This is a genomic window from Litoreibacter sp. (assembly GCF_058136045.1).
Map to the genome: position 1 here is coordinate 537,030 of NZ_JBYVDD010000003.1, position 111,418 is coordinate 648,447.

108 protein-coding genes, 2 tRNA genes and 2 pseudogenes (2 of these 112 only partly in view) are annotated in these 111,418 nt (G+C 56.1%); 48 read left to right on the plus strand and 64 right to left on the minus strand.

Features of this window, described 5'->3' with window-relative positions; translation table 11 throughout:
* The 6 genes from miaA to AC3Y7R_RS03995 form a co-directional block, all read left to right on the plus strand.
* Positions 1 to 91, plus strand: the 3' portion of a protein-coding gene (gene miaA, locus AC3Y7R_RS03970; RefSeq protein WP_490040708.1) for a tRNA (adenosine(37)-N6)-dimethylallyltransferase MiaA. Its footprint begins 800 nt before the window's first position; the window shows 91 of its 891 coding nt (coding positions 801-891); the start codon falls outside the window, past its left edge; the stop codon is at positions 89 to 91.
* 94 nt (positions 92 to 185) lie between these two features.
* Positions 186 to 968 carry a helix-turn-helix domain-containing protein gene (locus AC3Y7R_RS03975; protein WP_490040709.1) on the plus strand — a complete coding sequence of 261 codons (783 nt, stop codon included), beginning with the start codon at positions 186 to 188 and terminating at the stop codon, positions 966 to 968.
* A 273-nt stretch (positions 969 to 1,241) separates the two neighbouring features.
* Positions 1,242 to 2,918 (plus strand): ABC transporter substrate-binding protein, encoded by a 1,677-nt coding sequence (locus AC3Y7R_RS03980; RefSeq protein WP_490040710.1) that lies wholly within the window; start codon positions 1,242 to 1,244, stop codon positions 2,916 to 2,918.
* A 144-nt stretch (positions 2,919 to 3,062) separates the two neighbouring features.
* Positions 3,063 to 4,112, plus strand: coding sequence for an ABC transporter permease (locus tag AC3Y7R_RS03985; protein WP_490040711.1), 1,050 nt, complete (start codon positions 3,063 to 3,065; stop codon positions 4,110 to 4,112).
* Positions 4,112 to 5,569, plus strand: a complete 1,458-nt coding sequence (locus AC3Y7R_RS03990; protein WP_490040712.1) for an ABC transporter permease — start codon at positions 4,112 to 4,114, stop codon at positions 5,567 to 5,569. Before AC3Y7R_RS03985 ends, AC3Y7R_RS03990 begins: the two co-directional genes overlap by 1 nt.
* A 3-nt stretch (positions 5,570 to 5,572) precedes the next feature.
* Positions 5,573 to 7,657, plus strand: coding sequence for a dipeptide ABC transporter ATP-binding protein (locus AC3Y7R_RS03995; RefSeq protein WP_490040713.1), 2,085 nt, complete (start codon positions 5,573 to 5,575; stop codon positions 7,655 to 7,657).
* 84 nt (positions 7,658 to 7,741) lie between these two features.
* Here the strand turns inward: AC3Y7R_RS03995 and AC3Y7R_RS04000 are convergent, their stop codons facing one another.
* From AC3Y7R_RS04000 to AC3Y7R_RS04010, 3 genes are read right to left on the minus strand one after another with little or no spacing between them, the layout of a single operon-like run.
* Positions 7,742 to 9,211 (minus strand): carboxypeptidase M32, encoded by a 1,470-nt coding sequence (locus AC3Y7R_RS04000; protein WP_490040714.1) that lies wholly within the window; start codon positions 9,209 to 9,211, stop codon positions 7,742 to 7,744.
* Between the two features lies 1 nt (position 9,212).
* Positions 9,213 to 10,349 carry a heme A synthase gene (gene ctaA / locus AC3Y7R_RS04005; protein ID WP_490040715.1) on the minus strand — a complete coding sequence of 379 codons (1,137 nt, stop codon included), beginning with the start codon at positions 10,347 to 10,349 and terminating at the stop codon, positions 9,213 to 9,215.
* A gap of 55 nt (positions 10,350 to 10,404) precedes the next feature.
* Positions 10,405 to 11,178, minus strand: coding sequence for an RNA methyltransferase (locus AC3Y7R_RS04010; RefSeq protein WP_490040716.1), 774 nt, complete (start codon positions 11,176 to 11,178; stop codon positions 10,405 to 10,407).
* A gap of 121 nt (positions 11,179 to 11,299) precedes the next feature.
* On the opposite strand from AC3Y7R_RS04010, the gene AC3Y7R_RS04015 reads away from it, so the two are divergent.
* Positions 11,300 to 11,941: a thiamine phosphate synthase gene (locus AC3Y7R_RS04015; RefSeq protein ID WP_490040717.1), complete on the plus strand. Its 642-nt coding sequence runs from the start codon at positions 11,300 to 11,302 to the stop codon at positions 11,939 to 11,941.
* Here AC3Y7R_RS04015 and olsA read toward each other — a convergent pair.
* From olsA to AC3Y7R_RS04030, 3 genes are all read right to left on the minus strand, one after another.
* Positions 11,901 to 12,752 (minus strand): lyso-ornithine lipid O-acyltransferase, encoded by an 852-nt coding sequence (olsA, locus tag AC3Y7R_RS04020; protein ID WP_490040718.1) that lies wholly within the window; start codon positions 12,750 to 12,752, stop codon positions 11,901 to 11,903. The genes AC3Y7R_RS04015 and olsA overlap by 41 nt on opposite strands.
* On the minus strand, positions 12,749 to 13,534 hold the full coding sequence (gene olsB, locus AC3Y7R_RS04025) for an L-ornithine N(alpha)-acyltransferase (RefSeq protein ID WP_490040719.1): 786 nt from the start codon (positions 13,532 to 13,534) through the stop codon (positions 12,749 to 12,751). The genes olsA and olsB overlap by 4 nt, the downstream gene beginning before the upstream one ends.
* A gap of 90 nt (positions 13,535 to 13,624) precedes the next feature.
* Positions 13,625 to 13,810, minus strand: coding sequence for a DUF3553 domain-containing protein (locus tag AC3Y7R_RS04030; protein ID WP_490040720.1), 186 nt, complete (start codon positions 13,808 to 13,810; stop codon positions 13,625 to 13,627).
* Between AC3Y7R_RS04030 and AC3Y7R_RS04035 the strand changes: the two genes are divergently transcribed.
* Complete coding sequence (locus AC3Y7R_RS04035) at positions 13,800 to 14,450, plus strand: histidine phosphotransferase family protein (RefSeq protein ID WP_490040721.1); 651 nt, start codon at positions 13,800 to 13,802, stop codon at positions 14,448 to 14,450. The genes AC3Y7R_RS04030 and AC3Y7R_RS04035 overlap by 11 nt on opposite strands.
* Here AC3Y7R_RS04035 and AC3Y7R_RS04040 read toward each other — a convergent pair.
* The 3 genes from AC3Y7R_RS04040 to AC3Y7R_RS04050 are packed head-to-tail and all read right to left on the minus strand — an operon-like array spanning position 14,447 to position 16,487.
* On the minus strand, positions 14,447 to 14,974 hold the full coding sequence (locus AC3Y7R_RS04040) for a gamma carbonic anhydrase family protein (RefSeq protein WP_490040722.1): 528 nt from the start codon (positions 14,972 to 14,974) through the stop codon (positions 14,447 to 14,449). The two genes, AC3Y7R_RS04035 and AC3Y7R_RS04040, sit on opposite strands and share 4 nt — an antisense overlap.
* Positions 14,971 to 15,612, minus strand: a complete 642-nt coding sequence (gene gmk, locus AC3Y7R_RS04045; protein ID WP_490040723.1) for a guanylate kinase — start codon at positions 15,610 to 15,612, stop codon at positions 14,971 to 14,973. Before gmk ends, AC3Y7R_RS04040 begins: the two co-directional genes overlap by 4 nt.
* Before the next feature lie 2 nt (positions 15,613 to 15,614).
* Positions 15,615 to 16,487 carry a YicC/YloC family endoribonuclease gene (locus tag AC3Y7R_RS04050; RefSeq protein ID WP_490040724.1) on the minus strand — a complete coding sequence of 291 codons (873 nt, stop codon included), beginning with the start codon at positions 16,485 to 16,487 and terminating at the stop codon, positions 15,615 to 15,617.
* A gap of 244 nt (positions 16,488 to 16,731) precedes the next feature.
* Between AC3Y7R_RS04050 and AC3Y7R_RS04055 the strand changes: the two genes are divergently transcribed.
* Positions 16,732 to 17,463, plus strand: coding sequence for a PAS domain-containing protein (locus AC3Y7R_RS04055; protein WP_490040725.1), 732 nt, complete (start codon positions 16,732 to 16,734; stop codon positions 17,461 to 17,463).
* Between the two features lie 57 nt (positions 17,464 to 17,520).
* Here AC3Y7R_RS04055 and AC3Y7R_RS04060 read toward each other — a convergent pair whose 3' ends face one another.
* Positions 17,521 to 18,891, minus strand: a complete 1,371-nt coding sequence (locus AC3Y7R_RS04060) for a class II 3-deoxy-7-phosphoheptulonate synthase (protein WP_490040726.1) — start codon at positions 18,889 to 18,891, stop codon at positions 17,521 to 17,523.
* A 246-nt stretch (positions 18,892 to 19,137) separates the two neighbouring features.
* Here AC3Y7R_RS04060 and AC3Y7R_RS04065 point away from each other — a divergent pair, with 246 nt between their 5' ends.
* Together AC3Y7R_RS04065 and AC3Y7R_RS04070 are read left to right on the plus strand one after the other, a co-directional pair.
* A complete protein-coding gene (locus tag AC3Y7R_RS04065; RefSeq protein ID WP_490040727.1) occupies positions 19,138 to 20,067 on the plus strand; it encodes a GlxA family transcriptional regulator in 930 nt (309 codons plus the stop codon).
* A 138-nt stretch (positions 20,068 to 20,205) separates the two neighbouring features.
* Positions 20,206 to 20,958: a hypothetical protein gene (locus AC3Y7R_RS04070; protein ID WP_490040728.1), complete on the plus strand. Its 753-nt coding sequence runs from the start codon at positions 20,206 to 20,208 to the stop codon at positions 20,956 to 20,958.
* Between the two features lie 19 nt (positions 20,959 to 20,977).
* Here the strand turns inward: AC3Y7R_RS04070 and AC3Y7R_RS04075 are convergent, their stop codons facing one another.
* The 4 genes from AC3Y7R_RS04075 to AC3Y7R_RS04090 form a co-directional block, all read right to left on the minus strand.
* Positions 20,978 to 22,186 (minus strand): beta-ketoacyl-[acyl-carrier-protein] synthase family protein, encoded by a 1,209-nt coding sequence (locus AC3Y7R_RS04075; protein ID WP_490040729.1) that lies wholly within the window; start codon positions 22,184 to 22,186, stop codon positions 20,978 to 20,980.
* A 6-nt stretch (positions 22,187 to 22,192) separates the two neighbouring features.
* Entirely contained in the window at positions 22,193 to 22,459 is a 267-nt protein-coding gene (locus tag AC3Y7R_RS04080) for an acyl carrier protein (RefSeq protein ID WP_490040730.1), read from the minus strand.
* A 65-nt stretch (positions 22,460 to 22,524) separates the two neighbouring features.
* Positions 22,525 to 23,589 (minus strand): UDP-3-O-(3-hydroxymyristoyl)glucosamine N-acyltransferase, encoded by a 1,065-nt coding sequence (gene lpxD, locus AC3Y7R_RS04085; RefSeq protein ID WP_490040731.1) that lies wholly within the window; start codon positions 23,587 to 23,589, stop codon positions 22,525 to 22,527.
* Between the two features lie 73 nt (positions 23,590 to 23,662).
* Complete coding sequence (locus AC3Y7R_RS04090; protein WP_490040732.1) at positions 23,663 to 25,273, minus strand: L,D-transpeptidase family protein; 1,611 nt, start codon at positions 25,271 to 25,273, stop codon at positions 23,663 to 23,665.
* A gap of 324 nt (positions 25,274 to 25,597) precedes the next feature.
* Between AC3Y7R_RS04090 and mepK the strand changes: the two genes are divergently transcribed.
* Positions 25,598 to 26,167, plus strand: coding sequence for a peptidoglycan L,D-endopeptidase MepK (gene mepK, locus AC3Y7R_RS04095; RefSeq protein WP_490040733.1), 570 nt, complete (start codon positions 25,598 to 25,600; stop codon positions 26,165 to 26,167).
* Positions 26,168 to 26,587: 420 nt separating this feature from the next.
* On the opposite strand, the gene AC3Y7R_RS04100 is transcribed toward mepK, so the two are convergent.
* The 11 genes from AC3Y7R_RS04100 to iscR all read right to left on the minus strand — a co-directional run bounded on the left by AC3Y7R_RS04100 (position 26,588) and on the right by iscR (position 35,305).
* Positions 26,588 to 26,664 (minus strand) — tRNA-Arg (locus AC3Y7R_RS04100).
* A 173-nt stretch (positions 26,665 to 26,837) separates the two neighbouring features.
* Positions 26,838 to 28,058: a cysteine desulfurase gene (locus tag AC3Y7R_RS04105; protein ID WP_490040734.1), complete on the minus strand. Its 1,221-nt coding sequence runs from the start codon at positions 28,056 to 28,058 to the stop codon at positions 26,838 to 26,840.
* Positions 28,051 to 28,647 (minus strand): YIP1 family protein, encoded by a 597-nt coding sequence (locus AC3Y7R_RS04110; RefSeq protein ID WP_490040735.1) that lies wholly within the window; start codon positions 28,645 to 28,647, stop codon positions 28,051 to 28,053. Before AC3Y7R_RS04110 ends, AC3Y7R_RS04105 begins: the two co-directional genes overlap by 8 nt.
* Positions 28,647 to 29,135, minus strand: a complete 489-nt coding sequence (locus AC3Y7R_RS04115; RefSeq protein WP_490040736.1) for a YIP1 family protein — start codon at positions 29,133 to 29,135, stop codon at positions 28,647 to 28,649. The genes AC3Y7R_RS04110 and AC3Y7R_RS04115 overlap by 1 nt, the downstream gene beginning before the upstream one ends.
* Positions 29,136 to 29,138: 3 nt before the next feature.
* Positions 29,139 to 30,413, minus strand: a complete 1,275-nt coding sequence (locus AC3Y7R_RS04120) for a SufB/SufD family protein (RefSeq protein ID WP_490040737.1) — start codon at positions 30,411 to 30,413, stop codon at positions 29,139 to 29,141.
* Position 30,414: 1 nt separating this feature from the next.
* Positions 30,415 to 31,170 carry a Fe-S cluster assembly ATPase SufC gene (gene sufC / locus AC3Y7R_RS04125; protein WP_490040738.1) on the minus strand — a complete coding sequence of 252 codons (756 nt, stop codon included), beginning with the start codon at positions 31,168 to 31,170 and terminating at the stop codon, positions 30,415 to 30,417.
* A gap of 81 nt (positions 31,171 to 31,251) precedes the next feature.
* Entirely contained in the window at positions 31,252 to 31,821 is a 570-nt protein-coding gene (locus AC3Y7R_RS04130) for a hypothetical protein (protein WP_490040739.1), read from the minus strand.
* An 87-nt stretch (positions 31,822 to 31,908) separates the two neighbouring features.
* Entirely contained in the window at positions 31,909 to 32,265 is a 357-nt protein-coding gene (locus tag AC3Y7R_RS04135; RefSeq protein WP_490040740.1) for a hypothetical protein, read from the minus strand.
* Positions 32,258 to 33,784 carry a Fe-S cluster assembly protein SufB gene (gene sufB, locus AC3Y7R_RS04140; RefSeq protein WP_490040741.1) on the minus strand — a complete coding sequence of 509 codons (1,527 nt, stop codon included), beginning with the start codon at positions 33,782 to 33,784 and terminating at the stop codon, positions 32,258 to 32,260. Before sufB ends, AC3Y7R_RS04135 begins: the two co-directional genes overlap by 8 nt.
* A 17-nt stretch (positions 33,785 to 33,801) precedes the next feature.
* The gene (locus AC3Y7R_RS04145; RefSeq protein ID WP_490040742.1) at positions 33,802 to 34,854 is read right to left on the minus strand and encodes a cysteine desulfurase family protein; all 1,053 of its coding nucleotides are present in this window, start codon (positions 34,852 to 34,854) and stop codon (positions 33,802 to 33,804) included.
* The gene (iscR, locus tag AC3Y7R_RS04150; protein ID WP_490040743.1) at positions 34,844 to 35,305 is read right to left on the minus strand and encodes a Fe-S cluster assembly transcriptional regulator IscR; all 462 of its coding nucleotides are present in this window, start codon (positions 35,303 to 35,305) and stop codon (positions 34,844 to 34,846) included. Before iscR ends, AC3Y7R_RS04145 begins: the two co-directional genes overlap by 11 nt.
* A gap of 173 nt (positions 35,306 to 35,478) precedes the next feature.
* Between iscR and AC3Y7R_RS04155 the strand changes: the two genes are divergently transcribed.
* The 7 genes from AC3Y7R_RS04155 (at position 35,479) to AC3Y7R_RS04185 (ending at position 40,642) form a co-directional block, all read left to right on the plus strand.
* Positions 35,479 to 36,135, plus strand: coding sequence for an alpha/beta hydrolase (locus AC3Y7R_RS04155; RefSeq protein ID WP_490040744.1), 657 nt, complete (start codon positions 35,479 to 35,481; stop codon positions 36,133 to 36,135).
* The gene (locus AC3Y7R_RS04160; RefSeq protein ID WP_490040745.1) at positions 36,135 to 36,383 is read left to right on the plus strand and encodes a hypothetical protein; all 249 of its coding nucleotides are present in this window, start codon (positions 36,135 to 36,137) and stop codon (positions 36,381 to 36,383) included. The genes AC3Y7R_RS04155 and AC3Y7R_RS04160 overlap by 1 nt, the downstream gene beginning before the upstream one ends.
* A gap of 118 nt (positions 36,384 to 36,501) precedes the next feature.
* On the plus strand, positions 36,502 to 37,638 hold the full coding sequence (locus AC3Y7R_RS04165; protein ID WP_490040746.1) for a hypothetical protein: 1,137 nt from the start codon (positions 36,502 to 36,504) through the stop codon (positions 37,636 to 37,638).
* Between the two features lie 32 nt (positions 37,639 to 37,670).
* Positions 37,671 to 38,261, plus strand: coding sequence for an HD domain-containing protein (locus AC3Y7R_RS04170; RefSeq protein ID WP_490040747.1), 591 nt, complete (start codon positions 37,671 to 37,673; stop codon positions 38,259 to 38,261).
* Positions 38,262 to 38,375: 114 nt separating this feature from the next.
* Positions 38,376 to 39,584: an NADP-dependent isocitrate dehydrogenase gene (locus AC3Y7R_RS04175; RefSeq protein ID WP_490040748.1), complete on the plus strand. Its 1,209-nt coding sequence runs from the start codon at positions 38,376 to 38,378 to the stop codon at positions 39,582 to 39,584.
* A gap of 132 nt (positions 39,585 to 39,716) precedes the next feature.
* Positions 39,717 to 40,052, plus strand: a complete 336-nt coding sequence (locus AC3Y7R_RS04180; protein WP_490040749.1) for a DMT family transporter — start codon at positions 39,717 to 39,719, stop codon at positions 40,050 to 40,052.
* Positions 40,049 to 40,642, plus strand: coding sequence for a nucleotidyltransferase family protein (locus AC3Y7R_RS04185; protein WP_490040750.1), 594 nt, complete (start codon positions 40,049 to 40,051; stop codon positions 40,640 to 40,642). Before AC3Y7R_RS04180 ends, AC3Y7R_RS04185 begins: the two co-directional genes overlap by 4 nt.
* On the opposite strand, the gene AC3Y7R_RS04190 is transcribed toward AC3Y7R_RS04185, so the two are convergent.
* The 11 genes from AC3Y7R_RS04190 to ypfJ all read right to left on the minus strand — a co-directional run bounded on the left by AC3Y7R_RS04190 (position 40,630) and on the right by ypfJ (position 57,935).
* Positions 40,630 to 41,049: a hypothetical protein gene (locus tag AC3Y7R_RS04190; RefSeq protein ID WP_490040751.1), complete on the minus strand. Its 420-nt coding sequence runs from the start codon at positions 41,047 to 41,049 to the stop codon at positions 40,630 to 40,632. The two genes, AC3Y7R_RS04185 and AC3Y7R_RS04190, sit on opposite strands and share 13 nt — an antisense overlap.
* A 167-nt stretch (positions 41,050 to 41,216) precedes the next feature.
* The gene (locus AC3Y7R_RS04195) at positions 41,217 to 47,918 is read right to left on the minus strand and encodes a cadherin-like domain-containing protein (RefSeq protein WP_490040752.1); all 6,702 of its coding nucleotides are present in this window, start codon (positions 47,916 to 47,918) and stop codon (positions 41,217 to 41,219) included.
* A 1,114-nt stretch (positions 47,919 to 49,032) separates the two neighbouring features.
* Positions 49,033 to 50,199, minus strand: a complete 1,167-nt coding sequence (locus AC3Y7R_RS04200) for a M20 aminoacylase family protein (RefSeq protein WP_490040753.1) — start codon at positions 50,197 to 50,199, stop codon at positions 49,033 to 49,035.
* A 284-nt stretch (positions 50,200 to 50,483) separates the two neighbouring features.
* Positions 50,484 to 50,984 (minus strand): hypothetical protein, encoded by a 501-nt coding sequence (locus AC3Y7R_RS04205; protein ID WP_490040754.1) that lies wholly within the window; start codon positions 50,982 to 50,984, stop codon positions 50,484 to 50,486.
* A gap of 25 nt (positions 50,985 to 51,009) precedes the next feature.
* Entirely contained in the window at positions 51,010 to 52,146 is a 1,137-nt protein-coding gene (locus AC3Y7R_RS04210) for a hypothetical protein (protein ID WP_490040755.1), read from the minus strand.
* 328 nt (positions 52,147 to 52,474) lie between these two features.
* Positions 52,475 to 52,558, minus strand: a tRNA-Leu gene (locus AC3Y7R_RS04215).
* A 127-nt stretch (positions 52,559 to 52,685) separates the two neighbouring features.
* Positions 52,686 to 54,038, minus strand: a complete 1,353-nt coding sequence (locus AC3Y7R_RS04220) for a TRAP transporter large permease (RefSeq protein ID WP_490040756.1) — start codon at positions 54,036 to 54,038, stop codon at positions 52,686 to 52,688.
* A complete protein-coding gene (locus AC3Y7R_RS04225; protein ID WP_490040757.1) occupies positions 54,035 to 54,619 on the minus strand; it encodes a TRAP transporter small permease in 585 nt (194 codons plus the stop codon). Before AC3Y7R_RS04225 ends, AC3Y7R_RS04220 begins: the two co-directional genes overlap by 4 nt.
* A gap of 10 nt (positions 54,620 to 54,629) precedes the next feature.
* The gene (locus AC3Y7R_RS04230; protein ID WP_490040758.1) at positions 54,630 to 55,874 is read right to left on the minus strand and encodes a flavin-dependent oxidoreductase; all 1,245 of its coding nucleotides are present in this window, start codon (positions 55,872 to 55,874) and stop codon (positions 54,630 to 54,632) included.
* 66 nt (positions 55,875 to 55,940) lie between these two features.
* Entirely contained in the window at positions 55,941 to 56,975 is a 1,035-nt protein-coding gene (locus AC3Y7R_RS04235; protein WP_490040759.1) for a TRAP transporter substrate-binding protein, read from the minus strand.
* A gap of 99 nt (positions 56,976 to 57,074) precedes the next feature.
* Positions 57,075 to 57,935, minus strand: a complete 861-nt coding sequence (gene ypfJ / locus AC3Y7R_RS04240) for a KPN_02809 family neutral zinc metallopeptidase (protein ID WP_490040760.1) — start codon at positions 57,933 to 57,935, stop codon at positions 57,075 to 57,077.
* 127 nt (positions 57,936 to 58,062) lie between these two features.
* On the opposite strand from ypfJ, the gene AC3Y7R_RS04245 reads away from it, so the two are divergent.
* The 6 genes from AC3Y7R_RS04245 (at position 58,063) to gluQRS (ending at position 64,917) form a co-directional block, all read left to right on the plus strand.
* Positions 58,063 to 58,638, plus strand: coding sequence for a YqaA family protein (locus AC3Y7R_RS04245; protein ID WP_490040761.1), 576 nt, complete (start codon positions 58,063 to 58,065; stop codon positions 58,636 to 58,638).
* 2 nt (positions 58,639 to 58,640) lie between these two features.
* Positions 58,641 to 59,105, plus strand: coding sequence for a disulfide bond formation protein B (locus AC3Y7R_RS04250; RefSeq protein WP_490040762.1), 465 nt, complete (start codon positions 58,641 to 58,643; stop codon positions 59,103 to 59,105).
* Positions 59,106 to 59,205: 100 nt separating this feature from the next.
* The gene (gene gyrA / locus AC3Y7R_RS04255; protein ID WP_490040763.1) at positions 59,206 to 61,965 is read left to right on the plus strand and encodes a DNA gyrase subunit A; all 2,760 of its coding nucleotides are present in this window, start codon (positions 59,206 to 59,208) and stop codon (positions 61,963 to 61,965) included.
* Positions 61,966 to 62,056: 91 nt separating this feature from the next.
* Positions 62,057 to 63,412, plus strand: a complete 1,356-nt coding sequence (gene trmFO, locus AC3Y7R_RS04260) for a methylenetetrahydrofolate--tRNA-(uracil(54)-C(5))-methyltransferase (FADH(2)-oxidizing) TrmFO (RefSeq protein WP_490040764.1) — start codon at positions 62,057 to 62,059, stop codon at positions 63,410 to 63,412.
* A gap of 27 nt (positions 63,413 to 63,439) precedes the next feature.
* On the plus strand, positions 63,440 to 64,051 hold the full coding sequence (locus AC3Y7R_RS04265) for a class I SAM-dependent DNA methyltransferase (protein WP_490040765.1): 612 nt from the start codon (positions 63,440 to 63,442) through the stop codon (positions 64,049 to 64,051).
* Positions 64,051 to 64,917, plus strand: a complete 867-nt coding sequence (gene gluQRS, locus AC3Y7R_RS04270; RefSeq protein WP_490040766.1) for a tRNA glutamyl-Q(34) synthetase GluQRS — start codon at positions 64,051 to 64,053, stop codon at positions 64,915 to 64,917. Before AC3Y7R_RS04265 ends, gluQRS begins: the two co-directional genes overlap by 1 nt.
* Here the strand turns inward: gluQRS and hisI are convergent.
* Positions 64,914 to 65,276, minus strand: a complete 363-nt coding sequence (hisI, locus tag AC3Y7R_RS04275; RefSeq protein WP_490040767.1) for a phosphoribosyl-AMP cyclohydrolase — start codon at positions 65,274 to 65,276, stop codon at positions 64,914 to 64,916. The genes gluQRS and hisI overlap by 4 nt on opposite strands.
* A gap of 81 nt (positions 65,277 to 65,357) precedes the next feature.
* Between hisI and AC3Y7R_RS04280 the strand changes: the two genes are divergently transcribed.
* Entirely contained in the window at positions 65,358 to 65,810 is a 453-nt protein-coding gene (locus AC3Y7R_RS04280) for an iron-sulfur cluster assembly scaffold protein (protein WP_490040978.1), read from the plus strand.
* A gap of 174 nt (positions 65,811 to 65,984) precedes the next feature.
* Here AC3Y7R_RS04280 and AC3Y7R_RS04285 read toward each other — a convergent pair whose 3' ends face one another.
* From AC3Y7R_RS04285 to sciP, 5 genes are all read right to left on the minus strand, one after another.
* Positions 65,985 to 66,107 carry a hypothetical protein gene (locus AC3Y7R_RS04285; protein ID WP_490040768.1) on the minus strand — a complete coding sequence of 41 codons (123 nt, stop codon included), beginning with the start codon at positions 66,105 to 66,107 and terminating at the stop codon, positions 65,985 to 65,987.
* Positions 66,108 to 66,227: 120 nt separating this feature from the next.
* The gene (recG, locus tag AC3Y7R_RS04290; RefSeq protein WP_490040769.1) at positions 66,228 to 68,318 is read right to left on the minus strand and encodes an ATP-dependent DNA helicase RecG; all 2,091 of its coding nucleotides are present in this window, start codon (positions 68,316 to 68,318) and stop codon (positions 66,228 to 66,230) included.
* A 5-nt stretch (positions 68,319 to 68,323) separates the two neighbouring features.
* Positions 68,324 to 70,438, minus strand: a complete 2,115-nt coding sequence (ligA, locus tag AC3Y7R_RS04295; RefSeq protein ID WP_490040770.1) for an NAD-dependent DNA ligase LigA — start codon at positions 70,436 to 70,438, stop codon at positions 68,324 to 68,326.
* A 165-nt stretch (positions 70,439 to 70,603) separates the two neighbouring features.
* Positions 70,604 to 71,326, minus strand: coding sequence for a response regulator transcription factor CtrA (gene ctrA, locus AC3Y7R_RS04300; protein ID WP_490040771.1), 723 nt, complete (start codon positions 71,324 to 71,326; stop codon positions 70,604 to 70,606).
* Positions 71,327 to 71,398: 72 nt separating this feature from the next.
* Positions 71,399 to 71,701: a CtrA inhibitor SciP gene (gene sciP / locus AC3Y7R_RS04305; protein ID WP_490040772.1), complete on the minus strand. Its 303-nt coding sequence runs from the start codon at positions 71,699 to 71,701 to the stop codon at positions 71,399 to 71,401.
* Between the two features lie 129 nt (positions 71,702 to 71,830).
* Between sciP and mnmA the strand changes: the two genes are divergently transcribed.
* Positions 71,831 to 72,979, plus strand: coding sequence for a tRNA 2-thiouridine(34) synthase MnmA (mnmA, locus tag AC3Y7R_RS04310; RefSeq protein ID WP_490040773.1), 1,149 nt, complete (start codon positions 71,831 to 71,833; stop codon positions 72,977 to 72,979).
* A gap of 4 nt (positions 72,980 to 72,983) precedes the next feature.
* On the opposite strand, the gene AC3Y7R_RS04315 is transcribed toward mnmA, so the two are convergent.
* Positions 72,984 to 73,850 carry a glycosyltransferase gene (locus AC3Y7R_RS04315; RefSeq protein ID WP_490040774.1) on the minus strand — a complete coding sequence of 289 codons (867 nt, stop codon included), beginning with the start codon at positions 73,848 to 73,850 and terminating at the stop codon, positions 72,984 to 72,986.
* A 122-nt stretch (positions 73,851 to 73,972) separates the two neighbouring features.
* The gene (locus tag AC3Y7R_RS04320; protein ID WP_490040979.1) at positions 73,973 to 74,428 is read right to left on the minus strand and encodes a type II toxin-antitoxin system RatA family toxin; all 456 of its coding nucleotides are present in this window, start codon (positions 74,426 to 74,428) and stop codon (positions 73,973 to 73,975) included.
* A 76-nt stretch (positions 74,429 to 74,504) separates the two neighbouring features.
* On the opposite strand from AC3Y7R_RS04320, the gene hpt reads away from it, so the two are divergent.
* Both hpt and AC3Y7R_RS04330 read left to right on the plus strand, forming a co-directional pair.
* Positions 74,505 to 75,041: a hypoxanthine phosphoribosyltransferase gene (gene hpt / locus AC3Y7R_RS04325; protein WP_490040775.1), complete on the plus strand. Its 537-nt coding sequence runs from the start codon at positions 74,505 to 74,507 to the stop codon at positions 75,039 to 75,041.
* The gene (locus tag AC3Y7R_RS04330; RefSeq protein WP_490040776.1) at positions 75,038 to 75,217 is read left to right on the plus strand and encodes a hypothetical protein; all 180 of its coding nucleotides are present in this window, start codon (positions 75,038 to 75,040) and stop codon (positions 75,215 to 75,217) included. The genes hpt and AC3Y7R_RS04330 overlap by 4 nt, the downstream gene beginning before the upstream one ends.
* Before the next feature lie 58 nt (positions 75,218 to 75,275).
* On the opposite strand, the gene AC3Y7R_RS04335 is transcribed toward AC3Y7R_RS04330, so the two are convergent.
* The 3 genes from AC3Y7R_RS04335 to AC3Y7R_RS04345 all read right to left on the minus strand — a co-directional run bounded on the left by AC3Y7R_RS04335 (position 75,276) and on the right by AC3Y7R_RS04345 (position 78,193).
* The gene (locus tag AC3Y7R_RS04335) at positions 75,276 to 75,953 is read right to left on the minus strand and encodes a 2TM domain-containing protein (protein ID WP_490040777.1); all 678 of its coding nucleotides are present in this window, start codon (positions 75,951 to 75,953) and stop codon (positions 75,276 to 75,278) included.
* Positions 75,954 to 76,154: 201 nt separating this feature from the next.
* Positions 76,155 to 77,114, minus strand: coding sequence for a lipoyl synthase (gene lipA / locus AC3Y7R_RS04340; protein WP_490040778.1), 960 nt, complete (start codon positions 77,112 to 77,114; stop codon positions 76,155 to 76,157).
* Positions 77,115 to 77,251: 137 nt separating this feature from the next.
* Positions 77,252 to 78,193: a hydrogen peroxide-inducible genes activator gene (locus tag AC3Y7R_RS04345; RefSeq protein WP_490040779.1), complete on the minus strand. Its 942-nt coding sequence runs from the start codon at positions 78,191 to 78,193 to the stop codon at positions 77,252 to 77,254.
* Positions 78,194 to 78,291: 98 nt separating this feature from the next.
* Between AC3Y7R_RS04345 and AC3Y7R_RS04350 the strand changes: the two are divergent.
* Positions 78,292 to 79,734 (plus strand): annotated as a pseudogene (locus AC3Y7R_RS04350) (catalase).
* A gap of 61 nt (positions 79,735 to 79,795) precedes the next feature.
* Here AC3Y7R_RS04350 and AC3Y7R_RS04355 read toward each other — a convergent pair.
* Positions 79,796 to 80,710 carry a DUF6456 domain-containing protein gene (locus AC3Y7R_RS04355; protein ID WP_490040780.1) on the minus strand — a complete coding sequence of 305 codons (915 nt, stop codon included), beginning with the start codon at positions 80,708 to 80,710 and terminating at the stop codon, positions 79,796 to 79,798.
* Between the two features lie 497 nt (positions 80,711 to 81,207).
* On the opposite strand from AC3Y7R_RS04355, the gene AC3Y7R_RS04360 reads away from it, so the two are divergent.
* Positions 81,208 to 81,543, plus strand: a complete 336-nt coding sequence (locus AC3Y7R_RS04360) for a DUF6477 family protein (RefSeq protein WP_490040781.1) — start codon at positions 81,208 to 81,210, stop codon at positions 81,541 to 81,543.
* A gap of 15 nt (positions 81,544 to 81,558) precedes the next feature.
* Here the strand turns inward: AC3Y7R_RS04360 and AC3Y7R_RS04365 are convergent, their stop codons facing one another.
* Positions 81,559 to 83,103, minus strand: coding sequence for a trimethylamine methyltransferase family protein (locus AC3Y7R_RS04365; protein ID WP_490040782.1), 1,545 nt, complete (start codon positions 83,101 to 83,103; stop codon positions 81,559 to 81,561).
* A gap of 178 nt (positions 83,104 to 83,281) precedes the next feature.
* Between AC3Y7R_RS04365 and guaA the strand changes: the two genes are divergently transcribed.
* From guaA to AC3Y7R_RS04420, 11 genes are all read left to right on the plus strand, one after another.
* Positions 83,282 to 84,841: a glutamine-hydrolyzing GMP synthase gene (gene guaA / locus AC3Y7R_RS04370; RefSeq protein WP_490040783.1), complete on the plus strand. Its 1,560-nt coding sequence runs from the start codon at positions 83,282 to 83,284 to the stop codon at positions 84,839 to 84,841.
* 4 nt (positions 84,842 to 84,845) lie between these two features.
* Entirely contained in the window at positions 84,846 to 85,508 is a 663-nt protein-coding gene (locus AC3Y7R_RS04375) for a YdcF family protein (RefSeq protein ID WP_490040784.1), read from the plus strand.
* Positions 85,505 to 86,398 carry a DMT family transporter gene (locus AC3Y7R_RS04380; RefSeq protein WP_490040785.1) on the plus strand — a complete coding sequence of 298 codons (894 nt, stop codon included), beginning with the start codon at positions 85,505 to 85,507 and terminating at the stop codon, positions 86,396 to 86,398. Before AC3Y7R_RS04375 ends, AC3Y7R_RS04380 begins: the two co-directional genes overlap by 4 nt.
* 147 nt (positions 86,399 to 86,545) lie before the next feature.
* Positions 86,546 to 87,667, plus strand: coding sequence for an OmpP1/FadL family transporter (locus tag AC3Y7R_RS04385; RefSeq protein ID WP_490040786.1), 1,122 nt, complete (start codon positions 86,546 to 86,548; stop codon positions 87,665 to 87,667).
* Between the two features lie 132 nt (positions 87,668 to 87,799).
* Positions 87,800 to 88,693, plus strand: coding sequence for a DMT family transporter (locus AC3Y7R_RS04390; RefSeq protein WP_490040787.1), 894 nt, complete (start codon positions 87,800 to 87,802; stop codon positions 88,691 to 88,693).
* A gap of 56 nt (positions 88,694 to 88,749) precedes the next feature.
* Positions 88,750 to 89,613, plus strand: coding sequence for an ATPase (locus AC3Y7R_RS04395; protein ID WP_490040788.1), 864 nt, complete (start codon positions 88,750 to 88,752; stop codon positions 89,611 to 89,613).
* 39 nt (positions 89,614 to 89,652) lie between these two features.
* The gene (metA, locus tag AC3Y7R_RS04400) at positions 89,653 to 90,573 is read left to right on the plus strand and encodes a homoserine O-acetyltransferase MetA (RefSeq protein ID WP_490040789.1); all 921 of its coding nucleotides are present in this window, start codon (positions 89,653 to 89,655) and stop codon (positions 90,571 to 90,573) included.
* A complete protein-coding gene (locus tag AC3Y7R_RS04405; protein WP_490040790.1) occupies positions 90,566 to 91,528 on the plus strand; it encodes an alpha/beta fold hydrolase in 963 nt (320 codons plus the stop codon). Before metA ends, AC3Y7R_RS04405 begins: the two co-directional genes overlap by 8 nt.
* A 44-nt stretch (positions 91,529 to 91,572) precedes the next feature.
* Complete coding sequence (gene ppk2 / locus AC3Y7R_RS04410; protein ID WP_490040791.1) at positions 91,573 to 92,448, plus strand: polyphosphate kinase 2; 876 nt, start codon at positions 91,573 to 91,575, stop codon at positions 92,446 to 92,448.
* Positions 92,441 to 93,058 carry a TetR/AcrR family transcriptional regulator gene (locus AC3Y7R_RS04415; protein WP_490040792.1) on the plus strand — a complete coding sequence of 206 codons (618 nt, stop codon included), beginning with the start codon at positions 92,441 to 92,443 and terminating at the stop codon, positions 93,056 to 93,058. Before ppk2 ends, AC3Y7R_RS04415 begins: the two co-directional genes overlap by 8 nt.
* 70 nt (positions 93,059 to 93,128) lie before the next feature.
* Positions 93,129 to 95,480: a calcium-binding protein gene (locus tag AC3Y7R_RS04420; RefSeq protein ID WP_490040793.1), complete on the plus strand. Its 2,352-nt coding sequence runs from the start codon at positions 93,129 to 93,131 to the stop codon at positions 95,478 to 95,480.
* A gap of 38 nt (positions 95,481 to 95,518) precedes the next feature.
* Here the strand turns inward: AC3Y7R_RS04420 and AC3Y7R_RS04425 are convergent, their stop codons facing one another.
* From AC3Y7R_RS04425 to AC3Y7R_RS04455, 7 genes are all read right to left on the minus strand, one after another.
* Positions 95,519 to 95,998, minus strand: a complete 480-nt coding sequence (locus tag AC3Y7R_RS04425; RefSeq protein WP_490040794.1) for a GNAT family N-acetyltransferase — start codon at positions 95,996 to 95,998, stop codon at positions 95,519 to 95,521.
* Positions 95,988 to 96,575, minus strand: a complete 588-nt coding sequence (locus AC3Y7R_RS04430; RefSeq protein ID WP_490040795.1) for a hypothetical protein — start codon at positions 96,573 to 96,575, stop codon at positions 95,988 to 95,990. Before AC3Y7R_RS04430 ends, AC3Y7R_RS04425 begins: the two co-directional genes overlap by 11 nt.
* A gap of 2 nt (positions 96,576 to 96,577) precedes the next feature.
* A complete protein-coding gene (locus AC3Y7R_RS04435; protein WP_490040796.1) occupies positions 96,578 to 97,123 on the minus strand; it encodes a hypothetical protein in 546 nt (181 codons plus the stop codon).
* Between the two features lies 1 nt (position 97,124).
* Complete coding sequence (locus tag AC3Y7R_RS04440) at positions 97,125 to 98,114, minus strand: DUF4123 domain-containing protein (protein ID WP_490040797.1); 990 nt, start codon at positions 98,112 to 98,114, stop codon at positions 97,125 to 97,127.
* Positions 98,115 to 98,310: 196 nt separating this feature from the next.
* A complete protein-coding gene (rpsI, locus tag AC3Y7R_RS04445; RefSeq protein ID WP_490040798.1) occupies positions 98,311 to 98,805 on the minus strand; it encodes a 30S ribosomal protein S9 in 495 nt (164 codons plus the stop codon).
* Positions 98,806 to 98,807: 2 nt separating this feature from the next.
* Complete coding sequence (gene rplM / locus AC3Y7R_RS04450) at positions 98,808 to 99,269, minus strand: 50S ribosomal protein L13 (protein WP_490040799.1); 462 nt, start codon at positions 99,267 to 99,269, stop codon at positions 98,808 to 98,810.
* Positions 99,270 to 99,417: 148 nt separating this feature from the next.
* Complete coding sequence (locus tag AC3Y7R_RS04455) at positions 99,418 to 100,779, minus strand: aminotransferase-like domain-containing protein (RefSeq protein WP_490040800.1); 1,362 nt, start codon at positions 100,777 to 100,779, stop codon at positions 99,418 to 99,420.
* Between the two features lie 105 nt (positions 100,780 to 100,884).
* Here AC3Y7R_RS04455 and AC3Y7R_RS04460 point away from each other — a divergent pair, with 105 nt between their 5' ends.
* On the plus strand, positions 100,885 to 101,118 hold the full coding sequence (locus AC3Y7R_RS04460) for a DUF1127 domain-containing protein (protein ID WP_490040801.1): 234 nt from the start codon (positions 100,885 to 100,887) through the stop codon (positions 101,116 to 101,118).
* 70 nt (positions 101,119 to 101,188) lie between these two features.
* Here AC3Y7R_RS04460 and AC3Y7R_RS04465 read toward each other — a convergent pair whose 3' ends face one another.
* The gene (locus AC3Y7R_RS04465; protein WP_490040802.1) at positions 101,189 to 101,608 is read right to left on the minus strand and encodes a PaaI family thioesterase; all 420 of its coding nucleotides are present in this window, start codon (positions 101,606 to 101,608) and stop codon (positions 101,189 to 101,191) included.
* Between the two features lie 70 nt (positions 101,609 to 101,678).
* On the opposite strand from AC3Y7R_RS04465, the gene AC3Y7R_RS04470 reads away from it, so the two are divergent.
* Entirely contained in the window at positions 101,679 to 102,464 is a 786-nt protein-coding gene (locus AC3Y7R_RS04470) for an enoyl-CoA hydratase (RefSeq protein WP_490040803.1), read from the plus strand.
* Here the strand turns inward: AC3Y7R_RS04470 and AC3Y7R_RS04475 are convergent.
* The 6 genes and pseudogenes from AC3Y7R_RS04475 to AC3Y7R_RS04500 all read right to left on the minus strand — a co-directional run bounded on the left by AC3Y7R_RS04475 (position 102,461) and on the right by AC3Y7R_RS04500 (position 106,728).
* A complete protein-coding gene (locus AC3Y7R_RS04475) occupies positions 102,461 to 103,426 on the minus strand; it encodes a DUF3179 domain-containing protein (protein WP_490040804.1) in 966 nt (321 codons plus the stop codon). The two genes, AC3Y7R_RS04470 and AC3Y7R_RS04475, sit on opposite strands and share 4 nt — an antisense overlap.
* 88 nt (positions 103,427 to 103,514) lie before the next feature.
* Positions 103,515 to 104,093 carry a peptidylprolyl isomerase gene (locus AC3Y7R_RS04480; protein ID WP_490040805.1) on the minus strand — a complete coding sequence of 193 codons (579 nt, stop codon included), beginning with the start codon at positions 104,091 to 104,093 and terminating at the stop codon, positions 103,515 to 103,517.
* A gap of 37 nt (positions 104,094 to 104,130) precedes the next feature.
* A pseudogene (locus tag AC3Y7R_RS04485) lies at positions 104,131 to 104,631 on the minus strand (peptidylprolyl isomerase); the annotation flags it as partial.
* 70 nt (positions 104,632 to 104,701) lie between these two features.
* On the minus strand, positions 104,702 to 105,193 hold the full coding sequence (gene coaD / locus AC3Y7R_RS04490) for a pantetheine-phosphate adenylyltransferase (protein ID WP_490040806.1): 492 nt from the start codon (positions 105,191 to 105,193) through the stop codon (positions 104,702 to 104,704).
* Between the two features lie 127 nt (positions 105,194 to 105,320).
* Positions 105,321 to 105,755 carry a CBS domain-containing protein gene (locus tag AC3Y7R_RS04495; protein ID WP_490040807.1) on the minus strand — a complete coding sequence of 145 codons (435 nt, stop codon included), beginning with the start codon at positions 105,753 to 105,755 and terminating at the stop codon, positions 105,321 to 105,323.
* Positions 105,756 to 105,828: 73 nt separating this feature from the next.
* A complete protein-coding gene (locus AC3Y7R_RS04500; protein ID WP_490040808.1) occupies positions 105,829 to 106,728 on the minus strand; it encodes a LysR family transcriptional regulator in 900 nt (299 codons plus the stop codon).
* Positions 106,729 to 106,826: 98 nt separating this feature from the next.
* Between AC3Y7R_RS04500 and AC3Y7R_RS04505 the strand changes: the two genes are divergently transcribed.
* The gene (locus AC3Y7R_RS04505) at positions 106,827 to 108,326 is read left to right on the plus strand and encodes a CoA-acylating methylmalonate-semialdehyde dehydrogenase (RefSeq protein ID WP_490040809.1); all 1,500 of its coding nucleotides are present in this window, start codon (positions 106,827 to 106,829) and stop codon (positions 108,324 to 108,326) included.
* Between the two features lie 77 nt (positions 108,327 to 108,403).
* A complete protein-coding gene (locus AC3Y7R_RS04510; RefSeq protein WP_490040810.1) occupies positions 108,404 to 109,540 on the plus strand; it encodes an acyl-CoA dehydrogenase family protein in 1,137 nt (378 codons plus the stop codon).
* Positions 109,541 to 109,578: 38 nt separating this feature from the next.
* On the opposite strand, the gene AC3Y7R_RS04515 is transcribed toward AC3Y7R_RS04510, so the two are convergent.
* Positions 109,579 to 109,863, minus strand: a complete 285-nt coding sequence (locus AC3Y7R_RS04515) for a hypothetical protein (RefSeq protein WP_490040811.1) — start codon at positions 109,861 to 109,863, stop codon at positions 109,579 to 109,581.
* 47 nt (positions 109,864 to 109,910) lie between these two features.
* Between AC3Y7R_RS04515 and AC3Y7R_RS04520 the strand changes: the two genes are divergently transcribed.
* Both AC3Y7R_RS04520 and mmsB read left to right on the plus strand, forming a co-directional pair.
* Positions 109,911 to 110,942 (plus strand): enoyl-CoA hydratase/isomerase family protein, encoded by a 1,032-nt coding sequence (locus tag AC3Y7R_RS04520; RefSeq protein WP_490040812.1) that lies wholly within the window; start codon positions 109,911 to 109,913, stop codon positions 110,940 to 110,942.
* Positions 110,939 to 111,418, plus strand: the 5' portion of a protein-coding gene (gene mmsB, locus AC3Y7R_RS04525) for a 3-hydroxyisobutyrate dehydrogenase (protein WP_490040813.1). Its footprint extends 393 nt past the window's final position; 480 of the gene's 873 nt are visible here — the first part of the coding sequence; it begins with the start codon at positions 110,939 to 110,941; its stop codon lies off the right edge, out of view. The genes AC3Y7R_RS04520 and mmsB overlap by 4 nt, the downstream gene beginning before the upstream one ends.

Below are 111,418 nucleotides of genomic sequence, written 5' to 3' on the forward strand. Positions count from 1 at the left end.
TGCTAAACGGCAACGGACATGGTTTCGCTCCAAGATGAAGCAATGGATGCAAATCCCTGCTGACCAAATCGACGACCAATTGAAGTTGTAGTACCACAGTTACCCAAACGCGGCATTTGACACGATCGAACGCCACGCTCTATCAAAGATAAGACCAAACAGCACACGCCCAAGGACGACCCTTCATGCCGCACCAAAACCTGCCAAAAGTCGAGACGCTTGCAACGCACTTGCGGACCGAAGCTTGGCGCGGTGATGCGGCACAATCACTTGACCACCCGATCCTGTTTTGGATATCGCGCGGTCAAGGTCGGGTGATGGTCGATTGCCGGATGCGTGGCATCGGGCCAAACACTGCCATCTATATCCCGCCCCACACCCTGTTTAGCTACGAAATGTTCGCCGCCCCGCAAGGCATGGTCGTGTCCCTGCCGCGCGACGAGACCTCTGGTTTCCCGCGCAGACCTGCAATTCTAAAAGCCACCTCTGTGCAGCTCCAAAGCGAGATCACCGGGCTGATCGACGCCTTATCGCGCGAATTGCTGGAGTTGCGGCCCGGACAGCGCCGCGCGGTGATGGCCTATGTGATGATGCTCGGGGTGTGGCTGGACCGCGCCTTGACCGAGCAACCACAAGACAAGCTGGGGAAATCCGAGCGCGTTTTGCGCAAGTTTAGTCATGTGGTCAGTATTGGCCACCGCGATGGGAAATCCTTGGGTGAATTCGCCGCCGATCTGAAAGTCACGCCAACCCATTTGACGCGCCTCACGCAAAGCGCTGTCGGCAAGCCGGCGTCCACCCTTTTACAAGAGCGCGTCATTCAAGCCGCCTGCGAAGCGCTGCTTCATACCGATCGCCCGGTGCAAGACATCGCGCAAAAGCTTGGATTCTCCAGCCCGGCCTACTTCACACGGGCATTTCAGGCTCATACGGGCAAAAACCCCTCAGAGTTCCGCAAGGCGCGTTAGTCGACCCGAAATTCCCCGTATTGCCGGAATTTTGGTTATTTTAGCCCCTACTTACCTACCGAGTGTCGCTATCTGACAAGGATTTTGTCGTTTTTTTTACATGTGGTGACGGTCCTAACCGTTGACCTTCCGGCAAAATTGGTGCGCAATGTGCCCCGGAGCGTTGAGGGGAGACGCAAAAGCTGAACTCAATAAGCGACATCATGAAGGCTGGCCCGCGAATATTGCGGGGTAATCAGGCCTCATTTCGAAAAAGTCTACAGGGAGACACACATGACAAAACAAACATTTAGCGGCGAAGCCGTGCATCCAGCAGTTGAGATGTACGCCTCCGAGCACAAAGCGGGCAAGATGGACCGCCGCGAGTTTATGACGCGCGCAACTATGCTGGGCGTCACTGCAACAGCCGCCTACGGCATGATCGGCGCGGTGCAACCAGCCCACGCCATGACCGCCGCCAAGCAAGGCGGCACTATGCGTATGGAAATGGAAGTCCGCGCACTAAAAGATCCACGCACCTTTGACTGGACCCAAATCGCCTATTTCACCGCTGGTTGGCTGGAATATATGGTTGAGTACAACTCTGACGGCTCGTTCAACCCGATGCTGCTGGAATCGTGGGTTATCAGCGATGACGCGACCGAGTACACGTTGAACGTGCGCAAAGGCGTCAAATGGAACAATGGCGACGACTTTACGGCTGACGATGTGGTCCGCATGGTTACCGCTTGGTGTGACAAAGACGTTGAAGGCAACTCCATGGCTGGCCGTTTCGCCACCCTGATTGATGCCAAAACCAACAAGATCGTAGACGGCGGTGCCACTGCTGTTGACAGCCACACTGTTAAATTGTCGCTGCCTGCGCCTGACATCACATTGATTGCGGGCATGTCGGATTATCCGGCGGCTGTTTATCACGGCTCTGCCACAGGTACGCCTGAGGATATGTTGGCCAATCCTGTTGGGACTGGTCCTTACAAGCCTGAATCGCTCGAAGTTGGTGTTAAAGCCGTCATCGTGCGCAACGAGGGTTTCGACTGGTGGGGTTATTCCGCTGGCAAAGGCGCATACCTCGACCGGATCGAATACATCGACTACGGCACAGACCCCGCTGCTTGGATTGCTGCTGCTGAAGCCGAAGAAGTTGATTGCCTGTACGAGACCGTTGGCGATTTCGTTGACGTGATGGACGGCTTGGGCTGGGAAAAATCCGAAGTGGCCTCTGGTGCCACCATCGCGATCCGTCCAAACCAAGTGGCCGAAGATGCAGATGGCAAGAAACCTTACGCCGACAAGCGCGTGCGTCAGGCGATTTCCTATGCGGTTGACCGCGCTGTTTGCCTTGAATTGGGCTATGCAGGTCAAGGTCAAGTTGGTGAGAACACTCACGTTGGACCAATGCACCCAGAGTACGCAGATGTTGCGGGCTTTGAGCATGACCCAGCGAAGGCGAAAGCCCTGCTCGAGGAAGCCGGTATGGCTGACTATGAGTTCGAGCTGATCTCCATCGACGATGACTGGCGCAAGAACACCACCGATGCGGTCGGTGCTCAACTGCGTGACGCTGGCTTCAACATCAAACGGACCATCATCCCGGGCACGACGTTCTGGAATGACTGGACCAAATACGGCTTCTCCTCGACCAACTGGAACCACCGCCCACTTGGCGTCCAGATCCTTGGTCTGGCGTACCGTTCTGGTGAAGCATGGAATGAAAGCGCGTTCTCTAACGCCGAATTCGATGCCGCGCTGGCCGAAGCCAACTCCATTGCCGATGCGGACAAGCGTCGCGAAGTGATGAAAACGCTGCAAACCATCATGCGTGACGAAGGTGTAACGATCCAGCCGTACTGGCGTTCACTCTACCGCCACAGCAAGCCGGGCCTCGTGAATATGGATATGCACATCGCGTATCTGCCACAGGTCTATAAGTGGGGCTTTGCCGCTTAAGGCAGCTCGGAACATGGGCCGCACCTCTTGACTGAGGTGCGGCCCTTTTCAAATCCAGTTATGCCGCCGCACTGAGGGCACATGCCCCAGCTCCAGACGTCCAAAAGGGCGCACCGCGACGGCCAACCAGACAGGGACCCATACATGGGACGTTTCATCCTACGGCGTGTAGGCGTGATGCTGCTGACGGCACTTTGCCTGACCTTCATCGTGTTCTTCATGACGAACCTCTACCCCAACCTCGAGAAGCTGGCCAAAACCCAAGGCAACTTCCGCATGTCCGACGAGGCCGTGGTCAGCTACCTGACCCGCGAGGGCTACATGGCCCCCCTGCCCGTCAAATATGGCCGCTGGCTTGGGGTTCTGCCCAACCATGTCAACACGGCTGAGGATGGAACTGTCACTGGCAAATGTATCCGCGAGGGGCGCAACACCCCCGAGACAGCCCCCAAATATTGCGGCGTATTGCAAGGTGAATGGGGCTATTCGTCGGTGTTCAAGGATGATGCCGGCTCGATATTGAAAAAACGTCTGGGGCTTACCGGCTGGCTGGCACTTCTTGCCTTTGCCGTGATGATCCCAGCTGCACTTATTATTGGCGTTCTTGCCGGGATGCGCGAGGGCAGCCGGCTGGACCGCACGTTATCCACCTTCTCGATCGCGTCCTCCGCCACGCCTGAGTACGTCTCTGGTGTGATTTTCATCGCCGTGTTCGCCTCCTCTTCCTTCGGCCTCAAGTGGTTCAAGGGGTCCTCCACCTCTGCGATGGAAGACTTCACTTGGGCCAACATCACCCTGCCGGTGGCCACCATCGCACTTTACGGCGTCGGCTACGTCGCCCGTATGACCCGCGCCTCCATGGCCGAGGTCATGACCGCGCAATATGTGCGCACTGCCCGCCTGAAAGGTGTCAGCTTCGGCAACATCGTGATGAAGCACGCCCTGCGCAACGCGCTGATCGCGCCGTTCACTGTCATCATGTTGCAGTTCCCGTATCTTCTGACCGGTGTGGTCATCACCGAGACCTTGTTCAACTACAAAGGTTTTGGCTGGATGCTGGTGCAGGCTGCATCGAACAATGACATCGACTTGCTGCTTGGCGGCTCTGTCGTGGCTGTATTTGTGGTTCTGGTCACCCAGCTGATTTCCGATATCGGCTATGTGTTCCTGAACCCCCGCATTAGGATTTCATGATGGACCCGTTAAACTGGACCGGCGCAGTTGGCGCCTACCTCAACCCCGTCCTCACCCTTGCCCTTTTGGCACTCACACTGTCGATTCTGGGCTATCTGGTGCTCAACATCTTTGAATATGCAAAGGCAACCTTCGATGATGCACCTGAAACGATCAGCACAAATATCTTCCCCTCGGAGGCGGTGAATAAATTCATCGTGCCGTCGGCTTTGGTAGTCATGGTGTTGTGCTTGCTCTACGTCTTGGCTGGCATTTTACTGCCCTATGGCTCTGCTGGCATTGTTGGCGAGCTGGGACAGCGCTTCTTGCCCGTCTGGGTCGCGCTGATTGTGACGTTCATCTTGTCGATCAAGTACAAGCGCAAGCTGGGCCTTTACGGCAAGCTGTTCGACAGCCCCATCGGCATGATCGGCTTTGCCATCGTTATGTTTTGGGTGTTCACGGCGATCTTTGTGGCCATGGATTTGGTCATCACCCATGATCCCCTGACCCAAGTGTCCGGCATGAAAAACAAAGTGCCCGGCACCCCCCTACGCGGCGCCGAGGATGGCGATTATGTCCACTACCTGCTGGGTGGTGACAACCTCGCGCGCGATGTGTTCTCGCGGGTGGTGAAAGGCAGCCAAGTCGTGCTGCTTATCGCACCTGCGGCAACCCTGTTCGCCTTCATGGTCGGCATCACGCTGGGCCTGCCTGCTGGCTATTTCGGCGGCAAGCTGGACACTGTGATCAGCTTCCTCGCCAATCTGGTTTTGGCATTTCCGGTGATCTTGTTGTTCTTCTTGCTGGTGACGCCAGAGATCAGGTCCGCAGGGGTCACGATCCCGTTTACCGACTACATCTGGACGGTGCCGACGATTTTGGCCTCGGTCCTGTTCCTGTTCCCGTTGGTGTTCCTTGTGGTGCTGTTCGACTCGCGCTTCTTCACCCAACCGGCGAAACGGAACCTCTATGTCGGCCTGACCATCCTGATCGGTGGCTACATCTATCTGGGCATGGCGTGGGACGCTGACCCGCTGGGCATCATCTCGATTGATGGCGGCGTGTTGATCGTCTTCGTCTCGGTGGTCTTTGTGAACTCGCCCACCGTGTTTCGGATCGTGCGCGGCCTCGTGCTCGATATCAAAACCCGTGACTACGTGGCGGCGGGGCAAACCCGTGGCGAGGGGCCTTGGTATATCATGCTTTGGGAAATTCTGCCCAACGCCCGTGGCCCGCTGATCGTCGATTTCTGCCTACGCATTGGCTATACCACCATCCTGCTCGGCACCTTGGGCTTCTTTGGCCTTGGCCTGTCGCCGGAAAGCCCCGACTGGGGCACCACGATCAACTCCGGTCGTCGCCTGCTGAGCATCTTCCCCCATCCGGCCATTGTGCCTGCGGTGGCCTTGATGAGCCTCGTTTTGGGCCTAAACCTTCTCGCAGATGGTCTGCGCGAAGAAAGCTTGAAGGATTAAGCCATGTCTGATGATACATACACCGGCCCGATCCTAGAGATCGACAAACTGTCCATTTCGTTCTTCACGCGGTTGCGCGAAATTCCCGCCGTTATGGATTTCTCCTGCGTGGTGCAGCCCGGCGAGGCCATGGGCCTTGTGGGCGAATCCGGCTGCGGTAAATCCACCGTGGCGCTTGGGGTTATGCAAGACCTTGGCGTGAACGGGCGCGTGGTTGGCGGCTCTATCAAGTTCAAAGGCCGCGACCTTGGCCAGATGAGCCCCGAGGAGCTGCGCGCCATTCGCGGCTCCGAGATTGCCATGATTTACCAAGAACCCATGGCGTCGCTAAACCCCGCCATGCGCATCGGTAAGCAGTTGATGGAAGTGCCGATGATCCACTTCGGCAGCTCCGAGAAAGAGGCATATGACCGCGCATTGGAAGTGGTCACGGACGTTAAACTCCCTGACCCCAAGCGCATTCTAAACTCCTTCCCGCATCAGCTTTCTGGCGGACAACAGCAACGCATCGTGATTGCTATGGCCTTGATGTCAAAGCCGTCTTTGCTGATCTTGGACGAGCCGACCACCGCGCTAGACGTGACGGTCGAGGCCGCGGTGGTGGAACTGGTCAAAGACCTTGGCAAGAAGTACGGCACCTCGATGCTGTTCATCTCGCATAACCTTGGATTGATCCTAGAGACCTGTGACCGCATTTGCGTGATGTATTCCGGCGAAGCGGTTGAAACCGGCTCGATCACGGATGTATTCGACGACATGCAGCACCCCTATACGCAGGCGCTGTTCCGCTCGATCCCACTGCCAAGTGCGGATAAAAACTCGCATCCCTTGGTGGCCATCCCCGGCAACTTCCCCCTGCCCCACGAGCGCCCTCAGGGCTGTAACTTCGGCCCACGCTGCGACTATTTCAAAGAAGGGCTTTGTGACCAAGGCGATCTGCGGATGCAGCCGATTTCTGGCAGTGATCGCCACGGCTCGCGCTGCTTGCGCATAGACGAAATCGACTGGAACGCGCCCATCGAGGCTGGTGCGCAAACTGAGAAGGCCGAGCCGGGCGAAGTGGTCTTGAAGATGGAAAACCTCAAGAAATACTATGAGGTTGCCGCCTCCGCGCTGTTTGGCGGGGCCGACAAGAAAGTGGTCAAAGCCAATGAGACCCTAAGCTTCGAGGCGCGCGAAAGCGAAACCCTCGCAATTGTGGGGGAATCCGGGTGTGGCAAATCAACCTTCGCCAAGGTTCTGATGGGCTTGGAAACCGCGACGGACGGCAAAATTTTCCTCCATGGGAAGGAAATCCAAAACACCCCGATCGAGGAGCGTGACACGAAAACTGTCTCCAATGTGCAAATGGTGTTCCAAAACCCGTTTGATACGCTGAACCCGTCAATGACTGTCGGGCGGCAAATCATCCGGGCCTTGGAAATCTTTGGTATCGGCGACAATGAGGCCGCGCGCGAGACCCGTATGCTGGAGCTGCTGGATCTGGTGAAACTACCGCGAGAGTTCGCCACAAGGATGCCGCGCCAGCTGTCGGGCGGGCAAAAACAGCGCGTTGGTATCGCCCGCGCCTTCGCCGGTGACGCGAAAATCGTGGTAGCGGATGAGCCGGTCTCGGCCTTGGACGTCTCGGTTCAGGCGGCGGTGACCGACTTGCTCATGGAGATCCAGCGCGAGAATAAAACCACGCTTCTGTTCATCTCTCATGACCTTAGCATCGTGCGCTATCTGTCTGATCGCGTTATGGTTATGTACCTTGGCCACGTGGTCGAACTCGGCTCCACGGATCAAGTATTCCAGCCCCCGTATCACCCCTATACCGAGGCCTTGCTATCGGCGGTTCCCATCGCGGACACCAAGATCGAGAAGCAACATATCGTGCTAGAGGGCGACATCCCATCCGCCATGAACCCGCCCCCCGGTTGCCCGTTTCAAACGCGCTGCCGCTGGAAGGATCAGGTGCCAAACGGGCTGTGCGAGAAAGATGTGCCGCCAGTGCGGACCTTGGCGGAAGGCCATCAGGTCAAATGCCACCTTGCCGATGACGTGCTGTCGCGCATGGAGCCGGTGATCAAAATCGCTGCGGAATAACAAAAGCGGCGCGCCCTATTTCATGTAGGGCGCGCCGCCTGCTTCTCTTTACAGTTTCTTTTTGCCAAAAATACTCAAATCCCGTCAGACGCCATAAAGCGTGCCAAATTTGTCTTCGAGATACCCCAGCAAAGGCCCCTCGGTCGGCGCAAAACCACATGCGTGTTCAATCGTTGCACCGGGGTCGCGCAACCCGCCAAATTGTTGCAAATTCTCACGTAGCCAAGTGGTCGCGCCATTGGTCTCCCCCTTCGCCAAATCACTGTCTAACGATGGCACCGCCTCGCGTAACGACTGGTACAAGCAACCCGCATAAACATTGCCCAAACTATAGGTCGGGAAATACCCAAACAACCCGAACGACCAATGCACATCCTGCAAAACACCGTTCGATGGCTTATCAACGGCCACGCCGAAATCCGCCTCGAACCGCGCGTTCCACGCATCCTCCAGATCCGCCACTTCCAGCACGCCAGACACCAGTTGTCGCTCCAAATCAAAGCGCAGCATGACGTGCAGGTTGTAGTTCACCTCGTCAGCCTCGGTGCGAATATAGCCCGTGCCCACACGATTCACGACGCCGTAAAATGCCTCTTCACTGGCCACGCCAAAATCGCCAAACTGATCGCGCATCAGCCCGTAAAGATAGCCGGTAAAGGCCCGCGAGCGGCCAAGTTGGTTCTCATAAATCCGCGACTGGCTTTCATGCACGCCCATCGACACCCCAGCCCCCAGAGGCGTTAGCGCGTACTCATCCCAAATACCTTGCTCATAGCAGGCATGGCCAACCTCATGAATTGTCGAGTAAAAACAGTTGAACGGATCACGCGGGCTGGTGCGTGTGGTGATGCGCACATCCGTGCCCGAGCCGCTGGAGAACGGGTGCACCGCCTTGTCGATACGCCCGCGCGATAGGTCATAGCCAAAGACCTCGGCCAGCTTGGCGGTCAGCGCCATTTGGCCCGCCTCGTCAAACGCGCGGTCCAGTTTATCTGGGCCATCCGCAGCCAAAACCCGCGCGCGCAGATCAACCAGCCGTGGGCGCATCCGGTCAAACAAGCCTTGCAGCTCCGCACCTGACATACCCGGCTCGTAATCCTCCAAAAGCGCGTCGTATAAATCCCCGCCATCGGCAACACAGGCGGCTTCCTCGCGCTTCAACTCAATCATCCGCGTTAATGTCGGCGCAAATGCCGCAAAGTCATTGTCAGCGCGCGCCTTGGCCCAAATACCCTGCCCCGCAGAGGTGTGGCGCGCGATGTCTGTCGCGAGTTTCTCCGGCACCTTGGTGTTGCGCTGATAGGAGCGTCGCAGATGGCGCAGCTTGGCCTCGCCAACCGCATCGGGGGCCTGCGCCTGTGCCAACCAATCCCCGATCCGCCCATCGGTGCGGCGCGCGTGCAGCACCGCCTCTAGCGCCGCCATTTCCTCGGAGCGCAATCCGGCCGCGCCCTCGGGCATGACCGTTTCCTGATCCCACCCCGTGCGCCCCGCCACCGAGGCCAAAGCCTGCGTGGTATGATCATACGCCATAAGTTCATCAAATGCAGACATGCTAATTCCTCACAGATTGAGCAGTTGGATAGGTACTTTGGAAACGGGCGAACAGAGCCAGACAGATCAGCGCTACAGCCCCCAATTGATGGGTCAACGCCAGATGCAGCGGCGCGGCATAGAGCACCGTTCCGATGCCCAAGATCACTTGCCAGATCAACATAAAGCCAAGCCAGTTATAGGCCCGCTTCACGGCGTGGTTGGCATTCTTGCGAGACCGCCACCACGTGAACAGCCCGAAGGCAAAGGCGCCATAGCCAAGCATACGGTGGTTGAATTGGACTAGGGCCTCGCTCTCGAAGAAATTGCGTCCCCATGGGGTGTGCTCAAAGGCCAATGCGGGAAAGAAATCGCCCGCCATTAGCGGCCAATCGGTATAGGTGCGCCCGGCGTCAATGCCCGCCACCAACGCGCCCGCAATCACCTGCACAAAGATCAAAACCACCAACCATGTTGTTAGTCGGCTCAAAACCGGCGCGCCGGAACGGCGCGCTTGCAACAGGTCCGCATCCGAGCGGCTCAGCGCATAGACATACCATGCGATCAGGCCCAAAATAACGAAGGCCAAGCCCAGATGCGTGGCCAAGCGGTACGACGCCACATCGACCATCTGCCCCGTCAAACCCGAGGCCACCATCCACCAGCCTATCGCGCCTTGCAGGCCACCCAAAGCCCCCACTGCGATCAAGCGTCCGGTCCAGCCTGTCGGGATTTGTTTGCGGATCAGGAACCACAAAAAGCCCACAGCCCAAACCAAGCCAATCACGCGGCCCAATTGGCGGTGGCCCCATTCCCACCAATAGATAGATTTGAACTCGGACAGGGTCATGCCTTTGTTTTGCAACTGATATTCGGGGCTGTCTTGGTATTTCGCCAATTCTGCCGCCCATGCGGCCTCGGACAGTGGCGGCACGGCTCCGGTCACGGGTTTCCACTCGGTAATCGACAAGCCGCTGTCGGTCAGCCGCGTCAGCCCGCCGACTGCGATCATCACCACCACCAGCGCGAACAACACCATCAACCAGCCGCGGATACCGCGCCGGTTTCCACGGTGCGCGGCACGGTCGATTGCACCGGGTTGCGCCATGGGTTTTTCAGCCGTTTCGACCTCTTCGAAGATGCTGCGTTTGCCTGCCATATCCTGCCTCACTCTTGTCCCAGATAACCTATGCGCGCGAGACCCGCACGACAAGTCACTCGCCGCGTTCTTTCCAGCGCACAAACTGTCGCAGCATGCCGTGAAAGGCCTGAATATCGGCCTGCGTCATCGGCATCCGCGAGAACATATTGCGCAGGTTCAACTTCATCGAGTCGGCCTTGTGATCAGGGTAGAAGAAACCGGCTGTATCAAGGCGTTGCTGGAAATGCTCGAACAGCTTTTCGACCTCGATCTGAGTGGCCATCGCGGTGCCTGCCATCTCGACCACCTCTGGCGCTTCCTCGCCCGTCAGGCGGCGCCACTCGTAGGACACCAGCAACACGCATTGCGCCAAATTGAGCGAGGCAAAGCCCGGGTTCACTGGCACCGAGATAATGGCGTTGGCTTGTGCTATATCGACGTTTTCCAGCCCTGCGCGCTCTGGCCCGAACATGATGCCCACGCGTTTGCCTGCTGTTGTCATGGCGCGGGCGTGCTCCATCGCGCGTTGCGGCGTCATCACGGGTTTGGTCAGGTCGCGTGACCGCGCGGTGGTGGCAAATACATAGTCCAGATCACCCAAAGCGCCTGCCGTGCTGTCAAACACACCGACATGATCCAAGACCCGCGACGCGCCGGACGCCGTGGCCACAGCCGCCGGATTGGGCCAGCCATCACGCGGATTAACCAAACGCATCCGCTCCAGTCCAAAATTCCACATGGCCCGCGCGGCAGAGCCGATATTCTCGCCCATCTGCGCGCCAATCAGGACAACGGTGGGTTGCGGGCCGCTCCAAGGGGTTTGTGAATTGTGATCAGTGCCGGACATGGGGCCTCTTCGGGTGTGCAATTGAACAGGCTTGGGTTTAGGCGGCTGCGCGCGCCCCCGCAACACCCTTGTGAGCGGCCCCGCGCCCCGCTATGACACCGTGAAACAGAGGATAGAGACCATGGCCCAAGACCGCACTGCCCAAGAGGGCCCTGAAACTCCGCAAATCTACATTATCACACCGCCCGAATTCGAGCTGGACGTGTTCCCCGATCAATTGTCGCGCGTGCTCGACAGCGTAGACATTGCCTGCTTGCGCCTGAGCCTTGCCACCAAGGACGAGGGCCGCATCGCCAAAGCTGCCGACCAAATCCGCGAATTGGCCCATGCCCGTGATATTCCACTGGTGATTGAAAGCCATTTCCTGCTGGTTGAGAAACTGGGGCTAGACGGTGTTCACCTGCTCGATGGCGCGCGCTCGGTGCGTTACGTGCGCAAGGAAATCGGCGCGGATCCAGTGATCGGCACGTTTTGCGGCCCGTCGCGCCATGACGGCATGGCGGCAGGCGAAAGCGGTGCGGATTACGTAGCACTTGGCCCGATTGGCCAGACTACGCTGGGCGACGGCCAAATTGCCGAGACCGAAGCCTTTGAGTGGTGGTCACAAATGATCGAGCTGCCCGTGGTGGCCGAGGGCGCGCTGAACATTAAGGGCGTCGAGAGGCTGGCCCCCTACACCGATTTCTTTGCCGTGGGCGAGGAAATTTGGGGCGCGGAAGATCCTAGCGCGGCTTTGAAAGCATTGCTTGCGCCGCTGGGCTAAGTTTTAGGCCAGAGCGGACGATCTTTTCGCAGGCCGCAGCCAAATCTTTGCGATTGGCAAAATCGGACACTTTTAACGGGTGATGGTAGGTGACCGTGACCCGCCCGTGGTGCGCCGTGGCCAGCGTTTGCAACAGATGCGGCCCAAACTCCATGTCGCCCCACCAGCCGTATTGACGCGGGTCCGCGCCGTGCGGGGCCTCATAGGATAAGGTGACGGGCTGAACATACAGTTTTTCACGTAAACTTTGCGTAAAAAACGCCGCAAACAGCGTTGATTTGAATGGTAAAATCCTAATTCCGTCAGAGCTTGTCCCCTCGGGGAAAAACAACAACTTGTGGCCCGCCAGCAATCTGCCCTCAAAAAGTTCCCGCTGGGCGCGGGCCTGCTTGGGGTCGCGGTCAATGAAAACCGTCCCCGTTGCGCGCGCCAGCCAGCCGATTCCTGGCCAGTTGGCCACCTCGGACTTGGAGACGAAATAGACCCGTTTGCGCGCGTTGAGCGAGAAGATATCCAGCCAGCCACAATGGTTCGAGACCACAGCGCCCGCCTGCGTCATTGGCGTGCCCTCGGAGCGGAATTTTATCCCTAGAAACAGAAACGTCGCGCGGCAAACAAGCCGCGTAATATGTGGCGTCCAAGGGCGGCGAAGCCCGTGGATTGGCCGCTCGATCAAGCGCAGCGCCAGCAAGATTAGCAGCCCGCCGAACACCAAGCCCGCAAGCGGCACGCCCCGCACGATGATACGCGCCCAACCGGTGGCCCCCAAGCGTTGATGAGGCGGAGGATCGCCGCTGTCCCAAGTGCTCATGTGCTCACCCGCTCTGCACCGCGCGGACGAGTGTAGATGTCGCGGTGGCGTTTTGACATGCGCAGGGCATCCATCACCAAGCAGACATCTATCGTGTTGAATTCATGGTCAATATAGGCACCATCCCCAACCGTTCCACCAAGGCGCAGGTAGGCCTTTATCAACGCCGGCGTATCCTTCACCGCCTGCGGGCGGTCGATCAAATCCGGCGCGATAATATCCATCCTTTGATGGGCAAGCGCGCGTGGGCGCAGCTCTGCCGGGGCCAAATGGGCATGGTATAAATGCGAAAGCGATTGCGCCACCGTTTGCACATCTGTGCCATGAAACGAGGCCACCCCGAACATCACCTCGATAGAGTGCTCGGCCACATACTCCGCCAGCCCTTGCCAAAGATGGTACATCGCCGTCCCGCCGCGATAATCCGGATGCAGGCACGAGCGCCCCAACTCCAACAACCGCCTGCCGCTGGCCTTGAGCGCGCTCAGGTCGTATTCGCCCTCGCTATAGAACCCGGTGCTCGCTTTGATCTGGTCCCCGCGCAAAAGGCGGTAAACTCCGACAATTTGCCCCAAGGATTTGGGGCGTGCATGGTCGATCAGGATCAAATGGTCAAAATACTGGTCAAAGCTGTCATGCTCTAGCTGGCCGTCATGATCAACGCCCGTCCCGTCCCCGCCCAGCTCCTCGACAAAAACCATATAGCGCAAATGTTGCGAAGCGCGCAGCTCGTCGGCATCTTTGATCAAGCGGGTTTCGAACTGCGGAGCGGTTTGGATCATGGGTCAACGAGATTGCAACAGGTTGCATAGCAAGTAAGCGCAGGCGCGGCGCATGGCAATGGGCACATGCTCTTGCCGATTTGACCTATGTTAGCCATTTAACTGCAAATTGAGTGTAATCCGGTCACTTTGTAAAACCATTTTACCCATATTCTCAAAGTTAACCGTTATTTTACCGTTTATGTTAGATTGAACTTGTCCAAGCCCCCAATCAGGCTCGGTCGGGTTGCGCACCAGCATTCCCGGTTCCAACAAGGAGTTCATATTGCCCGACATTGCCCACTCCACCGAAATTAGCGCAGATTCTGCGGATCAAGACCTTAAGGATACTGCATCCCTTTTGGCCTCGCGCATCTGCCACGACCTTATTAGCCCAATTGGCGCGATCAGCAATGGCATGGAGCTGTTGGTGATGTCGGGGTTAAAACCCTCGCCAGAGCTGGCCTTGATTGAGGAAAGCATCGCCAACGCCAATGCGCGTGTGCGATTATTCCGGCTGGCCTTCGGGGCTGCCACCGCAGGTCAACGCATGGCGCGCGGTGACATCGTGAGCCTGCTGCGTGATTGCTACGGAGAGGGCCGCATCAAGGTGATGTGGGAGCCGACCTCCGATGTCAGCCGTGTCGAGGCTAAGGTGGCACTTTTGGCGATCCTTTGTTTGGAAGTCACCCTGCCTGCGGGCGGCAAGATCGTTGTGCAATGCGAGCGCGGGCAATGGCAGATGCAATCCTACGGCCCAAAAATTCGCGTTGATGCGCAGGCATGGGGGCAATTGTCAGGGATCAGTAAGGCGGACGGGGATTTACCCGCCAGCCAAGTGCAATTCATCTTGTTGCGCGATGCGCTGGAAAAACTAGGCAAGAAAGCCCAAGCGGGCCATTCTGACAGCGCCGCTTCTCTGCGCTACGAGTTTTAAAGCGCGCGCAGGCCTTTGCGGAACCGGCGCATGTTGGCCTGATACCCCAAGGCAGAGTTGATCAAGCCTTGCTGGGCTTGCGCATCCAGATCGCGCACAACCTTGCCCGGCGCACCCATCACCAGCGAGCCGTCGGGAATAACTTTGCCCTCAGTAATCAGCGCACCCGCCCCGATCAGGCAGCCTTTGCCAATTTTGGCCCCGTTCAACACGGTAGCGCCCATACCAATCAACGACCCCTCGCCGATGGTGCAGCCATGCAGCATGGCCTTATGCCCGATCGTACAATTTTCCCCTATTGTCAGCGGAAACCCGATGTCGGTGTGCAGCACACTGTTTTCTTGGATGTTGGAGCCGCGCCCGAGCGTGATGCGCTCATTATCGCCGCGCAATGTCGCGCCAAACCATACGGACGCGGCGTCTTCGATCAAAATATCGCCGATCAAATTGGCGTCAGCGGCGATCCAGAAATCGTCCCCCTCTGGAAGGATCGGCGCAACACCCTCTAATGCATAAAGCGTCATGGTCGGGCCTCATATTGTTCATTCAACTCGCGCACGAGGGTCATCAAGCCCGGTTGACGGGATCGTTTCAAGCGCTCGGCGGTCAGGATCGCGCGCAACTCTTGCTCGGCCACATCAAGGTCGCGGTTGATCAGGCAATAGTCATATTCGGCCCAATGGCTGATCTCGTCGCGGCTTTTCTGCATCCGGGCGGCGATCACCTCATCACTGTCTTGCGCGCGCGAACGCAGGCGTTTCTCCAGCTCCACAATTGAGGGCGGCAGAATGAAAATTGAGACCACATCCTCGGCCAGACCAGAGTTTCGAACCTGTTGGCCACCTTGCCAATCAATGTCAAAAATCACGTCATGACCCGCACTTATCGCCTCATCAACCGGACCCTTGGGCGAGCCATAGAGGTTGTCGAAGACCTCCGCGTGCTCCAGCATCTCATCGTCTTCAACCATTTTCTTGAATTCATCATGGCTGCGGAAATAATACTCGCGCCCATCCTGCTCTCCATCGCGCGGTGGACGCGTTGTTGCCGAAACCGAAAACGACAACGTGTCATCCCATTTCATCAGGCGACCTGCCAAGGTTGATTTGCCCGCGCCAGAGGGCGAAGAAAGAATGATTAAAATACCGCGCCGGATTGTCATGGCTACTCCACGTTTTGAACTTGTTCGCGCATCTGGTCGATGATCGCTTTGAGGTCAAGCCCAACCCGTGTCAGCTCGGGCGAGCCGGATTTGGAACACAGGGTGTTCGCCTCACGGTTGAACTCTTGCATGAGAAAATCAAGCTTGCGCCCGACGGGGCCTTGCAGGCCCATTAACTCTTGGGTCGCCGCAACATGGGCGGTTAAGCGGTCGATTTCCTCGGAGACATCGGCCTTGACCGCCAACAGCGCCAATTCCTGCGCCACCCGGTCCGGATCGGCACCGTCCACATTGTCCATGACGCGGGCAAGGTTGGTTTTCAGCGTGGCGCGCATGTGGTCCTTGCGGGCCTCTGCCAATTCCGCAGCCTGCGTGGTGAGTGTCGCAATTTGGCGCAACTGCGCCTGCAATACGCGCTCTAGAGCCTCGCCTTCCGAGGCGCGCATGACAGCAAAATCTGCGATAGCATCCCCTAGGCTGGCCAGAATTTCAGCCGCGGGAAGTGTGGCGCCGCCCGTGTCTTGGCACATGACGCCGCGCAGCCCCAGATAGTCGGGCGCGCTCGCCTCGGTGAGTTTTAAGCCACGGTTTTTTGCGACGGTCCGCACACGAATGGCCGCGAGAATATATGCATCTAAGACATGCTCATCAATTTGCAACGGGGCCGAGCCGCCGTCGTGCTCGACCTTCAACGACACATTAATGTTGCCACGCCCAAAGGCCTTGGCAAGCTGCGTGCGGATATTTTGCTCCTGCGACATCAGCCCTTCGGGCAAACGCATGCGGATATCCAAGCCCTTGGCGTTCACGCCGCGCATCTCCAAAATCCACGACACAGAGCCACTGCGGCCAGTTTTCGATGCGAATGCGGTCATGGATTGGATCATGGTGAGTTAACCTATTAACACTTTAGAAACCCACTTAGGGCAACTTATGTGCCATATTAAGACAACAGTAACGAATTGCTCTTGTGGGTAGCAAACCCCGGAGCCGATCACAACCAAGGCCGCCAAAAACAAGGCGGCTTCAACCAAAGGCAGAATGCCACGTCAAATTGAGCACAACATGAGGACGCAAAGGCTGGGGGGCCTGCGCAACCACCACACCTGGGGTAGACAGATGACACAGCACCGCACCACCGAGACCCAAAGCGCCGAAATCGTATCGCTCTGGCAGCACCAAGCCAAGCACGAGAAATCTGCGCTGACCGAAATGCGCTCCTACTGGGAGAGCCTGCGTTCTGGCCGGCTTGTGCCGCTGCGCTCGGAGATTGATCCGCGCGAAATTTCGGGCGCCTTGGAGTACGGGTTCATTCTGGAACGCCTGCAACCCGGCGCTGTTCGGTTCCGCCTTGCGGGCATGCATTTGTGCGATTTGATGGGCATGGAAGTGCGCGGAATGCCGCTGCGCTCGTTCATCTCGCCGACCAGTCGCGCGCGGTTCTCGTCCTCGTTGGAGCGGGTCTTTACCCAGCCTGAAATTCAAGAATACATCATGGTATCCGAGGACAGCAACGGCACCCAACTGAAAGCTAAGTTGCTGATTTTACCGCTTAAAAGCGATGGTGGCGGCGTCGACCGTGCGATCGGTTGCTTCACCACGGAAGGCGTTGTTGGCCTTGCCCCACGCCGGTTCCGCATCCTAGAGACCCGCGTGACCAACCTGAGCGATGGCACCCAAACCCGTGAGATGGAGCCTGCGCAAACATCAGCTATCCCTGCCCTGATTGCCGGATTTGGCGAGGCACAAGCCGAGTTCAACCCAGAGCCTTTGCCAAAGACCAAACCCACTGAGCACGCTGGTGGCAAAGGGTTCCTGCGCCTTGTCGTGTCCGACACCGAGCAGGTTTAAAACGAGAAAAGGCCGGGCGTTATCCGCCCGACCTTTAAAACTTGAAGTAGTCTTGATTTAAACTGCGGCCCGGTTTGCCTCGGCGCGGCGAGCCGACAATTCTTCCGAGACCAAGAAGGCCAATTCCAAAGATTGCGACGCGTTCAGGCGTGGGTCGCACGCGGTGTGATACCTATCCGACAGGTCCTCGTCTGTGACTGCACGGACACCGCCGGTGCATTCCGTCACATCCTGGCCGGTCATCTCGAAATGCACACCACCGGGAACCGTGCCCTCAGAGGCGTGAATGCCAAAGAACTCACGAACCTCGCGTAATACCGACTCGAATGGCCGCGTTTTATAGCCGGTTGAGGATTTGATCGTGTTGCCATGCATCGGATCACAGGTCCAAACCACGTTGGCGCCTTCTTCCTTCACGGCTTTGATCAGGCGCGGCAGGTGTTCGCCCACATTGCCAGCCCCGAAACGCGCGATCAGGGTCAAGCGACCTGCCTCGTTCTCCGGGTTTAGCTTGTTCATCAAAACCTTCAGGTCGTCAGCCGTGGTGGTTGGGCCGCATTTCAACCCGATCGGGTTTTGCACGCCACGGGCAAACTCAACATGTGCGCCATCAGGCTGGCGGGTCCGGTCGCCAATCCAAAGCATGTGGCCAGAGCCCGCAACAGGCAGGCCAGTGGTGCTATCAATCCGGCAAAGCGCCTCTTCATACTCCAGCAACAACGACTCGTGCGAGGTGTAGAAGTCCACCGATTGCAGCGTATGCGCGGTCTCTTGGTTCACGCCTGCGGCCTTCATGAAGTCCAGCGCATCCGAGATATGGTTCGCCATGTCACGATATTTGGCAGCGTTTTCACCTTTGGTGAAGCCCAGCGTCCACGCGTGGACCTGATGCACATCGGCATAGCCCCCGGTTGAAAACGCGCGCAACAGGTTCAGCGTCGCGGCCGATTGCGTGTAGGCTTGCAGCATCTTTTGCGGGTTCGGAATGCGGCCTTCCGGCGTGAAATCCAGCTCGTTGATGATGTCACCACGGTAGCTTGGCAACTCGATGCCGTCCTTGGTCTCGGTCGCAGCCGAGCGTGGTTTGGCAAATTGTCCGGCCATACGGCCCACTTTGACCACGGGTACTTTCGCGCCATAGGTCAGCACCATCGCCATTTGCAACATAACCTTGAACGTGTCGCGAATAGTGTCGGCAGAAAACTGCGAGAAACTTTCGGCACAATCGCCGCCTTGCAACAAGAATGCCTCGCCACGCGACACGGCAGCAAGGGAGGTTGTCAAACGGCGCGCTTCACCCGCAAACACGAGCGGCGGATAATTCGACAGCTGTGCCTCTGCGGCTTTCAGCGCGGCTTCATCCGTATAGTCAGGCATCTGTACGCGGGGTTTATTGCGCCAGTCTGACTTGCTCCATGTCTGTGCCATGGTCTCATGCTCCATTTTATGATAGCGGTATCAGTATTGAGCCCCGTGTATAACCGCACACGCGAGGGCTTGCCAATGTCGAAAACTCAGCTAAGGGTGAGTTTCGGCCTGTTCAGTTTTAGAACCACTGGCCGCTTTACTGACATGAGGCGTTTGGATTGGGAGGTCCGCTGCGTGGCTCACTTAGGCAACTTGAGTAACAATACGACCGCTCCGGTCAAAACGAAGCGCTATGTATTTGTTTTAATGAACAATTTTACCATGCTGAGCTTTGCAGGGGCGATAGATGCCTTGCGCATAGCCAACCGCATGGTGCCCGGATCCTATGATTGGGTTCTGGCGGGCGAAGGTGGTGAAAAAATTACCTGCTCGTCAGGGATTGTCTTTAATTTAGACATGGATTTAGTCGAAGTACTTCGCGACGATACAATAATCTTATGTGGTGGCACCCATGTGCAAGAAGCCACCACCAAACGGCTGCTCAATTGGGTGCGCCGCGAGGCCCGTCGCGGTGCCACCATCGGCGCATTGTGCACGGCTGCCTATGTTTTGGCGCGCGCCGGGCTTTTGGACGGGAAACGCGCGACTATTCACTGGGAAAACCAAGATAGCTTTATTGAGGAATTCCCCGACGTTGAGTTAACAAAATCTGTGTTCGTCATGGATGGCAACCGGATGACCACGGCCGGCGGCACCTCGTCAATTGACCTCATGCTTAAGATCATCGCCTCTGATTTGGGCGAGGATGTCGCCAATATGGTGGCGGACCAACAGATTTACTCCTCCATCCGGACCGACCAAGACCAACAGCGCCTATCTATTCCAACGCGCATTGGCGTGCGTCATCCCAAGCTCAGCCGCGTTATTCAGATGATGGAAGTTAATGTTGAGGAACCTATAAGCCCCTCGGTGCTGGCAAAAGATGTGGGCATGTCGACCCGCCAGCTTGAACGGCTGTTCCGACGTTATCTGAACCGCAGCCCCAAGCGGTATTACATGGAAATCCGGCTGCAAAAGGCGCGCAACCTGCTGATGCAAACCGATATGAGCGTGATCAACGTCGCATTGGCCTGTGGCTTTGCCTCACCGTCGCATTTTTCCAAGTGTTATCGCGCGCATTATGACACCACCCCATACCGCGAACGAGGTGCACAGGCTGCTAAGTTTCTAGGCTAGAAGAGCCTTGTGCTGGCGTCTTGGTTAATACTCGGCTAGGTCGAAGCAGCAGAGTATTTTGTACTGCGAATCGTTATCGCAAATTGCCGTTTCAACCATGTACACTCTCCGGCAGCACTTTTCAGGAAGCACAAACGTATGAGCCGCGGCCCAGACTATAGCGACGACATGCTCGCCTCTTTTTTGAAGGGTGAGGGGGATAACGCGACCCACAAAGCGCTGATCTTGGACTTGACCAAGAGTGAAGAGCTGCGCGCGCGCATTGATGCCATAAGTGCCTCGCTGTCAAACATTCGGCCCGCATTCGATACCCGTGAAGAGGGCATCACGCCACGGCTGATCCAGACCTCTCCGATACACCCTGCGCCGCCCTCCCCGCCGAAGGCCGCAACCCCGCTCAAAACCATAACCGCGGCTTTGGTGACCTTGGGGATTGGCTTTGGAATGGGGCAAATCCTGCGCTCTAACCCCGGCGCCAATTTGGGCTGGCATGATTACGTCGCCGCCTACCAAGCTCTCTATGTGCCAGATACATTGAACGTCATCACGCAAACGCCGCAGGCTCGATCGGCGCAATTGCAGCGTGTTGCATCCGCATTGGGCCGCCCGTTAAGCGTTGCGATGCAAGTTCCCGGGCTAGAATATAAGCGTGCACAAATTTTGGGATTTCGCGGCAAACCCCTTATTCAAATGGCATATACCACGGTTGATGGCATCCCTGTGGCCTTGTGTATTCTGCGCAGTACCAAAACATCTGACCTAAAGACTATGCAACTTGAGGGGATGAAATCCGCCATCTGGTTTGATGGTCAATTTGGCTATCTTCTTATTGGAAGCGAGGATGCCAAGCTGGTGAGACACGCAGCCAAGCACCTCCAAGCCGTCCTCTAGGCCCGTTTTCAGGCCCGTCTTAACCCCGGCGCAGCACCAAAACCGCATTCATTCCGCCAAAGGCAAAAGCATTGGACAAGGCGACCTCGACGTCGGCATCGCGGGCCTCGTTTGGCACCACGTCTAACGCGCATTCGGGGTCGGGCTCGTCGTAGTTGATCGTGGGCGCCACCACGCCTTCACGCAACGCCATGATGCAGGCCAGCAGCTCAATCGCGCCGGTGCCACCAATGACATGGCCGTGCATCGACTTGGTGGAGGACATCATTAACTTATCCGCATGCGCCCCGAACACATCGGCAACTGCCGCACATTCGGTCTTGTCATTGGCCGCCGTACCAGTGCCGTGGGCGTTGATATAGGCCACATCGGACGGGTTCAGCTTTGCATCACGCAGCGCGCCAGAGATCGCACGCGCCGCCCCCTGCTTGGACGGCATCACAATGTCGGCGGCGTCCGAGGTCATGGCGAAGCCGATAACCTCCGCCAAAATATCCGCGCCGCGTGCTTTGGCGTGCTCGTATTCCTCGAACACAAAGATCGCCGCACCCTCGCCCTGCACCATGCCGTTGCGGTTGGCCGAGAACGGGCGGCAAGCGTCTTTTGACATCACCCGTAACCCTTCCCAGGCCTTCACCCCGCCAAAGCACAGCATTGATTCCGCGCCGCCGGTGACCATGGCCTTGGTCATGCCGGAGCGCACAAATTGGAACGCCTGCCCCATGGCGTGATTGGACGACGCGCAAGCCGTGGCGACAGTAAACGACGGCCCCTTGAGGTTGTATTGCATCGACACATGCGCCGCGGCGGCGTTGTTCATCAGTTTCGGGACAACAAAAGGGTGAACGCGATTTTTGCCCTCTTCATAGACCGCGCGGTAGTTTTCATCTTGGGTGTTCATGCCGCCGCCCGCAGTGCCCAGCACGACCCCCGCCTGATTGGCCAGCTCGCCGCTGAAAATCAGGCCCGATTGCGCCAACGCCTCGCGCGCGGCGATCAGGGTGAATTGCGTGTAGCGGTCATAGAGCGCAATTTGCTGGCGGTTGAACTCGGCCTGCGGGTCATAGCCTTTGACTTGGCCCCCGATGCGGATCGACAGGCGCTCTACATCGCGAATGTCCAACGCGCCGATACCGCAGCGCCCTTGGCGAAATGCATCCAGCGTTTGCGCGACGCTAATCCCCAAGGCGTTAACCGTACCCTGCCCCGTGATAACGACCCGTTTCATCGGAAATCAGCCCTTCTGCTCGGCCACAAGGCCCTCGACAGCGGCCACTATGCTGGTCACGCTAGAGATATCAAAATCACCCTCAGAAGGGTCGTTGGCATTAAACGGCACCGTGATATCAAAGGCTTCCTCAATGGCGAAAATGCTCTCGACCAAGCCAAGGCTGTCGATGCCCAAATCCTCTAGCGATGCGCTCAACTTGACGTCGCCCACTTCCAGCACTGCCTGTTCTGCAATGATGGCTATCACCTGATCTTTGACGCTCTCGGCCATAAATCGCCCCTCGGTCTGTTCGCGTTAAGGGGGATTTAAGCCCTCATACCCGTTTTTGCTACTGGCTATTTGCCCTGTTGCAAAGACTTCATAAACCGGGGCAAGCGGCGCAGGGCCTTTTGCATATCAATATGGGTTTCCATTTTCACCGCAGGATAGCCCAGCAAAACCCGCCCCGCTGGCGCGTTGGTGAAGATCTTGGTGGCCCCGCCCGCAATCACGTCATCGCCAACAAAGATGTTGTCATTCACGCCGCATTGACCCGCCATAACCACGCGATTGCCGATCCTTGACGAGCCTGCAATGCCCACCTGCCCGCACAGCAGGCAATCATTGCCGACCTGCACATTGTGGCCAATATGCACGAGATTATCGAGCTTGGTACCGTTGCCAATCGTCGTGTCGCGGATAGTGCCACGGTCAATTGCGCAATTGGCACCGATCTCGACATCATTGCCAATCTTGACGGCCCCGAGCGAATGGATACGGGTCCAGCTTTGCTGCGCCGCATCGCCTTGGCTGCCCAAAGATTTGCGCACATTCTCAACCGCGCTTTTCTCTGGGGTGACGAATGAGAACCCGTCCGAGCCGATGACGCACCCCGGTTGGGCAATGAAATTATCGCCGATATGCACGCGCGCACCGATACGAACGCCCTGCAATATCAAAGCATTACGCCCGATAGTTGATCCTTCGGCTAAGGAGGCATGTGACGCGATACGTGCGCCCTCGCCAAGTGTCACATCCGCACCAATCACCACGAATGGTCCGATCGCCGCCCCCGCGCCAATTTGCGCGCTTGGGTGAACCACGGCCATCGGGTGAATGCCCGCGTCAATCTGCGGACCGGGATCCATGAGCGTGGTCAGGCCGGACATGGCATAGCGCGGGCGAGGCACGAAGATCGCCGCGCGCAGCCCCAAAGCCTGCCAATCCGCACCCTGCCACAAAATCGCAGCCTGAGCCGCCCCTTGCGCCAGCCCATCGCCATATTTCGGGTCCATCGCCAAAGCCAGTTGATCGGCGCGCGCAGAGGCCGGTTCCGATGCGCCCGAGATACGCAAATCGCCATCGCCTTCCAGCGTCGCCCCAAGCGCCGTCGCGATTTGGGCCAGAGTGAAATCCGTCATGGTAATTGCTCCGCAAAAGAAAAGGCGCGCCGCAGTCCGCCCGCAACGCGCCCGATGACCTGTCTGGTCAGTTTTAGCTTGCGATTGCGCGCAACGTAACCCCAGCTTTGGTCAGCCCTGCAAAAATACGCGCATCACGATTGTAGATATCGTTGCGGTAATTCGCGCGCCCTTTCGCATCCACCCAAGCGGTGTAATACACGATATGCACGGGCAAAGGTTCGCGCAGATCAACACGGCGCTCTTTGCGGGTTTTGATCACACCTTGGAAGAACCCTTCGGGGTTTTTCTCTTGGCTTGCCAATAGGGTATAGGCAAAATCGAACGGTTTGTGCACTCGAATACAGCCATGGCTAAACGCACGGGACTCGCGGCCAAACAATGATTTGGATGGGGTGTCATGCAGGTAGATGTTGTGTTTGTTCGGGAAAATGAACTTCACCAAACCAAGCGCGTTCCCCTTGGAGGGCGGCTGTTTCATCGAATACGGGAAATTCTTTTCGTTATATTGCGAGAAATTGATCGACGAGCGGCTTACAGGCTTGCCGCTCGGCCCGATGATTTGCAACTGGCCCGCGGCCCCTTTGTTGCGCTTCAACAGCGGCAGGTATTCTTTGGTCACAATCGAGCGCGGCACATACCAGCTAGGGTTGATGACCATGAATTCCATCATATCGGAAAACTCCGGCGTGCGACGGTCATTGGTGTTTTTGCCAACCACAACGCGCGAGCGGAAGGTCGATTTCCCCCCCTTCATCAGGTCCACATGGAAGTCAGGAATGTTCACCCAAATATGTTTGTTTTCCAGCGGCTTGGAGGCCCAACGGTTACGCTCCATCGCGACAATCACCGATTGCAGGCGATCCTGGACGCCCTTGTTGACCTGCGAAATGGTAGAACCGCCAGCAACCCCATCGGGCGACAAGCCGTGGCTGATCTGAAACTGTTGCACGGCCGATTGAATGGCCGCGTCATAGGTTTGGGTCGCAGACTTTCGCATATATCCCATACGGATCAACCGGTTACGAAGCTGTACCACCGCACCACCTGATTGGCCGGGCTTCAAGGATTTGGCTTGAACCTTGTCACCCCAGCCGCCTTTGCCAAGCAGTTTTTCAAGCTTGAGCTTTTGCTTTTGCAGCCGCACATACTCCGCTTTACGTGGGGCCAGCTTTTTCAAGAATGCCTGCGGGTTTGACTTGGAAAACGCATCAATGGTCGAGGCGCGATCGTAGCGTGCGACCTCCATCACGATCAGTCGATCAATTTTGCGCGGATTCAGAATGCCGGACCGCAGGTGATCCGCATAGTCCAGAAAGCGTTTGGCGGCCTCCACCTCAACGCGGCCACGATCACTCGGGGTCTTGGCGGCTTTCATTGCGGCTTTCAGACCGGCTGCATCATAGGCTTTGGCTGGCAAGCCGTGATCGCCTGCCGATGCCAGAGCCTTCAACAAAGCCCCACGGCGGCGCCCGTCGCTTTTGCCTGCAAAAACGGGCTTATAATTCCGTTCACGATAGAATTTGCTCAGATCTTTATCACGCGCCGCGGCTTCGGCAATCGCTTGCTTCATCGCCGTCACAGCCGCGTCGGCCCGCCCTGCTCCGAACACCGGAAGCATCGCCCCAATGGCCCCTGCGGCCATCATTTTCAAAGTAGAGCGACGAGTTGGGGAATGGGTCATGGCAGTGCACCTCAATACGGATTAATTTAATTTTGGCGACTAAAATTCACCTGCGCGTAAGAGTCCATTCACAATCCTGCCACATTCGTGCCTTTTTCTTGCCACGTTGCGCTTAGGTCACCTTGGGAACGATCAATTTTTACCTACTTCTCTTTGATGTAGCTCAATGCAAATTGCGCAAAATTTCGCCTATTTGGAACATATTAATGCCTCGCTTGCAGAGTGTACTTGGTAAAAGAATCAAGTTGTGGCATAGGTTTCCCATCTGGGGACGAAAAAAGACAGCCGTGGCAACGGCATGGGCATACGGGACAGGCACTAAACATGAGCGATACAAAATCCGCATCCATCTCGCGGCGCGCCCTTCTAGGGGCTTTTGCAGCGACGACCCTTACAGCGGCTCCAGTATATTCCAAAGCTTTCGGCTTCCTTAAAGGCGCAGGCGATGTGCGCCGGATCAAGATGCTCTCTGGCCGCACTGGCGAGAAGATCGACATGATCTATTGGATCGAAGGCGAGTACATCAAAGAATCCCTAAAAGAGCTGAACTACTTTATGCGTGACTGGCGCCAAAACAGCACCGTCAACATGGACACACGCACGATCGACATCATGTCCGCCTCGCACAACCTTATGGGGGTGAACGAGCCTTATATGTTGCTGTCAGGGTATCGCTCGCCAAAGACCAACGCGATGCTGCGGTCCCGCTCGCGCGGTGTTGCGAAGAACTCTCTGCACATGAAAGGTCAAGCTGCTGATTTGCGGCTGGCTTCACGCTCGGTCGGTCAAATTTCTCGTGCGGCCTCTTCTTGCTCGGCGGGTGGCGTTGGACGCTATTCCAGCTCGAACTTCGTCCACATGGACTGCGGCCCCGTACGCAACTGGGGTCGGTAATAGCCCAACCTCTTGACGACAAAATCGGTGCGACATACAAACCGGCCTCAAGCGAGGTCGGTTTTTTAATGGTAGATGATCTGCACTAAACAGGTTTGGCCTTTCGCTACACGAAGGGCCATTGGTGCAGGTGAATGGAGAAACCAAGAACCTGCACGGCCTCAAGTAGCCGAAAGCGATAGGCCAAATAAAAATGGTGCAGATGGCCGGACGAACCTAGAACCGTCAAAGCTCTCATCGTTTCTGCGAAACGACTGCCGCCCAGTGAAATCTTGCAAAAGGGATTGGCCTTTCGTTGCACGAAAGACCTTTGGTGCGGGTGAGAAGACAAATCTAGAAACCATACACCCAAAGGTGCGACTGCGCCTCGGGCGGCCAGCCCGGCCCCGTCGGAGGTGCTGCGCACCGTGAGACAGAAAATGGTGCACCCAGCAGGATTCGAACCTGCGGCCTCTGCCTTCGGAGGGCAGCGCTCTATCCAGCTGAGCTATGGGTGCCTGACACCGCTATACAAGTGCACCACACCTGCCGCAACGCAAAACGAGAACTTCTTTTTTCCTAAAATACCTCCGCCGGAGGCTCCTGCCCTCACCCATAACGCACCGCCTGATTTTGACACGTCGCGTTCATGGAAAGCTATAAATAAAATGCGCGGTAGCGCTCAATTTGGCTAAGAAAACAACTCGTGGCAAAGCTCCAACGCCTCAACCAATGCGTCAACCTCTTGAACTGTATTGTACATTCCAAATGAGGCCCGGCAGGTGGCACTCACCCCCATGTGTTCCATCAACGGTTGTGCGCAATGCTGGCCAGCCCGCACGGCCACACCTTTTTTATCCAACACGGTTGAGATGTCATGCGCATGGGCGGCGCCTTCCAGCGTAAACGAAAATATCGCCCCCTTGCTGACCGACTGCCCCTGCACATTCAGCCAGTTCAGCCCGTCTAGCTTGGTGCGAGCATAGTCGCGCAATTCTTGCTCATGGCGCGCAATATTTTCCATGCCAACGCCCGTCATATAGTCCAGCGCAACACCCATGCCGATCATTTGTACGATCCCCGGCGTGCCCGCTTCAAATTTCATCGGCGCGTCGTTGTAGATCACCTCGCCCTTGTGGACGTCGCGGATCATGTCGCCACCGCCCATAAATGGCTGCATCTCGGCCATCCGCTCCGCCGCCACATAAATCGCGCCAGCCCCGGAAGGGCCGTATAGTTTATGTCCCGTCACCGGATAAAAATCACAGCCGATATCTTGCACATTAACCGGCATATGCACCGCCGCCTGCGAGCCATCGACCAACACAGGCACACCGCGCGCACGCGCCGCCTCGCAAATGGTTTTCACGTCGACCACGGTTCCCAGCACATTGGACATATGGGTCACGGCAATCAATTTGGTGCGCGGTGTGATCGCATCAATCACCTTTTGAGGGTCCAGATCGCCTTGGCTATCTACATCGACCCAAACCAGCTTAACCCCAAGGCGCTCGCGCAGAAAATGCCATGGCACGATGTTGGCGTGATGCTCCATCACCGAGAGGATGATCTCGTCGCCGGCTTCCATGCGCGGCGCGGCCCAGCCATAGGCCACCATATTGATGGCCTCGGTGGTGCCTGAGTTGAAAATAATCTCGTCCTCGGACTTGGCACCCAGAAAACTAGCCACCTTCGCGCGCACCGCCTCGTATTTGTCGGTGGCAAGGTTGGACAGATAATGCAGCCCGCGATGCACATTGGCATATTCATGAGCATAGGCCTGCGTCACGGCATCAATTACCACCTGAGGCTTTTGCGCCGACGCACCATTATCAAGATAAACCAAGGGCTTATCATTCACCGTTCGGCTCAAAATTGGAAAGTCGGATCGAATTTTTTGAACATCATACATTAGGAACCAGCTCCAAACCGAAAACGGACGCGATCAATGAAATGACCAAGCTGATACCAAGCATCAACCCGAAAAACGCCGCTACCGCCCCCAAAAACACCATCGGCATTGACTTGAACCCATGCAACAGCTGCACAAACTTCAAGAAGATATATGCCACGTAGATCATCCCAATCCAGCCAAAGAAAAGGGCAAGTATCGGAGACACCATGAACAGCACAATCTGGACCACTTGCAAGACCAGCAATACTGCTTGCATCCAAATGGTCGTCTTAATGCTGTCATCCAGCACACCTTTGCCGCCAAAAGCCCGGCCTGCAAAATGCGTGAAGAACGCAGACGCCACCAAAAGCCCGGCGAGCACCAGCGTCAGCACGAACGGGTCTTTGGGTAACGCGCTATTGCCCGCCGCCAATTCAGTGGGCATAGCAAACATCGTTGCTTTGACAAACAAGGTGGTCAACACCGCGACCAAGCCTAAAGCCATCCACAGAATGTGGCGCTCGACCTTGTAGCCCATCATCATGCGCGCGGCCACTTGTGGCCTTCGCAACGTTTCACCTGTCAGTTGTAGCAAAACACCCAGCATCAGCGCCCGCCTTCCAATTCAATTAAGCTGTTTAGCCAAACCCAAAGAAACACCCCAAAAGCCAAAATAGAGATCAGGCCCAGTTGCGGACCTGCTCCAATAAACCCCGAAATCAAGCCTTGGAACAGCACCAATGGCGACGAGGCCAACAACCCCCAAAACATCGCCAATCGGGCATCCGTCATCGTGCCTTGTCCGCCAAATGCACGCGCAACAAGGTGGCTGCCGCTTGCTAAAACATAGAACAAGATCGGGGCCAAAAGCAGCGTTCCAAAAAATGTGCCAATCGCCAATCCAAAGAATGGGGCCTCGCCGTCGCTTAGATGGGCCGTCCTAGACAGGCCCGGCAATCGCGCCACAAAGAACAAAACGCAGGCTGCAAATAGCCAACCTAGCCCCGTGCTTTCGCCTGCCCCCGCGTCACGAAAACTGCGGGCAACTGCGCGCGGGGCACGGTAGCTGCGTAATATGACGCGTGCCGTTGACATGATTTATGCCAGTCTCCGCGCCAACCAACCCTCAAGCCGGGTTAAAATTTCATCGGCCAAGCCTTGGTCCTCAATCTCGACCAAAGACTCCGCCAAGAACGACAACACCAGCAACGATTGCGCCTCGGCCGCACTCACGCCCCGAGACCGCAGGTAAAACAGCGCGTCTTCATCAATCGCACCCGTGGTAGAGCCGTGCGAGCAGGCCACATCGTCGGCATAGATTTCCAGCTCTGGTTTGGCAAAGAACTGGCTGTCCTCATCCAACAACAGCGCCTTGCTGATCTGATAGCCATCCGTCTTTTGCGCGCCGTCTTTCACCAGAATTTTGCCTTGAAAAACTCCGGTAGCTCCGTTGCGTAGCACCTTTTTGAACACTTGACGGCTTTCGCAATTCACCGCGTCATGGGTGATGAATATCGTATCATCATGCAAAAAATCACCATCGCCCATGGCCGCTCCGGCCACATGCGCAATCGCATTATCGCCGGTCAACTCGATCACGCACTCATTGCGCGTCATCACGCCATTCACCGTCAGAGTGAACGATTTAAACGTGCTTTTCGCACCAAGGCGGGTGAAAATATGTGTCGCAGCGCGGCGCTCATGGTCGCGACCTTGCGCACGCACATGATGCAACGTCGCCCCATCGGCAACCTCAACCTCTAGGCATTGATTGAAACGCGCGGCGGCGGGCCCATCTTCAATAAAAGTCAGTTCTGCGCCCTCTTCGACCTTCACAATATGATGCAAGATCGCATCGGAAGTCGTTGATTTATGTAGATAAGACACCTGAATTGGTTTGCTAACCTTGCCCGTTGCCCGGATCAAAACTCCGTCCGTTGCATAGGCCGTATTGGCGGCCGCCAACGGGCGATCCACGGGGGTTTGACCGTTGTTTTCAAGCACGCCATAGACGTCTTTGGCCCAGTGGATATCCACCGTTACGGCCTGTGCTAAGCGCGTGATCTCCACGCCTTCAAGGCTTAGGTCGTCCGAGGCCTGCTCGTCGAAAACCCCATCAACGAACACCACCCGAAGAGTGTCAGTTCCCTCAAATATCGGGGCATCATCGGACACAAATATCTGCGCCTCGGGGGCTACCACATCGGTGAAGGACGTCGGATTGGTGTATTTCCAATACTCGTCGCGACGTCCCGGCATTCCCATCGCATTCAAGCGCGCCTCGGCGGCAACGCGCGCCGCTTGCGCCCATGCACCCTGCCCGTCAGGCAATTGGCGTGCAGCCACCGTTGGTTGTTTTTCAGCAGCGCCCATCTTAGGCCACCTCTGCCAGCAGGTCGGCGTAGCCGTTGTTTTCCACTTCCAGTGCCAGTTCCGGCCCACCTGTTTTGATAATCCGGCCATTGGCCATGATGTGCACAAAGTCGGGCTTAATATGGTCCAGCAGGCGTTGGTAGTGGGTAATCACAAGGAAAGACCGCCCGTCCGAGCGCAGGGCGTTCACGCCCTCGGCCACCAGTTTCATCGCATCCACATCCAGACCGGAATCCGTTTCATCCAGAATGCACATTTTTGGCTCAAGCATGGCCATCTGCAAGATTTCATTGCGCTTTTTCTCGCCACCGGAGAAGCCTACGTTCACTGGGCGCTTCAACATATCAGCGTCAATTTTTAAATCTTTCGCCTTGGCACGCACAAGTTTCAAGAACTCACCTGCCGACATTTCATCCTCGCCGCGCGCTTTGCGTTGCGAGTTTACCGCCGTGCGCAGGAAGGTCATATTGCCAACACCGGGGATCTCTACCGGGTATTGGAACGCGAGGAACAAGCCAGCCGCGGCACGCTCTTCCGGTTCCATCTCAAGGACTTCTTCGCCTTCCAATGCGGCTGAACCCTCGGTGACCTCATAGCCGCCCTTGCCCGACAGCACATAGGAGAGCGTCGATTTCCCCGAACCATTTGGCCCCATGATCGCGTGGACTTCGCCTGCGCCGATGCTCAGGTTTACCCCTTTAAGGATTTGTTTGTCCTCATCTTCCAAGGATACGTGCAGGTTTTTGATGTCCAACATAGCTTTTCTCTCTTGTCTAACGGCGAAGGCCCCGCAGGCGTGCAGCCGGCAGGGTCTTTAATTCAGGAATTGGGTTAAGTGTTAGGAGCTGGGGTCTGGAGCCAGTTCCGGCGGGACCATGATGCCCCAGTGTGTGGATTGCGCGAAGGCCTGAAATTTCAGCGCCTCGGCATGTTCTACGGAATAGATTTGCGTCCATGCGACTGGCATTGCGCGCGCCAGATGTGGTTCTGCGTAATGTGTGGCGAAGAAGCCCAGCAAGATGACGATCACCAGCATTTTGGAGCGCAGACCGGAGACATAGAGCAAGAAGAACGCCAGCACGGCGGACATCCCGACCGGCCCCAGAGCGTCGACCAAGGGGCGAAACTGATCGAATTCGGAGGCCACGCCCTGCGTCGCGTGAAACGCGCCCAAGCTGCCGCCAAAGAACGAGATGACCCCGAGGATGAAGGCGGTAATCACTTTCTTGACTGGAAACCGCTTCTTCTCGATCACACCAAGCGCCACTTGCTTGGGGGCTTTGCCACTGGCTTGACGATTGCGAAGTTCCTTCAACTCCCCGGACCCCAAAAGCCCCTCGGCCACATAGCCTTGGCCTGTGCTGATCCGCTGTAATCGCGCCTGAAAACTTGCATCTGCCATGCTCATAGGAAGGTCCTTCATCCGTATTCACGAACAAAGATATGGGGCCAACCGGGCTGAAATGTGGCAAGATGCTGGAGTTTTTAAGGGGTGTCATTTCTTCCACCGATCAAAATCGCCACGGGCTTTGGCCTCTTCGATCCTAGTTTGAGTTTGGTTGCGTCGATCTTCATCAAGTTGGGTTTCCATTTCCCAGTTATTTTCAGCTTCTTTACGCTTCTCCCAACGAAAGAACAGGAAATAGAAAAACCCGAAAACTACGGGAGTAATCAACGGCGCAAAGAGAAACAAAATGGAGTAGTCACGGCTTCCAGCAATCAGGACTCCAAGGATAAATCCTGCCGAGCACACAAATGCAAGCTCGCCCCCCAACGCACGGCGGCGTGAGGTTGTGGCGAGCGCCCTTTTAAGGTGCTTTTTATGATCACGGCCCAACGTCAACTTACCCAACCGACCCTTCCAGAGAGATCGCAACCAGCGCCTGCGCTTCCATGGCGAATTCCATCGGCAGGGCTTGCAGCACTTCTTTGCAGAACCCGTTTACCACCAGCGCCACGGCATCTTCCTCGTTCATGCCGCGTTGGCGGCAGTAGAACAGTTGCTCGTCATCGACCTTGGAGGTCGTCGCCTCGTGCTCGACACGGCTCGAGTTGTTTTTCACCTCGATATAGGGAACCGTGTGTGCGCCGCATTTATCGCCAATCAGCAAGCTGTCGCATTGCGTGTAATTGCGCGAGTTCTTCGCTTTCGGGTGCATGGAAACCAGCCCGCGATAGGTGTTTTGCGCCTTACCAGCGGAAATCCCTTTGGACACGATGCGCGATTTGGTGCGCTTGCCCAGATGGATCATCTTGGTGCCTGTGTCGGCCTGCTGCATGTTGTTGGCGATGGCAATGGAGTAGAACTCGCCCTGTGAATCGTCGCCGCGCAGGATGCAGGACGGGTATTTCCACGTCACCGCAGAACCGGTTTCAACCTGCGTCCACATCACCTTGGAGCGGTCGCCACGGCAATCGGCGCGTTTGGTCACAAAATTATAGATGCCGCCCTTGCCCTCTTCATCGCCGGGATACCAGTTTTGAACAGTCGAGTATTTGATCTCGGCATCGTCCATCAAGACCAGTTCAACCACGGCCGCGTGCAACTGATTGGTGTCGCGCATCGGCGCTGTGCAGCCCTCAAGGTAGGAGACATAAGACTCTTTGTCGGCGATGATCAAAGTGCGCTCAAACTGGCCAGTATTTTCGGCGTTAATGCGGAAATATGTGGACAGTTCCATCGGGCAGCGAACGCCCTTTGGGATGTAGACGAACGAGCCATCCGAGAACACGGCAGAGTTCAGTGTTGCATAGTAATTGTCAGTCTGCGGCACCACAGTTCCGAGGTATTTCTTCACCAATTCTGGGTGCTCTTTGATTGCCTCGGAGATCGAGCAAAAGATGACGCCCGCTTTCAGCAATTCCGCTTGGAATGTAGTCCCGACAGAGACACTATCGAACACCGCATCCACGGCCACTTTGCGCGGTGCGTTGCTCATTTCCTCTGCGCCCTCGACGCCAGCAAGGATCATCTGTTCTTTTAAGGGAATGCCGAGTTTTTTGTATGTTTCCAAAAGCTTGGGGTCTACTTCATCCAATGACTTCGGCTTCACCGCCATAGATTTTGGCGAGGCGTAGTAGTAGATGTCTTGGAAATCTATCTTGGGATAATCCACCATCGCCCAATCCGGTTCGGTCATTTTTTCCCAACGACGGAAGGCTTGCAAACGCCACTCCAGCATCCACTCTGGCTCGTCATTTTTACCCGAGATAAGGCGCACGATATCCTCGTTCACGCCCTTGGGGGCATAGTCCATCTCGATCTCGGTTTCCCAGCCGTATTTATAGGCCCCGCCAACTTCGCGAACCGCATCTACGGTGTCCTGATCTACGCCGTCTTTGACGTTATCATCCACTTTATCGAGCGACATAATCGCCTCCTCATCCCTCACGCCGCTTTGGCGTGGAATTTACGTTCTGCCTTCAACCACGCATCCGCGAAGCGAAGGATTTGTTCTTCCGTTGTGTCCGGCCCAAGCGACACGCGCAGGGTGCTGGACGCCACCAATTCATCATGGCCCATAGCGCCAACCGTGCGGCTGGCCTTAACCTTACCGCTGGAGCACGCGGACCCGGCCGAGACCGCAAAACCCGCAAGATCCATCGCCATCACTTGCGTCTCGCCCTTCCAGCCCGGAGTGGCGAAGCAAGTGGTGTTTGGCAGGCGCTTCGATGTGTTCCCGACAAAAATAGTAGTCTTCGCCGAACTCTCAATGGCCTTTTCTAGAATATTTCTAAGTTGCGCAACCCGATCCCACACTCCATCGGTTAAATCACGCAGGCTCGCCTCGGCTGCGGCACCAAATCCGGCAATGCCAATCACGTTTTCCGTACCGGATCTGCGGCCCATTTCTTGGCCACCGCCCTTAATTTGCGTTTCAATATCAAGACCTTGGCGCAACACCAAAGCCCCTATACCTTTCGGGCCGCCCAGTTTATGCCCCGAGATCAGCGCCATTTGCGCCCCGGACCAAGAAAACGCCACAGGCACTTTGCCGAAAGCTTGCGTCATGTCCGACACCGCCAAGCCGTCCGGCAAATCCTGCATCACTCCGGTCTCGGAGTTGGCCAATTGCACTGTGCTATTGGCCGGATCAGTCACCGCCACTTGCCCCAAAGAATCCACAGCCAAATCGCCGGAAGCCCATGCGTCAACCGCGTCATGCTCCACGGCGGCACTTTTCAAATTTCGCCCAGCACAGGCCAAAGCCGCCGCCTCAGTTGCCGAAGATGTGAAGACAATATCCGCCCCTGACGCGCCAAAAGCATCGGATAGCTGCAATCGCGCGCGCTCGACCAGCGACTTTGCAGCGCGCCCCTCGGCGTGGACCGAGGACGGGTTGCCCAGCACATCCATTGCCGCGATCATTGCCGTGCGTGCGGTTTGCCTCAGGGGCATTGTTGCATTGTGGTCCAGATAGACGCGCGAATTAGTCATCATCTACCACGGTAAACAGCGTCGAGACCGCGGGGCATGGGCTTAGGCCGTTCTGTATAACATCCGACAGGCGGGTTTGATGCAAGAACACATAGACATGCGCCGACAGGCTTTCCCACAGGCGGTTGGTCATGCTTTGTGCTTTGGAGCCGGAGGACGCCCCCGACGCCCCCGCCCCGGTGTGCATCGCGCTGACGGTCTCGTCGACGGCTTCCAGAACTTCAGAGACACGAATAGCGTCCGGCGACTTGGCCAAGCGGTAGCCGCCCCCCGGCCCGCGCACGGATTCCACCAATCCCGCACGGCGCAGTTTCACGAATAGTTGCTCCAGATATGGCAAAGACACATCTTGGCGTTTGGAAATTTCCCCAAGCGAGACAAGCCCCTGATCAGCGGATTGCGCAAGGTCGGCCAGCGCAACCATGGCGTAGCGGCCTTTTGTGCTAAGTTTCATCGTATAGTCCCTCAAAAAAGGCGAATATCGTTGACGCTGGCAAGCTCAGACCTTAACTCAGTTTGACCTGTCCGGCGTTCTTTTGGGCAGTTTAGAATAATTCTAGATTACCTGAGCAATCTCGTCAACTATATGAGCACGCTTGGGGTCTGATGCAAGGAAAGACGCCCTCTATGCCCGAAGTGATTTTCCCCGGACCGGAAGGCCGCCTTGAAGGCCGCTACCACCCCCATAAAGGCAAGCGTGACGCGCCGATTGCGATCATCTTGCACCCGCACCCGCAGTTTGGCGGCACGATGAACAACCGTGTTGTCTATAACATGCATTACACGTTCCATAATATGGGCTTCAACGTGCTGCGCTTTAACTTTCGCGGCGTGGGACGCAGCCAAGGTGAATATGACCAAGGCATCGGCGAGCTGTCTGATGCAGCTTCCGCACTGGATTATCTGCAATCCATGAACCCCAATGCCAAACATTGCTGGGTCGCTGGTTTCAGCTTTGGCGCTTGGATCGGTATGCAACTTTTGATGCGCCGCCCCGAGATCACCGGCTTCATCTCGGTCTCGCCGCCTGCCAACATGTATGACTTCTCGTTCCTCGCGCCCTGCCCTGCCTCTGGTCTGATGATCAACGGCCTTGGCGACCGCGTAGCCCCGCCCGCAGACACCGTGACACTGGTGAACAAACTGCACGAGCAGAAGGGCATCACCATTACCCACCAAGAAGTTGAAGGCGCCGGCCACTTCTTCGAGAACGAGCACATGGACACGCTAACCGGCTCGGTCGAGACCTATGTGCAGCGCCGCCTGACGGAGAACACGCGCTAATGGGTATCACCGATGACATCGCCGATAAGCTGGCCCTCAAGGCGATTGAGGCCGAAAAAGTGCTGAACGATGATGGCTTTATCACGCAGGTTTCCATGATCATCGGGGCCTCGTCGCAGACCACGCAAGAGGCTTTCCTAACCGCGGTTCGGGTGCGCAAATCCGAGGCCCGCGCCCATAAGTTTATCGAGGACCGCATGGCCGGACAAAAAGGCGAAGGTATGCCGATAGGCGGCGATGTCATCTGAAGGCGGCCTGACTTCTCACAAAATACTCACTTTGGTTTCACACCTCTTCTGAGACAGAATTAAGCACGGGCCGTTGATTTACGGCCCGTTCTTAATTTAAATTTCAGGAGGCACCGACATGCGAATTACCGCATCATCTCTAGTGGCCCTATTGGCCGCATACACTATTCCAACATCATCTGGTCTCGCCGAGACTGGTGTGCGTTTTCAGAGCTGCGGCACTGAGGTGCGCGAGCGGATCATTTCCGCCTACCAAGTGGTCAATGCCCGCCGCTCTAATCAGCGTGACGAGCTGACGGCCTGCCTAGATCTGGCCTATGTGGTCGAGCATGATCGCCATGGTCCGCAAAAGATTGTGAGCGATCTGCGCAGAAGCCAAGTCACCACATTTCAATGTCGAAACCTGAGTGAGTTTGACGCCAATGCCCGCGCGCATAAACTGGTCTTTAAGCGTGGTAAAATGAAGATCGACCGAGATTTCGTCCGCGACAATTCCCGCGAGGAAGTGGCCGGGGTAATTGCCCATGAGCTAATGCACAACACCGGCTACATGCACTCCGGAAACCCGATAGGCTCGCTTCTCTATCCAAACACCGTCCCCGAGCAAGTCGAGGCCTGCGTCACGGAGTTGCGCCCAAATCCTTACCGGGGTCCGGGCCATGATTATTACGCGCCACAACAAATGCTTGGCTTCGGTCTGGATGGTGAAAACAACTATATGATTGGCTGGAGCAGCAACGGCACCGCCTTTGCCGGATCCTCCACCCGAATACACAATTACCGCGTACCCTACGCCTTTTCCGTGGCCCCCGGCGTAAACCTAAACGACATTGTCGGGCTTGGTATTGATGGCGAAAACAACACCGTGTTTGCCTGGCTGCGCTCGGGCTATGTGATTGCAGGTAGCAGCGATAACCTTGATCGCACCCGCGCACCTTACCGGTATTCCTTGCCATCGGGCTACACCCCGAACGACATCGTGGGAATGGCCGTAGATGGCGAGAATAACTATAATTTCGTGTGGTTTCGCGACGGTCGAGTATCCGCCGGGACCAGTAATGATCTGGATAAATTTCGCAGCCCCTACCGCTATTCCCTCCCCCCCGGATACACTCCGAATGACATCGTGGGGATGGCCCTTGATGGGGAAAACAACATGATTTTCGCCTATTACAAGGACGGCAAAGTGTCGGCAGGCACCTCGGATGATCTCGACAAATTCCGCGCGCCCGCCATGGTCATAACTGGCCGCTAGTCTCTGGCGTGGCCTTGTGGCAAGGTCGCGCTATGACGGATCGACTCGCCTCTCAAATGGCCTTCCTCAATGAGGCCGACAAGCTGAAATCTGTGCTGCGCGGCACCACGCTTTGCGATGGCGCGCGGCGCGAAAATTCCGGCGAGCATAGCTGGCATATTGCGCTTTATGCATTGGTTTTGGCCGAACACGCCAAGCGCCCTGTCAACATAGACCGCGTTATCAAAATGCTGCTGATCCATGACCTGGTCGAGATTGATGCAGGCGATAATCCCATCCACGGCGATCACGACCCCGCCGAGATGGAGCTGGTCGAGAAAGCCGCAGCGGATCGTATCTTTGGGCTTTTACCTGCGGATCAGGGCCGTGAATTTCGCGCTCTGTGGGACGAGTTCGAGGCCGCCGAGACCGATGATGCCATTTTCGCCAAATCCGTGGACCGTGTGCAACCTGTTGTTGCCAATCTGGAATCCGGTGGCGGGACGTGGCCTGAATACAAGGTCACCCCCGCGCAGCTAGAGACCCGTGTCGGCGCCAAAGTGCGGCGTGGCGCCCCGGCACTTTGGCAGCACCTAAAAGGGCGGATCGACACTTGGTTCGATAATTATTACAAAACAAACTAACTGAAGTTCAATTTGAAGTGCGGCATTTCCGTATACAACGGCATACCGACTTCCATCCCCTCGTAACTTGCGCTATGACGCGCGCAATATAGTCCTCATCATTCGGAGAGATACATGTCCAAAATTAAGGTAGAGAACCCCGTCGTCGAGCTAGACGGCGATGAAATGACCCGCATCATCTGGGCGTTCATTAAAGAAAAGCTGATCCTGCCCTATCTGGATATCGACCTGAAATACTACGATCTGGGCATTCAGGCCCGTGACGATACGGATGACCAAATCACGATCGACTCGGCTGAAGCGATCAAGAAATACGGCGTTGGCGTTAAATGTGCGACCATCACCCCCGATGAAGCCCGCGTAGAAGAGTTTGGCCTCAAAAAGATGTGGCGCTCGCCTAACGGCACCATTCGCAACATCCTTGGCGGCACGATTTTCCGCGCCCCTATCATCTGCTCTAACGTGCCGCGCCTTGTGCCGGGTTGGACCCAGCCGATTGTGATCGGCCGTCACGCCTATGGCGATCAGTATCGCGCCACTGACATGAAATTCCCTGGACCGGGCAAACTGACGATGAAATTCGTTGGCGAAGATGGCACTGTGGACGAGCGCGAAGTGTTTGATGCGCCTTCCTCTGGCGTTTACATGGGCATGTTCAATCTTGATGACTCGATCAAAGATTTTGCACGCGCCTCGATGAACTACGGGTTGAACAAAGGCTGGCCTGTATATCTGTCGACCAAAAACACCATCCTCAAGCAATATGATGGTCGTTTCCTCGAGTTGTTCCAAGAAATCTTTGAAGCCGAATTTGAAGACAAATTCAAAGAAGCTGGCATCACCTATGAGCACCGCCTGATCGACGACATGGTGGCTTGCGCGATGAAATGGAATGGCGGCTTTGTTTGGGCCTGCAAAAACTACGATGGCGACGTGCAGTCCGACACCGTGGCGCAGGGCTTTGGCTCGCTGGGCTTGATGACATCGCAACTGATGACGCCAGATGGCAAAGTCGTGGAAGCCGAGGCCGCACACGGCACCGTCACGCGTCACTATCGCCAGCACCAAAAAGGCGAAGCAACTTCGACCAACTCCATCGCGTCAATCTTCGCATGGACAGGCGGGTTGAAGCACCGCGCCAAATTGGACGATAATGCACAGTTGATGAAGTTTGCGGAGACATTGGAAAAAGTTGTCGTGGACACTGTGGAAACCGGCTTCATGACCAAAGACTTGGCCCTGCTGGTTGGCCCAAATCAGAAATGGCTGACCACCGAAGGCTTCTTGGAGAAAATCGACCAGAACCTTCAAGCCGCCATGTAAAGGGCGAAAATATTTCGACAAAGGGGCTGGCAGAAATGCTGGCCCCTTTGCATTTACGACACTGGCCTTCACGCGACTTCCCAATTAGGCTCGTCTCTGCGCACAGGCAATTTGCCTCAAAGGATGCCCGCCATGCCCAAGCACTATCTGTTCCTGATTATCGCGGTCATCGCCGAAACCAGTGGCACCTCCTTCATTCAGGCCTCCCAGCAGTTCACACGCCTCTGGCCATCGGTGCTGGCGTTTATCAGTTTCGGGGTGGCATTCTATTTCTTGTCCCTAACCCTAAAGGTTATGCCCGTCGGCATCATGTATGCCATGTGGTCGGGCCTTGGGATTGTACTTATCGCGATCATCGGCTGGGTATACTTTGGCCAAAAACTTGATCTGGCAGCGGGGTTGGGAATGGGATTAATCCTCTCGGGAATATTAGTCATCAACCTGTTTTCCTCCACGGCAACCCATTGAAAACCGTTGCTCTTCTTCTTGCTGGCGGCGCCTCTTCGCGTATGGGTCGTGTCGACAAACTGCTCGAACCCATTGGCCCAGAGCCCCTATTGCGCAATCGCGCGCAGACCTGTCTTGATGCGCAGGTTGATGAGCTGCGCGTGGTGCTCGCGCCAAATCAGCCGCGCCATCTTGACGCTCTTGCCGGCTTGAACCTGACACTCATTCACACCGAGGGGTCTGATTTGGGCTTGTCTCATTCCCTTCAATGCGGCGCAAAGGGCTTGCGCGATGCGGCCGTTGTCATTGTGTTAGCCGACCTGCCCGACATTCAAACCAAGGACCTAAACAAAGTTATCGCAGCAGCAAACGCACACCCGTTGGCAAAGATAATTCGCGGGGCTGATGACACAGGAAAGCCCGGACATCCCGTGCTGCTCCGACCTGAAATAGTGAGCCAGTTGGCAGACTTATCCGGCGATACAGGTGCACAACCCCTGCTCAAACGCCACAGGAGGGACACTGTTTTGGTGCCCATTGGCCCGGCAGCGTTAAATGATCTTGATACGCCCGAGGACTGGGCCAATTGGCGCGCTGGTCAGCCTAAGTGACCTGATTTCTTGCATTCGCGAGCCAGAATATAGAAGAAAACCGGCACAGCCAAAACGGCCACCATCAACACCATATACCCGAAGCCGAAAGCCGCCAAACTCTCCGCGCCGCGAAGTGCGAGGAAGTACACACCAAGTACGATGTAGCCGAACATGGACAGGGCCAGCCACATCACAGCAGCTCGATTGTCCAACATCCAGAAAATTGCCCCCAAAAGCCCGCTCCAAACCCCGACGGCCCATGCGACTTTCGCCCAGAAAGGCATTTCCAGAAAATAGGCGAGCATCTGAGCGTCAAAACGTGACAAAACCTTTGTGACGGACAGGCTGACCAATATGTATTTGGCCGCTGCAAGGCCTGACCACATCAAAGCGACGAAAGCCATAAAGCGCGTGAATGATTGCATCAGATCTCTCCCGTGTCAGGTTGCCGTTCAAAGTGCCGTGAGACACCGCAGGGTGCAAGCAGCATTTTCACCCCCCCGAACAAAAAGGCCCTCATCAAATGATGAAGGCCCTTGAGTAAAACATGTCTTGGGGAACAGCCCCTAAGGCCTGTTCTCATGCGCTGTCTTTATTTGAACAGCAGTTTGGCTTCGTGCTTTTTCAGGGTCAGACGGGCGGAGGCATATGCCTCGCGGCCAACTTCACCTTGCAGTTCTGGGAACAGCTCAAATATCTCGTTGCGCTGCGCGTTGCCGATACCTTTCAGGCTGTAATCACCCGGTTGGAAGCTCTCGGTCCATGCACCGTTCGACAGCACAACTTCGTGGTTGTCGAACATGAAGTGAATGTAGGTGGTCCCCATCGAGGCGATGGTTTGTACACCTTCCGACGGGTTCACCAGGTGCTTGGCCGAAACCAGAACCTCGTTCTCGTCGAAGTAGAGCGACACGCGGTCATTGTTGACCAGCATCCGGTGGTTCGGGCTTACCAGCATATCGCGCTCTGGCAGGCCATTCCCGAGGGAGCCTTTCTGGATCAACACTGGCTGCAAGTGTGGGTTGTTTTGCAACTCACGACCATCCATGCGTTTGGCACCGATCCAGCGGATCTCTTGGATGCCATTGTCACGGGTGATCACTTTGTCACCGACCATCAGGTCTTCAACCAGCAACTCGCCACGTGGCGTTGCAATCGAGGTGCCCGGCGTGAAGCAAGGCACGATGCTCTCGATCTCGGAGAAGTCCAGAGTGCCGATAACCGCACCGCCAACACCGTCGAGGAATTCGACAGTACCCGAAGTAGAGTTGCCATCCGCATCCGTGGTTTGGTTGATGATGTTCAACGGGCCAGCGCCAGTCAGATCAAGGACGTCATAGTCGTCCACATCACCCGGAGCCGTCGAGCCAGTGCCACCGTCAATGGTGTCACCGATGCCGTCTTCAGCGTTATCAACAATGAACGTGTCGCGGTCGTCGCCACCCGTCATTGTATCAGCGCCCTGACCACCGATGATTGTATCATCGCCAGTGCCGCCGTCGATCGTGTCATCGTCCACGCCACCGTCGATATAGTCATCGCCAGCGTCACCAAACAGCGTGTCATCGTCATCGGCACCGTAGATGGTGTCGTTGCCGTCGCCACCATGGACAATGTCCATGCCGTTGTTTGGCACCAGATCACCATCAACATCAGCAATGTCGAGGTTATCAGGCAAGCCCAGATCGGGGTCGATACCGGCGTAGATCACATCGTCGCCAGCACCACCGTCGATCACGTCGGAGCCTTCGCCACCAACGATCCGGTCGTCGCCTTCGCCACCATCAATCGTATCGGCGTCTAGGCCGGCATCAATAGTGTCGTTGCCGGTGCCACCGAAGATGGTGTCAGCGTCGTCGCCAGTTGTGATTGTGTCGTCGCCCGCACCACCATCGACATAGTCGAGGTCATTGTTCGGGTTAGGATCACTTGGGAACAGACCCGGGTAGCCCAGATCAGGCAGCGGGCTGCCACCAGAGGTATCAATGATATCGTCGCCATCGCCACCCTCAACAGTGTCATTACCGTCGTTGGTCTCAATAGTGTCGTTACCAGCGCCACCCAGAACGGTGTCGTCACCAGAGCCGGTTTGGGCAATATCATCGCCCTCGCCCAGATCAACAGTGTCATCACCAGAGCCGCCCATGACGTTGTCATTGCCGTCGCCGCCAGTGATTTCATCGTCGCCAGCGCCGCCCCAAAGGACGTCATCGCCCTCGTTGCCTTCGATGATGTCATCACCATCGTTGCCTTGGATTTCGTCGTTACCCAAGCCACCGGTCAGCACATCGTCGCCGTCGCCACCGCTGATCGTATCGTCACCTTCGCCGCCATCAACAATATCGTCATCATTGCCAGCGTTGATTGTGTCGTCGCCAGCGCCGCCATCGATAACATCTTCACCTTGGTTGCCGCGGATGTCGTCGTTGCCGCCGTCTCCGAAGATCACATCGTCGCCACGGCCACCGATGATCTCATCGGCAGAGTTGCCACCGGTGATCTCGTCATTGCCGTCGCCACCATCCAGCAAGTCTGGACCCGGCCCGCCAAGCAACACGTCGTCGCCGTCTTCGCCGAACAACTCATCGCCACCTTGGCCCGCATCCAGCGTATCATCGCCGTCACCGCCATAAAGCGTGTCGTTGCCTTCGCCGCCCGACAGGTAATCGTCGCCAGCATCGCCATAGAGGGTGTCATCACCATCTTCGCCGTAGACTTCATCATCACCGTCGCCAGCAAGCACAGTGTCATCACCGTCACCAGCCAACACGATGTCATCTTGTGGGCCTTCACCCGGCAAGAATTCATCATTGTTGTCGATCATGTCGCCTTCTGGATCACCTGTGTAGCTTGCGTCGATCAGGTCGTCGCCGGCAGTGCCTTCAACGATACCGTCATTGACCGCAACCGTGACAGTGGCCGTATCAAAGCCGCCATTGCCGTCGGTGATTGTGTACGTGATCGTTGCGACGCCACCGAAATCAGCAGGCGGAGTATACTCCAACGTGCCATCCGGATTGATCGTAACGGTGCCCTCATCAACCAACGCTTCAGTGACGGTAAGATCGTCATCCTCAGGATCGGTATCATTGTCCAGAACCGCAATGGTCACAGGTGTCACATTGTTGGTCGAAGCTTCATCATCAACCGCATCCGGGCCGTCATTCACTTCCCCAACCGAAACGGTCACGGTCGCTGTGTCCGTGCCACCTTGGCCGTCGGATACAGTGTAGGTGATGGTCGTCTCGCCCGAGAAATCTGGGTCCGGCGTGAAGGTGATCGTGCCGTCTGGGTTGATCACAACGTCGCCATCTGGCGAAGTTGCCTCAGTTACTTCCAGCGGATCGCCGTCAACGTCGGTGTCATTGCCCAAAACGTCGATGGTAACTGGCTCGTCCTCATTGGTCGAAGCCACATCATCATTGGCAACCGGATCGTCGTTCACAGGGGCCACGGTGACGTCAACAGTCGCCGTATCTTCGCCGCCATTGCCGTCGGTGATTGTGTAGGTGATCGTGGTGTCGCCGTTGAAGTTCTCGTCCGGTGTGAAGGTCAGCGTGCCATCTGGATTGATCACCACGGTGCCGTCCGGAGACGTCGCCTCGGTCACTTCCAAATCGTCGCCTTCTGGGTCTGTATCATTGCCCAAGACATTGATTTCAACCGGAGTATCTTCGTCGGTCTCAGCCACATCATTCACCGCGTCAGGGCCGTCGTTGACTGCGCCAACTTCGATGGTGTGCGTTGCTGTGTCGGTGCCGCCGTTGCCGTCGGAGATTTCGTACGAGATCGTTGCCGTCCCGTTGAAGTTCTCGGCCGGAGTGAACGTCACTGTGCCGTCGCCATTGTCGACCAGCGTGCCTTGATCGGCTGGAACTGTCGCGTTGATCACGGTCAGATCGTCGCCATCCGCATCCGTATCATTGGCCAGCAAATCAACGGTGACGGGTGTGTCCTCGTCGGTGGTGTCGCTGTCATCTTCGGCAACCGGGCCGTCGTTAACCGCGCCAACCGAGACGATGGCTTGGCCCTCGTCTTCGCCGCCCTGGCCGTCAACAACCGTGTAGGTGATGGTCGCTGGACCGTTGAAGTTCGGTGCCGGAGTGAACGTCACAGTGCCGTCGCCATTGTCGACAACAGTGCCCTGATCCGCAGGCACGGAAACCGTACCGATGGTCAAAGGATCGCCGTCAACATCGGTGTCATTGCTGATCAAATCAATAGTGACCGGCTCGTCCTCGTCAGTCGTCTCAAGGTCGTCCACGGCTACCGGATCATCATTCACAGAGTTCACTGTGATGACGTGCTCGGCGGTGTCTGTGCCGCCGTTGCCGTCGGTGATCGAGTAGGTGATCGTCGCTGTTCCGTGGAAGTTTTCCGCCGGAGTGAACGTCACTGTGCCGTCGCCATTATCGACAAGCGAGCCTTGATCAGCAGGAACCGAAGCCCCTGTGACACTCAGGTCGTCGCCCTCTTCGTCGGTGTCATTGGCCAGCAAATCAACGGTAACAGGTGTGTCCTCGTCGGTGGTATCGCTATCGTCAACCGCATCCGGGCCATCGTTAACCGCGCCAACATTTACAACCGCTTGGCCTTCGTCGCTGCCGCCTTGGCCGTCAACAACCGTGTAGGTGATCGTCGCCGGGCCATTGAAGTTCGGGGCCGGAGTGAACGTCACGGTGCCGTCGCCATTGTCGACAACTGTGCCCTCATCTGCCGGAACCGAGACGGTGCCGATGGTCAAAGGATCGCCGTCAACGTCGGTGTCATTGCCGATCAGATCGATGGTGACTGGCTCGTCCTCATCGGTGGTCGCAATGTCATCAACTGCAATCGGGTCGTCGTTCTCAGGGGTCACATTGACCTCGACGATTGCCGTGTCTGTGCCGCCGTTGCCGTCGGTGATCGAGTAGCTGATCGTCGCCACGCCATTGAAGTTCTCGGCAGGTGTGAACACCAACTCGTTGCCAACAATCTCAACAGTGCCCTGCTCTGCCGGAACAGTCGCCCCGGTAATTGTCAGGTCATCGCCGTCAACATCCGTGTCATTGCCCAAAGCGTCGATGGTGATCCCAGCCGAGTCCTCAGTCGTCTCAGCAACATCATTCACCGCGTCAGGGCCGTCGTTCACGGACGTCACGCTCACATCGACAGTCGCGGTGTCGGTGCCGCCATTGCCGTCAGAAACGGTGTAAGTGATCGTGGTGTCGCCGTTGAAGTTCTCGTCCGGAGTGAAGGTCAAAGTGCCATCTGGATTGATCACCACGGTGCCGTCCGGAGACGTCGCCTCGGTCACTTCCAGATCATCGCCTTCTGGGTCTGTATCGTTGCCCAACACATTGATATCAACCGAAGAATCTTCATCTACTGTCGCAGTATCATCTACCGCATCAGGGCCTTGATTGACAAGATCACCGATGATTTGCTCGATCTCCGTGAATTGCAAAGTGCCAGTTACATTCCCGTTGCTGTCAAGGAATTCCACTGTACCCGAGGTGCTGTCACCGTCTGCGTCAACAGTCTCGTTCACGATCCGGAACGGGCCTTCGCCTGTCAGGTCCAGAACGTCGCGGTCATCACCCTCAGTGCTGCCGTCGATGACATCGCCTGCGCCGCCATAGATGGTATCCGCATCTGCGCCGCCATAGATTGTGTCAGCGCCGTCGCCACCTGTCAGCGTATCAGAACCGATACCGCCGCGCATGATGTCATCGCCAGTGCCGCCGTCCAAAGTGTCATCGCCGGAGTGGCCCAACAACTCGTCATTGCCAGCGCCGCCGACCAAGGTATCATCGCCTGTGCCACCGACCAGTTTGTCATTGCCGGTACCACCATCAAGGTAGTCATCGCCGCCCTCACCATAAATGATGTCATCGCCAGCATCGCCGTAAAGCGTGTCATTGCCGTCGGGGCCATCATCCACAACCGAGTCAGTCGTGTCGAAGAATACATCTGTGACATTGATCCCAGTATTATCGTGACCTTGCTGATCATGCAGGATTTCAATCCGCGACACAGGGCCAGGAATGCTGACCAGCACCGAATAATGCGGCGAGGTATCATCAACATAGCCACCTTGAGACGTCACGGTGTCATTGCCCGCAACACCATCCGTATTGGACAGGGTTAGACATTGACCAGCGGTCAGGTTGACTGTGATCGGGTTGCCATTGGCATCAAAGGCACGGATACGGATTACACCGTCGCCATCAATGTCGTTGACGCGGAATTCTACGTTTTCAACGGCATTCGAGAAACCCAGTTCATATTCCGCGCGACCATTATCGCCATTGAGCACCGAATAGAGTGAGCTGTTGTCGTCAATCGTCTCGGAACCGCTGTCGATACCGCTAACCAGTTGGGTGTCGGTCTCAAATTGGGTGTCGGCAGAACCTTGCTCGTAGTTGATCGAGAAGGTCACATTCACATTGCCGGTGTCTTGGGTGAAACCGCTTGCACTTGCGTTGTCGCCAAAGCCCGGTGCCTCATCCCAGTTCAGGCTTTCACGCACAGTTGCGCCTGTGCCTGTGCCGTAGTTGCTATCGCCGTAAATGATGTCATCGCCTGAACCGCCATGAACCGTGTCATCGCCTGAGCCAGCATAAACTTCATCATTGGCCGCGCCGGAATTGATCGTGTCATTGCCGCCAAACGCGTCAACGATGTCGTCGTTAGGACCTTCGCCAGGCAAAATTGCATCGCCCGCATCAATGCAGTCACCATCAGGGTCATCGGCATAAGATGCATCGATCACATCATTGCCAGCCGAGCCCTGCACAACACCATCCAGAACCGGATCCGGTGTCGGCGCAACAATGCTGCTATTGTCTACGCTCTGGTTCGAATACCAGCCCGAGGCATTCGTCCCTGTCGGGTAGTTCAGCGTGATCTCGGAGATCGACAAGTTATCAAGCGTACCTTGGTTCAACAGATCCGAGATGAACACATCGCCATTGGTTGCCTGAACAACCAGAACTTCGATGGTTTGAACAGAGCCATCCGTCAGGGTCACGGACGCGTTGAACTTCATCGTGGAGTCCGTCGTCGCGTTAACCTGCGAGCCATTCACATTATAGGAGAAGGTGTCACCCTTGTTGCAATCATCATCCTCAATAACCCCATTATGATGGAGGTCACTGGTTCGAACCTGCACAATATCAAGTGTGCTGGAATCCGCAGTTTGCGAGTTCAGAAGAGACGCATTCTCAGAATCATAATTATGCCAACCTTCATTAGGGTCAGTTGCAGCATAATTACCAAAATAGATCATGTTGATGTTGGTGATAGCAGTCATGGTCGTCTCCTATGAGTTTGCAGACATCGGTCGATGCGCAACCGACCTCCGCAAATCGATGTACTCGTTAGCGCGCACACGTGAGATCACTCCAACGGAAAAGGCGGCGCTAAACGCCGTCAAAACACCCATCAGTATAATCGCTTCAGCCATGAAAATCCCCTTGGCATCGTGCAGTTCGATCTCACCCGTGCAAAGTGAAGACGCCAAGATTGCGGCCACACATCAAACACAGCACCAAAATAGGGGAATAGATGGGCCGAAAGGCCCAATGTCGGTGACAAATTACGTTTTGCTTCGCTGAACCCAACGAACCACGCAAGCGATCACACGACATTTCCCCGCATCTGGCAAAGATGCGTTATCGTGCGGCCGCCCCCGTGGCCAATATGTCTTCACCCCCCAGTTGGGTGTAGTCAGGTAATACCCTTTTGCCCCTACACTCTAAAGCGAAAAATAGCTGTTTCAGGTGGGATTGGCCCAGTTTGCCTTAGGTTGACCTTGGGTAATAAGATTGTTTCCAAAAAATTGCGGCCCGGCGCGTGCAAAATATTAACCAAGAGGCAATCTTTGAAATAATCGAGACATGAACATGTGGATTGTAAAATATATTGAATAAATTCAATTAGGTACAACCATTCATCACTGAAGAATTCACTGTGATTTAGTCATATTCATTCTGGTTTTTTCACCTCACCAAGTTCTACGAATTTATAGGGCGAATTCGCGCTATTGCAGGTTAACCATGGTGATAAGCAATCATTTTTTCCCCGTAGGCAACGATGGAACAATCCCATGCAATTTCCATAACTGTTTTCAAAACGTAAAATATAGGGCGGTTTTCGATTCGAATTCGGAGAGGTTTCCGAAACGTTATCGTAACTGGCACCTTTGTGATTGTTTCCAATTCAGGCATAATGCCAGTAAAATATGGGGATAACTGGCCGAAGTTGGACTGTGCCGCATTACGGCCTTAACCTTACCACCAGCTTGCCACCTCGCGGCACCGACACCCTCAAAGGCCCCAAGCGTTAAGCGCAATACGCAATCAAGCGCTGCTGACATGGCTGTTTCGAAACTGGAAAAGATCGACGAATTAACCTGCCAAATTGGGCTAGGAGCTTGGCATGCGCGCCTCGGCCATGCCTGACAGCCAGCTTGCGCCATAGGGAATGGCCTCATCGTCAAAATTATAGGCCGGGTGGTGGCACATCGCCGTGTCCCCATTGCCAAGGAAGATGTAGGCACCGGGCCGTTCCAGCAACATGTAGCTGAAATCCTCGCCGGGCATGATCGGGTCGGTCGCATCGTCAACCGCCCCTGCAATCGCGCGGGCCACGTCAGCGGCATAGACTGTATTCTCGGGTGTGTTCACCGTGGCCGGGTAGCCGTCCTCCCAAGTCACCTCGACGCTGGCCCCGAATGCGGCAGCGGTCCCTTGCGATATTTCACGAATGCGGTGTTGCGCATCCGCGCGGCTTTCTTCGGCAAGAGTGCGCACTGTGCCTCTCATCACCGCCTCATGCGCGATCACATTGCTGGCAGAGCTGTCCGTTTCAAACGTCCCGACCGTCAGCACCACGCATTTAATCGGGTCCACATTGCGCGAGACAATCGTTTGCAGCGTCACCAAAATTTGTGCCGCCACCAATGTTGTATCCACGGCCTTATGGGGCATCGCCGCATGGCCGCCTTTGCCCGTCACCTTGATCTCGAACTCATCGGTCGAGGCCAAAAGCGCGCCGGGCCGGATCGCAAACTGCCCGACGGGCAGCCCCGGCATATTATGCAGCCCGTAGATTTCCTGAATGCCGAAGCGGTCCATCAACCCGTCGCGGCACATTTCGCGGCCACCTGCCCCGCCCTCCTCGGCGGGCTGGAACACCACCACCGCCGTGCCGTTGAACGCCCGCGTCTCGCACAGATACTTTGCCGCCCCCAGCAACATCGCCGTATGCCCGTCATGGCCGCACGCGTGCATCTTGCCGTCAACGCTCGAGGCATAGTCAACGCCCGTCACCTCGTGAATTGGCAGCGCGTCCATATCCGCGCGTAGCCCGATGACCTTGCCGCTCTTGGTGCTTTGCCCGTTGATTACACCGACCACGCCGGTGCGCCCAACCCCTTCGACCACCTCGTCACAGCCAAACGCGCACAATAGCTCGGCCACCCGCGCGGCGGTGCGATGCACATCATACATCAACTCGGGGTGGCGGTGAAAATCATGGCGCCATTCGGTGATCTCGGAGTGCAGCTCGGCATAGCGGTTTTTGATGGGCATGTGGGCGATCCTAACAGGTTTCAACTGGCTTGAGACCGGACGATAAAGCGGACAGGTTGAAACGCAAGGGTGTACAAAGCGACAAGCCATCAACAGCCTCGGCCAGCCGCATTGCCGCACCTATTTGGAAAAAATGGTACCCGAGGTCGATCCACAAATATCGCCGTATTTCCGTTATAAATAAGGGCGATGTGGACCGCGTTTATGTACTAAACCGCCCCAAATATATCAATAAGTTAGCAATATTGTGGACCACGGAACTGCCAACTTTGGAAGCCCATAATTTAAAATACAGTACCCCAAAGTGAACGAAATCCACCCGCAGTGTAGACCTCAACAGCGTCTAGTAAGTCACCACCTCGATTGGCTTCCGTTTGAAATGCATTGAGAAGGGTTTGGTACTGATCCGGGCTTCCATCATAGACATTGATTGCCCCTAGCAGATTATCAATTGATTGCCGGTAAGAGCGACGGTTGCGATCAATTCGCCAAGTTGGCGCTTCCAACCGAGACAAAGCGTCCAATGTTCCTCTCACGTCGTCTGACATCAAAGTAATATCAGCTTCTGTTGGAAGATCCTTGCTTACGGCAAACTCTTGATGAATTTGAACAAACGTTTCACTAAAGTCAGACCTGCTGTCAGCGACCACAACATATTGAGAGTTGAGGCGCTCAATGGTCTGCGTCCATTGCGGACCCACAACGCTACCTACGGCATAAATCAGCCCAGAAAACGCACTTATCAAGGCTACAAAAGCGTACTTAGCCAGAGCGGACTTAGCCAATTCCACAGCCTTCTCATAAGTTATGCTAGAATCCTGCGACACCATCTACCTTACCATCATTCAACGCGATCTCAGCGCGAAGGTTATCAAGAATTTCCTTAACATCCGTTACCCCTGCGCTCGCTGCATAGTTAACCAGCGCATTTTGGGTTGCGTGTACCACATCGGGCCCTTCTTGAATCTCACTATTACTTAAGACGACATTTTGCGTGTGCAACTCCTGCGCCAACGCATCAAGAGGCAAGCTAGTGGCAGCGACAATCATCAAACTCTTTAGAACATGAGGCACCAATGAGGCTGTTTCAAAATGAACCTTACCATCTTTTGAGTTGACACGTGCATGAAATTTTGGCCCTGAAACTCTGTTGCTTTGGCCAAACACCAAACTTTGTGGTGACCTATAGATGCCAGTATCGATATGATGCTGGATGGACATTGAGAGTGCAATCATCTGCGCAACGACTCTAGAATCTAGGTCATCAGTTCCATTCATGAACTCAGTTACGCTTGCTTTATGCCCTCGCTGATAGTCTCCATAGTACTCTCGCAAGAGCCGTTCGCTGGCATAACCTTCGAACTCGTTAACTACGGAAACAGTTCCGGACGGCTCAGTCACCACTGGCGGAAGATCGCGCATAGCCACCATTTTGATGCGCTCTATACCCCTTGCAGGGTAGAGAATGGTTTCGCGCTTGCCTACACCCGCCACCATCCGACGTGGTGCCAATCTAGGACCAGCTTCCGCCAAAATTGCGTAGGATGACAAATTCGGAGCAGGGACGAATATGAGGCTTTTGTCTTCAATCGACCAGAGTACTTCCTGCGCCGCATTCCGCAATCGTGTCCGTTTTGCTTTACCACCTTGGTCTAACAGAAAGTTCTGATGCCGTTCCAAATCCTCACCGGGACGTGGGCCGCGCCGCTTGTTCGATGCATTGCCCCATTCTCTGAAAGCCAACGCTCGCGCCAGCATACTCTCGATAGAATGTGGGCTTGGAAGCCCATGACCATCAGCCAAGTGCAGAAATGGTGCATCTGCCGCCATCACCGCATTTTCTGCAAATGTTTCGAACAAGTGATACTTTTGCCCGGGTCGGACCATGTAGACGCTTGGGGTCTCGATCAATGTCCGGGTTTTTAAGTCGATTTTCAGTGTCGGCATTGTCACCCTCAAAATACACATTGGGGATGAAACCCCTAAAACACCATTTCACGCATATTTCTAAAGAATGCAAATAACCATGTTAACCGCCAAGCAATCAGGACGCCCCCTGAAGCGGACGTACTTTCAGAGGCTGATAGCTTTACTGTAACTAATGCGAGTCCATGGGGGAGTACAGATAACAGTGTTTGCTTCATACTTTTAAGGGACAGGTGGGCCGCGTTTTTCGTATTCGACGGCATGAAACGGCCCCAGAATCCCAATGTGGACCACGCGGCTATCGTGCAAAATACACTTATCGTTTAGTATCAACATGTTATAAAAATAGTGGTACCCGAGGTCGGACTCGAACCGACACGCCTCTCAGCAACAGATTTTGAATCTGTCGTGTCTACCATTCCACCACTCGGGCCCCCGTCTGCTCAGTGCGGCATGGTAGTCGCCGCCAGAGGTCCGTGCGGTTTAGCCAATGCAATGCGGGCCGTCAATTCGCCCTTGGCCTTCTGGCGAAGTTTTTTCTGCCAAAATTGCAAAATTTCTTAAAACATCACGCCAACCAGCCAGAGCGTCACGCCGGGAAACGCCACCAAAATCACCACCCGAACCATATCAGACAGCACGAATGGCAACACGCCGCGGTATGTTTTGCTGATTGGTATGTCTTCTGCGACCTGATTGATAATGAATAAATTCATCCCCACCGGCGGGGTGATTAACCCGACCTCGACCACAATCAGCGCGAGGATGCCGAACCAGATTGCCGTATTTTCAGCCCCTAGGCCAAAATCCAACGCCTCGATGATCGGAAAGAAGATGGGAATCGTCAGCAAGATCATCGACAGGCTGTCCATCACGCAGCCAAAGATCAGGTAGCACACCAACATGGCAATCAGCACGGTCATCGGTGCGAACCCCTGCCCCGTAACCCACTCCGCCATGGCCTGCGGGGCCTGCGTGAACGCCAGAAACGAGTTGAACACCTGCGCGCCAAAGATGATCAGGAAGATCATCGCCGAGGCCTGCGCGGTCTCCAGAATTGACGCCTTGAAGCTGTCCCAGTTCAAGCCACCTGTGGCCACGCCGTAAAGCCCCGTGGCCACGGCCCCAACCGCCGCGCCCTCGGTCGGCGTGAACAAGGCCTGCACCCCGGGCTTGAACCAGTTCCAATCCGCCGCAATGCCGCCCATGACAAGCACAAAAATCACCACCACGGGCCAGATCATCACAAGCGTGCGAAACCGCTCCCTCATTGGCACACGCTCCGCCACGGGGCCAGATCCGGGCCTCACCCGCACATAAATCGCAACGGTCAACATGTAGCCAAAGGCCGCCAAGATGCCCGGGATCATGGCGGCCATGAACATTTTCACGATGTTTTGCTCGGTCAGGATGGCGTAAATCACCAAAATCACCGAGGGCGGGATCAAAATTCCCAAAGTGCCGCCAGCGGCCAAAACCCCTGTGCTGAGCGCGTCCGAATAGCCACGTTTGCGCATCTCCGGCAGGGCCACCTGCCCCATGGTGCTGGCGGTCGCCAGGGACGAGCCGCACACCGCGCCGAACCCGGCACAGGCCCCGACAGCGGCCATCGCGACCCCACCTTTGTGATGCCCCATCCAGTCGGATGCCGCCTTAAACAGGGCCGCGCTCATGCCGGATTTCGTCGCAAACTGCCCCATGAGCAAAAACAAGGGCACAATGGTCAGCGAGTAGCTGGAGAACGTATCATAGGTTAACGTCTTCATCTGGCTGAGCGTGGCCGAGGGGCGCCCCAGCACGATCCATGTGCCAATAAACCCCGTGGCAAACATCGCCACACCGATTGGAATGCGCAGAAAAATTCCGATAAGCATCAGGCCAAAGCCCGACAGTGCCAACTCAATACCGCTCATTTCAACGTCTCCCGGCCTGCGATCACCCAGTTGAGGGCGCGCCAGACTGTATAAAGGCTCACAATGAAAAACAGCGCCGCGCCGATGCTCGCAAGGCCGTAGGGAATCCACACAGGCATTTCCAACTCATAGGTTGTCTCGGGGAAGAATGGCTTCGAGCCCATGCCAAACACCCCGCGCATGGCGTCTGAGCCGTAGGGGAATTTTTCGCCAAAGCCCAAATAGATACGCCAGATGATCAGGCCCGACAGGATGGCAACCGTGAGATCACCCAACAGTCCGAAAATAGCCTTGGTGCGAGAGCTGAAGCGATCAATCACCACATCCACCGTGACATGCCCGCGATTGAGCTGACACCACGGCATGAAGGCAAAAATCGCGATGGCGCAACCGGCCTCGACCAGCTCGAAGTCCCCCCGGATCGGGCTAAGCCCCGCGAACAAAAAGAACCGCCCGATGATCGAGGCCACCGTGATAACCGCCGCCGTGACCAGCACCATCCCGCCACCATAAGCCAGCAAGCGACATGCCGTGTTAAGCACCCGGCCTACGCGGGCCTCTGTCTGTTGTGCAATTGCCATGACTTTCCCCTCAGATGATCCGCGCCCGCGCATTCAGCGCGTCCACATCCATTCCTGCCACCGATTTATAGGCCTTCGCCAAGCCGTCCAATTCCTCATGCGACATTACATCTTCGATTTGCGCAAACCCGTCGGGCGCACGCGCGTCTACTATATCAAGGATTTTATCCGGCCCGTCACCGCGATTGGCCAGCACCAAAGCGTTCACGTTTTCGCGGCGGATGTCCTCATAACGGTGCAACGCGGCTTCGACAGTGCCGCAATCGCGCATCGCGGCGGCCATATGGCGCGCGTCCAGAATGCATTGCGACGCCCCGTTCGAGCCAATCGGATACATCGCATGGGCCGCGTCGCCCAGCAGCGTCATCCGCCCGTGGGTCCAGCACGCAAGCGGGTCGCGGTCCACCATCGGATATTCCCATACGCCGTCCGCCTGCGCGATCACCGCAGGAATATCGAGCCAGTCAAACGCCCAGTCTTTGAAGTGGTCGGCAAACTCGGTCCGCGCGCCTTCACGCGACCAGTCTTGTGCGCGCCAGTCATAATCCGGCGGCATGGTCAGGTCGGCGATCCAGTTGATTTTCACGCCAGTTTCGGTGCGCCCAATCGGGTAGCACACGAATTTCTGGTCCTTGTTGCCCGTCATCGCCACCGAGCAATCGCTCAGGAATGCCGGCGCATCCGTTGTCCCGCGCCACATCATCGTGCCGCCCCATTGCGCGGCGCCCTCATCCGGGAACAGTTTTGCGCGCAGGGTCGAGTTGATGCCGTCGGCGGCCACCAGAGCCGATCCGCTCACCGATCCCAAGCTGGCGCCACTGCTGCGATCAATCAGGGACACGCTCACGCCGTCGTGCGTCTCGCTCCAGCCGTCAACCGCATGACCAAGGGTGACAGCCTCCGTACCAGCCCGCTCTATCAACGCATCATAGAGCGCCATTTGCAGGCCGCCGCGATGGATCGAGAACTGCGGCCAGGTATAGCCCGCGGCCTGCCCACGCGGCTCGGACCAGATCAACTGGCCATGTTTGGAGAAATACGCGACCTCTTGGGTGCGCAGGCCCACCGCATCCAGCGCGTCCTCCAGCCCCAACTCAAACAACTCTCGTGCCGCATGGGGTTGCAGATTAATGCCAACGCCCAGCGGTTTTATCTCCCGTACAGCCTCGAAAATACGAAACGGTATCCCGACTTGGTGCAACGATAGCCCAAGCGCCAGCCCGCCGATCCCGGCCCCTGCAATTAATACTGTCATGAGTGCCTCCCAAGGCCGCAAAAAGGCCCCACAGCTACGGCGGGGCCTTTGCTTTACCTTGCCAAATTATTCGGAATGCTTGGCTACCAGCGCTTGCGCATCAGCAACCATCGCGGCCCCATCGAGGCCCTTCTCGGTCATCTCGGCAATCCAGGCGGCGGTCAGCTCGTCGCCGATCACCTTCATCTCAGCCACAGCCGCATCATCAAGCGTGACAATCTTATTGTCAGTCCCTTCGGTGACTTTCAGGCCGGTTTTATCGCCCGTATCCATCGCAAGCCCCGCCGCAGCCGAGGTCGCAAGGCCGGAGTTGGCATCAATCACAGCCTTCAAATCATCAGGTAGGCTGTCATATTTGGCCTTATTCATACCCCAAATAAAGAAGGTATTATAAAGCGCGCGGTCGCCACCGATCTGGGTGTGACTGTCGGTCAACTCATGAACTTTCAGCGGAGGGACAATTTCCCAAGGGATCACGCCGCCATCGACGACACCTTTAGACAGGGCCTCGGGGAAGGCAGGCACAGGGATGCCCACGGGAATCGCGCCCAAAGCTTCCAGCAGTTTGTTGGCTTGGCGCGACGGGCCGCGCAGCTTGACGCCCGCAAGGTCAGAGGGCTGCATGATCGGCGCGCCCTTTTTGTGGATGACACCGGGGCCGTGAACATGGGTGGCAATCAGGTGAACATCGCCCATGCGTTCCAACAAATACTTCTGGCTATACTCCCAAACGGCCTTGGAGCTGTCTTCGGCGCTCATCGAGGTCATGAACGGCAGCTCAAACACCTCGGATTCAGGGAAGCGACCCGGTGTGTAGCCCGGCAAAGCCCAGCCGCAATCAATCACCCCGTCGCGGATCTGGTCATACAGTGCAGGCGGTTTGCCCCCAAGCTGCATCGCGGGATATAGCTCCACCTTGATGCGCCCGTTGCTGTCGGCCATCACCTTCTCGGCCCAAGGCTCCATGAAATACTTCGGCACAGAGGCTTTGGGCGACAAGAAGTGCTGACAGCGAAGCGTCACCTCCTGCGCAAAACTAGCAGTATTGCTGATGCCGAGAGCCAGCGCTGCAATAGCAGCACTCTTCATTAGGTGTTTCATTTGGTCTCCTCCCAGAGATAGTTTGATCCGGCACGTCGTACCGCGCGCCTTTTTGAAATTCCGACGCTAGGCATTTTAATTGACATTGCCAACTAAAATTTAGAGCACCTCAGGTTTAAACGTATCACAACTTTGTATTGTTGGGTTATTATAGCCTTTCGTGAACCAGCGCTGGCGCTGCTCAGAGGTGCCATGGGTAAAACTATGAGGATTCGGGCGGCGACCTGCGTTACGTTGTAATGTGTCGTCACCGATCTGCTTGGCCGCGTTAATGGCCTCTTTGAGGTCCCCGCTCTCGAGCGAGTTGAACCGGGCCTGCGCGTAGCGCGCCCAGACACCGGACAGGCAATCCGCCTGCAACTCGATACGCACCGAGATTGAATTGCTCTCCATCAGGCTGACCTGTTTGCGAATGGCGTTTGCCTTGCTCAGGATACCCAACTCGTTTTGAACGTGATGGGCTATTTCATGGGCCACAACATAGGCCGCGGCAAAATCCCCGCCTGCCCCCATCTTGCGCGATAAAGTGCTAAAGAATTCCGTGTCCAGATAGGCCTTCTTATCCACCGGGCAATAAAACGGCCCCGAGGCGCCAGAGGCCCCGCCGCAGGGGCTTTGGGTGCCGCCTTTAAACAAAACCAAAGTTGCGGGCTTATAGACTGCGCCGAGTTCCTTCTTGAAAATCTCGCTCCAGACCTCTTCGGTGTCGGCCAGCACCACCGAGACGAATTTGCCTGCGTCTTTGTCGGCTTGGGTGATTTCTCCGCCCGTTGAAACCGCAGAACCTGTACCGCCACCTTGCAACAGCGGCGTCACATCAACGCCGAGGAAATATCCGATGACCAACACCGCAATCAAGCCAACGCCGCCAATTCCGCCAGCCTTCGCGCCACGCCCAGCACCACCTTGCATGCGACGATCTTCAATGTTGCGGCTGCTCCGCCGACCCTTCCAACGCATATGAATGCTCCTCTTGCTGGACTTGAGGCCCCTATTCGAGCCATGCTATGTATAGAAGGCAAATAACCCCCGTTTGGCAACCGACAACCATAGGTCAGGACCATTTGCGGGATGCAGGACATATAGAATGAAACGTCTCTACGATTGGACTTTGTCCATGGCGAACCACCCCTATGCCCTATGGGTATTGGCGCTGATCGCTTTTGCGGAAAGCTCTTTCTTTCCCATTCCCCCCGATATTTTGATGATTCCAATGATCATCGCGCGCCCCAACAAGGCCTTTGTCATTGCGGGTATCGCGATGTTTGCCTCGGTGCTGGGCGGGCTTTTGGGCTATGCCATCGGCGCCTTGGCGTTCGAGACCATCGGCCAGCCCATCTTGGAAGCCTTTGGCAAAGCCGACAAGGCAGCGGAATTCAACACTCGTTTCAATGACTTAGGGTTCTGGCCTGTCTTGATCGCGGGCCTCACGCCATTCCCCTATAAGGTGATCACGATCATGTCAGGCTGGACGGGGATGCCTTTGGGAACATTCCTTGTTACATCCATCATCGCACGCGGTGGCCGGTTCTTTATCGTTGCTGCTTTGCTGTGGAAATTTGGCGACCCGATCCGCGACTTTATCGAGCGGCGTTTGGGGATGGTCATGACCCTGTTCTTAGTCGCCTTGTTGGGCAGCTTTATATTGGTGAGGTTCTTATGAGCATGTCTCGCACACAAATCGTGGTTACTGCTGCTGGTGGCTCCGCGCTGTTGCTGGCGGGGGCCTTCTTGTTCCAGATGGCAGGATACCCACCGTGCAAAATGTGCCTGTGGCAACGCTGGCCCCATGCTGTCGCCTTTGTAATCGGTGCTGTATTTTTGATTGTTCCAAACCGCATTCTGGCATGGCTCGGCGCGCTTGCTGCCGCCACAACCGGCCTGATCGGTATCTACCATGCGGGCGTCGAGCAAAAATGGTGGGAAGGCCCCAATGATTGCACCGGGGACGGTGCGGGGATCGCCAACCTGTCAGGCGCGGATTTGCTGTCTACAGATGTGGGCGAGGTGATCATCATGTGTGATGATATTGCATGGCAATTGGCAGGTATTTCCATGGCCGGATGGAACGCCATCATATCGCTGTTTTTGGCTGGTCTGTGGGTGGTCGCGGCGCGACGCCAAGGCTAGCTATTCACGCCCCATTGCACACCAAACCTAGGATGGGCTATAGTCTGAACAGCTAGATATAGACCTTGCGCTTCGCGCCAAAAACAAGATCGGATCCAACGTGAACGACACGCCGGAAACCCCTGATAACGAAGAAGAAAACACTCCACAGCGCATGCACCACGACGGGCCGCAGATCAACATCGCGGACGAGATGAAAACCTCGTTCCTTGAATATGCGATGAGCGTGATCATCTCGCGCGCGATTCCAGACCTTCGTGACGGGCTAAAACCGGTCCACAGACGCATCCTTTATGCGATGTACGAGACCGGAAATACGCACGATAAATCCTACAAGAAATCCGCCCGCCCGGTGGGCGATGTCATGGGTAAATACCACCCCCACGGCGACAGCGCGATCTATGATGCGCTGGTGCGTATGGCGCAAGATTTCTCCATGTCGCTGCCACTGCTGGATGGGCAGGGCAACTTTGGCTCGATGGACGGCGATAACCCCGCCGCGATGCGCTACACCGAGGTGCGCATGGACAAGCCCGCCTCCGCGCTGCTGGCTGACATCGAAAAAGATACCGTCGACTTCCAAGACAACTACGACGGCAAGGACCGTGAGCCTTCGGTTTTGCCTGCCCGCTTCCCCAATATGTTGGTTAACGGCGCTGGCGGCATCGCGGTCGGCATGGCGACCAATATTCCGCCCCATAACTTGGGCGAAGTGATCGACGCCACCCTAGCGCTAATCGAGAGCCCGGACCTCGACGCCCATCAGTTGATGGACTACGTTCCTGCCCCTGACTTCCCGACTGGCGGGATCATTCTGGGGCGCTCCGGCGCGATCAAGGCTTATACCGAGGGTCGCGGCTCGGTCATTGTGCGCTCCAAAACCCACGTTGAAGAAATTCGCAAAGACCGCTTCGCCATTATTATCACCGAGATCCCGTATCAGGTGAACAAAGCCACGATGATCGAGCGGATTGCAGAAACCGCCCGCGACAAACGCATTGAGGGCATCAGCCATGTCCAAGACGAATCGGATCGTGTTGGCGTGCGCGTTGTGGTCGAGCTGAAACGCGATGCCACCGCCGAAGTGGTGCTAAACCAACTGTTCCGCTTCACCCCGATGCAGACCTCGTTTGCGTGCAACATGTTGGCGCTGAACGGCGGCAAGCCCGAGCAGCTGACCCTGCGCACCTTCCTGACCAACTTCGTGGCCTTCCGCGAAGAGGTCGTGGCGCGCCGCACCGCGTTCGAGCTGCGCAAAGCCCGCGAGCGCAGCCATATCTTATGTGGCTTGGCCGTCGCCGTGACCAATATTGATGAAATCGTCGCGACGATTCGCTCCTCCGCTGACGCGGCCGAAGCCCGCTCGCGCCTGATGTCGCGCGCATGGCCCGCGGCAGATATTGCGCCTTATATTCGCCTGATTGACGATCCGACCCATACCGTTAACGAGGATGGCACCTATCACCTGTCCGAGACCCAAGCCCGCGCCATTTTGGAGTTGCGCCTGCAACGACTGACCCAAATTGGCGTAAAAGAAGTCACCGACGAGTTGGAGATTTTAGCTGGCAAAATCACCGAATACCTTTCAATTTTGCGTTCACGCGAGCGGATCATGGAGATTATCTCCAATGAATTGAAGGATGTACGAGAACAATTCGCCGTCCCTCGTCGCACCGAGATCGTGGAATGGTCCGGTGATATGGAAGACGAAGACCTGATCGAGAAAGAGGACGTTGTCGTTACGATCACCCAATCGGGTTGGATCAAACGCACGCCTCTGGCCGAGTTCCGCGCGCAGCGTCGTGGCGGCAAAGGCCTGTCGGGCATGTCCACCAAAGAAGACGATGTGATCACACAACTATTTGTGGCCAACACTCATACGCAACTGCTGTTTTTCACGACTGACGGCATGGCCTATAAGCTTAAAACTTGGCGCCTGCCCCAAGGTGGCCGGACCGCCAAGGGCAAGGCCATCGTCAATATTTTGCCCATTCCAACCGGGGTTTCCATCGCGGCGATCCTACCTGTGGACCGTGACGAGGACGATTGGGGCGATTTGCAAATCATCTTCGCCACCACGGCAGGCGACGTGCGCCGCAACGCCTTGTCGGACTTCACCAACGTCATGCGTAACGGCAAGATCGCGATGAAACTGCCCGAAGGCGTCGAGATGGTTAACGCACGCATCTGCGATGAGAATGACGACGTTATGCTGATCACCAATGCAGGGCGCGCTATCCGGTTCCCGACCACCGATGTGCGGGTGTTCTCGTCGCGGGCCTCGACAGGCGTGCGTGGTATTCGTCTCAAAGACGGCCAGCACGTGGTCTCGATGTCGATCATCCGCCACTTCGAGGCCGACCCGTCAGAGCGCGCAGCATATCTAAAAATGCGTCGTGCAAACATGGGCTTAGGCGACGATGTTGATGCAGATGACGAAGAAGCCGTCGCTGGAGATATCAGCCAGGACCGCTATGACGAGATGGCCGCATTCGAGGATTTGATCCTGACCCTGACCACGGGCGGCGCGGGCAAAACCAGCTCCAGCCATGACTATCCGGTGCGCGGACGCGGCGGCATGGGCGTCACGGCCATGGACAAAGCGATGCGCGGCGGCGAGATTATCGCCTCCTTCCCCGTCGCGATTGAGGACCAGATCATGTTGGCCACGTCCAAGGGTCAAGCTATTCGCTGCCCCGTCGAGGGCATCTCTTTCCGGTCACGCTCTGCCGGTGGTGTCAAAGTCTTTGATACTGGCAAGGGCGAGGAAGTCGTCTCGGTTGCCTATATCCCTGACCAAGGCGGCGATGACGACGCGGATGAGGTCGTTTCGGATGAAAATCCCGGCGAAACCTCCTAAACTCTCGTCCAAGTGCTTTTCAGGTGGCCGTCCTTCACAGGGCGGCCATTTTGCTTTTGTGCTTGGGCGCGCCCTGCGCTAAGTGGCTGGCATGACAGATCACATCCTAAATATCATCGGCGGCGGAATGGCCGGTTCTGAAGCAGCATGGCAAGCCGCCAATATGGGCGTCAAAGTGGTAATCCACGAGATGCGCCCAAAGGTGGAAACCTTTGCGCATCGCACGGGCGATCTGGCAGAAATGGTGTGCTCCAACTCTTTCCGCTCGGATGATAGCGAGCAAAATGCCGTTGGCCTGCTGCATTGGGAAATGCGCGCCGCTGGTGGGATCATCATGGAAATGGCCGATAAACACGCCCTGCCCGCTGGCAGCGCCTTGGCCGTGGACCGCGACCCGTTCGCGCAATCCGTCACTGCCGCGCTGACCGCACACCCCAATATTTCGGTGTCATACGAGCCGATCGAGAGCTTGCCCACGGCGGGAAACTGGATCATCGCCACTGGGCCGCTGACCTCGCCCGACCTTGCCGCCGCCATCGCGGCCGAGGCGGGGCAAGACGCGCTGGCGTTCTTTGATGCCATCGCGCCGATCATCTATTTTGACAGCATCGACATGGACAAAGCATGGTTCCAGTCGCGCTATGACAAGGGCGAGACACTGGAAGACCAGACCGCCTACCTCAATTGCCCGATGGACAAAGACACCTACGAGGCCTTCATCGACGCGCTACTTGCCTCGGATAAAACCGAGTTCAAAGAGGGCGAAACTGCGGGCTATTTCGACGGCTGCCTGCCGATTGAAGTGATGGCGGAACGTGGCCGCGAGACCTTGCGGTTTGGCCCGATGAAGCCCGTCGGCCTGACCAATCCGCATCAACCCCAGATCAAAGCCTATGGCATTGTGCAGCTGCGTCGCGACAACGCGCTTGGCACGTTGTTCAACATCGTGGGCTTTCAGACCAAGATGAAATACGGCGCGCAGAAGGACGTTTTGCGGATGATCCCCGGTCTGGAAAACGCTGAATTTGCGCGGCTTGGTGGCATCCACCGCAACACATTTATCAACTCACCGACGCTGCTCGATGATCAGATGCGTTTGAAATCCATGCCACATTTGCGCTTTGCCGGACAGATCACTGGCGTGGAAGGCTATGTGGAATCTGCGGCTATGGGGCTGCTTGCTGGCCGCTTTGCCGCCGCCGAGATGTTGGGTGCGCCAATCACTGCCCCACCGCCACCCGATTGTGCAATGGGCGCGCTGGTCACGCATATTACGGGCGGGGCCGAGGCGAAAACCTTCCAGCCGATGAATATCAACTTCGGCCTGTTCCCTCCGGTCGTCGACGCTAAAACCGGACGCAAGAACCGGAAAACCCGCTATAAAATGTACACCGATCGCGCCAAGGCGTCTTGGTCGCACTGGCTTGAAGGCACGCGGGTAGACTAGCGCGCGCAAATTTGTCAGGCTGGTCTCATGACAGATAAATTTTTAAACAAAGTCTATGAGACCACAGGCGAGGATGCCACGCGCGACCTTTATGACGCATGGGCCGGCAGCTATGACACCGAAGTGGGCGAGCACGGGTATCAGACCCCCGCCCGACTGGCTAAGGCCATGGCGCCATATTGCCCCGACCTCAGCCGCCCCATGCTTGACTACGGCTGCGGCACCGGCCTGTCCGGCTCGGCGCTCACCGCCGCAGGATTCACCATGATTGATGGCGCGGACCCGTCTTGCGGCATGTTGTCAGAGGCCGAAAAAACCGGATATTTTCGCAAATTAATCGAGCTGGATTTAGCCGAACCCCTACCGTTCGAAACGGGCCAGTACCATGCCATTTCCGCCATTGGCGTCATCTCGACCGGTGCCGGTCCCGCCTCTTTGATGGATGTGTTGATGGGCCTGCTCCCCTCGGGAGGGTTGCTTGGGTTTTCACTCAATGACCATGCGCTTGAGGATGAAGACTATCTGCGCGGGGTTGCACGGCTGCAAGATGCAGGGCATTTGGCACGCGTCAAAAATTATGGTGATCACCTCCCTGGGATGGGGATTAAGTCCATGATATATGTGTTTGAAAAGAAATAATGTTTCGCACTAGATTTGCCCCGTCTCCAACCGGACCGCTTCATCTTGGCCATGCCTTTTCCGCGCTACTGGCCCAACACTTAGCCCGTGCTAACGGGGGTGAATTCCTTCTGCGTATTGAAGACATAGATCAATCGCGTGCGCGCCCCGAATGGGAGGCGCAAATTTATGAGGATCTAACTTGGTTGGGCCTAGACTGGCAAAAACCGATGATGCGGCAATCAGAGCAAATGGGGCGCTATACTTCGGCGCTTGAGCAGCTTTGGCACCAAGCGCTGCTATACCCCTGCACCTGTAGTCGGCGCGACATACAAGCAGCCATATCAGCCCCCCAAGAAGGCGTGCCGATGCATGGTCCCGATGGGCTCATCTACCCTCGGGCCTGTGCCGGTAAGACCCCCCGACCTTCTGCGAAAACGCCGCGACCCACGAACCATCCGCTGCGCCTGGATATGGTGGCCGCGACCGCGGATCATGAGCTGTTCACATTTCGCGAAACCGGCGCAGGGCCTGATGGGCAATCCGGCGTTATCCACTTCAGCCCCGAAGACCTCATCGAGACGGTTGGCGACATTGTTTTGGCGCGACGCGATCTCGGCACATCCTATCACCTGTCAGTGGTGCTTGATGACGCGGCCCAAGGCATAACCCATGTGGTGCGCGGGCAAGACCTGTTCGAGGCCACCAAAATCCATGTGGTTTTGCAATCTCTGCTCGGCCTGCCCACGCCAATTTACCACCATCACCGACTTATCCGCGATGATAACGCCCAACGGCTAGCCAAACGAGACGACGCCCGGGCGATTTCCAAATACCGTCAAGACGGGCTGACACCGCAAGACATCAAAGGGATGGTTGGGCTTTAGCTTTCTGGCTTCAACAGCTCAACTTCTGCGCCAGTTTCAACCGATGTATAAAAACATGTCCGCCGATTGGTGTGGCAAGCCGGACCCGTCTGACGCACGATAGCCAGCAAGCAATCCCGGTCACAATCGACCCGCAGGTCAACTAACTCTTGCGTGTTTCCGCTGCTTTCACCCTTAATCCATAAAGATTTTCTAGAACGAGACCAATAGGTTACGCGGCGACTCTCAAGTGTTCTCGACACTGCCTCGGCATTCATCCACGCAAGCATCAAGACCTCACCACTCTGGTGATCTTGGGCAATCACAGGCAGCAAGCCCTGCTCGTTGAACGTCAACGTCTCTGGATCAAAGCGGGTCATTCGATTTCTCTTTTGCAAACTCGACACAACTGCTTATCTATGGTTCTGACCATGATGAAAAGACCCGATGGGACCGCCGAGATGTCTGAGAACTCCGATCTAATCAAGCTCTACTCTGGCCAGATATTGGCCTTGGCCGCTGATATTCCCTTTACCGACAGGCTCGAGGTGCCACATGCCACGATCAAACGGCGCTCGCCGTTATGCGGCTCGACTGTGACGGTAGATGTGGAGGTTGCGGATGGGCGCATCACGGCATTTGGCCAAGATGTGAAGGCCTGCGCATTGGGTCAAGCCGCCGCCAGCGTGGTCGCTGGAGCCATTATCGGGCGCACAGAGGCCGAGGTCTTGGCGGCACAGGCGCAACTAAAAGCAATGTTAAAATCCGACGGCCCTATCCCGGATGCACCTTTTCACGGGCTGGAAGTCCTTGTTCCTGCAAAAGAATTTAAGAACCGGCACGCATCCATCATGTTGGCGCTCGACGCGACTGCGGAAGCGCTGGAGCATGCCCGCAACGTAAATTGCGCATAAAAAAACCGCCGCGCCCATTTGGGACGCGGCGGCAAGTCAGCTAGTCTAATCAGGACAGATACGCATACCGGGAAAGAGGCAGCCGGTGTTGTTTGGGGAACATTGCGCATCCTCGAATGGTCACGGGACAGAGAACCATTCGAGCCTAGGAAACAGACAGCAGGCAGTTAACTCTTAGAAAAGCGACGGCATGTAGAGCCCAAAAGTCATCATCACACCAATGGCCGTAATGCCAGCGGCATCCTGCGCTAGGGATTTTGGGGATCGGGCTAAGATTATCTTTAGATCGTTGATCATGTGAAAGGCTCCCTCAAGTCGTTTTCTTGTTGCATCTTTGTTCTCATTTTAAAGCGCGCATGTAAAGAACTTTTTAAGAACATTTGTGAACAAATGCACTCACCTCGGGATGAAAACCACCTAACCTACTGATATTAAACGAATCGCCTTATCTTGTTCCATCAGCCAAAGGAGAACACGCGCAGCCTGCCCACGCTTAGAATTTAGGGTTGGATCCTCCGCCAGTAGTTTTCGCGCATCACTTTGAGCCACAGCCATCAATGCCGTTTGGCTTTCCATGTCAGCAATACGGAACTTAGGCAGCCCACTTTGCGCAGTGCCGATCAAATCTCCTGCCCCGCGCATTGCCAAATCCTCTTCGGAAATGCGGAATCCATCTTCGGTCTCGCGCATGATCTTAAGGCGGCGTTTCGCGGTTTCTGAAAGGGGATCTTGGAATAATAACAGACAGGTCGAGGCCGCATCCCCGCGTCCAACCCGCCCCCGTAGCTGATGAAGCTGCGCCAAGCCAAACGTCTCGGCGCGCTCAATCACCATAATTGTGGCGTTGGGGACATCCACCCCAACCTCAATAACCGTTGTCGCAACCAAGACCGAGGTGCCCCCGGCCACGAACCGGGCCATCGCAGCATCTTTCTCTGCCGGAGGCATTTGGCCGTGGACCAACCCGACGACGCCTTCGCCTAACGCCGCACGAAGTCGTTTGAACCGATCCTCAGCAGCGGTTTTGTCACTTAGCTCGCTTTCCTCGACCAAGGGACAGACCCAATAGACTTGACGCCCCTGCTCAATCGTTCCGCGTAATTTCTCCACCACCTCGTCAATGCGGGCCGTTGAAACGGTCGCAGTGGCAATTGGTTTTCGGCCAGGTGGTTTTTCGTCCAAAACCGAGATATCCATGTCCCCATATTGGGCCAAAGCCAGCGAGCGTGGGATCGGTGTCGCGGTCATCACCAAGACGTCAACCGCCCGCCCCTTTGCCCCCAACTCCGAGCGTTGATTAACGCCGAACCGATGCTGCTCATCCACCACAGCCAATCTTAAATCATTGAATTCAATATCCTTTTGGAAAACTGCATGTGTCCCAACCAAGACATGAATTTCACCAGCAGCCAGTGCCTTCACTTTGGCGGACCGCTCTGTTCCTTTGTCACGCCCTGTTAGCAGCTCCAAAACGACCCCAGCATCCTTGGCCAATGGAACCAAACTTTGATGGTGTTGACGTGCCAAAATTTCCGTTGGGGCCATCATGACACCCTGCCCACCGGCCTCGACCGCCGCCAGTAAAGCCATGAAAGCAACCAGTGTTTTCCCCGCTCCGACATCGCCTTGAAGCAACCTGTTCATCTTAACCGGAGCGGCCATGTCGGCTGCAATTTCAGCTATGGCACGCGATTGCGCACCTGTCGGATCATACGGCAAAGCGGCAAGTACGCGCGTTTGAAGGTGACCAGTTGCCTTGCTTGAAACACCCGGTTTGGAGCGCACTGTCGCACGCGCCAGCCCAAGGGTCAGTTGATGCGCAAAAAATTCATCATAGGCCAAGCGCTCTCGGCTTGGGTTTTGAGGAGAAATCTCCGACAGTTTTGTAGGCGTATGGGCGGACCGAATTGCATCACTCCAATCGGGCCAGCCGGCTTTGTCTTTTTGATTATGATCGATCCATTCCGCCGTTTCCGGAATGCGGCTCAAAGCTGATTGCGACGCTTTCTGCATCACCCGCTGCGTAATCCCTTGGGTTAACGGGTAAACCGGCTCAAACTCGGGTATTTCATCGCGCTTGGTGGGGGGCAGCATGTAATCGGGGTGCACCATTTGCGCCAGCCCATCAAACATTTCAACCTTGCCAGAAACCACCCGCCGCTGCCCTGTTGGCATCTGCTTTTGCAAATAATCGCCATGGGCATGGAAAAACACCAACCGAAACTCCAGCTTCTCGTCCCGAACATGGATATGGTACGGGCGTCCACGGCTACGCGGCGGAACATGTATTCCAATCTCGACCTCGACCGTCACCACGTCCGGCAACACGGCATCTTGCACGGAAGCTCGGACCGTGCGGTCTATTCCCGACTGAGGCAACGTGAACAGAAGGTCGCGAATCTTTTCGATCCCCATTTGCTCAAAATGCTTGGCCGTTTTAGGGCCAACACCATCCAGCTCGGTTACCGCACTGAAAAGTGGAAATAAAATTTCTGGGCGGCCAGCCATAGCGCTCAAGCGTCCCCGATGAGGGCGATCCAATCGTCCTCATCAATAACTTTTATGCCCAAATCAGTGGCCTTAGATGCCTTCGATCCCGCGCCGGGACCTGCAATTAGCAGGTCGGTTTTCACCGAAACACTACCGGATACTTTGGCCCCCAAAGCTTCGGCACGCGCTTTGGCCTCCGCACGGGTCATTTTTTCCAGCTTCCCAGTGAACACCACAACCTGCCCCTCCACCGGGCTGCCATTGCTATCTGCTTTAGCCATCGGTTGTATCTGCAATTCTGCAACGAGCCGCGATATCGAGGCAAACTCGGCCTCTTGAGAAAATGCATGGCTCACGGATGCCGCCATGGTTGCACCGACCCCGTCAATTGACAACAATTCTTCCCAGGCCGTACCTTCTTGCGGTTCGGCATGGCGCATGGCCTGCTCGAAACTGCTCCACTCCCCGTAATGGTGTGCCAGTAAATTCGAGGCACCTTCACCCACATGGCGTATTCCAAGGGCAAAAATAACCCGGTTGAGTGCTATGTTTCGCCGCTCATCAATCGCATCAAACAGTTTAGCAACCGAGGTATCGCCCCAGCCATCGCGGTTTTTAAGCTTGCTCAAAAGTGCAGCGTCCCGCGCCCGAAGGGTGAAGATATCCGCAGGCTCGCGCACCGGGAGTTGTTCATCATGGTAGAAAAATTCAACCTGTTTCGCCCCCAATCCTTCAACATCAAACGCGCCACGGCCGACAAAATGCTTTAGCTTTTCGACGGCTTGCGCCGGGCAAATAAGCCCCCCAACACATCGGCGAACGGCATCGCCTTCCTCACGAATTGCCATCGAGCCGCATTCGGGGCAAGTGCTGGGAAATTCGAATGGTTTTGCGTCTTTTACCCGCTTTGTTAAATCGACATCTGCAACTTTCGGGATCACATCACCAGCACGGTAAACTTGAACAAGATCGCCCTCTCTGATGTCTTTGCCGTCCCGAATGACCTGCCCCTTGCTGTCAAAGCCAAGAATATAATCTTCATTGTGAAGCGTCGCATTCGAGACCACGACCCCACCAACAGTCACCGGCGCCAAGCGCGCCACCGGGGATAATGCCCCCGTGCGACCCACCTGAATTTCAATGGCCTCCAACCTGGTCCACGCTAATTCTGCGGCAAATTTATGGGCGATGGCCCACCTTGGTGTCGTTGAGCGAAACCCAAGCCTGCGCTGCAAAGCCAGATCGTTCACTTTGTAAACGACGCCGTCGATATCATAACCCAAACTGGGTCGCGCCGAACCTATATCCGCGTAATGTGCGATCAAGGCGTCTGGCCCATCGCATAACTTGGTGAGCGGGTTGGTTTGAAAGCCTAAAGAAGAGAGCTGCTCGATTGCCGCCATTTGGGTTTTGGCCAGCGGGGCGGACAAGGCCCCCCATGCGTAGGCAAAAAATGCCAATGGACGTGATTTTGTGATCGTTGCATCGAGTTGGCGCAGGGAGCCGGCGGCGGCATTACGCGGATTGGCGAATTTTTTTGCGCCCGCACGCTCTTGCACCGCATTCAAATCTGAAAAATCTGCATGGCTCATATAAACTTCGCCACGCACTTCTAAGACATCCGGTGCGTCTTTCAGCCGTTTCGGGATGTTTGAGACCATTCGCGCGTTTGCCGTCACATTTTCCCCAACCGTTCCGTCACCACGAGTCGCGGCGTAAACCAACACCCCTTGCTCATACCGTAACGACAGTGAAAGCCCGTCAATTTTGGGCTCCGCAATATATGAGAGCGCTTCGGTCGAATCCAGCCCAAGATATTTGCGAACGCGCGTGTCAAACTCGACAACATCAGATGGGTCAAACGCATTTCCCAATGATAGCATTCGAACTTCATGCTGGATTTTGCTGAACCCATCGGCCAAAGGCCCGCCCACTTGTTCACTGGGGCTGTCACTGCGCTTTAAATCGGGGAAAATCTCCTCGATCTCGCTGTTTCGACGCTTAAGTGCATCATATTCAGCGTCGCTGATTTCGGGATCATCCTTGCCGTAATACTTTGAATTGGCCGCATGCAGGACAGATGCAAGGCGCGTCAACTCCAGTGACGCTTGATCACGCGTCAGCTGAGTGGGCATCATCAAAATTTCAGTGCCAGTCGATTTCACCATTCGCCCCCTCGCCCAACCTTTCCTTTAGATATGGCGAGAAAGCAGGCCCGTCCAGACATTGACGCTAGATTGGGCGGCGAAAAAAAGCGGCGCACAACAAAGTTGCACACCGCCAATAGCGTGTTTGGATTGTTTTCAGGCGTTCGCGGCGAGGCGTTTTTCTTGCCCAGTGTTTGATGCGGGTTGGGCATCGCGCAAAACATAGCCGCGCCCCCAGACCGTCTCGATATTGTTTTCGCCACCAGTCGCCGTTGCCAGCTTCTTGCGCAGCTTACAAATAAACACATCAATGATCTTCAGCTCGGGCTCATCCATACCGCCATACAGGTGGTTCAGGAACATCTCCTTCGTCAGAGTTGTTCCTTTGCGCAGGCTGAGCAATTCTAGCATCTGATATTCTTTACCTGTCAGGTGCACGGGCGTTCCATCAACATCAACAGTTTTTGCATCCAGATTGACAGCAATGGACCCGGTTTGAATGATCGACTGCGAATGACCTTTAGAGCGCCGGATGATTGCATGAATGCGGGCAACAAGTTCTTCGCGATGAAACGGCTTGGTCAAATAGTCGTCCGCCCCGAAACCAAACCCTTTAAGCTTGCTTTCAGTGTCATCTGCGCCCGATAAAATCAGGATAGGGGTATCAATCCGCGCTTGCCGCAATTGTCGCAAGACCTCATGCCCAGTCATATCAGGCAGATTCAGGTCTAATAAAATAAGATCGTAGTCATATAATTTGGCTAGATCGATACCTTCTTCGCCTAAATCCGTAGAATAGACGTTTAGGTTTGCATGGGTCAGCATCATCGAGATGGACTTTGCTGTAGTTGGGTCGTCTTCGACGAGTAAAACTCGCATTATGTAGTCTCCGATTAGCTTCCCCTCAGATATGTTAACACTAATGCGTAAAAGGTTAATTCGAAGTTACCATCATTTACTATGTTCAGAATCCGCCCCAGATTGCCGATAATTTTGCAAAGAAGTTGCCCTAAGTGCTTGAATTCCATGGACAGATACGGCTGATCTCCATGCGTCCAACTCCTCGGTAGACAAGCTATAGAGCGAACAAGCCTCCTCTGAAGTTATTAATTCAGCCTCGACCGCACGTACAACCAGTGCTTTTCGACTCGCCACCCAGCGGCGTGTAGTGGGGTCTGGCAAGTCTGCGCGACTCATGGTGGAGCCGTCCGGCAAGGTGACCATACGTGGGCCAGTTTCTCGTTTCAGATACATTATTAATCGTCCCGAATGTTTCACAACCTCTTCCGTTTAGCGCCCGATGCCTTAAGGGGAGGTGAAGCGTGGCCTTGTTACTCGCTAAGATTTTCCTATATTTCTGCCTATCCCCCAACGGAGGCCAAAATGGCATTGGACTGGACCCCTGGACGCCTAAATTCGCTCGGCTTTGCCAAGCCCCCTTCCCAGACCCGCGTTGTTGTCGCGATGTCGGGGGGCGTGGACAGCTCGGTCGTGGCCGCACAACTGGCCGAGGACGGCTATGATGTGGTCGGCGTCACCTTGCAATTATATGACCATGGCGCCGCCCTATCGAAAAAAGGCGCGTGTTGCGCGGGCCGCGATATTCATGACGCGCGCCGCGTGGCCGAGGAAATGGGGTTCCCGCATTACGTGCTCGACTATGAGAACATCTTCAAGGATGCGGTGATCGACGAGTTTGCCGACAGCTACCTTGGCGGCGCGACGCCTGTGCCCTGTATCCGCTGCAACGAGCGGGTGAAATTCAAAGACCTGCTGGAAACCGCCAAGGATCTGGATGCCGACTGCATGGCAACGGGCCACTACATTCAACGCAAAATGGGCGCACTGGGGCCAGAGCTGCACTCCGCAACCGATGCCAACCGCGACCAAAGCTATTTCTTATTCTCGACGACCGTGGCGCAACTGGATTACCTGCGCTTCCCGCTGGGGCATCTGGCCTCCAAGGCCGAGACCCGGGCACTGGCGGCCAAATACGGGCTGGCGGTGGCCGATAAGCCGGACAGCATGGACATTTGCTTTGTCCCCGATGGGAACTACGCCGCGGTTATTGAAAAGCTGCGCCCCGGGGCCGGCGAGCCCGGAGATATCGTCGACATGGACGGCAAGGTGCTGGCCACCCATAACGGCGTGATCCATTACACCATCGGCCAGCGTCGCGGGCTTGGCATTGGCGGGCTATCCACGCCGCTGTATGTGGTCAGGTTGGACGTCGACAAGAAGCATGTGGTTGTCGGCCCGAAAGAGGCCTTGGCGACCCGTAAAATCCCAGTGCGCGAAATTAACTGGCTGGGCGACACGCCTTTTGACAGCCAAGAGGAATGGCATGTGGGCGTCAGGGTCCGCTCGACGCGCGCACCTGCCTCTGCAATCATTCGCCCGCTGTCCGCGACCGAGGCCGAGGTGGAATTATTGACCCCGGAGGAAGGCGTCTCTCCGGGGCAGGCTTGCGTATTCTATGACGAGGGCTCCAGCCGCATCTTTGGTGGCGGCTGGATTTGGCGCGGGTACTAGCGCGCTAGCCTGCCTGCCTAAACCGCACGACCCCATCGACCTCCATCGGTTCACATTGGGGTAAGTCTTGTCGCGTCGGAATTTTATGTGGGGCTTGCAAGATGCTAAACTCCCGCGCGGCCTGTGCCAGAAGCTTGGCTTCTACAGGCTTCATGTGTTGGCCTTGCTCACCGCGTTGCGCCCGCAAGCAGTGAAAATCCTGTGTCATAATAGAGGTATGCGGGAATTTCACGCCTAAGCCATCTGGGTTGATAAGCATCGGGTTGTACCTGCTGGAAGGCCTTGAGACGAGGCTGAGTGCAAAGGGCGTTGCGGGGGTAGAGGCCTGCTCCAAACCTACAAAACACTTGTGCTTCATTCCCAAACTAAGCCCCCGTTTAAAGGACAAGAAGGTGCTCTTGGAGGTCTTGCCAGCCCGACCACCCGTCCCGACCGGCGCATTGGCCCAGCTCTCGATACTATGCTCGCGCAGCTTTTGGACAAAGTGCGTGCCGAACGCATCCCCCTCCACAACTTGGGTCTGGATCACGGGCACATCACCACGCCCAAGGCCTTGCATGAAGCGGCGAAAAACCCGACCCGGGATCATCGGGCGCGAATATAAGACTTGAGAGCGTCCCGGCAGGTAGTGATTTAACAGCCAGGTCAGATGCTCTTTGCAGTCCTCGGGCATCCGCGCGCTGGTCAATATGACAAGGCGAAATGACGGATCGCTTTGATCACGCAAAGACGGCAAGGTCACGCGCTCCAGCAGGTCAAACTGCCGCAATATTGTCGCTTCATTCAAAATTTTGGACGCTTTGGTCCGACATGGCAAAATACCACTCGGCTTTCCACAATAGGAAAACCGCATCTGGAAAAACACTTCCATACACATCACCTTCTAAATACTACTCGTGGGCTTTAAGCCCATACTTTTTACTTATTTATGGAGGTAAGATGCCGATGATATCGGATGGAATCAATCACTTAACCAAGGGGAAGCCTTGGGTGTTACTGTGCTGCACCATGTAGTGCATCTGCGCGGGTTTCAAAGGCGCGTACAATCCGTTGCATCGCCTCGTTGAAGAACAAGCCTGCTGCGCCCTGCAAAATGCGGTTCTTAAATTCAAAGTCGACGAAAAATTCTACTTCACATTCGCTCTTGCTGAGATGATGAAATTTCCAAGTGCTTTTTAGAAATTTAAAAGGCCCGTCAAGGTATTCCGTGTCGATCTTCATGTCGCTTTCCCACAGCGTCACCTTGCTGCCAAAGCGTTCGCGGAAGACTTTAAAGCTAATCACCAGATCGGCCAGCATCACCACCGCATCACCTTCCGGAACTTGCGAGCGCACGCGCGCCGCAGAACACCACGGCAGGAATTCGGGGTAGCTGGCAACGTCGCCCACCAGCGCATACATCTTTTGCGCACTGTGGGGCAGCTTGCGTTTTTCGCGGTGGCTTGGCATAGGCGTATCTAAGCTCTGCATTAACAAACAGTCGAAGCGGTGTCCCTTAGCAGCGCGCAAAATACAAGAGGGTAACATGTCTCAGCCAGCCTATGTGATCGACGAGATGATCTCCGCCAAGTCCATTGCCGCCCGAATTGAAGAACTGGCTCGCGAAATTCACGACCGCTTTGAAGGCACGAACAAGCTTGTGGTCGTAGGCCTGCTGCGTGGCTCGTTTGTGTTCATCGCCGATTTGGTGCGCGAGCTGGAGCTGCCTGTTGAGGTCGATTTCCTAGAGGCCTCCAGCTATGGCGACGGCATGGAAAGCTCGCGCGAGGTGCGCATTCTCAAGGATTTACGTGGCGAGATCGGCGGGCGTGATGTGCTGGTTGTCGAGGATATCGTCGACACCGGCTTCACCCTGTCTCATGTGCTGAACCTGCTCAAAAGCCGCAACCCGGCCCGGATCGAGACGATTGCCCTGCTGGACAAGCCCATCCGCCGCGAAGTGGACATCAAGGCCACATGGACCGGCTTTGAGATCCCCGATGAGTTTGTCGTGGGCTACGGCATCGACTACGCGCAGCGCAACCGCAACCTGCCCTACATTGGCAAAGTCCGCTTCACATGAATTGGCGCTGGCTTTGGCGCGCCTCGGTTTGGGCGCGCAGGCCACCCTCAGAGCGCCGTGTTAAACTGGTGGTCGGCCTGATCGCCGCCTGCATCGCCATTGCGTTATTCGAGCACTACGTCGGCTGGCCCGACTGGGCCACGATGGAGCGCATGCCCCGCCGCCCCCGGTTCTAATCCCCGGTTCTAACCCCAATCAAAATCCGTAGGTAGCAGGCCGCCGCGGGCACGCTTTTCAGCGCTGCCCCGGTTGATCCGCAATTTGGCGCAACCGTTTCTCAACTTGCTTGCGCTCCCACTCATCGCCCAGTGCATGCGCGCGCCCGAAGACCTGCATTGCATAGAACACTGTGATGATCCCCATGCCAAACGCAGGCCAGATGACCCACATAGTATCGGGGCTGGTCATCATGTTCAGAACAAACAGAAATCCGAGAATCGCCAAAAAACTTGCCAACAGGATATAAAATCCACGCTCGCACCGCACCTGAGTAAGTATCCGGTTTTCCTGTGCTGACAGGTTCGGATCACCGGCTTTGCGCTGATGCTCCCTGCCATCATGGCCAAGCTCACCGTCGCACCAAGTGTCATATTCGCGCAGGTATCGCGCATAGCGCAGGGCGGCTTTGTCGTCCTCGCTCAGGCCGGGTATGTCTTCGCTTATGGGGCGCGATACGGGCGGTCTAGCTTCGATCGGTTTTGTGACGTCTGGTTCAATATTTTCGGGCATTTGGTCTTCCTTCCTTAGCTCAGGAATGGTTGTTTCAAATACCGCTGCGAAACATTTAAGGGTTTCCAAACTGGCACGCCCGCCCCGTTCAATCCGCTGAATAGTGCGCACCGAGACCCCAGACGTTTCCGCCAGTTGTTCCTGCGACCAGCCTCGGTCTTCACGTAAGCGACGTATGATCATAACTTCCTCAAATGCCTCTCAAAACGGTGCCATAAACATTGACCACGAGGGCTATTTTGCCCACGTCATCGCCCCGACACAAGCCTGACAGCACCCCGCCAATGGCCGTCTAATGGTAAAATCTAGCGCCCATTGAACGCAGCAACAGCGCCGCATCGGGGCGGATATTCACTTGGTTACAAAGCGTCACAGGGTTTGAGGCTACCCCTGCCCTAGCTTTGCCATCCGTGCTTCGCGCAGCTTGGCGAAATCGTCACCAGCGTGGTAGCTAGAGCGGGTCAGAGGCGTGGCCGAGACCATCAAGAACCCCTTGCCGAACGCCGCTTTCTCGTAGGCTTTGAATTCCTCGGGCGTCACGAAACGGTCCACGATGTGGTGTTTGGGCGTGGGTTGCAAATATTGCCCGATTGTCAGGAAGTCGATGTCGGCGGCGCGCATGTCTTCCATCACCTGCATCACCGATTGGCGGTCCTCGCCGAGCCCCACCATGATGCCGGACTTGGTAAACATGCTCGGGTCCAGCTCTTTCACCCGCTGTAACAGGCGCAAGGAGTGGAAGTACCGCGCGCCGGGGCGCACTTCGGGATACAGGCCGGGGACGGTTTCCAGATTGTGATTGAACACATCCGGTCGCGCCTTAACAACGATCTCAAGCACCGACGGATCACAGCGAATAAAGTCAGGCGTCAGAATTTCAATGGTCGTGTCGGGGGACTGGCGGCGAATAGCGCGGATGGTTTGGGCGAAATGCTCGGCCCCGCCGTCCTCGATGTCATCGCGGTCGACCGAGGTGATGACAACGTGCTTCAGCCCCAGTTTTTTTACCGCATCCGCCACGCGGCCCGGCTCGAACACATCGAGATCCTCTGGCGGTTTGCCTGTCGCGATGTTGCAGAAGGTGCAGGCGCGGGTACAGACCTCGCCCATGATCATCATCGTGGCGTGGCCTTGGTTCCAGCATTCGCCCACATTGGGGCAACCGGCCTCTTCACACACGGTCGTTAACTTGTGCTCGCGCATGATATTGCGCGTTTCTTTGTAGCCTTCGCCCATGGGGGCCTTAACCCTGATCCACGCGGGTTTCTTGGGCTGAACATTATCCGGACGCTTTTGCTTTTCAGGGTGGCGTTGGCTAGGAATGGATAGATCACGGGGGGCCATTCACGTCGCTCCTTTTGAGTGTTCTGCCTTAAGGCTCAAAACTAGTTTAATGCTAAACTATATCCTGCCACACAACCATGTGACAAAGCAAACATCAGATTTACCTATACTTAGACCTGTTCGGCCCCTGTTGCCAGTCAAGTCGGCCTTTCCGGGCAAATGTCTTTCCGGCACCGTGCCAGCTCGAACGCGCAGGCCTCCCGAATATGCGCCGCCAAGCCTTCGACCCACCCCGCATCGCTAGAGCTTTTGCGCCGCACCAACACCAAGCTCCGCGACGGCTCCGGGGCGGCAAAGCGGAGCAATTCTATCCGTTTACCGCTGGTTTCACTATGCGCCGCAAGTTCCGGCATAAAAGTCAGGCCAAACCCGCCCTCAACCAAGCCGCATAATGTCGCCAGAGACGAGGCCCCCATATCCAACTGCCCGCGCCCCTTTAGGCCGCACACTTCTAATGCCTGATCCGCAAGACAATGCCCCTCATCCAATAACAACAGATGATCGGGGTCGATTTGTTTGGGGCGAAGCCGCTCTACCCCACGACCAAGTGCTGCGATCCGGCCCTCTGTTCCCGCCAGCAAAAACCGATCTTCACAAAGCGGCGTCGCCACCAGCCGCGCATCCTCCACAGGCAGCGCCATAATCGCCGCATCCAACCGCCCGTTCACGACCCCCTCGATCAGCCGCTCGGTCAGGGCCTCGCGCACCCGAATTTCAAGCTGCGGCTCCTCGCGGTGCAGTCGCGCTAAAAGTTGGGTCAAAACATAGGGGGCCACGGTTGGAATCACCCCCAGTCGTAGCTCTCCGCTTAACCCATCCTGCCAACGCACCGCCTGCTCTAGGTCATGGACCTGCGCAAGAATCACGCGGGCGCGGGCTAGCACATCTTCTCCGGCGCGTGTCAGGCGAATGTCGCGGGGTAAACGCTCCACAAGGAGGGTGCCCAAAGACGTCTCTATCTCTTTGATTTGCAGTGATAAAGCAGGTTGTGAGATATTCACGCGTGCCGCCGCCAGCCCAAAAGATCGGGTGTCTGCCAAGGCCACAAAATAGCGCAATTGTCGTAGAGTTATTTTCATTGGTAAAACTTATGGCAGCAAGAAAAAAATGCAACTTTTAATAATTCCAAATTAGGGTGAAGGTGGCTTTAGATTTCATGTAGTTACAGGAGCGTTCCATGTCCCAAACACCACGTTTAACCACTTCCGCAGTGGCGCCCGTTTCCACCAATAACACCTCCAAGCCCGCAGGCCCGCGTGGCCCGGTTATGCTCGATGACGACCAGTTGATCTAAAACTGGCCCACCAAAACCGCGAGCGCATCCCAGAGCGCGCAGTTCACGCCAAAGGTTGGGGCGCACAGGGCGCGTTACCCCCCCATGACATCAGCAAATACACCTGCGCCAAGCTGTTCAAGCCGGGCACTATGACCGAAGTGTTGTCACGCTAGTCCACCGTCGCGGGCGAGCAAGGCGCCGCCGATACCGAGCGCGACGTGCGTGGCTTTTCGTTAAAATTCTACACCGAGGAAGGCAACTGGGATCTTGTGGGTAACAACACGCCGGTGTTTTTTCTACGCGACGCCTATAAATTCCCTGACTTCATCCGCACCCAAAAACGCCATCCAAAAAACAAATCTGCGCTCCCCTGAGCCCATGTTCGATTTCTGGGCCGCACAGCCAGAATGCGTCCACCAAGTCACTATTTTGATGTCGGATCGCGACATCCCCGTGTCCCCCATGCACATGAACGACGGCTCGCACACCTATTCGTTCTGGAACGAGGCGGGCGAGCGCTCTTGGGTCAAATTCCACTTCAAGACCCAGCAAGGCCACAAGCACTACACCAATGACGAAGCCGCCGGGGTCATCGGCAACAGCCGCGAGGCCTACCAAGAGCAGCTGTTCGGTGCGATTGAAGCGGGCAACGCCCCAAAATGGACCATGTACGTGCAGATCATGCCCGAGGTCGAGCAGACCTCCTACAACCCGTTTGCGTTGACCAAAATCTGGCCACATGAGGATTATCCGTTGATCGAAGTGGGGCAGTTGGTGATGGATAAAAACCCGGAAAATTACTTCCAAATGGTTGAAAATGCAGCTTATTCCCCGTCCAACGTAGTTCCGGGCATCGGTTTCTCACCCGACAAAATGTTGCAAGCGCGGGTCTGGTCCTATGCAGATGCCCATCGCTACCGGCTTGGCACCCACTACGAGGCCCTGCCCGCCAACGCGCCCAAGGCCGCCGCACAGATGAACCACTACCATAAAGATGGCTCGATGCGGTTTTTCACTAATGATTTTGGCAATGCAGATGCTTATTATGAGCCGAACCAGCATGGTGGCCCGGTGGCGGACCCGTCTGTACAAGAGCCTCCGATGACGGTTTCCGGCGACATTTCTCGCTACGAGCAGGCCGACACCGATGGCGACTACATTCAGCCTCGCGCGTTATACGAGACCGTGTTTGATCAAGCTGAGCGGGATCGTTTACATGGTAATATGGCCGGGGCAATGGCCCCCTGCTCTGAGGCAGTAAAAGAGCGCTGGTACGCTGTTTTGGGTCGGGTTCACCCGGACTATGAGGCAGGGGTTCGCGCTGCGGTCGCAGCACTGGCTTAGCCCTAAAGAAACAAAGGGCACCCTGCAATCGGGTGCCCTTTTTACTTTATATCACAACGATCTACCCGATCATTGCACTCTCAAGGCCATGCTTCTCTAGATAGTGGCGACGCAGGCGTTGCAATGCGATGCGCAGCACAACTTTGCCAGACCGTGCGGACCAGCCCATGCGTTTTTCTGCGGCCTCCAGCCCCTCAAGGAAGCAGCAGCACCGCATGATAATGTCACCCAAACCCGGACCCAAATCATCCATGGCCGACAAAATGCGCTCGCGGGCGGCTTTTGGGCCATCAGCCACGTCATCATCACCGACAAAGCCGTCCCTGTCGCCTGTTGCCATAAACTGATCCCAGCTTCGGGCAAAGCGCGGGCCCATTTGTGCCAACTCAAAATCCTCGCGGAACCGCTCTCCGGCTTGCACCAAATCCGCATCCAAGAATGGCCTGCCATCCTTGTCCCGTCGACGCGCCAGCATCGCCAAAGGGCTTTCCGCCATGCTCGAGCGGCTTGGAGGCGTGCCGTCGGCACAAAATGCACCGCTTCCGCCCCAATTTGATGGCCCGTCCGAGAATGGGTTCGATCCATCTTTTTCCCCACGCGCACGACGCTTTCGCTCCATGTCATCAGCAAGGTATTGTTTCAGCGCACTGCGCCCCGTCGCCGTGATTGCATAGCTGGCAACCCGCCCGCTGCGCACGCAACTAATCCACTCTTTCAAGGCAAAAGCCTGGGCAACATCGCGCGGCACCACGGCCGTACGGGTCGGCGGCCCATCTTTAAGCGAGCGCAGAACAACAGCCTTATCCATGTCTGAGGCCAGCGCCAAAACCGCTCCTGTTTCGCACAGGCGACGCAACACCCTGCGGGCCTCTCGCGCCAATGCTTCTGCATCTGCGAGTATGGCAGGGCCGGCAAAAGAGACCGAGGAAGACGTTTTCGAATAGGTTTCTATATGGTTACGAGCATGTGCGGTCATACAGTGCGATCCTTCTTGATGATCAGGCTGAAAGCGGGAACAGAATTGTGTGCTCAGGTGCCGAAGTGCCTCGTCGACTAAAGGATCATCACGACGGCTTTCAAAACGGCGAACCTGACGTAATACGGTCGAGGCATGACACCCCTCACTTCTTGCTAAGCGTCTGAGAGACAACCCTTCTTCTGTGTGTATTAAGTATCGACGTACGGCTTGCGGAATCCACTGCGGGAAAGCCAATACAAGCGGCGAAGGTACAGCGGAAAGCATGTGAGACATCCCCTGAAAAATAGATGAAAGGTGGCGAAACCACCCAAGTAACGCATACAACTAGAGGTTGTATTTCTTACGAGATGGTTAACAAAGATGTTAATCTTTAGAATTTGTTTCCAAATAGTAAACAATACTTTTGCCACCGTTCGCAGACCTTTGCCACGACGCAACACCGCCTCCGCATGCACTAGATTGAAGTAGTCAATTCAATCCCTTGGAGCAAAACTATGGCTGAAATTTCCACTCAACTTTCCAACCTCCGCCGCCCTCGCCTCTTGGTTAGTGCCGCGCGCCATGGCCTGTCAGACTACCGCCGGAGCCGCGACCTGCGTCGCATTGCAGGCCACTCCCTTTCCACAAGTCCACGGGCCGTGGTGGCACAACTTTTGGACCAAGAGGAGCAAATCGAGCAGACTCGCCTTGCCCGAGATGGCACCTATAGCGCCAATAAACATGTCGAGTTGCTGGTCGCTTTGATGGCCGAGAGTCGCGTGCTCACATCCGAACCCAGCCCAGCCCCGCGTACGGCTCATCGGCAGGATTGGCGTCCCAAGGTTGTCTAAGGCGTCTAAGGCCGCCTAGACGAATGCGTCCGCCATGCTCGCTTTCTTCTCGCGAATATAGGCGCGCAATGCGTCATCAATCGCGGGGTCTAAGTGTGGTTGCTGATAGCTATCCAGCAGCTTCTCGACCCGCACCGAAGCAAGTGCCACCGTGTCGCGCTCCCCCTCGTCTGCCCAAGTCTCGAACGGCTTGTAGTCGAACAGATCAGAGCGCCAGAACGCCGTTTTAAAATTGTTCTGCGTATGCTCGCACCCAAGGTAATGCCCGCCCGGGCCTACTTCCTGGATCGCCCCCATGGCCTGTGCATTTTCATCCATGTTCACGCCCTTAGAAAAGTGGTGCAGCGCGCCTAACTGGTCCGCGTCCATCACAAATTTCTCAAACGACGCCACAAGCCCGCCTTCAAGCCAGCCACAGCCGTGCAACATGAAGTTCACACCTGCCAGCAGCCCCATATTCAAACTATTCGCCGTCTCGTAGGCCGCCTGCGCATCTGGCAATTTCGAGCCGCAAAAGGATCCTGCCGAACGGTATGGAAGCCTCAAACGGCGCGCCAATTGCCCAGCCCCATAGGTGATGTGTGATGCTTCTGGCGTGCCAAATGTCGGCGCGCCCGAGTTCATGTCGATCGACGTCACGAACGCCCCGAAAATCACCGGCGCGCCCTTCTTGACCAACTGGCTATAGGCCACACCCGCCAAAACTTCTGCCAGAACTTGCGTCAATGTTCCCGCGACCGAGACCGGAGCCATAGCCCCACCCACGATGAACGGCGAAATAATGCAAGCTTGGTTGGCGCGCGCATAAATCTCTAGCGCGCCCATCATGATCGAATCAAATGTCATCGGCGAGTTGATGTTGATCAGCGAGGTCATCACCGTGCGACCGTCCAAGCCGTCAAACAAAATCTCGCACATATCAACCGAATCTTGCGCGCGCGATGGCTCGGTCACCGAACCCATGAACGGTTTATCGCTCAGGGACATGTGGGCATAAAGCATATCAAGATGGCGCTTGTTCACCGGCACATCCGTCGGCTCGCACACGGTGCCGCCGGAATGGTGCAGCCACTTGGACATATAGCCCAGCTTCACGAATTTATTGAAGTCAGCCATCGTCGCATAGCGACGCCCACCTTGCACATCGCGCACGAAGGGCGGGCCATAAACCGGGGCAATCACCAGATTTTTACCGCCGATTTCTACATTGCGCTCTGGATTGCGGGCATGTTGTGTGATCGTGGAGGGCGCAGTGGCACATAATTTGCGTGCAAGACCGCGCGGAATACGGACCCGCTCGCCAGTGACTTCAGCCCCTGCTTCGCGCCATAGCTCCAACGCCGCCGGGTTATCGACAAAATTTACGCCAATCTCGGCCAGCACGGTTTCCGCGTTCGCCTCAATAATATCGAGGGCCTCCTCATTGAGCACCTCAAAATTGGGGATATTGCGCTCAATATATTTTGCGGTCTCGAAACTAACTGCTGTGCGTTCTGCGCGCCGCGCTGCCCCACCGCCGCCGCGAGTACGTCTACGTGGTGCTGCTGTTGTATCCGACATGACCGGCTCCCCAATTCAAGTATGATGCCTTGAGTACTTCATGGCGTGCTTATCCGTGGCTTGAAACCGCCCCTTGGGATGAAAAAGCGACATGCACCACATATTATGTGGCTCAACCCCACAAATCAGCGGCTTCTGCCCTCTTGCCACGGCGTCCCTAGCCCAATACTCAGCGGATATGACACAAATCACCCATGAACGCCTCCTCATCATCGACTTTGGCTCTCAGGTAACGCAGCTGATTGCGCGTCGCCTTCGCGAGCTAAATGTCTATTGCGAAATTCATCCCTACCAAAAGGTCACCGACGCCTTTTTGACTGAGTTCGCGCCAAAGGCTGTCATCATGTCCGGTGGCCCCTGCTCGGTAATCGACGAAGGCTCGCCCCGCCCGCCCGAGAGCGTTTACAGCCTCGGCGTTCCTATCCTTGGTATCTGTTACGGCCAACAGGCTATGATGCAAAGCCTCGGTGGCTTGGTCGAGCGCGGCCATGGCACCGCCGAATATGGCCGTGCTTTTGTGGAGCCGAAAGGCACCTTGGCCCTGCTGGATGGCTGGTTTGAGGGCGACAAAGAGCAGGTCTGGATGTCGCATGGCGATCACGTCTCCAAAATTGCGCCCGGGTTTGAAGTCTACGGCACCTCGCCCAACGCGCCCTATGCGATCACGGCCGATATTTCGCGCAACTTCTATGCGGTGCAATTCCACCCAGAAGTGCATCACACGCCCAACGGCGCAAAATTCTACGAAAACTTCGTGCGTTTGGCGGGGTTTACCGGCGATTGGACCATGGGCGCCTACCGCGAGCAGGCCATCGAGGCGATTCGCACACAGGTCGGCGACAAACAAGTCATCTGCGGCCTGTCCGGCGGCGTTGATTCGTCCGTTGCCGCGCGCCTGATCCATGAAGCCATTGGCGAGCAGTTGACCTGCGTGTTCGTGGACCACGGATTGTTGCGCAAAGGCGAGGCCGACGAGGTCGTCACCATGTTCCGCGACAACTACAACATGAAGCTGATCCACGCGGACGAGCAAGAGTTGTTCCTTGGTCAGTTGGACGGGCAATCTGACCCTGAGACCAAGCGCAAAATCATCGGCAAACTGTTCATTGATGTGTTCCAAAAATACGCCAATGAGATCGACGGCGCAGAGTTCCTTGCCCAAGGCACATTATACCCCGATGTGATTGAATCTGTTAGCTTCTCTGGTGGCCCTTCTGTCACGATCAAGTCGCACCACAACGTCGGTGGTCTACCCGAGAAGATGGGCCTGAAACTGATCGAGCCATTGCGCGAGCTGTTCAAAGACGAAGTGCGCGCCTTGGGTGTCGAATTGGGCCTGCCCAAGTCGTTCATCGGTCGCCACCCCTTCCCCGGACCGGGTCTGGCGATCCGCTGCCCCGGCGAGATTACCCGCGCCAAACTGGATATTCTACGTGAGGCTGATGCGGTGTATATCGACCAGATTCGCAAGCATGGGTTGTACGATGACATCTGGCAGGCATTCGTGGCGATTTTGCCCGTCAAAACCGTTGGCGTGATGGGCGACAGTCGCACCTATGACTACGCCTGTGCGCTGCGTGCGGTGACCTCCGTGGATGGTATGACGGCGGATTACTACCCGTTCGAGCATGATTTTCTGGGCGAGACTGCAACGCGCATTATCAACGAGGTGCCGGGTATTAACCGCGTTACCTATGACATCACCTCAAAGCCTCCGGGCACTATTGAGTGGGAATAAACCCATGAGATGGATCAGACGCGCGGCCCTCGTGGCTGCGTTTCTGTTCATTGGTCCCGTGGCTTTCATTGCGGGGTTTGCCGCGTGGTTTTCCGAGAATACCCGCCCGACAGATGTGATCGTCGTTTTGGGCGCAGGCATGGATGCAGATGGCACCTTGCACCGCTCCTCTTTGCTACGGGTCGAAAAAGGGGTCTCCCTTTTTCGAGCAGGCCTTGCCCCGCATATGCATTTTACCGGTGGGCGGGGCACCTCTGCGGGGCCTTCGGCGGGGCAACAAATGGCCCGACTGGCCGCACAGCTTGGCGTCCCCGAAACTCAGCTGAGCTTTGAGCAGGAAAGCCAATCCACCCTACAAAACGCCTTATTTTCACACCCCCAGTTGCAAGGCCACCAAAGCTTGCGCCTCGTCACAGAAGGGTTTCACCTGCCGCGCAGTTGGCTCAGCTTCAAATGGGCAAATGTCAGGTCAGCCGATGGCCGAAATATCGAGCTTAGTATCTCTGAGCGGTTTCGCTCGTCCTCTCCGAAAGCCCGCTTGCCGCAGGTCAGCATGGTGATCCGCGAGGGGCTGGCGCTTTGGTTCAATCTGGGCCGCGCCGCGATACATGGCGGCGCAGGGCTTATCGGGGTTGAGCGTGCGACACGCGATCGCTGGCTCGCATGACCGCCACCGCTGCCAAATCCAACCTGCCCCTCGCCGCCACTTGGATGGTCGGGGCGATTGTGTGCTTCTCGGCCATGGCCGTTGCGGGGCGCAAGATCAGCGCGGAGCTGGACACATTCGAATTGATGACCTACCGCTCGCTCATCTCTATCGCCTTGGTGGTCTTGATCGGTGGCATGGCTGGCACCTTGCGTGAGATCAGCACCCGCAACTTTGGCCTGCATGCAGTTCGCAACCTGTCGCATTTCGCCGGGCAAAACCTGTGGTTCGCCGCAATTACCATGATCCCGCTGGCGCAGGTTGTGGCCTTGGAATTCACCTCGCCCATTTGGGTGGCGCTACTGGCTCCGATTTTTCTCTCCGAGCGACTGACTCCGCTGCGCATGTTGGTGGCTGTTCTGGGCTTCATCGGCATCTTGATCGTGGCCCGCCCCGACCTGAGCAACCTAGAGCTTGGCGCAATCTTCGCCGCATGTTCCGCGATTGGCTTTGCCGGCTCGGCGATCTTCACCAAACGCCTGACGCGGCACCACTCCATCACCTGCATTTTGTTCTGGCTTGCCGTCATGCAGGCAGTATTTGGCATCCTCTGCGCCGGATGGGATGGGGACATCGCGTGGCCATCGGGTGGCGTGGCCCCATGGGTGGTTTTGGTGTCGTTCACGGGTTTGGGGGCACATTTTTGCATCACCAAAGCCCTTCAAGTTGCCCCGGCGGTGGTGGTCATGCCGTTTGATTTCGCACGCCTGCCGCTGGTCGCGGTGTTGGGCATGGTCCTGTTTGACGAGTCGGTGGATATTTGGGTGTTTGTCGGCGCCGCCGTTATTTTCGGCGCGAATTACCTCAATATCGCGGCCGAGGCCCGGAAGGCCAAGGCCCCCATTCAGTGAGAATTGTGCGCTTTTCGCCACGACTTACATGGAGTTTCGATTTTTCACCCTCAAAAGCACCGTTACGCAGGGTCACAAATTGACGTGGGCGGAAACTCGCCTCTAGGGTGGGGTAAATCACCATTCAAGTGTTTCGGGGAGGAAACCATGAAAATTTTTGCAAGCGCAGCCGCACTGCTCGCCGCGACAACATCCCTCGCATCAGCAGGTGGCCTTGATCGTTCCGGCCAAAATATCGGAATTTTGTTTGAGAAGGGCAATCGCGTCGAGTTGACCTTTGGCTATACCAAACCAAGTGTCGACGGCAATGATCTGGCAACCACAGGTACAACCGGTCAAGTCGCCGATAATTTTCTGACCGCAGGCATCGCACTAAAGTACGACGTCAATGATAAAATCTCAGTTGCTTTGATCGTCGACGAGCCTTTCGGATCAGACGTATCCTATCCGACGCCCCCAACCTCTGTGATGATTGGCGGCACGCAAGCCGTGGTAGACAGCTACGCGATCACTGGTGTTGGACGCTATAAGTTCAACGAAAACTTCTCGGTCCACGGTGGTCTTCGCTACCAAGAACTTTCGGCCAATGTGACCCTATCCGGCGCGGCCTATGGCGGTCTTTCCGGCTATAACGCAGGCTTTCGCAACAGCGGTGCTTTTGGCTTCTTGGTTGGTGCAGCCTACGAGCGCCCCGATATCGCGCTGCGGGTGGCTTTGACCTATAACTCAAAGATCACGCATAAATCTCCGACAACCGAGAGGATCGGTGCCGCCATTGTCGGAACCGGCACAACAGAAATTGTCGCCCCTGAAAGCATTAACCTTGCGTTCCAAACCGGTATCGCCGCAGACACATTGCTGTTCGGCTCGGTTCGTTACGCCAAATACACCCAAACGATTGTTTCTCCGACGACTTTCGACGCATTGGTTCCTGGCCTCAACTCCAGCCTGACCTCAATGGAAAATAGTCTAGACCTCACTATCGGCCTTGGCCGCAAGTTTAGCGATCAATGGTCGGGATTTGTCTCCTATAGCCACAGCAGCACCGGCACCGATGATTTGGTATCACCGCTGGCTCCAACGAATGGCTCGCAAGCAATTACAATCGGCGGCAAGTACACCATGGATGCGGTCGAGATTAGTGGCGGCATTCGCTATACTAAACTTGGCGATGCGCGCCCTGAAACCGGTACTCCAGACACTGCCCGCGCAACCTTTGCAGGCAACAGCGCGGTCTCCGCTGGCTTGAAAATCGCTTACAAGTTCTAAGCCGCAAACATAACAACACCAAGCCCCGCTCATTGATTTGAGCGGGGCTTATTTTTTGCGCATGATCTGGGTGGCTTTATCACAAACCCCTGTCATAAATCACTTATGAGCACATCACCTTCACAACAAACCATGTCCGGTAAAGCTTGGGGCGAGTTAGCCCTGCTGGCTTTCATCTGGGGCGGGTCGTTTCTGTCTATTCGCCTCGCGCTAAATGAGGTGCCCGTTATGACAGCGGTGGCGCATCGCGTGTTTTGGGCGGCGCTGATCCTGTGGACTTACATCGCAATCCGCCGATATCCCCTGCCCCGAAGCCCGCGCATTTGGCTGGCGTTCCTTGTTATGGGCTTGCTCAACAATGTGATCCCTTTCTTGTTGATGGCGTGGGGGCAGTTGCATATCGAGACTGGCCTGACCTCAATCTTGAACGCAACAACCGCGATCTTTGGCGTTCTGGTCGCCGCCGCCGTTTTCGCCGATGAGAAGTTGACCCTTAACCGCTTATTCGGGGTTTTACTGGGTTTTTTGGGCGTTGCCACGGCCATTGGATTGGAAAACATCGCCAAATTCGACATCCGCTCCACCGCGCAACTTGCGGTGCTTGGCGGCACCTTATCCTACGCCTTTGCAGGTGCATGGGCGCGCAAAATGCTCATCGGGTTAAAGCCGCAAGTGGCTTCGGCTGGGATGCTGACCGGCTCGACCCTGATCATGGTCCCCGTGGCCTTGATGGCCGACGGAGTACCCTCGTTTGAGTTGAGCCTAACCGCAACCCTCGCCATCGCCTATTACGCCATCGTTGCAACCGCCGTGGCCTATTTGTTGTACTACCGCATCCTTGCCATGGTCGGCAGCGGCAACCTGATGACCGGCACCTTGCTGGTCGCGCCCGTCGCGATTGTTCTTGGCGCAGTGGTGCTGGGCGAGAGCTTGGCCCCGCGCGCCTATATAGGATTTTGCCTTTTGGCCTTGGGGTTGTTGGTGTTGGATGGTCGCATCTTGCGAATTTTGCGCAAAGCCCCCTAGCAAGCGCGCGCGTGCGCCGCTACCAAAGTGCTCAGGGACAAAGAGCGAGCGAGCGAATGATTTACAACTCCGCGCAGGACTGGCTTCAGGCCGAGACCAAGAAAGTGCTGTTCTTTGGCATGTCTGGTCTTGGGAAAACACATATTTCCAACATGTTGCGCGAGTCCGGGGATTGGTTCCACTACTCCGTCGATTACCGCATCGGCACGCGCTACATGGGCGAATACATCACCGACAACTTTAAGCGCCGCGCGATGCAAGACCCGTTTCTGGCAGAATTGCTGCGCTCCGATAGCATCTATATCGCGTCCAACCTGACTTTTGACGACCTGTCACCCCTGTCCACCTATCTGGGCAAACCCGGTGATCCCGCCAAAGGCGGGCTGCCCTTTTCCGAGTATGAAACCCGTCAGGCGCAACATCATGTGGCCGAGGTTTCTGCCCTGCTGGACACGGGCCATTTCATCAACCGTGCAAAGGATTTATACGGCTACAACAACTTCGTATGCGACAGCGGCGGCTCGATCTGTGAGGTCGTTGATCCATATAATCCTGACGATAAAGTCCTGAATGCCTTGGCCCAAAACCACCTTATGGTGCGCATAGAAGGCTCACCCGAGCACGAGGCAGAACTGGTTCGCCGCTTTCAAAAAGCCCCGAAGCCAATGTGCTACCGGCCCGAGTTTTTGACTGACCTTTGGGCCGAATACCTCAATGAAAACAAATGCTCCGAAGGTGAAGTTGATCCAAACGACTTCATCTCTTTCACCTATGCGCGCGCCATCGAGCAACGCGATCCACGCTACAAAGCGATGGCCGATAACTTCGGCGTCTCGGTGTCGCACAAGGACCTTGGCCGCATCACCACGCCCCAAGGTCTCGACGAGTTGATCGCCGCCACCCTTGGCAACAACGCCTGAGCCACCTAGGTAAAAGCTTGCAAAACTGACGGAAACCCCATGCCCATTAAACTGCCCTCCACCGCCCTGCCTGCCTATGACGTGCTGTCGCGCGAGGGCGTGAGCGTAATGAGCGCAGATCAGGCCGCGCGCCAAGATATCCGCCCGTTACGCATCGCCTTGCTGAACCTGATGCCCAAAAAAATTCAGACCGAAAACCAGTTTGCGCGCCTCATTGGGGCCACCCCGTTGCAGATTGATCTGAGCCTGATCCGCATGTCCGAGCACCAGACCAAAACCACCGCGGCGGCGCATATGGCCGAGTTCTATCACCCGTTCCAAGAGGTCAAAGATCAAAAATTTGATGGCTTAATTATCACCGGCGCCCCGATCGAGCACCTTGCCTTCACCGACGTCACCTATTGGGACGAGCTTCGCGAGGTCATGGAGTGGACGCAAACCAATGTGCACTCCACTTTTGGCGTTTGCTGGGGTGGGATGGCCATGATTAACCACTTCCACGGGGTCAAAAAGCACCTGCTGGATGCAAAGCTATTCGGCTGTTTCCGGCACAGCAACCTGGATCCGGCCTCGCCCTATTTGCGCGGGTTTTCCGATGATTGCGTCATCCCTGTGTCGCGGTGGACCGAGATGAAACAGGCAGAGATTGATGCCGCCAGCGGCCTTAAAACCCTGCTTGGCAGCGAGGCCGCCGGGCCCTGTCTGGTTGAGGATCACGCCCACCGCGCGCTCTATATTTTCAACCACTTCGAGTATGACAGTGGCACTTTGAAAGAAGAGTACGACCGCGACATAGCGGCCGGAACTGCAATCAATATCCCCGATAATTACTACCCGAATGATGATCCGACCCAGAAGCCCATGAACCGGTGGCGCAGCCATGCCCATCTGCTTTATGGCAATTGGATCAATGAGATATACCAAACAACTAAATTCGATATGGACCTGATTGGTGCTTAAACTTGTCATTCTGGTCGGTGTTACATTTGGGCTTGGAGGCTGCGGCGTGATCAATGACCGGATCAAAACACGGACCGCGCAGGCGCTCATAGACACGCCCCCCGACGGTCAAATATTGGATGTGAACGGCTCGGCGGTGCACCTCTATATTGAGGGCACTGGCCCCGATGTCATTGTCATTCATGGCGCGGGTGGCAACTGGAAGGACTTCACTTTCGGCTTGATTCCCGCGCTCAAAGATCAGTTCCGCTTCATCGCGATAGACCGCCCGGCCCATGGTCATAGCGGCCGGATCAGCACGCGCGCGGGCAAGGTCGAAACCATCGCAGAGCAGGCAGAGCTGATCCATGCTGCGGCCCAAATGCTCGGCGCTAAAAACCCCATCGTTTTGGGCCAAAGTTACGGCGGCGCGGTGGCCCTGGCTTATGGTTTGGCACATCCCGATGACACCTCTGGGCTGGTCTTGATATCAAGCGTCGCCAACCCTTGGGAGGGGAAGCTCGACATCTATTACCGCGCCACCGGCACTTGGTTTGGCCAGAATGTGCTGATCCCCCTTGCCGCCGCATTTTCAGGGACGCGCAAGGGCGATGCGACATTGGACAAGATTTTTGCACCCGACCCCGTACCCGAAGGCTACTTGGAGCATATGGGATTAGGGCTGGCGCTGCGCACGGAACAATTGCGGGTGAACACGCAAATGATTAACCAGTTGCACGCGGAAATGACCAAACAGTCCAAGCACTATGAGGCCCTCAAAATGCCCATCGAGATTGTGCATGGAACCGCCGACACAATCGTCCCCTATGAGGTCCACGCCCTGCCCTTGTCAAAGCGCCTGCCTAACGTCGAAATGACAACGCTTGAAGGCATCGGCCATATGCCCCACCACATTGATCTAGGCAGCACCGTTGCGGCCCTACGCCGCGCCGCAAAACGCGCTGGCCTGCGCTAGACTAAGCCTTCATACTGCGACATGAATTAACGAATGAGGCCGCTATGACCCTGCCCTTTGATGGTGCTATCTCCAAGTTCTACAAAGAAGATATCCCCGACAGCGTGCAAGACGCCATCCGCAACGCGGGCAAGAACGATATTCTGGCCGAAAGCTATCCCTACGAGACGCGGATGGACCTTGATGATTACGAGGACACCATGAAGCAATTACAGGTCGAGCTTATGAAGCTACAGGCTTGGGTTGCGTCAAAGGGCAAGCGGGTTGCCATCGTCTTTGAGGGGCGCGATGCCTCGGGCAAAGGCGGCACAATCAAGCGGTTTCGCGAGAATATGAATCCTCGGATTTGCAAGATCGTGGCCCTGTCAAAGCCCACCGAAGAAGAGCGTGGGCAATGGTATTTTCAGCGCTATATCAAGCACATGCCGACTGCCGGACAAATCACGGTCTTTGACCGGAGCTGGTACAATCGCGGCGTGGTGGAGGATGTTTTCGGGTTTTGTTCCATGGGCGAGCGCAACCACTTCTTTCAACAGGTTCCCGACTTTGAAAAGATGCTGGCCGAGGACGGGGTTATCTTGATCAAGCTCTGGCTCAATGTGGGCCGCGCCGAGCAATTGCGCCGTATGTTGGCGCGTGAAAAAGACAAGTTGAAGCAGTGGAAACTGTCCTCGATTGACGTCAAAGGTCTGCACAAATGGGACGCCTATTCGCGCGCCATTTCCGAGACATTCGAGGCCACGGACACCAAACATGCGCGCTGGACGGTGATCCGCTCCGACGACAAACGACGCGCGCGCATTAGTGCTTTGCGCAAGATTTTGAATACAATCCATTACGATAACAAAGATGACAGCGTGGCCATCCGGCCCGACAAAAAAATCTGCGGCGGCGTTGATATGTGGTCAGCCGATGCCTAAACGGGGCTATCATCACGGCAATCTAAAACAGGCGTTGGTCGATGCGACTTTGCGCCTGATCGAGGAGAAAGGCCCGACTGGCTTTACCGTCGCCGAGGCGGCGAAACTGGCAGGCGTCACCCCCGCCGCCGTCTACCGCCATTTCGAGGGGCGTGAGGCGTTGATCGCGGAATGCGCGCTGCAAGGTCACCGCATCTTTGGCGACCTGATGGAACATGCCTATGCTGGTGGGAAACCGACAGCACTAAAGGCATTCGAGGCCACAGGACGCGCTTATCTGGCCTTTGCGCGCAAATTTCCCGGCCATTACATGGCGATGTTTGAGAGCGGCGTGAACCTGCAATCCAATCCTATACTGGCAACCGCAGCGGACCGATCCCGCGGCGTACTTGAGGAAGCCGCGCTCCAGTTGTCACAACATATCCCCGAGGATAAACGCCCCCCTGCAGCGATGTTCTCGAGCCATATCTGGGCCATGAGCCACGGCGTCGTAGAGCTGTTTGCGCGCGGCAACCCCGGTGCAAAATCCCCCTTCCCACCTGAGGATTTATTGGAGGCAGGGATTGGTATCTATTTACGTGGATTAGGGCTTATTTCACCCGATAGTTAACACACTGGAAACAATCAAAAAAACGCTTTCACATTCAAGATTATTGCCATAATTTGGTCGTAATTCATGTATGTTTTTCGTCAAACTGTTGGGCCTAGCTATGATTTCCGCACTTCTTCTTGCCGCCATTGGTGGAACATTTGCCACTGGATTTGTCCTTCAAACCGGCAGTTCTGACGACGATGATCTATTCGGCACGTCCCAAGATGATGGTTTGGATGGTGGCGCGGGTGATGACTTCCTGTATGGCGGCTCGGGCAATGATCTGATTGTTGGCGGCGACGGCGATGACATCTTAGATGGCAGCCATGGTGATGATCACATGGCTGGTGGCGACGGCAATGACGACCTTTTTGGCGGGCGTGGCGATGACGAAATCGCAGGTGGCGACGGGGATGACTACATCACTGGCAGTCGTGGCGCGGATGCCATCATCGGCGGTTATGGGCATGACACCATTTATGGCCAACGTGAAAGTGATGAAATTTACGGCGGTGTTGGCAATGATTTTATCGGGGCAGGACGCGGCGATGATCTCGTCGAAGGCGGCTCTGGAAATGACCAAATCGACGCTAATTATGGGGATGACATCGTTTTTGGCGGTTTCGGCGCTGACAGTGTTTTTGGCGGCCGTGGCGATGATTTTCTAGCTGGCAATGAAGGCGATGACTGGATCACAGGCGGAGCGGGAAATGATGAACTTACTGCTGGCGCAGGCTACGACACCCTTGAAGGGGGCCGCGGCAACGATATTTTACGCGGCGGTAAAGGCTCCGACACGCTAGAGGGCGATAAGGGCAATGACATACTTATTGCGGGGACGGATACAGACCTGCTTGAGGGCGGCGACGGCAACGACATTTTGGTCGCGCTCAATGGTGGCGGCGCCGACGAGATGTTTGGTGGCGACGGCAATGATTTGTTCATTGTTGGCGAAGACAGCTCGGTGACGATTTATGACCATGACGTTGGTGACCAAATTTTCGTCAGCTATGATTCTACTGAAGGCGATGCACCGGATCTGGAACTGCGCTCCGATGGCCCTAACGCCTATGACCTTCGCATTAATGGCAGGTTTGCGGTTAACATCCGTAGCGATGACCCAGACCTCTCGATAGAGGATATCCAACTGATTGACGCGCTGAATGATGGCGTCAATTATGATGAATTAACAACGGGCGTTAGTGATGGGGCCTCGGTGAATGTGTCCTTCACCCCCGAGCCAATATCTGACGTGAATATAATTGAGGGCACACAAGGTAACGACACCCTGTATGGCACCGAGCTGGATGAGACGTTTCTAGGCCGAGGGGGGAACGACTACATTCATGCGAGCGCCGGAGATGACATCATGATTGGTGGAGCTGGTTATGATGTGCTTTATGGCGAGGCAGGAGATGACTTACTCATCGCAGACAATGATGGCGACATCGACCTTATGGTCGGAGGTGCCGGCAGTGATATTTATGTGCTCGACGGCATTACAAGCGAAGAAGAAATACAAACATTCAACATCAACGAAGATCAAATCGTCATCGACTACCCTGCTGATGCCCCGTTGCCGCTTATCGAGATCAACCCTTTAAACTCTGGCGTTTCTATCCTCGTCAATGGCTTTGAGATTGCCGAAATCTTTGGCAATGTCGAGGGGCTGAGCCTGAATGATATTGTGTTCAAAGACCTCTCAGAGATCGAGGCCAACTATGCAGCCATAGAAGCAGCACCCGGTCGAATCGGGTTGCCTGTTCCGCCTCCGGCAGCGGGGGTTTCCCTAACGGGTGACAGCGCTGCAAATATCCTGACCGGCGGCGAAGGGGATGACTTCATAGACGGGGGCGCGGGTGATGACGAAATCTACGGGCTTGGAGGCGACGACCTTATCAAAGGCGGCGCTGGCGCGGATGTGATTGACGGTGGCGACGGCGACGACATCATCAGCGGGCGCGCGGGCCATGACATCATCCATGGCGGGGCTGGCAATGACATCATTGATGCCGGTGCCGGAATAAGCAGGACATACGGCGGCGACGGCAACGACATACTATCAGCGACAGGCGCGGCCACTGGTGCGCTATACGGTGAGGCCGGAGATGACGTGTTATACAGCGGCATAGATACCGGATTTTTAAGTAATCCCGCTCGGCTTTATGGTGGTGAAGGCAACGATATTTTTGTCTACGTAGACGAGAATTCAGGAAGTTCCATCGGTGATTTCAACCCCGCAGAAGACCTTATTGTCATTCATTTGGAAGATGGTGAGCCGGAGCCAAGCGTCACATTAAGTCTAAATTCGGCCAACGCCACAACTGGCCGCGTGATCATTGACGGGATGTATTCGATACAACTTTTCACTGGCTCAACGCAAAATAATCTAGCGGGTCTTTCCCAAGATAATATCCTCTTCCTCGACACCACCCCCTGACGGGGCATGAAGGCGGTGGCCCTTTACATCTTGCTGGGTTAATGCCCCAGCGAGCGCTCACCGGGGCGATAAAGGCCTAGGGTGACCCGCGCGCCCTGCCCGCTGATCACGCGCATTCCGGCCTGACGCAACGCGCGCTCGGCGGCGCCTTGCGCTTCGCATTGGGCCAGCAACAGGCGCGCGCGGCCCCAGTCAATCGACGCAAGAGCCATCCGCGACCATTGCGCCGCCAAACCTTGCCCGCGCTGCGCAGGGGCAAGCCAGATACCGATCTCATGCGATAGCAAATGGTGGACCATCACGAATTCCAAGCTCCCGTTGCGTAGCCCTGCAAAGGCACGCGGCTTGTCACTTTTGCGCTCGAATGCCACGGCCAACTCATCCCAAGCAGCGGCATCTGCCTGCGCCATTGGCATAAAATCCGCGTGCTTCATCCAGTGACCAGTGCCACCTGGAACCCCGCCATTCCCGGCCCCAATACCTTGCCAAATATCGCCCAAGCGGTCCTCAGAGCGCATCGTCATCCTCCTCTGGCAACCCGGCCCAATACGCGGCTTCCTCGCGCACATCCGGTGCCCCCATTGCCGCGTAATGCGCCAAGGCCCGTGGCTCTATTTGTGCCAAATCCATGCACTCGATAAAGAAGGCACGCAGCATATCCGTCACGGCAGCAATTGCGTCGAACGCCATGTCGTAGTTGATCAAAAGCGCATCAATGCGTTGTTCTGAATAGACATCAAAGCGCGCGGGAGAGCTATCGGCCAGAAAATCCACCGGACGGTAGTAGTCAAACTTATTGGGTCTGGTGGCATCCGATAATGCAGGTTGTTCCGCCTCGTTGGTCTTCAAAATCACCCGCGCAGCGCGCCCGAGGCCGCCCTCGAGGTCTGGCAGACGGAAGAACAAAATCGGGTTGCCGTCTTCTTGCTGGGCCTGCATCAGCGGCACCGCACTGGCAGACAGATCCTCGCCCAAGGCTTCGCGCGCGACTTGGGTCCAGAACAGCTCTAGCAGCAGAAATGAAGCGTCATTGGTCGCAAAATCCAAGAACGGATAACTCGGGTGTTGCTTGATTTCATCTAAGGTCATGCTCATGGCTAGGCGATCAAATTGAAGCTGCAACCGTAGCTGTCGATATCAGAGCGCACCCCACTGAAACCACGCGTATTACCGCGCGCCTGAAAGCTTTTCTGCCCCAGAAACCCCGATGGCGGACGGTTACGCACCCACCTCTCAAGTTGAGACTGGGTTTGGCTACGCAAACGCAACTGGCCACGGTTCAGCATCGCATGGGTGGCCGCGGAAAGCCCCACGGCCTCTGCCACCGTCACTGGCGCTGCGGGTTTCACAATTGGCGCGGCCCCGATCGTTGCCCGTGATGTTCCTGCATTATTACCGCTGGTAATATCGCTGCCCTGTGCGTGAACCACAACAGTATAGGGGCGATCGCAGGTCTGCGTATCAGTGGCCGTATCCGTGGCCGTACTGGTCTGTGGCACGGCCCTCGCGTCATCACTGGTCATCGCGTCATAGCCCAAATACACCAACGCGCCGCCGCCCAAGACAATCACGCCATAGGCCAGCCACCCCGGAGGGCCACCAGCAAGTAGAGGGGATGCGGGTCCAATAGCAGCTACGCCCATGTTAAGTCTCCTTCAATGCGGCGACCATCTGGTAGCCCATAATCAATTGTCGTGCCTTGGCATTCGGCCCCAAAAAGGGGTTCGCTGTGGCATAGTCAAAAGCCGGTTCGCGTAAAATATCGATGCCGGTGCTGTAAATAATTGCCAAAAGAGTAGCAGCCAGATGCGGATCATCCAATCCCAATCGTAAGATGCGTTTTGTATGGCCAAACCGAACCGAGGCCGGAAGGCTGGTCGCAATTTCAAACGTCGACGGATCATGCTTGGCAAGGCGTGCCTCGGCGGCGCGTTGCAGGCCAAACACCTGTGCTTGCGGCACAAATCGCTGCATCGCGTGCCGCGTTGGCCCGTCGAGCACAAACCCATCCGCCCTGCCCTCTTCGCGCAACACAGGAGTTAGCGACATCATCCGGTCCTGCCCGGGCAGCTTGTATAAGATACGGGCGACAACCTTACCAAACATCGCTTTCAGATGCGGCGCGCTGGTGCCCAAGACCCCGCGCAAACCGTGCAAAGTCGTGGGTGACCAGTAGCGAAAAAACAACCACTCGCCCCTTGGGTCGCGCAGCCGGATAAGCCGCCGCAGGTGCTGGCGAAGCTCTGCCAAACCGACCTCACTATGTATGACGACACAGCCATCTGCATCCCACATATGCCAAGCGGCATCCGAACGGGTAAACAACCCGCGGGCAGCCTTTGCCCCCCGGTCCAAGCGCACAAGATAGGGGGCGACCTCAGCCAATGCATCCTGGGCATCGCCTTGGAGTAATGGCATGTAATCCAGACCGGAGGTTTCCAGCCAGTCAGGCAAATTCGTCAAGCACGCGCCATCAAGAATTGCATAGCTGTGAAGCGCCCCATCTGCGAAGACAGACGCGAGCAATCGAAGTGTGTCGCCCTCTTGCTCTGCATCCATCAAGTCGACCCGAACCGGAGCAATTTTTGCGACAGGGGCGACCTGTAAAAGCGGGGATGATGCGGGCGTAATCATAGGCGTCAAATTTCATTTTCAAAACAGGCATAGCCATAAAGCTGTCCGGCCAAGCCACTGAAAAGACAATACAGTCTAGAGCACTGTCGTCGAGAGCATTTTGTGGCCAAAGGGGGGGGGAAGTGGCAGGCAATACCCACAATACAAAAGGGCCGCCCATTGGGCAGCCCTTCTTCGAATTGATATGTTCCGCAGCTTAACGCTTGGAGAACTGGAAGCTCTTACGGGCTTTCGCTTTACCGTATTTCTTACGCTCAACAACACGGCTGTCGCGGGTCAGGAAGCCGGCGGCTTTCAACGCGCCACGCAGGGACGGATCATAGAGCTGCAAAGCTTTGGAAATGCCGTGCTTAACCGCACCAGCTTGACCAGACAGGCCGCCACCTTTGACAGTCGCCATAACGTCGAACTGGTCTTCAGTGCCAGAAACGGTGAACGGCTGGCGCAAGATCATTTGCAGCACGGGGCGGGCAAAATATGCATTTTGCTCTTTGCCGTTCACAGTGACTTTGCCGGAACCCGGCTTGATCCAAACGCGTGCAACCGCGTCTTTACGTTTACCAGTTGCATAAGCGCGACCGAGCGCGTCACGGACAGGCTCAGCGGTGATTGCTGCAGCAACGGCCTCAGCAGGCGTTACGCCTTCTGCAACGGTGTTCAGCTCATCGAGAGATTTGATTTCATCAACCATCGTTATGCGCTCCGGGTGTTTTTCTTGTTCATGGCTTTGACGTCCAGAACTTCGGGGGATTGGGCTTCATGCGGGTGATCAGCCGTTGCGTAGACACGCAGGTTGGTCATGTGCACACGCGACAGTGGGCCACCGGGAAGCATACGCTTGACGGCTTGGGTCAGAACGCGCTCGGGGAACTTGCCCTCAAGAATATCAGCGTTCGTGCGCGACTTGATCCCGCCCGGGTGGCCGGTGTGCCAGTAGTTTGGCTTGTCACGTTTCTTGCCGGTCAGCTGAATTTTGTCAGCGTTCACGATGATCACGTTGTCGCCCATATCCATGTGTGGAGTGAAGGACGGCTTGTGCTTGCCACGCAAGCGCATAGCAATAATCGACGCAAGACGGCCCAGAACAACGCCTTCAGCGTCGATCAGGATCCATTTCTTGTCGATATCGCCGGGTTTAGCGGTAAAGGTTTTCATTGGGTTTCCTCAAGAATTACGGCCACGGGGCATAAAGCCCCTTGGGATGGCGTGGTTTTAACGGAATTGAGGGTGCAGTCAACGATGATTGTTGCGATTTAAATCTTTAAAATCAAAGCATTATAAATAAGGTATTAATATACCCCAATCAAACTTCTATTTGTGACGGCGGATTGCCTAATAGATCACGCAAACGGACCAACGCCGACTCATAGCAGGCCTCAGACACCTGCCCGTTAATGGCGATCCTAACAGAGTGAGGCGCACGCCCATCTATTAGCGTGAAATCATCCGCCGAGCGCAAAAGGACGCCCGCCTTCTCTGCTGCACTACAAAACGAGCCTGCGCGCCAGCCCCGCGGCAAAGCCAGCCACAAAAACGGTACATCATTGCGCCAGCGCAGATCATAGGACCCAAGGTGGTTCACCGCAATTTGTACCAATGCAGCTACGCGCTGCTGCATGTTCGAAATCAGCGCCTCCATTTCTGGCGCGCCAAGCATATCTGCCGCCAACTCGCTCATCGGGGTCGCAATCCCAAAGAAGTTGTACTGCCCAGTGCGGCGCAACTGATCCCCCTTCCCTTGCGGCGCAACCGCAAAGCCCAGCCGAAATGAGGGGCTGATAAGCTTGCTGATGGAGGAGACGTACCATGATTGCTTTGGCAACAGCGCGCGGTAAAACGGCAAGTCACTATCCGCCAACGCATAGCAATCATCTTCCAGAATTTGCACATTGTAGCGCCGCGCGATGTCGGCCAATTCGCGTCGCCGCTCTAATCCGGTACGAAGGGCGGTGGGATTATGCACCTCAGGGCTGGTACAAAACACCTGCGCATCATGGGCGCGGCACGCAGCCTCGAACGCATCAGGGCGCACCCCCGCCTCATCAGATACAAGGCCAATGGTTTCAGCCCGCAGCAGGTTTGCGGCATGACGGAAACCCGCATATGTCAGGTCTTCAGCCAAAACCACCGGCCTATCGCCTTTTAAAATCGTCTGAAAAACAAGGGAAATAGCGTTCTGTCCGCCGTTTGCAAGAACGATATCATCCACGCCAACTGGCCCCAAAACCTTACCAGAACTCCATTTCAAGACGGCTTCTCGGGCTGGGCGATCGGTTTGCTCGCTTGGGTAAATTTTCAACAATGCATCGGGCATATTGGCCAATTTTCGCAATGAGGTGCGCAACATTTCGCTCTGCCCTGCCTCTGGCAATCGTGGTGTGCGTAGATCTAACACCTGCGGCCAGTCAGAGGTTTGCGTCACGGCGCGCGGGGTCGCAACAAAGGTGCCTCGCCCAACAACCGCCTCTAAAACTCCGCCATCCACCAGCCGCGAATAGGCGCGCGCAACCGTGCCGGGCGTTATTGCAATCTGGTAGGCCAATTCCCGAACAGGAGGCAGCTTTTCACCAACCTCTAAGTGCCCGTCTTTCACGGCGCGCAAAATCGCATCACAGAGCACAAGGTACTTCGCACCCGTCTGCGCGGTAAAATCTGGAAACCACATTGTATTCATAACAATCTTTCGGTGGACGCGTACAATTCTCACTTGTATCAATCAATCGTAGCAACTTCGCTACATTGTATCAATACAAAATTGGAGGCCATACCCATGGCACTGTTAGCACAACCCCTCGCCCTTGATCTGTCCGCATTGTCTACACGCGCTAATTTAGCGCTGACTGCACGCGTGGCTGTGAAGGTCGCCGTGGTGCTGATGACGTGGGATGAAGCCTACCGCACACGCCAAACCTTGCGACATCTCACCCGTGATCAGTTGAGAGATGTTGGCATCAGCCCCCGAGATGCGCTGCTAGAATCTAGACGATCATTCTGGCGGCACTGAAGTCTCCGGCGTGGTTCCCTGCGCCGACCCGAGACCTCTTCAACTTGCCGGGCTTTCGAGCCCGGCCTTTTTATTTGGGAGGTATCGAATAGGTCAAAGACGCGCGCGCCACGAGCTTATCAGGGGCATCTTCTGAGTAAATCCGCCCCTCGGTCACGGCCAAGACGCGGCCCAGTTTTAGCAATTCCATCCGGCACAATAGCCGCCCCGGCGCAGGCTTGCGCATGAAATCAATCGAGCAATTGGTGGTCACAGCCAAAGCCACCGGCCCCAAAACCGATAGGATGCAAAAATACGCGCACACATCCGCCAGCGCGAACATGGCGGGACCAGACACCGTGCCGCCGGGGCGCAAATGTTTCTCGGAGGCAGACAGCGCCATGGTCACAAAGGGCGGTGCAATTTCGATAAAGTCGAAATCATCGGCAACCTGCGCGAAATCCCGCGCCAAAAAGGCCTGTAACGCAGCCTTGTCCATCTTTACTTCCATGCTTCCCCTCTTCCAAACTTAGTCGTAGGCTTCGACCGATACCGGAGCAGATCAAAGGAAGTTTGACAAGATGAACGATACGTTAGTTTTACGGGTAGACCATGGCCCGATTGCCAAGCTGACCCTGAACAACCCGTCAAAATTGAACGCGATGTCGAATGCCATGCTGGCCGCATTGCACGGCGCTTTGGACACAGTTGCACAAGATGAAACCATCCGCGTGGTGATCATCGAGGGCGCGGGAAAAGTGTTTTGCGCCGGCCACGACCTGAAGGAAATGCAGGCCGCACGCGCATCCGATGACGGCGGTCAAGCCACGTGGCTGGACCTGTTCGAGCGCTGCTCCGCCGTGATGGCGCGCATTCAAAGTATCCCGCAGCCCGTCATCGCGCAGGCGCATGGCATCGCCACCGCAGCCGGGTGCCAACTGGTCGCGACCTGCGATTTGGCGATTGCTGCGGAGGGGACTAAATTTGGGGTGAACGGGGTGAACATCGGGCTATTTTGCTCGACCCCAATGGTTGCCCTCAGCCGCAATGTCGCGCGCAAGCAGGCCTTCGAGATGCTTACCACCGGCGAATTTATCGACGCCAATAGAGCGCGCGAAATCGGGTTGATCAACCGCGTGGCCAAGGAAGATTTGGCGACTGAGACCCTAGAGTTCGCCCAAGTCATCGCAGGTAAACTTGGCGCGGCTGTTCGCATTGGGAAACAAGCTTTTTATGAGCAAATTCAAATGCCTGTGGCCGACGCTTATAATTACGCTGGCGATGTTATGGCGGTAAATATGGCGCGCGAGGATACGTCAGAAGGCATCACCGCTTTCCTCGAAAAGCGCAAGCCCAACTGGGATTAATCGAGCTGCCACGCCCCCTTGGGATGGAAAGCGTGAAAGGCGAAGGCGAACATCACGTCATGCACCACGTCGCGCCCGCGCGCATCACGCACCCGCACAGCACCAACACTGCGCCCGCGCGCAATATTGGTGCTGTCGAGGGCGGAGGCTTGCTCGCCCTGCCAGCTTAACTCCACCCCATTTTCGTGGATCACTTTCACGCGGCGCAGGCGCTCCATCGGCCATGCGCGGTTGCCAACCCGGATCACGCGGGCCATCGGATCAATGCCACCGGGCGGCAAGTCCCCGTCATAAAGGAAGGGTCGCGAAGCGCTGTCATATTTCAGGTAAGGGTTTGATCCATAGTTAAAATTCTGGCGAGGCGCGTTCAGAACCAAGCCGTTTGGGTTGCGGGTTTTAAAGGCCTCCCAGCTTTCCATCCAGCTGGGGATTTGCGTGAGCGAGCGCCCAGCGTATTTCCCCACGATCCCCATACCGGTAGCTTGCTGCCACCAGCTTTCGCTTTGGCGGTCATACATGATCATATCGGAGTTGCGCAGGTTGCCCGACACCCCAAAAGACAGCACCTTGCCTGCGACGCGTCGATCAAACACCACGCCGGAATTACACAAGGGGCAAAACGTGATGGCAACCGGCACGCCGCCGATCACATCGTTAACGATCTCATGCACCATGAAATAGCGGATCGGGTAGGCGCGCGGCACCTCGCCCTTGATTTCTACGCTCATTACAGGTTCACGATCGCCAAGGCGTCGCTCCCCCTCAACTCGTAGAAAAGTAGGGTTATCGACCGCAGGGATGCCGTCTTTTCCGGGACCGCCAGAGCGAATTTCTGTCATGTCCACTGTGGATTTTGCGAAGTCCGTGTTCGGCCATTGCGCCTTGAGAAATGGGTTTTGCGCCAAAGCCATCACAGTAGATGCGCACCAGAACACTATGATTAGAAACGGAAAACGGGTCATGCCTATCTCCTCTGGGATGAGGAAGCATGACCCGTTTCACATGTCTTGAACAGCCCCGCTCACGCGGGATTGATAGGGTGTTAGCCGACTACTCGGTGACGCGCACAGCCTTCATTTGGTCCGGCGTGCCCTTTACAGAGCCGTTGGCCCCTTTGCCTAGTTTGATCGCATCCACCACTTCCATGCCAGAAGTCACTTTTCCGACGACGGTGTATTGGCCGTTCAGAAATGCGCCCTCATCGAACATGATGAAGAACTGGCTGTTGGCGGAATTGGGGTTCTGGCTGCGGGCCATACCGATGACGCCACGGGCAAAATTGATGTCAGAGAACTCGGCCACAATGTCGGGCCGCGAAGATCCGCCGCGCCCGGCACCGCTGGTGTCGCCACCAGATTTGCCAAACTCAACGTCGCCAGTTTGCGCCATAAAACCCTCGATCACGCGGTGAAACACCACGCCATCATAGGCTCCTTCACTTGCCAAAGCAGTGATTTGCTCGACATGCTTCGGGGCTATATCCTCGAACAGATCAATCGCCACGGTGCCATTGGCCTCGCCCATAATATCAATCTCAAGACCTGTCGCCAAAGCAGGGCTAGCGGCCAAAGCAGCGATCAGTGCGAGGGTCTTATTCACCGCCGTCACCACCTGCGTCCGCATCGCCATCGACTTCCTCGGCTGGTGCCGCAGCACCGTCACCGATATCGGCGGCAACTTTCACAGAAATCATCCGGTCAGGGTTCATTGGCGGCTCGCCACGTTGCAAGGCGTCCACATGTTCCATGCCCGAAAGGACGCGGCCATACATGGTGTATTGGCCGTTCAGAAAGCTGTTGTCGGAGAAGTTGATGAAGAACTGGCTGTTGGCCGAATCCGGGTTGGAAGAGCGCGCAGCGCCGATGGTGCCACGGTCGTGCGGCAGTTTGGAGAACTCAGCCGGAACATCAGGCATATCGGAGCCGCCTGTGCCAGCAGAGCGGATGTTGAAATCTTTTTCCATGTTGCCGTTGGCCACATCGCCAGTTTGCGCCATGAAGCCATCAATCACGCGGTGAAACGCCACGTTGTCATAGGCACCGGAGCGGGCCAATTCTTTCATGCGCGCGGTGTGCAGCGGCGCCACGTCGGGCAGCAGTTCAATGGTGACGGTGCCGCCAGTGAGTTCCACCAGAATGGTGTTTTCAGGATCTTTGATATCGGCCATTTGGGCGCTCCTCAGGAATGTATAACTTGCGCCGCAACCTAATGGTTGACGGGGCAGTGTAAAGGGGGCGTTAATCCAGCCGCTCTTTCAGGGCGCTACGTACCTCTGGGGTCACAAACTTTGACACATCCCCCCCCAAACGCGCAATTTCTTTGACCAGCTTGGAGGCAATCGCTTGATGCTGCGCCTCGGCCATCAGAAATACGGTCTCGATACTGTTATCCATGGCGCGGTTCATGCCTACCATTTGGTATTCATACTCAAAGTCAGCGACCGCGCGCAGCCCCCGAATGATAACCGAGGCCCCGACATCATGCGCACAATGGATGAGCAGGTTTTCAAAGGGGTGAACCACGATCTCGCAGCCTGTCTCTTTGTGAACCTTGCCAAACTCGGCCTCGATCATCGCGGTACGCTCTTCAAGCGTGAACATCGGCCCTTTGTCGCGATTGATCGCAACACCAATGACCAAACGGTCCACCAACGAGCAGGCCCGCCGGATAATATCACAATGGCCCCGTGTGACGGGATCGAACGTGCCGGGGTATAGTCCAATGCGCATAGGTCAGGCCCTTTTTATGTAAAGCACGGCCACGCAACAATATTGCGCCAAGGATTGCAAGGCGATAACGAAGCTACTTTGACCGGGGGCACCATCGGGGACAATCGCCCCCAAATAGAGGCCGCTTTTAATGGCCCATTATCATGCCTTCTAGTGCATCTTTCTCCATCGACAGCTCGCTAAGCCGCGCCTTCACCGCGTCGCCTAGCGTGATCAAGCCGATCATTACACCGTCCTCGACCACCGGCATGTGACGAAAATGACCCTCTGTCATGCGCCCCAGCACATCGTCGGCACGATCGCTTGAAACACATGTCACCAAGTTACGCGTCATCATGCTGTCTACGCTCTCGGTCAGGCACCCTGCACCGCGCTTGCCGATCTCGCGCACGATGTCGCGTTCTGACAGGATGCCCAAAGCAGCTTTGCCGTCAGAGGAGACCACGACCGAGCCGATACGGCGGGTGGACAACAGGCTGGCTGCATCTGACACAGAAGCCGCAGGCGCAATGGTCACAACCCCACCATCGGTCTTCAGTTTCAAGATATGGCTTACGAGCATGGGTAGCTCCTCCTCAATTAAGTAAAACAAACGTGATCAACTGCCCCACTGTCGGCGCAACTCTGGGTTTACGTCAAGTATGTGCTTCCAGTCGCGCCACCTCTTGTCGCACCCTAAGGCCTAATTCTTGTGCAAAAAACCGAAGCCGGGCGATATTTTTATCATCTGCATGCCGTACCAAGTAAAAACTCCGCTTCAAGGAGAAATGCTGCGTTAGCACGCGGGTTAGCTCTGGTGCGAAAGGCAGCGCAAAGTCATGGCCGATCACAATCCCCGCCCCGCTGCGCGCCCAATTCAGCTGCACCGAGACCGAATTAGAGGTGAAACTCGTGCGCGGCGCACCAATCTCCGAGAGGTAATCCAGTTCTGCATCAAAGATCAGATCTGAAATATAGCCAATGATTTTATGCTCTTTCAGATCCTCCAGCTGATTCAATGCCGGGGCCTGAGCAAGGTAATCCCGGCTGGCCATCAGGTGCAGGTGATAATCGGTCAGCTTTTGACTGGTGAGCCGCCCCGCCGTGGGCGCAGAGACGGTGATTGCCATGTCGGCCTCGCGCTTAGAGAGGTTAAACACTCGTGGCAGCGCAACAATTTGGACCTCCAAGCCCGGATGATCCGCACAAATCGCCGCACAAACCTGCGGCAAAAGGTAGTTCGCACAGCCGTCCGGCGCACCAAGGCGAATGTGGCCGCTCAAAGCCTCGGCTGCCCCGCTGACATCATCTTGCGCATTCAGAATTGCGCTCTCCACCGCCTGTGCGCGCGGCATTAACCGTGTTCCAGCCTGCGTTAACGCATAGCCTTGCGGGGATTTGAGAAACAACGTGACATCCATTGCCGCCTCCAGTCGTGCCACCCGTCGGCCAACCGTTGCGGGATCTAGGCGAAGTGATTTCGCCGCGCGCGATAGGCTTTGCGTATGGGCAACCGCTAGAAATACCCGCAGATCGTCCCATTTTGGTTCCGCCATTGCTGTACCTGTATTTTTGCAAAATGATTTTGGCAAACTGACCCTTTTTATTGCATAAATGCAAGGCTAGTCTGAACGGGAAACTCAAGGAGGATTCCATGCAAGAACTTACCCACTACATCAATGGCGAACATGTCAAAGGCACGTCTGGCCGCTTTTCCGATGTCTTCAATCCCGCCACAGGCGAAGTGCAGGCAAAATGCCCGCTGGCCTCCGTTGCGGAAATGGACCACGCGGTTGAAGTCGCAGCCAAAGCGCAACCTGCTTGGGCCGCCGTGAACCCGCAGCGCCGCGCACGCGTTATGATGAAGTTCGTGGATCTATTGAACCGCGACATGGACAAGCTGGCCGAGGCCCTATCGCGCGAGCATGGCAAAACCCTACCAGACGCCGCAGGCGACGTGCAACGCGGCCTTGAAGTGGTTGAATATTGCATCGGCGCCCCGCAGCTTTTGAAAGGTGAATTCACCGACAGCGCGGGTCCGGGCATCGACATGTATTCGATGAAACAAGCGCTTGGCGTTACGGCTGGCATCACACCGTTCAACTTCCCAGCTATGATCCCGATGTGGATGTTTGCCCCTGCTATCGTATGCGGCAATGCCTTCATCCTAAAGCCATCCGAGCGTGATCCGTCCGTGCCCTTGATGTTGGCTGAATTGCTGGAAGAAGCAGGCCTGCCCAAAGGCATCATCCAAGTGGTCAACGGTGACAAAGAGGCAGTCGACGCCATCTTGCACCATGACGTAATCCAGTCGGTGGGCTTTGTTGGCTCGACGCCAATTGCCGAATATATCTACGCCACAGGCTGCGCAAACGGCAAACGCGTGCAGTGCTTTGGTGGTGCGAAAAACCACATGATCATCATGCCTGACGCCGATATGGACCAAGCTGCCGATGCGTTGCTCGGTGCTGGCTACGGTGCGGCTGGCGAGCGTTGCATGGCTATTTCTGTGGCTGTGGCCGTGGGCGATGACACCGCCGACCGCTTGCTCGCAGAACTAATCCCTAAAGTTGAGGCCTTGAAAGTTGGCCCCTACACGTCGGGCAATGATGTGGATTACGGCCCTGTCGTTACCGCCGCTGCCAAAGCCAATATCGAGCGTTTGGTGCAAACTGGTATCGACCAAGGCGCTAAACTGGTGGTTGATGGGCGCGACTTCAGCCTGCAAGGCTACGAGGAAGGCTTCTTTGTTGGACCACATTTGTTCGACAACGTGACCACCGACATGGACATCTACCAAAAAGAGATCTTTGGCCCCGTCCTGTCGACCGTTCGCGCACAAACCTATGAAGAAGCCATCGGCATCGCCATGGATCACGAATATGGCAACGGCATTGCGCTCTATACCCGCGATGGCGACACCGCGCGCAACTTTGCCAACCGGATCAATGTCGGCATGGTCGGCATCAACGTGCCTATCCCTGTGCCATTGGCCTACCACACCTTTGGCGGCTGGAAAAAATCCATGTTTGGCGATTTGAACCAGCACGGACCGGATGCGTTCAAGTTCTACACACGCACCAAGACTGTGACCTCGCGCTGGCCCTCGGGCATCAAAGAGGGCGGCGAGTTCTCAATCCCAGTAATGGAATAGCCGGACGATATGCGCCCTTGCTTTTTGTAAGCAGGGGCGCATAACTAAACACGTGTTCAATTCTACTGGAGGATGAAATGGATTTCGCGCTAACGGACGAGCAAACCGCCATCTTTGACATGGCGAAAGCCTTCGGCGACGAATTCATCGCCCCCAACGCCCTTCAATGGGAAAAAGACGAAAACATCCCCAAAGAGTTATGGCCAAGGTTGGCTGAATTAGGTTTTGGCGGGCTTTATGTCTCTGAGGAAAGCGGTGGCTCCGGCCTGTCGCGCCTAGACGCCACATTGGTATTTGAGGCCCTGTCGATGTCCTGCCCGTCAGTGGCGGCCTTCCTGTCCATCCACAACATGTGCGCGGCGATGATCGACAAGAACGGATCAGACGCCCTCAAGGAGAAATACCTTGAGAAAGCCATGAGTATGGAGATCTTCTTTTCCTATTGTCTGACCGAGCCGGCTTGCGGATCTGACGCTGCCGCGCTGAAAACTCGCGCCGAGAAAACCAGCGATGGATACGCCCTTACCGGCACCAAAGCCTTCATCTCAGGCGGCGGTTATTCCGACGCCTATATCGTTATGGCGCGCACCGGAGAGGACGGGCCAAAGGGCGTGTCAGCCATGATCGTTGATGACGGCGCACAGGGGCTTTCCTTTGGTGGTCTCGAGGACAAAATGGGCTGGCGCGCACAACCAACGCGCCAAGTGCAATTGGACAATTGCAACATTCCAAGCGACAACTTGCTGGGCGCAGAGGGCAAAGGTTTCACATATGCGATGCAGGGGTTGAATGGCGGCCGCCTGAATATCTCGGCCTGCTCACTTGGCGCGGCGCAATCCGCACTGGATAAAACGCTGGCTTATATGGCCGAGCGTCAGGCCTTTGGCAAACCCATCAACCAGTTCCAAGCCCTGCAATTCCGCCTCGCGGATATGGAGATAGAGCTGCAAGCCGCACGCGTCTTCCTACACCAAGCCGCATGGAAATTGGACACCGGCGCGCCCGATGCCGCCCAACATTGCGCCATGGCAAAAAAGTTCGTCACCGAAGCCGGATCGCGCGTGGTTGACGGCTGCCTGCAACTGCATGGCGGCTATGGATACCTTGCGGATTACGGCATCGAGAAGCTGTCGCGCGACCTGCGCGTGCACCAAATCCTTGAAGGCACCAACGAGATCATGCGCATGATCGTCGCGCGCCAGATGATTGCATAATGTATTTTCCTGCCCCCCGCGGGCTTTACCGCCGGCAATTAGGACACGAGACACAGGCCCTCACTGCCGCTGGCTACGCCCATAAAATGCCATCCCAGCACAAACACCACAGACGACACATTTGGCGTCTCAATTGGATTGAGGTGATTGCGGCTCTTGCTGCATTTAGTGCCTATTATCTTTTGCAAGGCAGTGAGACGCAAAGAGCCATCGCATTCGTCACGGGAGTGGGCGCAGCAGGCATGCTCATTTACGTTCAATTCCTCTTGTTCGTTTGGCCGCATGACGCTGACAAACGCATAAGGGTCGGAAATTTTGCGCAAGTTCACGCCCTTCGACAAAACCGCACCAAAGAACTGGAAACACTTCAATGACTGACATTTCAATCCGCATCGAAGGCCGTGCGGGCCGGATCACCTTACAGCGCCCAGAGGCTTTGAACGCCCTAACCTACGACATGGTTTTGGCAATCGAGACCGCGTTAGACGGCTGGCGCGACGCCGATATTGACCTGATACTGCTTGATGCTGAGGGCGAGCGCGCCTTCTGCTCCGGCGGCGACATTGCCGACATGTACAGCTCCGGCCAGCGCGGCGATTTAAGCTATGGGCGCAAATTCTGGCGCGACGAATACCGCCTCAACGCCAAAATTTTCGAATACCCCAAACCCGTCGTCAGTTTCCTGCAAGGCTTCACCATGGGCGGCGGTGTCGGTGTCGGTTGCCACGGCAGTTTACGCATCGTCGGCGACACCAGCCAGATCGCCATGCCGGAATGCTCCATCGGGTTGGTACCCGACGTTGGCGGCTCTTTGATGCTGGCATTAGCACCGGGTCGGTTGGGCGAATACCTTGCCTTAACCGCGTCCCGTATGGGCCCGACTGACGCCATTCTTGCAGGCTTTGCAGATGCTTACGCCCCAGAGGCCAATTGGCCCGACCTAAAGTCCGCCATGATCGAGACCGGGATCATCCCCACGCTAAACACCCCTGCCCCATCCGGAACATTAGGGGCGTTATTGCCTGAAATAGAGCGCCATTTCGCAGGCGAAACCCTTGGTGACATCACGCGCTCGCTCATAGCCGATGACAGTGAATTTGCCTCTAAGGCACTTAAATCCATCACACGAAACGCCCCCCTTGCCATGGCTTGCGCGATGGCCATCACCCGCCGCCTACGCTCGGCCAGCTCCATCCGCCAAGCGCTGGAGCAAGAGTTTCGCTATACCTACCGCGCCGTAGCCCAAGGTGACTTCATCGAGGGCATCCGCGCCGCAATTATTGATCGGGACCGCTGCCCTAAATGGGCCCATGATGGCCCGGAACACGTCACAGATATAGAGGTCTCCCAAATGCTCATGCCACTGGGAGACGACGCGCTTAACTGGAAGGATATGTTATGAAAATCGGATTTATTGGGCTGGGCAACATGGGAAGCCCGATGGCGCTCAACTTGGCCAAAGCGGGCCATAATGTTGCGGGGTATGACCTCGCGGTCGCTGCCCCCGAGGGCGTTGCCATGGCCGTCACAGGCCTAGAGGCTGCGGCGGGCATGGACATTGTGATCACCATGCTGCCCAACGGCGCAATCCTGCGCTCTGTCGTTGATGAAATCATCCCCGCCATGCGCGAAGGGGCGACGTTGCTTGATTGCTCCACCGTAGATGTAGAAAGCGCGCGCGCGGTGGCCAAGCTGGCCACGGACGCTGGTGTTCTCGCGGTGGATGCCCCTGTTTCTGGCGGCACTGGCGGCGCAATCAATGGCACACTCACCTTCATGGCAGGCGGCACCGACGCGGGCTTCGCCTCCGTGGCCCCCCTATTCGATATTATGGGCCAAAAGGCCGTGCATTGTGGCCCCTCGGGCAATGGGCAAGCC

What these genes read in the sequence shown, in the direction of transcription:
- AC3Y7R_RS04475 (WP_490040804.1), bottom strand. Translation starts at nt 103,426, where the DNA reads ATGACCCGTTTTCCGTTTCTAATCATAGTGTTCTGGTGCGCATCTACT.
- AC3Y7R_RS04105 (WP_490040734.1), bottom strand. Translation starts at nt 28,058, where the DNA reads ATGTATGATGTTCAAAAAATTCGATCCGACTTTCCAATTTTGAGCCGA.
- iscR (WP_490040743.1), bottom strand. Translation starts at nt 35,305, where the DNA reads ATGAAACTTAGCACAAAAGGCCGCTACGCCATGGTTGCGCTGGCCGAC.
- trmFO (WP_490040764.1), top strand. Translation starts at nt 62,057, where the DNA reads ATGACAGATCACATCCTAAATATCATCGGCGGCGGAATGGCCGGTTCT.
- AC3Y7R_RS04200 (WP_490040753.1), bottom strand. Translation starts at nt 50,199, where the DNA reads ATGCCCATCAAAAACCGCTATGCCGAGCTGCACTCCGAGATCACCGAA.
- recG (WP_490040769.1), bottom strand. Translation starts at nt 68,318, where the DNA reads ATGGCTGGCCGCCCAGAAATTTTATTTCCACTTTTCAGTGCGGTAACC.
- ypfJ (WP_490040760.1), bottom strand. Translation starts at nt 57,935, where the DNA reads ATGCGTTGGAAGGGTCGGCGGAGCAGCCGCAACATTGAAGATCGTCGC.
- AC3Y7R_RS04030 (WP_490040720.1), bottom strand. Translation starts at nt 13,810, where the DNA reads ATGTCGGGCAATATGAACTCCTTGTTGGAACCGGGAATGCTGGTGCGC.
- AC3Y7R_RS04415 (WP_490040792.1), top strand. Translation starts at nt 92,441, where the DNA reads ATGCCTAAACGGGGCTATCATCACGGCAATCTAAAACAGGCGTTGGTC.
- AC3Y7R_RS04155 (WP_490040744.1), top strand. Translation starts at nt 35,479, where the DNA reads ATGCCCGAAGTGATTTTCCCCGGACCGGAAGGCCGCCTTGAAGGCCGC.
- guaA (WP_490040783.1), top strand. Translation starts at nt 83,282, where the DNA reads ATGACACAAATCACCCATGAACGCCTCCTCATCATCGACTTTGGCTCT.
- AC3Y7R_RS04130 (WP_490040739.1), bottom strand. Translation starts at nt 31,821, where the DNA reads ATGAGCATGGCAGATGCAAGTTTTCAGGCGCGATTACAGCGGATCAGC.
- sciP (WP_490040772.1), bottom strand. Translation starts at nt 71,701, where the DNA reads ATGTATCTGAAACGAGAAACTGGCCCACGTATGGTCACCTTGCCGGAC.
- AC3Y7R_RS04015 (WP_490040717.1), top strand. Translation starts at nt 11,300, where the DNA reads ATGGCCCAAGACCGCACTGCCCAAGAGGGCCCTGAAACTCCGCAAATC.
- AC3Y7R_RS04360 (WP_490040781.1), top strand. Translation starts at nt 81,208, where the DNA reads ATGGCTGAAATTTCCACTCAACTTTCCAACCTCCGCCGCCCTCGCCTC.
- AC3Y7R_RS04070 (WP_490040728.1), top strand. Translation starts at nt 20,206, where the DNA reads ATGAGCCGCGGCCCAGACTATAGCGACGACATGCTCGCCTCTTTTTTG.
- AC3Y7R_RS04345 (WP_490040779.1), bottom strand. Translation starts at nt 78,193, where the DNA reads ATGAAAATAACTCTACGACAATTGCGCTATTTTGTGGCCTTGGCAGAC.
- AC3Y7R_RS03975 (WP_490040709.1), top strand. Translation starts at nt 186, where the DNA reads ATGCCGCACCAAAACCTGCCAAAAGTCGAGACGCTTGCAACGCACTTG.
- AC3Y7R_RS04265 (WP_490040765.1), top strand. Translation starts at nt 63,440, where the DNA reads ATGACAGATAAATTTTTAAACAAAGTCTATGAGACCACAGGCGAGGAT.
- AC3Y7R_RS04320 (WP_490040979.1), bottom strand. Translation starts at nt 74,428, where the DNA reads ATGCCAAGCCACCGCGAAAAACGCAAGCTGCCCCACAGTGCGCAAAAG.
- AC3Y7R_RS04455 (WP_490040800.1), bottom strand. Translation starts at nt 100,779, where the DNA reads ATGTGGTTTCCAGATTTTACCGCGCAGACGGGTGCGAAGTACCTTGTG.
- lpxD (WP_490040731.1), bottom strand. Translation starts at nt 23,589, where the DNA reads ATGACGGATTTCACTCTGGCCCAAATCGCGACGGCGCTTGGGGCGACG.
- AC3Y7R_RS04075 (WP_490040729.1), bottom strand. Translation starts at nt 22,186, where the DNA reads ATGAAACGGGTCGTTATCACGGGGCAGGGTACGGTTAACGCCTTGGGG.
- AC3Y7R_RS04285 (WP_490040768.1), bottom strand. Translation starts at nt 66,107, where the DNA reads ATGATCAACGATCTAAAGATAATCTTAGCCCGATCCCCAAAATCCCTA.
- AC3Y7R_RS04170 (WP_490040747.1), top strand. Translation starts at nt 37,671, where the DNA reads ATGACGGATCGACTCGCCTCTCAAATGGCCTTCCTCAATGAGGCCGAC.
- AC3Y7R_RS03990 (WP_490040712.1), top strand. Translation starts at nt 4,112, where the DNA reads ATGGACCCGTTAAACTGGACCGGCGCAGTTGGCGCCTACCTCAACCCC.
- AC3Y7R_RS04145 (WP_490040742.1), bottom strand. Translation starts at nt 34,854, where the DNA reads ATGATGACTAATTCGCGCGTCTATCTGGACCACAATGCAACAATGCCC.
- AC3Y7R_RS04495 (WP_490040807.1), bottom strand. Translation starts at nt 105,755, where the DNA reads ATGCTCGTAAGCCATATCTTGAAACTGAAGACCGATGGTGGGGTTGTG.
- AC3Y7R_RS04335 (WP_490040777.1), bottom strand. Translation starts at nt 75,953, where the DNA reads ATGATCATACGTCGCTTACGTGAAGACCGAGGCTGGTCGCAGGAACAA.
- mnmA (WP_490040773.1), top strand. Translation starts at nt 71,831, where the DNA reads ATGGCATTGGACTGGACCCCTGGACGCCTAAATTCGCTCGGCTTTGCC.
- AC3Y7R_RS04465 (WP_490040802.1), bottom strand. Translation starts at nt 101,608, where the DNA reads ATGGAAGTAAAGATGGACAAGGCTGCGTTACAGGCCTTTTTGGCGCGG.
- ctaA (WP_490040715.1), bottom strand. Translation starts at nt 10,349, where the DNA reads ATGGCAGGCAAACGCAGCATCTTCGAAGAGGTCGAAACGGCTGAAAAA.
- AC3Y7R_RS04160 (WP_490040745.1), top strand. Translation starts at nt 36,135, where the DNA reads ATGGGTATCACCGATGACATCGCCGATAAGCTGGCCCTCAAGGCGATT.
- ppk2 (WP_490040791.1), top strand. Translation starts at nt 91,573, where the DNA reads ATGACCCTGCCCTTTGATGGTGCTATCTCCAAGTTCTACAAAGAAGAT.
- AC3Y7R_RS04470 (WP_490040803.1), top strand. Translation starts at nt 101,679, where the DNA reads ATGAACGATACGTTAGTTTTACGGGTAGACCATGGCCCGATTGCCAAG.
- AC3Y7R_RS04115 (WP_490040736.1), bottom strand. Translation starts at nt 29,135, where the DNA reads ATGTCAACGGCACGCGTCATATTACGCAGCTACCGTGCCCCGCGCGCA.
- lipA (WP_490040778.1), bottom strand. Translation starts at nt 77,114, where the DNA reads ATGGCCCCCCGTGATCTATCCATTCCTAGCCAACGCCACCCTGAAAAG.
- AC3Y7R_RS04110 (WP_490040735.1), bottom strand. Translation starts at nt 28,647, where the DNA reads ATGCTGGGTGTTTTGCTACAACTGACAGGTGAAACGTTGCGAAGGCCA.
- AC3Y7R_RS04060 (WP_490040726.1), bottom strand. Translation starts at nt 18,891, where the DNA reads ATGGCACAGACATGGAGCAAGTCAGACTGGCGCAATAAACCCCGCGTA.
- AC3Y7R_RS03985 (WP_490040711.1), top strand. Translation starts at nt 3,063, where the DNA reads ATGGGACGTTTCATCCTACGGCGTGTAGGCGTGATGCTGCTGACGGCA.
- hpt (WP_490040775.1), top strand. Translation starts at nt 74,505, where the DNA reads ATGTCTCAGCCAGCCTATGTGATCGACGAGATGATCTCCGCCAAGTCC.
- AC3Y7R_RS04210 (WP_490040755.1), bottom strand. Translation starts at nt 52,146, where the DNA reads ATGCCGACACTGAAAATCGACTTAAAAACCCGGACATTGATCGAGACC.
- AC3Y7R_RS04090 (WP_490040732.1), bottom strand. Translation starts at nt 25,273, where the DNA reads ATGACCCATTCCCCAACTCGTCGCTCTACTTTGAAAATGATGGCCGCA.
- ligA (WP_490040770.1), bottom strand. Translation starts at nt 70,438, where the DNA reads ATGATGCCCACTCAGCTGACGCGTGATCAAGCGTCACTGGAGTTGACG.
- AC3Y7R_RS04165 (WP_490040746.1), top strand. Translation starts at nt 36,502, where the DNA reads ATGCGAATTACCGCATCATCTCTAGTGGCCCTATTGGCCGCATACACT.
- AC3Y7R_RS04230 (WP_490040758.1), bottom strand. Translation starts at nt 55,874, where the DNA reads ATGACAGTATTAATTGCAGGGGCCGGGATCGGCGGGCTGGCGCTTGGG.
- ctrA (WP_490040771.1), bottom strand. Translation starts at nt 71,326, where the DNA reads ATGCGAGTTTTACTCGTCGAAGACGACCCAACTACAGCAAAGTCCATC.
- AC3Y7R_RS04380 (WP_490040785.1), top strand. Translation starts at nt 85,505, where the DNA reads ATGACCGCCACCGCTGCCAAATCCAACCTGCCCCTCGCCGCCACTTGG.
- AC3Y7R_RS04330 (WP_490040776.1), top strand. Translation starts at nt 75,038, where the DNA reads ATGAATTGGCGCTGGCTTTGGCGCGCCTCGGTTTGGGCGCGCAGGCCA.
- AC3Y7R_RS04440 (WP_490040797.1), bottom strand. Translation starts at nt 98,114, where the DNA reads ATGATTACGCCCGCATCATCCCCGCTTTTACAGGTCGCCCCTGTCGCA.
- AC3Y7R_RS04280 (WP_490040978.1), top strand. Translation starts at nt 65,358, where the DNA reads ATGTCTGAGAACTCCGATCTAATCAAGCTCTACTCTGGCCAGATATTG.
- AC3Y7R_RS04480 (WP_490040805.1), bottom strand. Translation starts at nt 104,093, where the DNA reads ATGGCGATGCGGACGCAGGTGGTGACGGCGGTGAATAAGACCCTCGCA.
- rplM (WP_490040799.1), bottom strand. Translation starts at nt 99,269, where the DNA reads ATGAAAACCTTTACCGCTAAACCCGGCGATATCGACAAGAAATGGATC.
- AC3Y7R_RS04375 (WP_490040784.1), top strand. Translation starts at nt 84,846, where the DNA reads ATGAGATGGATCAGACGCGCGGCCCTCGTGGCTGCGTTTCTGTTCATT.
- AC3Y7R_RS04500 (WP_490040808.1), bottom strand. Translation starts at nt 106,728, where the DNA reads ATGGCGGAACCAAAATGGGACGATCTGCGGGTATTTCTAGCGGTTGCC.
- AC3Y7R_RS04245 (WP_490040761.1), top strand. Translation starts at nt 58,063, where the DNA reads ATGAAACGTCTCTACGATTGGACTTTGTCCATGGCGAACCACCCCTAT.
- AC3Y7R_RS03980 (WP_490040710.1), top strand. Translation starts at nt 1,242, where the DNA reads ATGACAAAACAAACATTTAGCGGCGAAGCCGTGCATCCAGCAGTTGAG.
- AC3Y7R_RS04120 (WP_490040737.1), bottom strand. Translation starts at nt 30,413, where the DNA reads ATGGGCGCTGCTGAAAAACAACCAACGGTGGCTGCACGCCAATTGCCT.
- AC3Y7R_RS04315 (WP_490040774.1), bottom strand. Translation starts at nt 73,850, where the DNA reads ATGGAAGTGTTTTTCCAGATGCGGTTTTCCTATTGTGGAAAGCCGAGT.
- AC3Y7R_RS04055 (WP_490040725.1), top strand. Translation starts at nt 16,732, where the DNA reads ATGACACAGCACCGCACCACCGAGACCCAAAGCGCCGAAATCGTATCG.
- AC3Y7R_RS04195 (WP_490040752.1), bottom strand. Translation starts at nt 47,918, where the DNA reads ATGACTGCTATCACCAACATCAACATGATCTATTTTGGTAATTATGCT.
- AC3Y7R_RS04510 (WP_490040810.1), top strand. Translation starts at nt 108,404, where the DNA reads ATGGATTTCGCGCTAACGGACGAGCAAACCGCCATCTTTGACATGGCG.
- AC3Y7R_RS04435 (WP_490040796.1), bottom strand. Translation starts at nt 97,123, where the DNA reads ATGGGCGTAGCTGCTATTGGACCCGCATCCCCTCTACTTGCTGGTGGC.
- AC3Y7R_RS04430 (WP_490040795.1), bottom strand. Translation starts at nt 96,575, where the DNA reads ATGAGCATGACCTTAGATGAAATCAAGCAACACCCGAGTTATCCGTTC.
- olsB (WP_490040719.1), bottom strand. Translation starts at nt 13,534, where the DNA reads ATGATCCAAACCGCTCCGCAGTTCGAAACCCGCTTGATCAAAGATGCC.
- olsA (WP_490040718.1), bottom strand. Translation starts at nt 12,752, where the DNA reads ATGAGCACTTGGGACAGCGGCGATCCTCCGCCTCATCAACGCTTGGGG.
- AC3Y7R_RS04040 (WP_490040722.1), bottom strand. Translation starts at nt 14,974, where the DNA reads ATGACGCTTTATGCATTAGAGGGTGTTGCGCCGATCCTTCCAGAGGGG.
- AC3Y7R_RS04250 (WP_490040762.1), top strand. Translation starts at nt 58,641, where the DNA reads ATGTCTCGCACACAAATCGTGGTTACTGCTGCTGGTGGCTCCGCGCTG.
- AC3Y7R_RS04175 (WP_490040748.1), top strand. Translation starts at nt 38,376, where the DNA reads ATGTCCAAAATTAAGGTAGAGAACCCCGTCGTCGAGCTAGACGGCGAT.
- coaD (WP_490040806.1), bottom strand. Translation starts at nt 105,193, where the DNA reads ATGCGCATTGGACTATACCCCGGCACGTTCGATCCCGTCACACGGGGC.
- AC3Y7R_RS04235 (WP_490040759.1), bottom strand. Translation starts at nt 56,975, where the DNA reads ATGAAACACCTAATGAAGAGTGCTGCTATTGCAGCGCTGGCTCTCGGC.
- AC3Y7R_RS04355 (WP_490040780.1), bottom strand. Translation starts at nt 80,710, where the DNA reads ATGACCGCACATGCTCGTAACCATATAGAAACCTATTCGAAAACGTCT.
- gmk (WP_490040723.1), bottom strand. Translation starts at nt 15,612, where the DNA reads ATGACAATCCGGCGCGGTATTTTAATCATTCTTTCTTCGCCCTCTGGC.
- AC3Y7R_RS04010 (WP_490040716.1), bottom strand. Translation starts at nt 11,178, where the DNA reads ATGTCCGGCACTGATCACAATTCACAAACCCCTTGGAGCGGCCCGCAA.
- AC3Y7R_RS04460 (WP_490040801.1), top strand. Translation starts at nt 100,885, where the DNA reads ATGGCACTGTTAGCACAACCCCTCGCCCTTGATCTGTCCGCATTGTCT.
- mepK (WP_490040733.1), top strand. Translation starts at nt 25,598, where the DNA reads ATGAGCGATACAAAATCCGCATCCATCTCGCGGCGCGCCCTTCTAGGG.
- AC3Y7R_RS04520 (WP_490040812.1), top strand. Translation starts at nt 109,911, where the DNA reads ATGACTGACATTTCAATCCGCATCGAAGGCCGTGCGGGCCGGATCACC.
- AC3Y7R_RS04365 (WP_490040782.1), bottom strand. Translation starts at nt 83,103, where the DNA reads ATGTCGGATACAACAGCAGCACCACGTAGACGTACTCGCGGCGGCGGT.
- AC3Y7R_RS04425 (WP_490040794.1), bottom strand. Translation starts at nt 95,998, where the DNA reads ATGCGCTCTGAGGACCGCTTGGGCGATATTTGGCAAGGTATTGGGGCC.
- AC3Y7R_RS04390 (WP_490040787.1), top strand. Translation starts at nt 87,800, where the DNA reads ATGTCCGGTAAAGCTTGGGGCGAGTTAGCCCTGCTGGCTTTCATCTGG.
- sufC (WP_490040738.1), bottom strand. Translation starts at nt 31,170, where the DNA reads ATGTTGGACATCAAAAACCTGCACGTATCCTTGGAAGATGAGGACAAA.
- AC3Y7R_RS04050 (WP_490040724.1), bottom strand. Translation starts at nt 16,487, where the DNA reads ATGACCGCATTCGCATCGAAAACTGGCCGCAGTGGCTCTGTGTCGTGG.
- AC3Y7R_RS04220 (WP_490040756.1), bottom strand. Translation starts at nt 54,038, where the DNA reads ATGAGCGGTATTGAGTTGGCACTGTCGGGCTTTGGCCTGATGCTTATC.
- AC3Y7R_RS03995 (WP_490040713.1), top strand. Translation starts at nt 5,573, where the DNA reads ATGTCTGATGATACATACACCGGCCCGATCCTAGAGATCGACAAACTG.
- AC3Y7R_RS04065 (WP_490040727.1), top strand. Translation starts at nt 19,138, where the DNA reads ATGAACAATTTTACCATGCTGAGCTTTGCAGGGGCGATAGATGCCTTG.
- AC3Y7R_RS04000 (WP_490040714.1), bottom strand. Translation starts at nt 9,211, where the DNA reads ATGTCTGCATTTGATGAACTTATGGCGTATGATCATACCACGCAGGCT.
- sufB (WP_490040741.1), bottom strand. Translation starts at nt 33,784, where the DNA reads ATGTCGCTCGATAAAGTGGATGATAACGTCAAAGACGGCGTAGATCAG.
- gluQRS (WP_490040766.1), top strand. Translation starts at nt 64,051, where the DNA reads ATGTTTCGCACTAGATTTGCCCCGTCTCCAACCGGACCGCTTCATCTT.
- AC3Y7R_RS04225 (WP_490040757.1), bottom strand. Translation starts at nt 54,619, where the DNA reads ATGGCAATTGCACAACAGACAGAGGCCCGCGTAGGCCGGGTGCTTAAC.
- rpsI (WP_490040798.1), bottom strand. Translation starts at nt 98,805, where the DNA reads ATGGTTGATGAAATCAAATCTCTCGATGAGCTGAACACCGTTGCAGAA.
- metA (WP_490040789.1), top strand. Translation starts at nt 89,653, where the DNA reads ATGCCCATTAAACTGCCCTCCACCGCCCTGCCTGCCTATGACGTGCTG.
- AC3Y7R_RS04395 (WP_490040788.1), top strand. Translation starts at nt 88,750, where the DNA reads ATGATTTACAACTCCGCGCAGGACTGGCTTCAGGCCGAGACCAAGAAA.
- hisI (WP_490040767.1), bottom strand. Translation starts at nt 65,276, where the DNA reads ATGACCCGCTTTGATCCAGAGACGTTGACGTTCAACGAGCAGGGCTTG.
- AC3Y7R_RS04420 (WP_490040793.1), top strand. Translation starts at nt 93,129, where the DNA reads ATGTTTTTCGTCAAACTGTTGGGCCTAGCTATGATTTCCGCACTTCTT.
- AC3Y7R_RS04180 (WP_490040749.1), top strand. Translation starts at nt 39,717, where the DNA reads ATGCCCAAGCACTATCTGTTCCTGATTATCGCGGTCATCGCCGAAACC.
- AC3Y7R_RS04385 (WP_490040786.1), top strand. Translation starts at nt 86,546, where the DNA reads ATGAAAATTTTTGCAAGCGCAGCCGCACTGCTCGCCGCGACAACATCC.
- AC3Y7R_RS04080 (WP_490040730.1), bottom strand. Translation starts at nt 22,459, where the DNA reads ATGGCCGAGAGCGTCAAAGATCAGGTGATAGCCATCATTGCAGAACAG.
- AC3Y7R_RS04505 (WP_490040809.1), top strand. Translation starts at nt 106,827, where the DNA reads ATGCAAGAACTTACCCACTACATCAATGGCGAACATGTCAAAGGCACG.
- AC3Y7R_RS04190 (WP_490040751.1), bottom strand. Translation starts at nt 41,049, where the DNA reads ATGCAATCATTCACGCGCTTTATGGCTTTCGTCGCTTTGATGTGGTCA.